This window comes from Bacillus sp. 3103sda1, assembly GCF_024159135.1.
In the GTDB taxonomy this organism is placed as follows: Bacteria; Bacillota; Bacilli; order Bacillales; family Bacillaceae_G; genus Bacillus_A; species Bacillus_A rhizoplanae.
This window is the reverse complement of sequence record NZ_JAMYWS010000001.1, coordinates 282,501-397,843: the sequence shown is the minus strand read 5'-3', so window position 1 is coordinate 397,843 and position 115,343 is coordinate 282,501. Positions and strand designations below refer to the sequence as shown.

Sequence of the window (115,343 nt, the reverse complement as noted above, 5' to 3'; positions counted from 1 at the left end):
CTCATGCTTCAGCTGGGTGATGTTCCCCGATAGAATATTGGGATACACATTAAAGCGCTTTGTCGCAACAGCAAGTGCTGGTTCACCAGATGAATTTCCAATAAACGATAACGTAACGATTTCACCATTCTTTTGTAATTCAACCTGTAATACGTTAGGAATTTTTGAAGCAAATGAACTGTTTACAAACTTTTTAGTTGTGTCATGCTGCGGATTCGTAAATATATCTCTTACCTTACCGCTTTCTACAATACTACCGTTTTCCATTACCGCTACGCGATCACAAATGCGCTGAATAACATTCATTTCATGCGTAATCAGTAAAATCGTAATCCCAATCTTCTCATTAATTTCTAAAAGCAAATCTAAAATAGATTCTGTTGTTTCCGGATCTAATGCACTTGTTGCTTCATCACTTAGTAATACTTCTGGTTCATGAGATAAAGCGCGGGCAATCGCAACCCGTTGTTTTTGTCCCCCTGAAAGCTCATTCGGATACGCATCTTTTTTTTCAAACAATCCAACAATGCGCAAATATTTTTCTGTCCTATGTTGAATCTCAGCTTTTGTAATTCCTGTAAGTCGAAGTGAAAGTGCTATATTTTCATATACAGTTGCTGTTTTTAATAAATTAAATCCTTGAAAAATCATGCCAATTTTTTGCCTTGCCTGTGCAAGCTCATTTGAAGGTAAAGATGTTAAATCTTTTCCATTTATAAGAACATGACCAGTCGTCGGCCTTTCTAATAAATTGACGCAGCGGATTAACGTACTTTTCCCGGCACCGCTATACCCAATAACTCCAAATATTTCTCCTTTTTTCACAGTAAGCGATGTATCTTTAAGTGCTTCTACTTTCCCTTTTTCTGTTTCAAATATTTTAGATACATTCTGTAATTCGATCATACACTTCATCCCCTACCACGATGGCAATACAGCTCCATCAAATTTTTTCTCAATAAATTCTTTCACTTCTGGTGATTGGTAAGCTTTCTTAAACTGCTTTACGACTGCATCATCTTTATTATCTGAGCGAACAACGACCCAGTTTACATATGGCGAATCTTTTCCTTCACGGAAAATAGAATCTTTTGCTGGATGTAGTTTTGCACCCATTGCAAAGTTTGTATTAATGGCAGCTGCTTGTACTTCACTTAACTGTGTTGGCAGCTGGGATGCTTCTAGTTCAACAATTTTTAAGTTTTTAGGATTCTCTACTACATCTTTCGCGGTTGCCTTCTCTTTTGCTTTTGGATCAACTTTTAATACGCCCGCTTTCTCAAATAATTTCAACGCGCGTAATTCATTTGTTGGATCATTCGGTACCGCAATTGCATCCCCTTCTTTTAAGTCCTTCACATCTTTCACTTTCTTTGAATAAATCCCCATTGGAAACGTTACTGTTGAAAATACTTCTGTTAACTTCATTTTGCGTTCTTCTTTAAATACATCTAAATATGATTTCGTTTGAAAGCTATTCAGATCAATGTCTTTTTCATCTAACGATACATTGGGCATTACATAATCATTGAACACTTTAATCTCCACTTGTAAATGATCTTTTGCAGCTACTTCTTTTACTTTCTCCAAAATTTGTTCATGCGGCCCGCCGGTTACGCCAACAGTAATTTTCTTCTCATCTAATGCCTTAGCATCTTTTGTTGAATCTAGGCTGCATGCCCCTAGTAACAATACAGCTCCGCTTACAATACTTAATAATAATTTCTTCATCTCAGTTCCTCCTTAGTTTCTATCTTTTTGACAAAATAAAAACACCTCTCTAAAGTTAAGAGAGGTGTCCTATATATAAAAGTAGCTTCCTCTCTTATCTTCCAAAACGATAATCGTTTTGCTGGAATTAGCACCTGAACTTACCGTTTCGTAAGTTTGGTTGCCGGGCTTCATCGGGCCAGTCCCTCCGCCTCTCTGGATAAGAGTATCAGTATAAAATTGTCAAAAACTATGTACCTTATACTAAATCTTGTAAGACATTTTGTCAACGCAATTTTCTGAATTTTTTTCATTATCAAGCAATAGAGTAAAACTTTCATCAATGGGGGTTTTCTTCATCCCCTACTGATGGAAAGTCCGCCCAATCGGGCACATGCCAGCAGTTATCCCCCACCTATCTTCTTCACTTTTCTCTGCATCTTGAGGTGGGGGTCTTACTGCCCAAAAATAGCGGGATAAAGGAGCTATACGCTCCTTTGATATCCCTTATTTTATCTCTTTGCGCCACCCCTGCACATGCCAAACTTGCGTCACCCACTCTTCATAAAAAGCAGGTTCATGAGAAACAAGTAAAACCGTTCCTTCATATTGCATAAGGGCTTCCTTAAGTGCTTCTTTTGCTCGAACATCTAAATGGTTAGTTGGTTCATCTAAAACGAGTATATTACTTTCTGTTAACATCAATTCACATAAACGTACTTTCGTTTGTTCTCCACCACTTAATGAGCAAAGCCTCTGCCCAATATGTTCTTCTGTTAAACCGCACCTTGCTAGGGCCTGCCGAATTTCTTTTTGAGTCATATCAGGTCGCAATGACCATATTTCCTCAATTGGTGTTTGTTCTGAAGCAAATTCTTCTTGTGCAAAATAAGCTGGATTTACTCGCTCTCCTATTTTCACAATACCACTTAAAGGCTGCAAATGTCCCAATAGTGTTTTTAACATTGTTGTTTTCCCAATACCGTTATAGCCGACGATGGCAATTTTTTCACCGCGCTTTACCTGTAAATCAATTGGCGGGAATAAGGGCGCTGTGTAGCCAATTTGCATATCCTTTGCCTCTAAAATCCGGCTCACAGGATCACAGTAAACATGAAACATAAAACGTGGCTGCAGTGCAGAAGTTGGTTTTCCGATTTTGTTTATTTTTTCTAATACTTTTTCGCGGCTTTTTGCCTGTTTTGCTTTACGAATTTTATTCTTTTGAATAAAGTCCTTTAACTTTCCAATTTCTCTTTGCTGCCTATCATATACCACTTGTAATTGCTGTTTATTTTGTTCATAGTTTTTTATAAATGTTTGATAATTACCTATATAACGTTTCATTCCTTTATGTTCTAAATGATAAATTACATTGGTAATTTCATTTAAAAACCTTTCATCATGCGAAACCACAATGTAAGCATGTTCGTAATTTTTCAAATACCCCATAAGCCATTCAATATGAACGTTATCGAGATAGTTTGTTGGTTCATCAAGTAATAAAACATGCGGTTCTTCTAATAATAATTTTCCTAATAATAGTTTTGTTCGTTGGCCACCGCTTAGTTTTTCCACCTCACGCTCCATACCAAGTGCTAAAATCCCTAATCCCGCAGCAACTTCCTCTATTTTTGCATCAATATGATAAAAATCAGAATGCTCTAGTATACTTTGTAACTCTCCGTATTGTACTAACAATTGTTCAAGGTTATCTCCTGCTGTTGCCATTTTCTCCGCTACTTGCCGCATATTATCCTCGATATCATACAAGTGGCCAAAGGCAGTTTGTAAATATTTCATAATTGTTGTTCCAGCTTGCAGATCAATATGTTGCTGTAAAAAACCAATATTTACATGAGGAAACCATTCAACCTTTCCTGCATCAGGAAGTAACTCTCCTGCTAATATACGCAGTAATGTGGATTTCCCTGCTCCGTTGCTCCCTACAAGGCCAACACGCTCACCTCGAAGTAAGCGAACACAAATATTTTGAAAGATTATTTTATCCCCGTACATATGGGTAACATTTTCAACTGATAACATACTCATTTTACTCTCTCCTTTTCGCTTCAAATACAAAGCCAAACGAGAGAACAGCATGATAAAAACAATATTCAATTAGCCGAACATAAAAATGGGTAAGGCGAACACACCTTACCCATTACAATTTATTATTGTAAGAAAGGAATAAGGTTCTTTATCTACTGTCTTCCGGTCGGCTTTTAATCAAAAATTGGGCATACTTCTCCCTTATCAAGCCAAAACCATTTGAAGAACAGTTGATAAAGTCATCTTATCCTTTCACTCCTTTTGAAATCATTATTTTCTCATAATAATAGTATAAACAAAGCTCTTATATCATATTCTTCCTTTTTCTTTTTGTTCCTGCACTCAAAAGAAAAACTCTTAACAAATTAGATTTGTTAAGAGTTTTTTTCGTCTATTTCCTCATATAAGGAGCCAATATTTTTAATATCTCTGTTTTATCTTCTTTTAGTTCTTCAGAGGTTAACATGTCCATTGTTCTAGGTCGCGGCAAGTTCACCTTGACTTCTCCAACAATTGTTGATGGTTGCTGTGACATAATGAAGACACGATCTGATAACAAAATAGCTTCATCTAAATCATGTGTGACCATAATAATAGTTTGCTTTCCTTTTTGCCACGATTCTAGCAGCCAGCTATGAACTTCCATTTTTGTAAATGCATCTAATTTCCCAAAGGGCTCATCAAGCAGCATAATTGGTTTATCACATAAATACGTACGTAAAAAACTAACACGTTGCCGCATTCCACCAGATAAAGCATCTGGGTAATGATTTGCATATTCATCAAGTCCAAATTGCCTTAGCGCATCCATACCAGCTTCTAAACGTTTTCTTTTTGGCTGTCCTTCAATTTCTAAAGGTAATACAATATTATGAAGAGCAGAACGCCACGGAAGCAGAAGATCTTGCTGCGGCATATAGCTAACAATCTCCCGATTCATAACGGATTGATTTTCGTAAAGTACATCTCCCTCATTTGCTCCTTCAATTCCAGCAATAATGTTTAATAATGTACTTTTTCCGCAACCACTTGGTCCGACAAAGGAAACAAACTCTCCATCCTGAATTGAGACGTTCATATGCTCTAGCACTGTTTTCCCATCAAATGTTTTCGTAACGTCTTTTACTAGTAATCCGCTCATTTTTCGCTTGGAAGGAATTCGTTTGTAAAGGCCGCTTTCACATCAATTTTCTTTTTAATGACTTTATTGTCATATAAGAAATTCATATAATTGCTCCATACCTCTTCCTTCTGTACTCCCCACGCTTTCGCATCATCTTGATATTTCGTACTTAACCATTTTTGACTTTCTTGTACTAACTCTTTATTGATGTCAGGTACATTTTTAATTAAAATATCCGCTGCTTCTTTCGGTTCCTTAATTGCAAAGTTATAACCATCTGTTGTTGCTTTCATAAATTTCTTTACAAAGTCTTTATCTTGTTTTGCATGTTTTTCACTTGTAATAATAACAGGACTATAATAATCTAATGCCGGATCTAAATCTTTTAACATAATTGTATTCAATTCAATACCTTGTCTCTTTGCTTCAATTCCATCCCAGCCATAATAGATCCACTCAAAATCAGCATCGCGGCCAATAGATTTAAAGAAATCGGTTTGTCCAAGTACAACATTCTGTACTTTACTATAGTCTGCTTGATGCTTATCCATAATTGTTTTTAATGTCGCTTCTTCTGCCGGTGCACCCCAGCCGCCATATCTTTTTCCTTCAAAATCCTTTGGTGATGTTATGTTATCTTTTTTTAGAGACGCAAACGCAGATGTATTATGTTGAATAATTGCACCAATTGATACAACTGGAATGTCTTCTACACGTGCTGTTGTTACGTTTTCTTGATAGCTTACACCAAAATCAGCTTTTCCTGATGCAACCATTTGTTCAACAGAAGTATTATCACCCGGCTGAATAATTTCTACATCTAATCCTTGTTTTTTATAGTAATCTTTCGTCTTTGCTACATATAAACCAGTATGGTTTGTATTTGGAAACCAGTCCAATACCACTGTTACTTTCTTCTCTTTACTCTCTGCATTCTTGTCTGCTGAGCAACCTGCAAATGAAAATAGTAAAGAAGCTGCTAATAATATTTTTAACCCTTTTTTCATTTTCCCTCATCCTTCCTGTAAATCCATGGTGCTGTTAGTCTTGCCATCAATTCGACAATAAAATACAACAATAACGTTATACCAACAATAACAACGGCTATCGCAAATACACGTGCTGTTAAAAAAGATTTTGTTGCCCTTGTCAGCATAACACCTAGCCCTTCACTTGCACCAAGCCATTCTCCAATAATAGCGCCCATTACGCTATATGTAACTGCAATTTTTAATCCTGAAAAAAAGTATGGCAATACTGCTGGAAATTTCACTTTTTGATATACTTGCCACTTGCTTGCTCGCATCGTTTGAAGTAATTTCAGCATCGGTTTATCTACCGTTTGAAAACCTTCTAAAATGCTAAGCGCAATTGGAAAGAAGCATACAAGAATAACAACCATTACTTTTGGCAGCATTCCATAGCCAAACCAAATAATAAATAGAGGTGCTAGCACGACAATCGGAATCGTTTGTGAAATCACCAATAGTGGATGAATTAAGACACGGAACAACGGAATGACGTCCATAATAATTGCAATGCTCGTTCCAATTACAATCGCAAAAAATAATCCGATTAAAACTTCTTCCAGCGTCTGCACCGTATTTGGGAGTAATAAATCTTTCATTTCTATAAGTTCACTTACAATCGCGGAAGGCTTCGGTAAAATCCACGGTTCAATATGAAATACTGACACAGCCCCTTCCCATATTGCAACGAGAAAAAGAAGCCAAACCATTGTAATCGTTACGTTAGATCGTTTCTGTTTTTTCATGCTCTTCACGATACTTCCACACTTTTTCATCAATCGTTACACCTGTGCTTGGACGATAATGAATTTTAATAGAAGTAATGACTTCTTCAGCTCCATCATCTATACAAGCTTGCTGCGCACGTTTGATAATATCAAGAAGTTCGTCTAATTCCCCTTCCATCGTTGTTTCCATCGCACCAACTTCATAGCGTACACCAGATTGCTGAACAACCTCAATCGCTTTATCTACAACTGAATATACATCTTTCATCTTTGCTTGTGGTACAACTGAAAATGAAATCGTAACTTGCTGTGACATACTAAATTCCTCCTTATATTAAATAGGTTTCACGAAAAAAGAAAAGGCTTTCCTGTCATGAAGCCAGGAAAGCCTTATATTCAAGTTACCATAGAATAACATATGCTACGATTCTTGATACAACTCCCTACGCTGGCATTATCCAGATCAGGTTAAGGGTCGATGCATTGTTACATCCTCTCAGCCGCACGGGCTCCCCTGTTCCAATTCGTTTTCATTGTAGCACGGATTATTTTTGTGAACAAACAAAAATAAATTTTTCCATCTAATGATACTGTCCTCAAGTTCATCTTCATATATTCTATTGTACTCACAAATTAATATGGAAAGGTGGAAATTGTATGGGCATTCGCTTTATAAAGATTTCTTCTATTTATTTTGTCATCGGCGTCTGTATGGGGATGTATATGTCAATGTCTCTTAATTTTGCATTAAGAAGTGTACACGTTCACTTGCTGCTTCTTGGCTGGGCTTCAATGATGGCAGCTGGCATTTTATATCATATCTTTCAAGAAGCTGGTCATTCTAAACTAGGAAAAATTCACTTTTGGCTGCTTAATATTGGGCTACCAATTATGATGATTGCACTAGCTCTTGAGATTTATGGAAATCACGCAGCTATTCCGTTTGTTGCCGGCGGTAGTATTCTTGTTGTTCTCGCTATTATTATATTTTCTATTAATATTTTTACACATGTAAAAGAAAATTCATAATGAAGTTCTTTATGAATTGAACCTTCCATCATCGGAAATCTTACTGCTCTTTATACAAAATACATGAAAAAAAAGCAGAAGCGGTTAACGCTCCTGCTTTTTTCATGATATTTCAGCCTTTAAATTCTCCAATAAGCTCTCGCAGCTCATAGGCAAGCGTATTTAAACAACCTGCTAATTTCGCTACTTCTTGAACAGACATTTCCTGCTCTTTCATACTTTCTTCCACTGTCTATTCAAAACATATAATGATGAATCGAAATCTTTATTTTTTTGAGATAAGGTAGGGATAGAAGGAAGAATGTAATTACATCAATAAAGCTTAGTCTAATACATTTTTTTAATGGAACAGTGAGAGAAGTTCACAAGGGTAGTCAATAACCAAATATCCACATGCAACCCATTTCTAAAGTTGATGGGCATGTGACGAGAGCTCAAAATGTATTCATTCATATTCACAGATGATATCCTTTTAGTTGGATTTTTACGCTGAAGCAGCAAGAAATTGTTGTTCTTTGAGCATTAATTTGATTTTTTATGGAAAGATATACTAGTAAGTGTACGATTTGAACGTTCTATTTTTTAGAATATAACAGGAGGAGAATGAATATGTCAGAAATTGAAGTAGGCGAAATTTTTACCCTTAGCGATGAGAGTAATGAGGAGCAGGAAGTTGAAGTGCTCGGAACGATGAATGTCGAAGGAGCAGAATACATTGCTGTTGGCTTTGTAGAAGACATTCAAACGGAAACAGAGGAAGACATTGATATCTTCTTTTTAAAAGTAGAAGAAGATAGTGAATTCTCATACATTGAGAGTGACGAGGAATTTGAAAAAGTATCTGCTGCGTTTGAGAAAATTATGGACGAGCAAGAATAATATTGGTTGGACACAAGAGGGGGATGCATATCTGCCCTCTGTTTTTGTATATAGGGGTACCGCCCCATTGCCATCAAGTCAAGAAATTCATTGTTTCCCAAAACAATAAATAAACTGGATTCCCATAGGCAACTAGGAAGAGAGAAAATTTTCGTTTTGGGGATTCTTCAAAATCTTAGCTTGATAGGTATGCGGCAGGACCCCTTACAGAAAAATAGCAAAAAAAGAGACTAATGTATGAAAAAAGCATTGGTCTAAACCAATCCTATCAGTCCGGTAACTGGCTAGCTTAGTCCATTTCAACCTTAGCCCCTATAGTTTTGCGACCCTATGTTTCCATAAGTTTGCCTTTCTCGATGAACGAGTTGAACGATATGGGAGTTTTATGAGAATTACACAATTCTCTGTCCACAGATTACAACATCTAAATCAAATTATATTTATATTTTTACATACAAATATAAATGTCCCAATGATTCTTTTGTAAAATAATTGTAACAAAAAGGAGTGAATCATGTTTTTGATATGCTATATAATAAAAATGGCTATTTTCAGAGATTTATTTTATTATTCATTATTTAATTTTTGAATCATTAAACAAATTAAGTTATTTGATAATAACGATTGATTATTATCTCGGAGGTACTATACTATGTTCTGGCTACAGTTTATCATCTTATTACTCTGCATTTTCATCGGTGCGCGCCTTGGAGGTATTGGCCTTGGAGTAATGGGAGGTGTTGGTATGACAATCTTTGTCTTCTTCTTCCACTTACAACCAACCTCCCCGCCAATCGATGTTATGCTTATGATTTTAGCAGTTATTACAGCCGCTGGGGCACTACAGGCTGCTGGGGGGATGGACTATCTTGTTCATATTGCAGAAAAAGCGCTCCGCAAAAACCCGAAACGTATTACGTTCTTTGCCCCAATCGTCACTTATTTATTTACGTTTTGTGCAGGGACAGGCCACGTTGCCTATTCAGTTCTTCCTGTCATTGCTGAAGTATCGCGTGAATCAGGAATTCGACCAGAGCGTCCACTGTCAATTGCTGTTATTGCATCGCAGCAAGCGATTACAGCAAGTCCAATTTCAGCAGCAACCGTTGCACTTCTCGCTATGCTTGCTGACTATCAGATTACACTATTAGATATTTTAAAAATTAGTATTCCATCTACCTTTATCGCTTGTATGTTAGCTGCTTTCGTCGCAAGCAAAATGGGAAAAGAGCTAAACGAAGATGAAGAATACTTAAAACGATTACAAGAAGGCATGATTCCAAAACTAGAAGAAAAGAAAGAATTTATTGTCCCGAAAGGTGCAAAACTGTCTGTTATCCTCTTTTTATTTGCAACAGTTCTAGTTGTTCTTCTTGGATCTTTTGAAGCGTTACGCCCTAGTTGGATGATAGACGGAAAACTTGTACGTCTTTCTATGCCAAACACCATTGAAATGGTGATGCTAACAATCGCTGCACTTATTATTATTTTTTGTAAACCAAATGTAGAAAGCATCGTGTCTGGTAACGTCTTTAAAGCAGGAGCAACAGCAGTTGTTGCGATTTTCGGCATCGCATGGATGGGAGATACGTTCTTTAACGGTAACTTACAAATGATTCAAGGTTCTATTCAAGGTCTCGTAACGAGTGCACCGTGGTTATTCGCAATTGCACTATTCGTGCTATCAATCTTGCTATATAGCCAAGCTGCAACGGTACGTGCGTTAATACCGCTTGGATTAACACTTGGCATTTCACCAGCACTATTAATTGCGATGTTCCCAGCTGTAAACGGATATTTCTTTATTCCAAACTACGGAACAATCGTTGCAGCAATTAATTTTGACCGTACAGGTACAACGCGTATCGGTAAATATGTGTTAAATCATAGCTTTATGATCCCGGGTCTTGTTGCAACAATTACATCAATCGGAATTGGAATGTTTCTCGTTTCACTGATGTTTTAATTCAGAAAGAGCTAGCCTTTACAAGGGCTAGCTCTTTTTAATCAAACGTTTGTTTAAATATTTATCCCGCGTTAACGGGCAGTAAGACCCCCACTGATGGAAGTTTCACCCTATTCAATGATTTCGATACTATATCCTTTCTTCCGCATTCCCATTAGCACTTGCTCAATATGCTCATTATCTTTCGTCTCAAGAGAAAGGTGCAGCTGCGCATAACCTGGGAATACTTTCGTTCCAATTCTCTCTAAATGAATATGAAGAACATTCGCTTCAAAATCGGTTACAATCTGTAATACTTGTTGTAGTTGCCCTGGCTTATCTTTAATCGTCGTTGAAATATGGACAAATCGGCCTGCTTCAACCATCCCGTGTTCAATAATACGAGAAATAAAATTAACATCAACATTACCACCACTTAATACAGAGACAATCTTTTTCCCTTGCTCAGGCACTTTTCCATATAACATGGCAGCTAATGAAGTAGCACCCGATCCTTCTACAAGTAATTTATTACGCTCTAATAACATAAGCATTGCCCGAGCAATCTCCATTTCATCCACACAGAAAATATCATCTACATAACGCTGCACAAGCTGAAAAGTGAGATCCCCTGGTTTTTTCACCGCAATTCCATCGGCCATCGTTGGTGTTGATTGTACCGTCACCCTTTGTTTTTCCTGCAAGGATTGCTTCATACTAGGACACGCTAGCGCCTGTACACCATATATTTTCACCGATGGCTTTTGTTCTTTAATTGCCATCGCAACGCCCGCAATTAAACCACCACCGCCAATAGGACAAATGACCGCATCAACATCATCAAGCTGATGCAATATTTCTAACCCAACTGTTCCTTGTCCAGCAATAACATCCTCGTCATCAAATGGATGGACAAATGTCGCTCCAGTTCGTTCTTTTAAATCAAGTGCATAAGCTAACGCTTCATCAAACACATTTCCTTGCAATTCTATATTAGCTCCGTAACGCTTTGTTGCAAGTACCTTACTGAGCGGCGCTCCTTTTGGCATAACAATTGTACAAGGAATGCCGAGCATATTACTAGAATAAGCAACACCTTGCGCATGATTACCAGCCGATGCTGCCACAACTCCTTTTTGTAATTCTTCTTTGCTAAGCGAAGTCATTTTATTATAAGAGCCACGTACTTTAAAGGAACCTGTCTTTTGGAGATTTTCTAGTTTTAAATACACTTCATTATGAGATAACTCGCTAAATGTACTGGAATAATCTAATGGTGTTGTATGTACAATGCCTTTCATTTTTTCATGAGCAGCTATAATATTTTGTAACGTAATCATGTCGTCGCCTCCGAAGCAGTATATTCACACACTTTAGTTTCAAACGGCACAATTTGTTTTATACAAAAAAGAATATTGCCTTAAAATAGAGTTTGATCCAAAACACCTCACAAACTCGTATTTTACGGTAAATGAGAAGAATCCATTTTGAAAAAAAGATTGATTAAAATGGATTCTTCTTTAGCATATTTAAGTTTCAGTTTTATAAAAAAGTTTGATCATTTTTCACCTTAGGTCTTCCACAATAACGCCCGATTGTGGAAGATCTTAATTACTATGTCTTTTTGAACAAACCTACTTCTTTACTTTTTATAAGAACATCCGTTTGCAGAGGGAAGTTAGCAGTTATAATGATGTCTGGGTAATAATAAGTAAGTTACCGTTGCTTATAAAACAAGCAAGGCCCGATTGGCCCTGCTTGTTATTTGACTATTACTTTTCCATCCATTCCTTTCTGGAAATGGTACCGACATATCAGTTCATATGTACCGGGATCTTGAGGTTTCACGGTAATGGTTCTTTCTTTTCCCGGCTGGACTTCGGCGTCAATTCTGAGCTTTTCCACTGTGAAGGTGTGCTCTTTCTTACCTTGGTTTTTCAATATCAACGTTGTCGTCCTTCCAATCGGAATAGTGATGACATTCGGATTAAAGTAATCATCATTCAACTCGACCTCAATCACTTTCACTGACTCAATAGGCTGTGTTACGACGCCGGATTCGGCAAATACACTGAGTGAGCCCGGAGTTGTCACAACCACAATCATTGTAAGCAAAACGACCAATCCAGTTAACCACTTTTTCACAGACATTCGCAGTCCTTCCTTTCCTAAGCACTATTGTTTTCCAATTCATAAAATATTATCACTATAAATGGGCTCCAACGTGCTTCAAATAGTAGCTCTTTTATCTGAAACAGTGACAAAGAAAAAAAATCGACTCTAATAACGATCTTCTGAAATCTATTCTTCTTCAATTAACCTGCACCATTAGTTTAAGTGTAATACTTCATATTCAAACAAAATATTTCCATCAGCTTCAACAATCTGGCCCGATTGTTGAATAAAAAAAAATCCTGCATTTCATGCAGGATTTTTGATCAAACTTTTTTACAAACAGTACATCTTTTTTATAAACGGTACGACTTTCTTATAACCAGTACAACTTTATTTCAAACCGACAAAGAACCATTTCTTCATGTTAGAAATGATTCCTTTCATATATGAACTGATTATTTTTTTACTAACTCCGCTAATTTTTTCGTACTATTATAAGGAGAATCCGCTAAGCTAATTGCAGAAATAACGGACACCCCATCCGCACCCGCTTCAATGACAGAAGCAGCATTTTCAATTGTAATTCCACCAATGCCGACAATTGGAACTTCAACGCCACTTTCGCGGAAGAAACGTAATCCTTCCGTTCCTTGTACTGCTTTTGCATCTTTTTTCGTATTTGTTGGAAAAATCGGCCCTACTCCTAAATAATCGGCACTATTTTCAATCGCAAAACGTGCTTCTTCTATTGTATGAGCGGATACACCAATTATTTTATCACCCATTTTTTCACGTACTGTCTTAATGCCCTCATCATCTTGTCCAACATGAACGCCATCTGCATCTAATTCTAGTGCTAATTCCACATCATCATTTACGATAAATGGAACATTATACTCTTTGCACAAAGACTGAAGCTGCTTTGCAAATGCATATCGTTCTTCTCCCGTTAATGCTCCTTCACCTTTTTCACGATATTGAAAGATTGTAATTCCACCATCAAGTGCTTCTTTCATGACTTGTAATGGATCTTTACAGCAATTGTTACTCCCCATAATAAAATATACTTGTAATAACTCGGACATATACTGTTTATCGATGCACGCCATTTCTCTCATCCTTTCTTAACGAACTTCTTCGACATTCCCATATTGTTCAACGTCTTTTGCAGTAACATTTGCTAACTGATTAAGAAATTCAATTTGGAAACTTCCTGGCCCTTGTTCAACTGTTTTGTTTGCCGCAATTTCTGCCGCTACACCGTAAAACGTTACCGCTGCGACTGCCGCTTTTACATAGTCCCTTTCGACTGCTGCAAATGCTCCAATCACAGATGTTAATAAACAGCCTGTTCCTGTTACTTTTGTTAAAATAGGATGACCATTACGAAGAATAAATGTTCTTTCTCCATCTGTTATAACGTCTTCTTTTCCAGTGATAACAGCAACGGTATCTAACTGCTCTGCTGCTTGTTTCGCAATTGAAACAACATCACCGTTTCCTTCCCCTGCATCAACACCTTTAATCTCCCACTTCTCATCAATAACATTTGCAATTTCCGCCGCATTGCCGCGGATAATTGCTAGTTTTGCTTCACTCGGGAGATATCTTGCAACTTCTGTTCGGTACGAAGTTGCACCAGCACCAACAGGATCAAACAAAATCGGTACATTATGCGCATTTGCTGATTTCCCAGCAATGAGCATCGCTTCTACTTCTTCCGGACGAAGTGTTCCCATATTTAAAACAAGCGCTCCAGCAATACTTGCCATTTCAGCTACTTCTTCTTTCGCATATGCCATTACAGGCGATGCACCTAATGCAAGTAAGCCATTAGCTGTAAAATTTGTCACAACAACATTTGTAATATTATGAACGAGCGGATTTCTTTCTCGTACTGTTTCGATTACTTGTGCAATTTCTTCGATTTTCATATTTATCAATCCCCTTTTTTTATAATGGGAGATATAGCTAAAAAAGACACTTTGCGTATGCAAAGTGTCTTAATATGCGTTTTCACACTCTCCCTACGCTGGCATTATCCAACAGGTTCAAATGGTCAACGACAGATTAGCCGTACTCTCAGTTTGCATCCGCAAACTCCCATGTGTTTTATTATTCATCTAATTCAGAGTCTACTCTTATTCTATCAAAATCACAAGTTACATTTTGTTATGAAAACTCCCGCCACTTATCTCCTTCAGACCTTGAAGTGGGGGTTTCTCGTGTATCATCTTCAAGAGATGCTTAACACGAGTGGAGTTGACACAGCTGCCTGATGGCACAACCCCTCTATTCCATCGACGAATGCCTTTGGAACTGCTTTTTTTAAGATGTTATAGGAACCATTCACATCTGCGTTCAGTAGTTTATTCTCTTTCGTACGATACAATCCACGTGTGATACGCTTTCCACTGAATACAGGGATGTCTTCCTCACCGTAAGTGGGGATATCATCATTGTCTAGAAAAGATGCCTTACTTGTATACGATTCTTCCACGACTTGTACAGTAATACCTTTTCGTTCTGCTTTATAGGTGATCATTTCAATGAGTAGATTGTGTGAGATATGACAAAATGATTGATTTTGTTGTTTCCCCATGTCACTGTTTTGTTTCCATGATGTATTTTTCCCAATCACAATCATAGAAATTTCCTGTTGAATCACCATCTGAACAATGTGGTGACTCATTTTGTGGAAGATATCTTTTATTTTAAGAAACCTTTTCTCATGAAGCCTCTCTAAACGCTTCGATGTGTGCGGTCCTTCTTTTGGCTCTTGTCCATGACGAAGAATTCCTTGTAAGTGTGCTTTTTTCTTGTTGTAGTATTGATTAATACCTTTGATGACATTACCCTTAAATAATACAGGAGTGGCACCTGTATTCGTTGTGATGGTTGCAATGTTATTGATTCCTAAATCAATCCCCATATAGCGATTGTTATCTATATGCTCCGGTGAAAACTCAGGTTGTTCTGTCACAATTTCCACCTTAAACTTCCCATAAGCAGGAGAAACACGTACCTCTTTGAGATTGCCAATCCGCCTAAACAATTTACCGATATTTAATTTTACGCCTGTTTTTGGAAAACGAATGTATTTATCTTGGAGTTTACATACTTGATTCGTGAATACAATTTCTTTCATAGGTGATTTAATATATTTTGGAATGCGAGGTCTGCCTGTAAAAGTGGAAGGATGTTTCTTGTATGCCTTGATGGATGCAAAAAATGATTTCCAGTTTTGATATAACTTCTTCATAACCGCTTGATTTGTTTGCGCTGGCAAGTTCATATAATCTTGTTGTTTCATCGTTTTAAACAAACAATCTAGAAAGTTATAGGCTAGAAACGATTTCTCTTTTGTCGGTAATGTAAACAAGTTACATTTTATATCTTTCTGTTCTCTAACAGATTTTTCTTTTTGTTTTTGCACACGTTTTTGGTACGCACGAAGTTGATTTTTGTTCATGTTTTCAATCTGTGTTTGTAATGTATGAAGGACTTCTTGTTGAAGGGGCTGTAATGGTTGCTCCGTACATAAAGCCGTATACACTTGGCGAATATAGAAGTTTGTTGTATTGTAGAGATTCTTTGCGTTTTGGCACATTTCCATGAAGTAGGCATACAATTTGTGACCTTTCTTAATCCAAATTTGATAGGTTGCATATTCTTTTTCTTTTGGTATAATTTTCACCCTCTTCTTTCCATAATGATACTACAAAACAACAAAAAGGAACATATATTCGTATTAATACAAAAATATTTTTACGAATACAACGGCAATTCATCCCTACCTTAAACTTTGCTATGCCCGGCACGTTTTGAAGGTGGGGTTTTCTTGCCCATTTTCCCATAACTGAATCCAAAGTGAATGTATGCTATAGTTAACTTACGGAAATTCGAAAGGATGTTTGAAATATGGCAAAAAGTGTTGTAATTGCTGAAAAACCTTCTGTTGCACGTGACATTGCGCGTGTATTGAAGTGTGATAAAAAAGGAAATGGTTATATTGAAGGAAATAAGTATATCGTTACTTGGGCTTTAGGGCACCTCGTTACATTAGCAGATCCAGAAAGTTATGATGTGAAATATAAAAAATGGAATCTAGAAGATCTTCCAATGCTGCCTGAACGCTTAAAATTAACAGTGATCAAGCAGACTGGCAAACAGTTTAATGCTGTTAAAAGTCAACTGACTAGAAATGATGTAAATGAAATCATCGTGGCTACAGATGCAGGAAGAGAAGGAGAGTTAGTCGCTCGCTGGATTATTGATAAAGTTAAAATGAATAAACCTATTAAACGTCTATGGATTTCATCTGTTACCGATAAAGCAATTAAAGATGGCTTTGCAAATTTGAAGCCTGGTAAAGCATATGACAATTTATATGCTTCAGCTGTCGCACGTTCAGAAGCCGACTGGTATATTGGTCTTAACGCAACACGCGCATTAACGACACGATTCAATGCGCAACTAAATTGCGGTCGTGTACAAACTCCTACTGTGGCGATCATTGCAGGTCGTGAAGACGAAATTAAAAACTTCAAAGCGCAAACGTACTACGGTATCGAAGCCCAAACAGCAGACAAGTTAAAACTGACTTGGCAAGATGCGAAAGGCAATAGCCGTAGCTTCGATAAAGAAAAAATCGATGCGATTGTGAAAAAACTAGGCAAACAAAATGCCACTGTCGTGGAAATTGAGAAAAAGCCTAAAAAATCGTTTTCTCCTGGTCTTTATGATTTAACAGAACTACAACGTGATGCAAATAAAATCTTTGGTTATTCTGCAAAAGAAACGTTAAATATTATGCAAAAATTATATGAGCAGCACAAAGTATTAACGTACCCTCGTACAGATTCACGCTATATCTCATCCGACATCGTAGGGACACTTCCAGAACGTTTGAAAGCGTGTGGAGTAGGAGAATATCGTTCTTTAGCTAATAAGGTCTTAAATAAACCAATAAAAGCTTCTAAATCGTTTGTTGATGATAGTAAAGTAAGTGATCACCATGCGATTATTCCAACAGAAAGTTATGTAAACTTCTCCGCCTTCACAGATAAAGAACGCAAAATTTATGATTTAGTTGTAAAACGTTTCTTAGCAGTTTTATTCCCAGCTTTCGAATACGAACAACTAACGTTACGCGCAAAAATTAGTGATGAAAACTTCGTCGCACGCGGCAAAACAATTCTTAATTCTGGTTGGAAAGAAGTATACGAACATCACTTTGAAGATGACGAGACAGTAGACGATTTAAAAGAACAAATCTTACCTCGCATTGAAAAAGGCGATACATTAAACGTAAAACTAATTGCACAAACATCAGGTCAAACAAAGCCACCTGCACGTTTTAATGAAGCAACATTACTTTCAGCAATGGAAAATCCCACAAAGTACATGGGCACGCAAAATAAACAACTTGCAGACACGTTAAAATCAACTGGTGGACTAGGTACTGTTGCTACACGCGCGGATATTATTGATAAATTATTCAATTCATTCTTAATCGAAAAGCGCGGCAAAGACATTCACATTACATCAAAAGGCCGTCAGTTACTTGATTTAGTGCCAGAAGAATTAAAATCCCCTGCACTAACTGCTGAATGGGAGCAAAAACTTGAGGCAATTGCGAAGGGTAAATTGAAAAAAGATGTATTCATTTCAGAAATGAAAAACTACACAAAAGAAATTGTTTCCGAAATTAAATCGAGCAATAAAAAATATAAGCACGATAACATTTCAACAAAAACGTGCCCAGACTGCGGTAAACCGATGCTAGAAGTAAACGGCAAAAAAGGCAAAATGCTTGTGTGCCAAGATCGTGAATGCGGCCATCGAAAAAATGTATCCCGCACTACAAACGCACGCTGTCCTCAGTGTAAAAAGAAACTAGAACTTCGTGGTGAAGGAGCGGGTCAAATCTTCGCGTGTAAATGCGGCTATCGCGAGAAACTTTCTACATTCCAAGAAAGACGCAAAAAAGAATCAGGCAACAAAGCCGATAAACGCTCTGTACAAAAATACTTAAAACAACAACAAAAACAAGAAGAACCTTTAAATAATGCGTTCGCAGAAGCATTAAAAGGGTTGAAATTTGATTAAACCCATACTTAAGGGGCTATTCATAAAGATTAAATATCTTTATGAATAGCCCCTTTATCAAATTTTACATGGTACCTTGTCTATATGTAGCTTTGTAATAAACAAAAGGTTCCCACCATAACTGGCAGGAACCTTTTTCTATTAGTGAATTAACTTACTTCCTTTTGCATTTTCTACAAACTTACTGCTCGACTTATTAATTGGCTTTTTCAAGAACAGCGCCATAACAAGCATAACAACGACCCATATACACAATGCGAGAAGATCCTTCCATACAATATCCCACAGCATACCGCCAACTGTCTCGCGAATCAGGCTAATCGCATACGTAAACGGTAAAAACGGATAAAGAGCTTGGAAGAATTTCGGCGTCATCTGAATTGGGAATGTTCCACCTGAACCGGCAACTTGTAGTACAAGTAAAATGACCGCAAATGACTTCCCGACGTTTCCAAATACAGAAACGAGCGAGTAAACAATACAGACGAATACCCCACTAATCAACATACTAAATAGAACAAACCAGAATTTATCTACTACATAAGTACCGAGCAAGAACATATCGCCCATTGCTACGATAAACGCCTGTGCAAGGCCAACCGTTAAGAACGTTAAAAAACGACCAAAGTAAATGTGATAACTTCTATACTCCGCATCTTCCTCATGTACTTCTACTGTTAACAATGAAACCATAAGTAATGCTCCTACCCATAACGCTAACACTGTATAGAACGGCGACATTGCTGAACCGTAATTCGGTATTGGGTATAATTTGTTCTCTTTTAAGTTTACTGGGTTTGCGAAGAAATCACTTTGTTTTTCTACGTCATGTTTTAACAAACGAATGATGTCATTTAAATCTTCTTGTGATTTAAAATCGCGAATTTTATTAGCAATGTCTGTAATTTTCTTCTGTGCATCAGGAAGTTCAGCTTTTATCTTTTCAACTTCATCTTTGCCAAGAGTTAAACCTTTCGATGCATCTTCCAGTACTTTCTTCACATCAGGAAGACTTTTATTTGCTTCACTTAAGATTTTTGATGTATCTTTTGACATTTGTTTCGTACGTTCAATAGCATCATTGAAACTTGGAACAATTTCGGAATCATACTTTCCTAAAATGTCACCTAATGCCGCTGAAGCACTTTTAGATGCAGCATTTATACCATCAACTACATCCTTTGCAGGTTTCTGACCTTTATTCATTGCATCTAATGCTAAATTTGCCCCGTTGATTCCTTTTTGGAAATCGCCTTTTACTTTGTTCAATTGATTAATTGTATTTGGTATATTTGTTGTTTTATTTAAATCTCCAGCAATTTTATCTACATCATTTAATACAGGAATAATCCCATCTATCAATTGGATCCCAGTTGTTAAACTTGCTTTTAAAGAATTCAATCCGTTTTTCGCTGGGTCTAAATTTACGCCTGGTTGTTTTAATTGATCCAAATCAGGCCATGCTCCTAAAATACTGTCGATAATAGCAATTCCATCTTTAGCCGCTTGATCTAGTGCATTAATCGCATCTTGTGATGGCTGTTGCCCTTGATCTATAGCCTTAATTATATTATCAATCTTCTTACTTGTATTATCTAATACCGTTTTTAAACCTTTCAGTCGGTCAATATTATCATTGAAGATTGTTGTATTAAATGTTTCATTAAGAGTTTGTAATAACGAAATGATTGAATCCACTTGTTTACTTCTAAAATCAATTTGATTTTTAATGATTTGAAGATCTTGTTTTGTCTTTTCAGGATCACTGACATTATTTTGTTTTAGGGCATCTGCTATTTGTTGTGTAGATACTAATACTTGTCGAGTAGATGCTAAAAAGCTTTTTACAGTTTTCGATGTTTCGGTTAATGTTTGTTCATTAATATTTCCTAAATCTAAATTCCCTGCTGGATTTTTCAAGAACTCTGTAATTTGTACAGCACCATCTGCAGACTGTTTTAGAAATGTTAGATTGTTTTTTATTGCTTCTGGTGCAGCTTCTAACGTTTTCGTATTCTGTGCAAAAAAGGCATCTAAATCCTTCGTCATTTCTTGTCCATCTCGAATGACATTCTCAACCGTCGGCAATGTGGCTTGTGCTGTTTTCACAAGTTTTTGTGCTGTATCAGCATCCGTTAATGCTGTATCAACCAAATTGTTAATCTCCGGAAACTGCGCTTCTAATTTAAAAACAAGTTCTGTTACTTTTTCAATACTTGGCAAATTCGTTTCTAAATCAATCCCAAGTTCATTAAAAATTTTAAAAATCTCACCGTTTGCTGTTTTTACGAAGTTTTTACCTATTTCCTGTACAACACCTGATGCACCTGATGACGTAATCTTTGGTGCAATAGCATTGACTTTTTCATTCACATAATATTGAAGCTCTGGTTTTTGCGGATTATCACTTAATACCGTTGCAATTTTTTCGGAGAAATCTTTTGGGATGGTAATACTTGCGTAATAATCACCATGCTTTACACCATCTATGGCGTGCTTCTCATCAACGAACTTCCAACCAAGGTTTTTGTCCTTTTTTAAAGAATCAACAACCTCTTTCCCTATATTAATATCTTTCCCGCGTAAATTTGTACCCTTGTCTTCATTAGATACTGCAATGGGAACATCTTTCGTATTTCCATAAGGATCCCACGAGGCTTTAATATTAAACCACGCATATAGCGATGGTAAAATGGTAAGCCCCAGTATGATAACAATTGCAGCCCAATGTTTCGCTACATTCCGTATGTCTGTCGTATAAATACGCCATATTTGTTTCATATTTTTAATCACCTAATCATATATTTTTTCTTTTTCCCAAATTCATACATACATTTTGCCATTATATCACTGTTTACAAAGAATTTTAAATGAAAATAATCTATACTGAAACTTCCATCAGTGGGGGTTTTCTTCATCCTCCACTGATGGAAAGCCCGCTCAATCGGGCCTTTACGGGCAGTTTTCTTCCCAGCTCTTCTCCATCCTTTACTGCCCATTAATACGGGATAAACTGTATACGTCATTATATAATGAATACATGTCGATATCTACACTAAATGACCAATTTAGTTTTATGTTCAATAATAGAGATTATGTATGAAATGTAATAAAAAAGCAACCAATCCGTATTTTACACGGCGGTTGCCTTTCTTATTACATATTAATTTGAACTTCAACACCAAAATGATCCGATATTACATTTCGGTTCACATCATTAAAAATCACTTGGGAAGAAACAACTTGCACAGGCTGATTACTTAAAATGAGATCGATGCGTAAATTTTTCTTGTTCTCATCCCAACCAGCAATCTTTCCTTGCACAGTTGTTCCTTCGTCTTTTCTTTCTGCTAATTCATACGTGTCGTATAGACCATCTTTCATGAGATAATCATATCCCTCATTCTGTATGCGTGCATTGTTGTTGAAGTCACCCATTAAGAACGACAACTCATTATTATCTACATAACTCAATAAATGATCTACTTGCTTCTTAAACGGCTCTTCTTCATCCATCCACCAGCCAAGATGACAAGAATAAATTGTCACCGGCTGATTGTTATAGGAAACTGTTGCACTTACAATTTTTCGCGTTTTCCAGTATGTTGTATCTGTACTGGCTGATACGAAAAACGAATCGCTCTTTGTAATGGAATGCTTTGTCAAAATTGCCAAGCCTTCTTCATACACCTCATACCCAATATGAGCAAAGTCCCATACAACATCATATTTTGCGGCTCCTAGCTCTTCTAACTCCGCTTGTAATAAGCGTACAAAATTATCTTCTTTCATGTTACCGCATACATTTCTTGCTGTAATCGACTGACTTACCTCTTGCAGCGCAATAACGTCATAGTCATTTTCTTGAATTGTTTTTGCTAAATAATGAATCTTTGCAAGTTGCTTTTCTTCTTGCCATGAATGACAATTTAAAGTTAATAATTTCATTGGTTATGCACCTAAAATGTCTTGAATGTCTGATTTTAATACGTCAGCTTTTGGACCGTAAACAGCTTGTACCCCTTTATCTTTTACAATTAACCCAAGTGCCCCGTTTTTCTTCCACTTTGCTTCTGGTGCAACAATATCTAAATCTTTTACTGTTACACGTAAACGTGTCATACAAGCATCTACATCCGCAATGTTCCCTCTTCCACCTAATAACTCAATAACCGCTGTTGCTAATGAACCTTCTTTTACATTTGCCGCTACTTCTTCAGCCCCATCTTCATTATCAATGTAGTTACCCGCACGTCCTGGTGTTGGTATGTTAAACTTTTTAATTAAGAAGTTGAAGATTGTAAAGTTTAATCCAAAGAATATAACCGATACAACAACAAAGTTGATAAGATCTCCTATTAATCCTGCCTTTATAATCATTGGTGTACGAGTTAATAACTCAATAAAACCAAACGCATGAATACGTAGGTGAATTACATCTGCTAATGCGAATGCCAAACCTGTTGTAATTGCATACACAACATATAATACTGGTGCGATGAACATGAACATAAACTCAATTGGCTCTGTTACACCTGTTAAGAATACAGCTAATGCCGCAGATAAGAACATTGGTTTATATTTATGACGTTTTTCTTTGTCTACGTTGCGGTACATCGCAAATGCGATACCGATTAACGATGCTGTGGAGCCGATAACTTGTCCTACTTTAAAACGTGCTGGAACCACATTATTTAATAAATCATGATATGCTTTCGTATCACCATTAGCTAATAAGTTATTTAAGTCTGTAATCCATGCGAGCCATAATGGGTCTTGACCAGCTACTACTTGTCCTGCCTTGGTACCTGTTAATATTGTGTACGTGCCGCCAAGCTCTGTATAGTTCATTGGAATCGTTAACATATGATGCAATCCAAATGGTAATAATAAACGTTCTAGTGTTCCATATACAAATGGTGCCACAACTGGCGCGCTATCCTTTGAAGCTGCAATCCAACGCCCAAATTCATTTAATCCGCTTTGAATGAACGGCCATACTAACGATAAAATAATAGCAGTGATTGTAGAACCAACAATTACTACGAATGGTACAAAGCGTTTTCCATTAAAGAACGCTAATGCTTGTGGTAATTTATTATAGTTATAATATTTATTGTATAGAGTAGCTCCTAAAAAACCTGAAATAATACCTACGAATACTCCCATGTTAAGTGCCGGTGCACCAAGAACAGAAGTAAAATAATCTTTAACAAGTAAATTTCCCGCTAAAAAGGAAGAAACTTTCGCTTTTGAATCCGCTAACATTACAGCGTTTACACCAAAAATTGCTCCTGTAATTCGGTTTGTTAATATGAATGCTATCAAGGCTGCGAATGCACCGCCTGCACGATCCTTTGCCCAAGATCCCCCAATTGCTACAGCGAATAAAATATTTAAGTTTCCAATAATTCCCCAACCGATATCTTCCATAACTCTAGCAATCGTTTGTACTACAGCTATATCACCCGCAGACATACCGATTAGCTTACCAATGGAAATCATTAAACCAGCAGCCGGCATAACTGCAACTACTACTATCAAAGCTTTCCCAAACTTTTGCCAAAAATCAAAAGACGCAAGCTTCTTCATTTCTTTGTTCCTCCTTTTTCTAAATTACAATCCCTCATGTATAAATAATAATTGCTTATCCCCTTACGAAAACATTTTTTACGCAATCGTTTTCATGAATTAATTTTAATAAAAACGTTTTCATATTACAATAACAATTTTATAGAAAATACAAATTTTTATGAGAAAAGATGCGTATGAGCATCTTTTCCCCATTAAGAAATATAATACACCCTTGTTTCATAAGGCTTTAAAGTTATGGTTGTAACTACATCATGTTCTTCTACTTCATAGTTATTCAAAAGCAAACGTTTGCATTCTAGGTTAAATGCAGCCTCATCATATACAGCTTTACTCTTTGATAAATTGCTAATTACAATAACTTTTTTATTATTTAACGTACGTGTATACGCATAAATTTGTGGGTCATCTTCTAAAAGTAAATCGTACGTTCCATAAGTAAACACTTCATGCTCTTTCTTCAATGCAATCATCTTTTTATAGAAATTTAAAATGGAATTTGAATCTTTTTGCTGCACCTCTACATTAATTTCTTTATAATTTGGATTCATTCCAAACCAAGGCGTACTTGTTGTAAAACCGGCATTTTCTACACTACTCCATTGCATCGGTGTCCGTGAATTATCACGACAAGATGCCCAAATAATCTCCATAATTTCTTGGTGAGATATACCCTCTTCAATCTTTTGACGATATAAGTTCTTAATTGCTACATCATCATAATCTTCAATATGTGGGAACTGGACATTTGTCATTCCAATTTCTTGGCCTTGGTAAATAAACGGCGTACCATGCATAAAGAAATACATTGCACCTAAAGCTGTTGCACTTTCGCGCCAATACTGTTTATCATCTCCCCAAGTAGAAACAATACGAGGTTTATCATGATTTTCAATATACAGTGCATTCCATCCTTTATTTTCCAAACCTTTTTGCCACTTTGTTAAAACTTTTTTAAGTCCTGTAACATCAAGCTCTTTTTTCTTTTCTGCATCCCATAAGCTTAAATGCTCAAATTGGAATACCATATTAAACTTTCCTTGTTCTTCTCCAACCCAAAGCTCAGCATCTTCAATTTTCACACCATTTGCTTCGCCAACAGTCATAATATCATAATTTGAAAACGTTTTCGTTTTTAACTCTTCTAAAAGCGGCTGAATGCCATCAACATTCATATGTTTATCAAAAGAAGGTACATACTTTAGTCCTTTTGGATTTGGCATGTCTTTAAACCCTTCTTCTTTTTTAATATGACTAATCGCATCAACACGGAAGCCGTCAATTCCTTTATCAAGCCACCAATTGACAGTATCATATAACGCCGCACGCACCTCTTCATTTTCCCAATTTAAATCTGGTTGCTTACGTGAAAACAGGTGTAAATAATATTGATCTGTTGCTTCATCATATTCCCAAGCAGATCCGTTAAAAATACTTTCCCAGTTATTTGGCTCTTTTCCATTTTTTCCCTCATGCCAAATATACCAATCACGTTTCGGATTATCTTTAGAAGAACGCGATTCAATAAACCACGGATGTTCATCACTTGTATGATTAATAACTAAATCTATAATGAGCCGCATTCCACGCTTATGAACCTCGTCTAATAACTGATCAAAATCAGCCATTGTACCGAATTCATCCATAATAGCTTGATAATCACTAATGTCGTAACCATTATCGTCATTTGGCGATTTGTACATTGGACAAATCCAAATCACATCAATACCCAGTTCTTTTAAATAATCTAATTTTGAAATAATGCCTTGCAGATCTCCAATACCATCGCCATTTGAATCCATAAAGCTGCGCGGATAAATTTGATAAGCTACCGCTTCTTTCCACCACGTTTTGTTCATAATTTCTTCTCTCCTTTTGCATAAATTAATGCAAACGTTTTCGTAACACTATCATAACAAAATATAAAGAATTTGTAACGATAATTTTTTACATTCTTATTAAAACATCCGATTTAAAAAAATATTTCATCGTTAACCTATATGTATGATTAGTCTTGAACAAAGTGAAACTTTTACTAGTGATTTACGAACTCCTCTACACGAGATTCCGTTTGTTAGTACAGTAATATACAAATTTTTTATATTTGATAACATAAAAAAGCCCTTTATAAATATATAAAGAACTTTAATAATATAAAATCTGAAAAGGAAAGTTAGCATAATAATTCATTTTTTATATATTGTAATATTAATCTTGTACTTCCCTATCATCTATTATTTTGTTTTTACACAGAGATTTCTTCAAAATAAATGGGATCATGTATTGTAATTTTTTTATCTAGGACCGTGACAATACAATCATTTTTTAGTTGCTTTAACACTCCACTAACCGTTTCACGTGATGTCCCAGATATTTTAGAAATTTCAATCGTTGTAAGAGGGCATGAAATTATAATTTCTTCTCCCTCTTGTTCTCCTAAATCATTCATCAAATAACATAATGTTTGAATGACACGATCTTGCGCATTTGGAATTGTGATATTTTGGATACGTCTTTCATTTACCTTCAATATAGAAGATAACTCCTGAACAATATACATGAGCTGTTTTCGATCTGATTTCACCATGTCCTCAAAAATAGAAGTGGGGATATAGTACACATCAACATCTGTCATTGCTATAGCTGTATAATTATATGACTTATCTGTAAACATTCCACTGCAAGGAAAGATAGAGAAACGCTTTATGTAATCTTCATATAATAAATTTCCGCTTTGATTGACTCGCTCCAATTTTACAAATCCATCTAGCATAAGATATATTCTTTCTCTTGAATCACCTTCTAAAAATAAAAATTGCCCTTTTTTGTAGGTTCGCCAATAGACAAGCTCTGCTAGGCTTTTTAATTTCTTATCTGATAGATCAGCAAATAATTCAAATTGCTTTAAGTCTTCAACTATATTTCGTCTTTGCATGAAACGTTCTCTCTCTTTCTATAAAGTGAAACTTCTATCAGTTGGGGATTCTTCATCGTCCACCTATTTTTTCGCTTCTCTTTGAATCTTGAGGTGAGGGTTCCCACGAATAGTGGGATAAATTATAAAGCAGCGTAAAGAAAGCGCCTTCAAAAATTATTCTATCATAATAAAACACTGAATTTTCCCTTTATGAATGAATACTTTATGAACTTCCTCTATATTTGTACATAAAAAGAATGAAGCATGTCACTTCATTCTTTTTATGTACAAATATTTATAGATCTTACTTAGAAATGATGGTACCAGCATTCTCTTCTAATGCTTCATATACTTTTTCTAATGAAGTAATAATCGTTTTTCGTTTTGGATTTGTATTAACAAAATGAATTGCTGCTTGAATTTTTGGAAGCATGCTGCCTGCTGCAAATTGGTTATCTTGTATATATTGTTCTAGTTCGTCAACTGTAACATTCTCTAATTTCTTTTGATTTGGTTTATTAAAGTTTATATATACATGATCAACAGCAGTTAAAATAACAAGAATATCAGCATCTACTAATTCAGCTAATTTTTGAGCTGCAAAATCTTTATCTATAACAGCCTCAGTTCCTTTTAATCCATCGTCCGAATCTATAACTGGAATTCCGCCTCCTCCAACAGCAATGACAATATCCCCGTCCTCCACTAACGCATTGATTACTTTATGTTCATGAATACTCACTGGTTTTGGTGATGGTACAACTCGCCGCCATCCACGCCCGGAATCTTCTTTAAATGTAGCTTTTGTTGTCTCCATTAATTTTCGTGCTTCTTCTTCCGTATAAAAGGGACCAATTGGTTTTGTTGGATTTTTGAACGCCTCATCCTTTTCATCCACCACTACACGAGTTATAACCGTTACTACATCTTTTTCTATATTGCGCTTTTTCAAAGCCTTTTCAATTGCATTTTCCATCCAATATCCAATCATCCCTTGGCTCATTGCACCGCAAGTATCTAATGGCATTGCAGGTGTTTTTTCCGTTTCCGCTGCTTTTTGCTGCAATAGGATGTTACCTACTTGCGGACCATTCCCATGTGCAATGACAACATCTACATTATTTTCCATAATTTTAACTAATTGTTCTGCCGTTCTTTCCAAAGCTTCCTGTTGTGCTTGTGCAGTAGCATCCCCAGATTGTATTGCGTTTCCTCCCAATGCAACAACGATTTTTTTTCTTTTCATCTTTCAACCCTCCAATTCCTTTTCAAAAGAGTTTTTAAAGAGTAATACTACCTGTAGCCAATTGATAAATTGCAAACAGTGCTAAAGCTCCAATGACTATCGAGGAGACAAGCTCGACACGAGTAAATATTTGTTTTGGACTTGTTTGCTTTTGAACTTTGTAAAAGATAAAAATTCCTGGTGCATACAGTATCATAGTCAGCAATAAATAATCTAAACCTGCTGCATAAACTAACCAAATCGCATACATACTCGCAACTAAACCAATTACGATATTTTTTGTTCGATCGTTCTCTTCAGACTGCAAACTATACTTAAATTGATAGAATGCTGAAAAAGCATAAGGAATTAAAATTGCAGAGGAAGCGAGAGAAAATGCAAAATGATAGGCTTGATCTGAAACAACAAATGTCAACAAGAAAACTTGAATCAGACCATTTGTTAACCATAATGAATTAACAGGAGCTTTATTTTTATTTTCCTTCGCAAACCATTTTGGAAATACACCGTCTTTAGCAGCCAAATAAGGAATTTCAGATGCTAGTAACGTCCAACCTAACCAAGCACCTAATACAGAAATAATTAAACCTAAATTAATAAAAATAGCTCCCCATTTCCCAACAACACTTTCAAATACATATGCCATCGCTGGATTTTTCAAATTTGCAATATCTGCCTGCTTCATAATTCCTAAGGATAATAGTGTCAAGAGAATGTAAATAATGAGAGTCCCTATTAATCCAATAACAGTTGCTTTCCCGACATCACTTCGATTTTTTGCACGGCTCGATAAGACCACAGCTCCTTCTACTCCAATAAATACCCAAAGAGTTACAAGCATTGTACTCTTAACTTGACTTCCTACAGCCGCCCAGGAAAAAGTAGCACTTTGTCCCCAAAATCCATCTAAGAAAATATCAATATGAAAAGCAAATATCCCTACAACAATAAATACAAAGACAGGTACTAACTTTGCAATCGTTGTTACTAAATTTACAAGTGCTGCTGATTGTACACCGCGTAAAATCAACATATGAACACACCAAAGTAATATACTTGCTCCAATAATTGATGCTACATTCTGCCCACCTTCAAAAACTGGAAAAAAGTAACCTAGTGAAGCAAATAATAACGTACCGTAAGCCACATTTCCGAGCCAAGCGGATAACCAATATCCCCAGGCACTATTAAAGCCCATAAAGCTACCGAATCCAGCTTTTGCATAACTAAAAATTCCCCCATCTAAATCCGGCCTTTTAACTGTTAAGTTTTGGAACGCTAATCCAAGAGAAACCATTCCGATACCTGTTATAATCCAACCAATAATAATAGCACCTGCACCTGCACCCTTTGCCATATCACTTGCTAGGTTAAATGCTCCGCCTCCGATCATGGAACCTACAACAAGAGCGGTCAAAGTAAGCAGTCCTAATTTCTTTTCTTCACCCATTACACTCACCTCTCTTTTATCAGATAGGAATAAACAACAGTAGTGAATGATTGTATATAAAGGAAGATAAATTGAAACTTCCATCAGTGGGGGATTTTTTCATCCTCCACTGATGGAAAGCCCTCATCAATAATGGGATAGAGAAGGAGGAATCTCCCCCTTCTTTATTCCATATCTCCTAAAGTAGCTGCCATAACCGCTTTAATTGTGTGCATTCTATTTTCCGCTTGATCAAATACCTTTGAATGCTTACTACGGAATACTTCATCACTTACTTCCATTTCTTTTATGCCGTATTTTTCATATATTTCCTCTCCATACATTGTTTCCGCGTCATGAAACGCAGGTAAACAATGTAAGAAAATCATATTTTCATTCCCGGTCTTTTCAATCATTTTCATATTTACTTGATATGGTTTAAGAAGTTCAATACGTTCAGCAAATTTATCTTCTTCTCCCATAGATACCCATACATCTGTATAGATAACATCTGCACCTGCAACAGCTTCTTCCACGTTGCTCGTTACCATTACCCGATCACTATATTTTTTAGCGATATCAATGACTTCCTGTGCTGGAAATAATGATTCTGGGGTACAAATATGTACTTCCATTCCTACAATAGAGCCGCCAACTAATAAGCTATTCGCTACATTGTTACGGCCGTCTCCAACATAGACCAGCTTAATATCTTTTAATTTTCCGATATGCTCTTTTATTGTTAACAAATCCGCAAGTGTTTGTGTCGGATGCCACATGTCTGTTAAGCCATTCCATACTGGTACACCTGAATTTTTTGCTAAAGATTCCACTGTTGCATGTGCAAATCCACGAAATTCAATACCATCAAACATACGTCCTAAAACTCTCGCTGTATCTTCAACAGATTCTTTTTTCCCAAGCTGAATATCATTTTTACCTAGGTACTCAGGATTTGCACCTAAATCCGTACATGCTACCGTAAATGCACAACGTGTACGAGTTGAAGTTTTTTCAAATAAAAGGGCAACATTTTTGCCTTCTAAATAATGATGTGGGATACCATGTTTCTTTTTCTCTTTTAAGTCTGCTGCTAAATCAAGAAGATATAACAACTCTTCTTCTGTAAAATCTTTTTCTGCAAGAAGGCTTCTTCCTTTTAAGTTTGGTTTTGTCATTAACATCATTCATCCCTACTTTCTCCAGTATTTATGCTAAATATCTTTTCGAACAATTGGCATACTCATACAACGTGGACCCCCACGGCCGCGAGACAATTCCGAGCTTAATACTTCAACAACCTCTATACCATGCTCACGTAATAAAGCATTTGAGACATAGTTGCGATCATATGTAACAACTACTCCCGGTGCAATTGCTAATGTATTAGATCCATCGTTCCATTGTTCACGAGCAGAAGCAATCACATCTCCTCCTCCGCAAGGAATAAGAACCAATTCACTCAAACCTAGCGCTTCTTTTAAAGCCTCAGTTAAAGATGTGCGGTATGTAATTTTGAGAGTCTCTTTATCCGATCCTTTTTCCAAAATATAAATATTCATATTCCCCTTTGGACCTTGAATGGCTGGATGGATTGTAAATTTATCATAATCAACCATTGTAAATACTGTATCTAAATGCATAAACGCACGACATTTTGGAATCTCTATTGCCAGCACTTTCTTAATTTTATTTTGACGACTAAATAAATTTTTTGCTAAGCGTTCAATGGCCTTAGCTGAAGACCTAGCAGATACTCCAATTGCAATTGTTTCCTCATTTAAAATAAGCTCATCGCCACCTTCAATCGGAAACTTATAATCACGATCTAACCAAACCGGCACATTGTGACTTGCAAAGCGCGGATGGTATTTAATAATATATTCCATAAATAAAGATTCCCGTCTCCGTGCTGGCTCTCTCATTCTATTAATTGTTAAGCCTTCACCTATTGTCGCTGCTGGATCACGTGTAAAATATAAATTTGGCATTGGATCTAAATAAAATGGATAATGCTCTTCCATTAATTCATAAAGATGCGCCTTTTTATTCGTTTCAATTTCACTTTTACGCACGCCACCCATAATTTTTTGAATCAAATCTTCATTTGAAAAGGAAAGTAAATACTCTTTTAAAGTTTGGTGTGCAATATTTACATCTGCTTGCCCTTCTTTTAAAATACGATCAACAAATTCTTCTCGAAGCTCTTTATTAACTAATGCTTCAGCTGCTAGTTTCTCTAGATAAAGAATCTCAATCCCCCGATTTCGCAGTGTTTGTGCAAAATAGTCATGCTCTTTTTGAATAATTGGTAAATATGGAATATCGTCAAATAATAATTGCTGTAAATATTCTGGTGTTAAATTTTCAATTTCTTTACCAGGGCGTTTTAGTAAAACGGTTTCTAATTCTCCAATTTCTGAAGTAACATGTATCGGATGCTTCATTTGTTGTACCTCCTTTTAAATTCATTTGATGTCTTACAATTACATAATAAACAGAATGCATATATCGCTTTGTGAAAACGTCAACAATACTAGGTGAAATATTTCACAAATTATTTTGTAAAAAGTATAGCTAATCGTATTTTTATAAGATACTTCATCTCATAATTAAATAACTAGCTTTATATTATGTATATTAAATGTATAATAGCGTCCTATTTTATGTTAAAAGTTTTTATCTCGTATTAGCGGAAAGTAATTGTTCTACCTCAAAATTCAGCAAACACAAAGAAGTTAAATTAGGAAAATCCCAATTGATGGGAACTCATAATCAATAACAATAGAACCGCTCCATTAATTAAAATTTCACTGTTTCACTTTATAAAAATAAAAAAGACTGTTCTAATTTGCATTAGAAACAGCCTTCTCATTTACATAATCAAATTCAATCTACCTTTTAGAATCTCCCTATCTGCTTTTGATCGAGAAATTACAAGACATGTATCATTCCCACATATACATCCTATTTTTTCTTTCCAGTCTAAAGAATCAAATAAAACACCGATAACATGAGCATTTCCAGGCAGAGTTTTTATAATAATCAGTTGTTCTACATAATCGATTTTTACAACAACCTCTCTTATTTTTTTCTTTAGCTGTATATCTGCTCGCTGGTTCTCTTCTGTAAAAATCTTATATATTACCAGCCCTTTTGAAGAGGCTACCTTTACTAAATTTAATTCATGAATATCTCGAGAAATAGTTGCTTGTGTAACAAATATATCACGGTGCTCTAACAACTCTACCAATTTTTCTTGTGTATCTATTTCATTCTCTCTCACCAATTGTTTAATTAGTTGTTGTCTTTTCTCTTTTTTCATGAAAGACACTCCTTCTAATATTATAGCTTTATTATATCTTGCTATAATTTTCTTCTGAAAGAGACAAAGATAAATGTTGCGGAAACGTTCATATTTTTACTTTTTATAACAATTTTTTCTATAATTTATAGAAAAGAGAGCCAATTATATTGGCTTCCATTGAAATCGCTGCTGCTAATCCAAGCCCTACTATTTTTTTCATATCAATTAATCTCCTTTTAACTTTTCTATTCAACTTTATTTCAAAAAAATACTTTTATAGTTTTCGTTTTCTTTAACTACAGCAGTAACCTGTTCTTTTTTGATGGCCTTCCTGCCTAATTTCATTCTATCCAACAAAAAGCGCAATCACTATCGAGTTACATTACAATAACATTGCACTTCTGTAAGCAAGATATGACCATCATAATGTCTTTCGTTTTCCTCAAAGCATTCCACCGCTTACAAAAAAATAAAAATGAAGAACGATACATCGCTCTTCCTTCTATATGTTGTCATCTATACTTTTTATCATAAATAGATATATCGATTTTTGAAATAAATAATTAAATTTTGAAACAAATACTTATTTCTCTCAATGAAACTGTGTAATATACGACCAGTTATAATCCCTTTAAATTTTTAACGAAAAATAAAGGAATATGACAATTTATGACTAATTACCAAGAACAAGGTATTTTTATACACCCGAATTTCATTGGAGGGGGATGCATGATACAAGTTCAAAATCTGACAAAATCTTTTGGTTCTTTAAGCGTGCTCAAAAACGTCAATTTACACGTGCAAGAAAAAGAAGTTGTCGTCTTAATTGGTGCAAGCGGTTCAGGGAAAAGTACATTACTGCGTTGCTTAAATTTCTTAGAGCTGTATGATGATGGAAAAATTTCGATACAGGGTGAACAAATCCATCCAAAACGTACAAATCTAAACAAAGTTCGAGAAGATGTCGGCATGGTTTTTCAACATTTTAATTTATTTCCTCATATGACCTCACTAGAAAACATCATTGAAGCTCCTATTCACGTCAAGAAGTTAGACAAAACAAAAGCAACAAGCATTGCCTACGAACTGCTAGGAAAAGTCGGATTGCAAGATAAGGCTAACGTAACACCCGATCTTTTATCAGGTGGCCAAAAACAACGAGTTGCTATTGCAAGAGCACTCGCAATGAATCCGAAAATTATGCTATTTGACGAACCTACCTCAGCTCTCGATCCTGAACTCGTCGGAGAAGTACTACAAGTTATGAAAGACCTCGCAAAAGAAGGTATGACGATGATTATCGTCACGCATGAAATGGGATTTGCCCGTGATGTAGCTGACCGGATCATTTTTATGGATGACGGACAAATCGTAGAGGATGCACCTCCAGAACAGTTTTTCACCGCTCCGTCAAATAAACGCGCACAGCAATTTTTACGAAACATTATATAAACATTGGAGGAGTCTTTATGAAACGACATATGCTTAAAGTAATAGCAGCGATTGCATTATGTGCTTCTTTAATATTAAGTGCCTGTAGTAAAGAAAGTAGCACTACATCCGCAGATAGAAAGCAAGAATTTCGCTATGCAATGAGTGGTTTATATAAGCCGTTTAACTATAAAGAAAACGGCAAGCTTGTCGGCTTTGACGTCGAAATTGGTGAGGCACTTGCTAAAAAAATGAATATGAAGGCTGTTCCTGTAACAAATCCTTGGGAAACACTCATACAAGGTCTGCAAGCAAAAAAATATGATGTAATTCTAGGAAGTATGGCCATTACAGAAGATCGTCTCAAAGCAGTTAATTTTACGAATCCATATTATCGCTCTGGGGCACAAATTTTCGTTACAAAAAATAACACATCAATCTCCTCTGCTGAAGATTTAAAGGGGAAAAAAGTAGGTGTCGTAAAAGCAAGTACATTCAAAACACTTGTTGCCAAGCAGACAGATCAAATTACAGAATACGATAGTGACATTACCGCTCTTATGGATTTAGAACCAGGACGAATTGATGCTGTTGTCACAGATCAAATGGTAGGTCTTCGTATGATGAAAGAAGGAAAATCAAATATAAAAGATGCTGGTAAACCATTATCTCTTGATGAAATGGCCATTGCTGTTCGCAAAGATGATAAAGAATTAATGGAAAAATTAAATAAAGCATTAGATGAAATCATTCAAGATGGTACGTATGAAAAAATCAGTAAAAAGTGGTTTGGTCGTAACATTCTAGATGAGAAAACAGAATAGATTTTTTGTGCATAAGTAGTGCCCCGCACCTTTCATTGGGGCATTGCTATCATATTCGTAAAATTAAAATCAACTCATATAGAGGTGATACTAATGATCGATATTTTCATATCTACATATCCAACGTTCCTAAAAGCAATTGTTCTGACACTACAATTAACAATAACTTCCTTATTACTTGGATGCCTAATTGGACTGTTATTTGCTTTTTTTCGTATTTCAAATAGTAAACTCTTAAATGGAATTGCGCATGTATACATTGCTATTATTCGTGGCATACCGTTAGTTGTACAAATTATGATTCTCTATTTTGGAATTACATCTGTTATTGTATTATCACCTTTTTGGGCTGGCGCTATTGCCCTTGCTATTCATAACGGTGCCTATATTACTGAAATTTTCAGAGGATCCATTCAGTCTGTGGACCGCGGCCAACTCGAAGCAGCCCGCTCTTTAGGAATGACATATCCATTAGCAATGCGACGTATTATTTTGCCTCAAGCATTTCGTTTATCTATTCCGCCACTTGGCAATCAGTTCATTATCGGCTTAAAAGATTCTTCTCTCGTTGCCTATGTAGGAATGTCTGAGCTATGGGGATCCGGGCTTTCCGAAGCTGCTGCAAACTTTCAGCAACTTGAAACATATATTGTCGTCAGCATCTATTACTTGGCGCTCGTTCTTTTATTTACGTACTTCGTTCATCTTCTTGAAAAACGATTAGCACGGAAAAATATAAATCACACACAACCCGCTAAACAAAAAGAAATCCCTATGTAAAAAGCACGAACTCTTCATGAGTTCGTGCTTTTATCATTATTATATAAACATAGTTGATTCTAATAACAACATATATTTTAGCCGTTTTTTACATTTTTTACTTCTTTTACTTCTTCTATATTTTCCTCACGAAATTCAATATTCGCAGGATCTAATCCATTCCCTAAGGAACCGTATAGATGCGCCTTATGCGGATCAATTAACTCGCTACCTTGGTGGTACACACGCGGTGTATTCCAAAGTGTAGCTAATGCTTTCCCCATCGGCATTTCATGATAGCGCTCTGGCCACATTTCTTTAATTTTCTCTTTTACTAATGGATAGTATTTTGAGCTCATACCTGGGAACAAGTGATGTTCTGTATGATATGAGAAATTAAAATGTAATACGTCTACCCAGCGCGGCACTGTTACTGATAAACAGTTAGCAAGTGGATCATTTACAGGAACAATCGGGTTCAAACGGTGATTTGTTGCGATATATCCCATTACAATAGCGTTTGCAATTAATAATGGAATAACATAAGCAAAAAACCATTTTGCAGGACCCATAATAAACAATAAACTAATCCACACTGTCCATGGTAAAAGAAGCTGGAACCATACAGATTTTTTATTCTCTGGTTTAAATTCCTTTATAAAAAGAGCAAACATACGAGACGAATGCACTGTAAATTGAAGCGTTAACGATAGAAAGCTAAAGAAAGAACGAACATGCAACGGCATGCGATATACCCAACGTAAAAATTTGCTTTTCTTAAACTTCTCCATCGTTGGCCACGCATCTGGATCATGCTCCTCATGCTGTGTATGCACATGGTGAGTCAAATTGTGCCACTTTCTCCACAACTTTGGTCCAGTTGATAGTGGCAGAAACGCAATTGCTCCAAGAAAATCTCGCAGCCAAGCTTTTCTTACTACTGTACCATGTAAAATTTCATGTCCAAGAAATCCCATAGATGCAAAACATAATCCTAGAACGATTGCAATTCCAAGATTAGCCCACACGTTCAAATCTAATAAACCAATTGTCAAAAATCCCGCTATCGTAATAAGTAAATAGGCTAGTCCACCAAACAAACGAGTTGGGACTGGTTTAAATGCCTTCTTTGGCAAATGCGGTGATACACGTGCTGCATACCATCCAAACGTATGAAGATCCTTCATTCTTTTGCCCCCTTTTCATGCCGCGCTTACGCACCCTGCATACATCGATTGTCGTTTCCAGATTGATATTACTATTATTATAAAATTTTCTTTCCCAAAGAAAATTATGCTCACTTAATCTTACAATTATTATTCATTGAAAAATATTTCTCTTTTTACTCTTTATCAACCTTTCCACTAGATGAATCATATCAGTAGACTTTCTATATTGTCAATAACTTTTATGACCTAGTAATAAAAGTTGGTTATATTTTCATAATCACTTCCTATGTTACTAAAGAAAAAATGCTTATTTACCAACATTTACACTCCATACCAATTCTTCATCACTTTGTTACCAAACACTTAATTTTGTGAAGGATACTATACTTAACCCTATTTGTCCTGTGTTATGTCAAGAAAATTAAAACAAAGAATCATATACAGAATCCCTGTTAATTTATTATTTTAAAATAATTTATTTTTGACACATGAAATTTTGGTTATTGGAAAAATTAAGTAAAACAAACTGATTAGAATAAGAGGTGCATTCATATGGAACATGAACAACTTCCAAGATTTCCAGAACCATATTGGCGGGACTCTACTAACTTCCCTACTTTCCCAAAGCTAACCGAGAACATTAAAACAGAAGTTGCCATTGTCGGAGCAGGTATCACTGGCATTACAACAGCGTACTTACTTGCAAAAGAAGGAATCAAAGTTGCATTAATTGATGCCGGAAATATTTTAAACGGAACAACTGGACATACAACTGCAAAAATTACAACCCAGCACGATCTTATTTACGATGAACTAATTAGCAATTTTGGGGAAGAGAAAGCAAGATTATATTACGAAGCAAACGATAAAGCGCGGCAATTTATAAAAGATACCGTACAACAGCACAATATCCAATGTGATTTCACAGAAGAAGATGCTTATCTATATACGAATTCAACCGACAATCTACACAAGTTAACGAAAGAATTAGAAGCATATAAAAAGCTTAATATCCCTGGCGAATACATAGAAAGTATCCCGCTTCCAATTCCTATCAAAGCGGCACTTGTTATAAAGAATCAAGCACAGTTTCATCCGCTTCGCTATTTAGCAGCGCTTGTCGAACAATTCATTGAAGCTGGCGGCGTTATATACGAAAACACAACTGCAGTTGATGTGGAAAAAGGATCTTACCTGCAAGTCATTACAAAAGACGGACATCGAATCACCTGTAGTTACATTATTTCTTGTTCACACTTTCCGTTTTATGATGCGAACAGCTTTTTCTTCGCAAGAATGTACGCAGAGCGCTCTTATGTCCTCGGTGTAAAAACAAAACAAGAATATCCAGGAGGAATGTATATAAGTGTTGATAATCCGAAGCGTTCCCTTCGCTACACCACAATGGGTGATGAAAAATTGGTGTTAATTGGTGGTGAAAGCCACAAAACAGGACAAGGCATTAACATGATGAAACATTACGAAGCACTGCAAACATTTGGCGAAGAAACCTTTGGCATAGAAGAAATTCCATACAGATGGGCAACACAAGATTTGATTACACTTGATAAAGTTCCTTATATCGGACATATCAATGAAAATAACCCTAACATTTTCGTCGCAACAGGGTACCGTAAATGGGGCATGACAAATGGAACTGCGGCAGCCTTATTACTAAAAGCATCCATTATGAAAATCGATAGTCCATATAAAGAACTGTACGCACCATCACGCTTCCATACAAATCCAGATATAAAAACGTTCGTCACTCAAAACCTCGACGTAGCAAAACATTTAATTGAAGGAAAACTAGAATTTGCGCTTCGTAAACCAGAAGACCTCGTAAATGGAGAAGGTGCTGTCGTAAGAGTAAACGGAAAACGTGCTGGCGCTTATAAAGACGATGACGGCAAACTTCACATTGTCGATACAACTTGTACACATTTAGGCTGCGAAGTGGAATGGAATAGCGGTGATTGCACGTGGGATTGCCCTTGTCATGGTTCGCGGTTTTCGATTCAGGGAGACGTGATTGAGGGGCCGGCTGATAAGGCGTTAAAGAGACTTGAAGATATGTAGTACTGTTAATGTACAACCTTTACCAAGGAAGAGCACCAATATTATCGGTGCTCTTTCCAGCTTTGATGTAGCATATCCCGAAACAGGACATTCAACTGCTCAATATCTATAGCTGTCTTCTTTTCTAAACTCTTCACATACTCCTCGTAATACATAATCTGTCCTTCTAAAAATTCATTCAATGTCGCAATTCTTGGTCCTACATTCAGCTCGATACCTACTTTTTTCTTCTCAAGCAATTCCTCAATTTCTTTCAAAAGGTCTGCATCCAAGGCTAATCCATTCACTAATCTTTCAAACTCAACAGGCGGCAATGTTCCTTTCTCTTCTAACCATCTGCAAGCTAGTATCGGACGTAATACATAAAAGTATTTCTTTAGCTTTACTTCTTCACCTTGCAAAAACGTGCGATAGTTTTTAGATGCCATATGTAAATAATGATAGATCGTTGCTTTTAGATCAAAATGATTGCTCATTTCCTGCAAACGCTCCGGAAGATTTGATTTCTTAACGTATACAATTGGCGAAAGAATCCACTCTAACAAAGCTGGATTCGATTTAGAAAATAACTGTAATGCTTTACGGAGTTCCCAGCCACTTATATCAAGTGCATCGCTGATTGGATACTCAATAACATCCCGCTTTTGCTCAATTGATAAGTACCAGTCCATTCGATGTACGTATACAAAACGGACATCATAGTCACTATCTTTTGATGGAAAGCCCCAAGCCCTGCTTCCGGATTCAACAGCGAAGAGAATCTTTACGTCGTTTTCTCTTTCAATTCGTTGTAGCTCTAATTGAATTTTTCCTCTCATATTTATCACTCTCATTTTTCTATCATTTCCTCGGAAATTCGACACCGAATCCAAAACACCTGCCTTTAGTATGGCATCTGCGATAACATACATATACGAATTTTCTGTGTATGTCGTGTCTTTCTTTAAGATAAAATGTCAATGAAGAGGATTCTCTATTTCTCAACTATACCTTCAATCACCACTCCTAAAAGACACTATTACATGTCATTTCCTCGTTAAGCAGGATAAGATCTCAAAAAAATAACCCCTTGGAAACCAAGGGGTTATTTTTGCTCTTGTGCTATTTTCTCTGCAATCCGTTCAAACTCAGCTTGAATTTCATCTTTAAACGAATCCACTTTGTCAAAATCCATCGCTGTAATATAAATTTTCTCTAATTTGTCACGTACAGTTTTTGCTTTCGCTAAATAGGACATCGCTTCATTCATTTTTTCTCTATAGCGCCTTGATACATCTTGAATTTCTACTGCATATTTCTCATCTGTTCCCGGTGCAATAATGAGCTCATACATATCAATGATTTCATCACTCTCACGGGTTGGAAAATATTCATGAGGTGCTGTACTATCAAAAATTGCAAAGCCAAGCTCTCTTACAATAACCATATCAAGGCTATTTGGATCAAAGCCGCAATGATATATCTCAACATCGAAGCCCTTCTCTTCAGCTGCCGCTGCTAATTTTTTTAACATCGTCGATTTCCCAGAACCAGGACGCCCTTTTATAAAATAACGCTTCGGTACATCTTCCGTTAAATTTGGAACAAAATCAACTGCTCCTTTTGGCGTTGCGGCTCCTAAAAAACGATGCTTCACATTTGCTTGTTTCGTACACGTTTTATCACTAAAAAATTGCTGTATGAGCTGTTCTGTCAGCTCATTTGCTTTTTCAAAATCAATATGGTCAATATAAAACTTCTCCCACTCATCATGAATCTCTAGCGCCGTCTTAAAACGCGCATAAGCTGACTGAAACGCATTGCTCGCTTCTGATGTATAACGCATAATCTCATCTTTATGCGCCCCAAGTTGAGTAGAATCCCAAGCTACACCTAAGTTTACATACTCTTCTACAACGCCTGGCGCTTTCGGTTCAATAACATGCGGCGCTGTTCCATCAACAATTCCAACTTGTAATGACGGAATAATCACACCATCAATCGAATTATTGTCAGACGAACAATGTAAAAATTCAATATCATACCCTTTCTTCACCCACTCACGACCAATCAGCTTCATAAGCGAAGACTTTCCTGTTCCAGGTCCACCTTTTAAAATAAACAACCGGTCTAATCCCGTTAAGTTCTCTTCAAATAAACTGTAAAATCCCCTTGCTGTATTACCGCCAGCATAATAATTTTTTATATTTCCTGTCACTGCCTTTCACTCCCTTGTAAGCAGTTTCACTACATAAGCTACAATATGCAAACAGGGAAGGATAGGTGAATACCCATCTAAACTTCCTTCAGTGGGGTGCTTACTGTCAGTTAATGCAGGATCAAAAAAGAGAAACTCGTAATAGTTCCTCTTCATCTCTCATTATTCATTTCTATATTTATTTCTCCAAGAATATAAGAGAAGGCTAAACATAACTACAGTTTGCAGCATAATAAGCACCGCATCCCAAAAATATAAATTCGACATTGGTTTTTGCAAGTTAGGAATAGTTTGCTTCATCTTGAATCATAGTAATTACATCAATACAGATCGGAGGCATTTCATAAAATTCACCCGTCACTTCATCTTCAACAATGTAACTTTTTTAATCTTTACGGATTTCTATATCATGTAATGTTACTATCGATTCATACATTAGTTTCATAGTATTCACCTTTTTTATTTACATTTTTATTCCTACCATGGCCAGTTGCACCACCAACATCCTGTCGTTTTTACTTTTTCTAACTTGCGAATTTTCATATTTACACCTCCTTCATCATCTATTATCGTAAGTGAAATATAAGTGCCAAAACAAATGCATTTGATTAAAAATTCTTTATTTTCTTTATGAAGATAATACATCACAGGTAATAACAAGAGCATAATAATATAAAACCACAGTCCCATAAAACCCATATGTTTTGTGCCACTTTTTATAACATAGACTGGGAAAATATAATTATACAGAAAATCATATAATATAAAAATCGAATAAAATAATGATATAAACCATTTCATAGCTTGTTTCTCTTCATTTTTAAAATTGGAACATATTATTAATTTTCACATATCTTACAACACTAGCCGTACGTACTCTAAGAAGTGTATGTTATTCATTTAAATATACAGCTACACAGTTATCGTAACTAACATAATATTTCGTCATTTATCGACATTTCCCTCTATTCATAAATGAAATATTTTCTAACTAAAACAGATTGTCCTCTCTTTAACAATACTTTTACACTTCATTTACTCATAGTTATGTATAAAAAAACTCTTCTTTCACCGTTTGAAAGAAGAGTTTTTTTTATACATATATTTATCCCGCATTAACGGGCAGTAAGACCCCCGCTGATGGAAGTTTCACTTTATTTTACCTCTACTGCTGGCAGCATAACTTTTACCTTTGTTCCGATACCAAGTTTGCTTTCAAATACAATCTCACCTTGATGTTCTTCAATAATTTTGTATGTAACCATTAATCCTAAGCCTGTTCCATTTTCTTTTGTCGTATAGAAGGCCTCACCTATTTGATCTATTTTTTCTTGATCGATTCCGCATCCTTCATCAGTAACACTCACTACAATTTGATTATCATGAACTACATTTGCTTCCACAATAATATTACCGCCATTTGGCATAGACTCTATCGCATTTTTAATAAGGTTAAGAAATACTTGTTTCATTTGTTTTTCATCACATTGTATAGACGGTAATGTTTTATCAATCATTGTCGAAATGGTAATGCCATATTGCAAAGTCGGCTGTTCTACAATATAAATCACATAAGATAAAATATCTTTTATATTATGTAATTTATATTCTCTCTTTTTCGGCTTTCCAAGAACCATTAATTCACTAACAATCGTATTCATACGCTCAATTTCTTGCACCATAATGTTATAATACGCAGCATCTTCAGGATGTTTTTCTCTCTGCAATTGTGTAAATCCTTTTAATGCTGTTAATGGATTACGGATTTCATGTGCAATCGTAGCCGCCATTTTTCCAACGACTGCTAGTTTTTCAGCTTGCTGCGCTTCTTCAAATATTTGTGTAATGGTACGTACATACGATTTGAAACGTGTTAACAAAATAAAGGATATGATTCCGAGAATCGCACATAATACGATTGGAATAATAACCGTTGATATGTGTAAGAGAATCCCTAAAAGGGCATATTTCCCAATCATACCGAGCGAGACTAACCAAAAATATCGTTTATTCACAAAAAGGGGCGAAAACAGAACGAGAAACTGCTCTACCGCATTCCCACTTGCAAATTTTTGTGAGTCCCCTAGATAAATCATTATACTATTAAGTAAATCAATAAAGGTATATCCCAAAAATATGATATATTTTACAGCATATGGATTTTTCTTTTTTATTAAGTAAATTCCAATCGGCAATAACAGAAACATGAAAATATGCACTCCAAACCCTAATCCACCTTCTGGAAAACCGATTGGCCGATCATCTATTTTCATTGCCGGATAAATAAAATAATATATGATATCATAAGAGAAAAAAATAATATAAAACAAACTTAAAAAAAGCTTTAATGCTTTAATTTCCTCTTGTATGAGCATATCAGCTTTGTCCACGCTAAAACTCCTTTATACATAGCATCAATTTTATATACTACTTGTTATTTTATAAGAAAAAAACAAATTTATGAAACTATTCTTCCTAACATAGATTGTTATTCATTAAACAAATATTGTTTTCTTAAATACTTTATTGATTCCCTCAACATAAGAGTGAAAACTCATTAATAAAATATAAGCTTCCCAATTCAGCATCTCTCAAATACATTCACACGTTACAGAAAATGTATCGAAATGCATATCCTATTAAATATACATATTTCACAACATGTAGAATTTCTTTCTTTACAAAATATATGCTAAGTAATAATAAAAGCAAAATTAAACACCCACAAAAATAACTTGGCACTTTTCATTTCTTCTTCAAGCAATATAGGATTTGGATTCACCTTAAACTCCTTTGCATGTTTATATAATCGAGAATAAAAAATGTTTCCAATGTTTTATTATATCGATAAAAAAATATCCTACAATCCTATTTTAAAAATAAAAAGAAAGACTCTTATCTAATTTGTTGTATCCACAATTAGAAACAGTCCTCTTTCTCCCCCTTGTTTTCTTCCGCTATTTTCAAATAGCTTTTTCATTCTCTTCATACATAAGTTTACCTAAAGCAGGATAATCTTTCTGAATCCCATTTAATAAAACCTTTTTTCTTCTATGACTAAAATCATGTATTTTAGTTTTAATAATTGATTCATATTTTCTAAGTATCCTATTTCTAGTCCTCATCTTTCACATCGAAATCTTCAGGAATTGGTTCGTTTAATATTTCTTCTACTAACTTTTTATATTTCTCCATTTGTTCTAGGTGTGTATTAAATTGCTCTTTATTCAGCAAGTACTGTTCTCCATCATGGACAGCACGAATGCGTTTTTGTTGGATTAAGCTTTCAATATACGATTCTGGCATATTTAAAAATTCAGCTGCTTCTTTTATTGTTAAATACAATATGTTCATTCCTTTCTTATATAAGCGAAGTAAGTGAAATTACTCCATTTTATCCCGCTATTTGCAAGTAGTAAGATCCCACTGATGGAAGTTTCACTTTATTAATCACTTTATCTTCCATTCGTATAAACTTTACCACACTCACCACATCTTTGGGAGTTAACAATACAGATATATGTTCAAATTGTATTCTATAGAAATAAAAGATTAGGGAAACTCATCCCTAATCTTTTATTTTGAATGTTATTCATTTTTGACCGTACGTCTCAAACTTCTTCGCTAATACAGCTAATTCTTCCTCTGGCAATAGTTTCGGTTCTCCAATACATTTCGTTTGATAATAAATTTGCGCACAAAATTCTATCTCTTCTGCGACTGTAAACGCCATTTTAATATTATGTCCCCCTGCAATTAGTCCATGATTCGCAAGTAAAACAGCGCGGCGATCTATCATTCCTTCATAAGCTGCTTCTGCTAATTCTTTCGTACCGAATGTTGCATACGGTGCACAGCGCACATTTGGACCTGCAAAAGCTACTAAATAAGAAACAGCTGGAAGCTCCCAACCTAATGATGCAATTGTCTTTGCATAAGGAGAATGTGTGTGTACAAGAGCATTCAAGTCGTCTCTTTTTTGATAATAAATGAGATGCATATCAAGTTCACTAGATGGTCTTCTTGTTCCATCAATAACATCTCCATTTAAATTCAGTACAACCGCATCTTCAGGCGTTGTCTCAAAATACTCTAATCCGCTTGGACTCATCGCAACTAGGCCTTGTTCACGATTAAAAATACTAATATTACCGCCTGTCCCCTTTGTTAGTCCGCTTGTGATTAATTTCTTTCCATACTCTACAATTTCTTCTCTCTCTTTTTGTAGTAACATATACATCCTCCTCAACGGGACACTTGTTATGGCTAGTTTGCTATAATAACCGGTATTCCATATTTTTCATAGCTTGTAATACATTCTTGCTGCATCGGTGTAAGTGGTACGAGTTCATCTGTAATAATTTTTGTAATGCACTGTTTATCACAGACTTCAAAGAAAGCAACCTTTCCAAGCTTCGTATGATCCACTAGAACGATGATTTCACTTGCCTTATTCAGCATCGCCTGCTTCGCTTCCCCTTCATCTATTGCCGTATCTGTTAAACCTTCATGGAAGCTTAGCCCTTTACTTGAAATAAAAACTTTATCAATATAAATTGATTGAAGATATTGCTGTAAGGATGCCCCCATGATAGACAATGATTTTCCTCGTAAAAAGCCGCCAAGCAAAATCACTACAATATGAGGCGCATCTGCCAGCTCTATTGCAATGCTCAAGTTATTTGTTACAACTGTAAGGCTTTTACGGTCTTTAATGAACTTACTTACCTCAAGCGCAGTTGTACTTGCATCAAAAGCTATTACATCACCATCTTCAATGAGCTTTGCGGCTTCTTTCGCAATAGCCATCTTTTCTCGCTTATTACTGTTTAACCGCTCTTCCATGGAAGCTTCATATACACGCTTCGTTTTCAGCTTTACACCGCCGTAGACCCGGATAACCTTACCATCCTTTTCTAGCCTCTCTAAATCCCTTCGTATCGTCATTAATGACACTTGAAAGACATCACTTAAATACGAAACATCTGCGTATTCCGTCTTCTCAAGCATCTCAATAATTTTATTTCTTCTATCTGCTGGTGAATTAGACATGATAATCGATCCTCTTTTATTTATTTTCTTATATGTCTAATATGCAAAGTTTATTATTGCTGAAATAACTTTTTTAAGTTTTCCGCAAACGGTGGACGTACAATGCCCTTCTCTGTAATGATTGCTGTAATATTCTCATGCGACGTTACATCAAATGCCGGGTTATACACCTTGCTATCTTGCGGTGCTGAATATTGTCCAAAGCGGTTAATAACTTCAGAAGCATCGCGTTCCTCAATCGGAATCTCTTTCCCTGTTGGTGTTTTCAAATCAATTGTTGGTGTCGGCGCTGCTACATAAAATGGAATGTTATAATACTTTGCTAAAATAGAAACTCCTAACGTTCCAATCTTATTCGCTACATCACCGTTTGCTGCCACGCGGTCACATCCGACAATTACTGCATCAATTTTCCCTTGTGACATTACCATCGCTGCCATATTATCGGTGATGACTGTTACATCGATGCCAGCTCGCTGCAGCTCTAACGCTGTTAGTGTAGACCCTTGTAATCTCGGACGCGTCTCATCAGAATAAATTTTTAAATCCCAACCTTTTTCCTTCGCTAAATACATCGGTGCTGTTGCAGTTCCGTATTTTGTTGTCGCCAAAGCACCTGCATTACAATGCGTTAACACACCCATACCATCTTGAAATAACGTAAGCGCATGTTCACCAATTTGACGGTTAATTTCCTCGTCTTCCTTATGAATCATCTTTGCTTCTTCTAACAATCTATTTTTCAAATCTTTAATAGATAAATGAACATTTTCTTTTGCGACGTTCTCTATTCTCTCAAGCGCCCAAAATAAATTTACAGCTGTCGGTCTTGAAGTCGCTAAATAAGCACATACTTTTTCAACTTCATTTATAAACAGCTCTATTGAATTTCCCGGTACTTCTTTTACTCCTAAATACACACCGTAAGCCGCTGAAACCCCAATCGCTGGTGCACCGCGTACCTTCATCACTTGAATCGCATCCCATACGCTCTCTGCTGTTGTAAAAGATTCATAGACAACCTCATTTGGTAATAAAGTTTGGTCTAATAAAACTAAAGCTTCATCTTTCCATTGAATCGGTATTAATTGCTCAGACATAATCTTCTCTCCTTATTTTGTGTTAAGTGACAGTGCTTGTGTTTTTAACGTTTGTAAAAAATCATTGCCTGTTTTGTGCGTACTTGCCTGTAAAATAAACAACTTCGCAGCTTGCAAACAAATGCGTTCTGCTCTAGTACGAGCTTCTTCATCTGCAATAGATATGATATCCTTTACTTTTGCTAAACCAACAATGCGGCGAATTAATTCAAGACCAGTAATAGCCGCTGTATCTTCTAGCACAGACTGTAAATACCAACGACTAAATCCTTCTTCTTTTGCCATAATGTCTGTAACATGTGCATTCCAAGTTTCTAAGAATTTTACTGAAAACAGATCAATTACATCCGTAATCGTAGACTCCAACCAGTCCATATAAGCATCTTTTTCTATCCCAGAAACCATTGTCGCATCCGCATTTGCCCATGCAAATATTAAGTTTGCCACAACATTCCCGATGTCATATCCCATCGGTCCATAAAACGCGAATTCCGGATCAATCACCTTTGTAGAATCTTTTCTTACAAATACAGAACCAGTATGCAAATCTCCATGCAGCAAAGCTTGTGCATTTGTCATAAACGAAAACTTCAGCTTCGCCACTTCCATGCGAAGTGCGTCATCACTATATATATGCTCTCGAATCCAGCCTTCATTTAAAGAAAACAGCTCATTTCTTTTGTTATGATCTGTAAACGGCTCAGAGTACACAAGATCTTCTGTAATCTCACATAACTCCGGATTTATATAGTTCTTCACTAACTCCTTTTTCTCTTTATGATTCATTACTACATCTGATGTTAATAGCAATGTGTTGACCATAAAGGTCGTTAAATCATCTGCAAGCTTTGGAAAGATTTGATGATTCATAAGCGCAGTACGAAGAATCGTATGATCTGACAAATCTTCCATCACACAGCAATTCATTACATCATCATACAAATACACATTCGGCACGAGCTTTGGTGCCAGCTTCCCCTCTAGCTGGAGCACATCTGACTCAATGCGAATACGATTCGTAGATAATTTAAACTCATCAGAAATACGCGCCGTATCTCCTGCTTGCTTCACAATAACAGAAGTTCCCTTCTCTTCATCCCAAACACGGAACACATAATTTAAATTGCCATCCCCAATTTCCTTACACTGCAAACGCTGTGCGTCCTCGAACATCGATAACTTCTCTATCACATACGGTATTACATCACTAGATTCCATTAAAAAATACTTCGTGAACTTAGACATGGTTTCTCCCTCCACACTAAATGTAAGCGTTTTCTAAAAGCCGTAAAAATAATAGATTGATAGTATTTTATTCAACCTATGTTATAAATTGTTCTTTTTGGATCATATTTTGTTCGAAACGAACATCTATTTTTTATTATAGCTTGTTAAGGAGGGGAGTCAATAATTTCCTATATGAAACAAAAAGCTCTTTATGTATCCAAAAGCTTCTTGTTCATTTTTTATAGAACCCCTGACGCTAACAGCATCATTTTATAGTGCTAAATACTTCCCCTAAATTCTTCAGGAATCTTGTTTTGTATAAAGTGAAACTTTCATCAGTGGGGACTGAAGAAAGTTTCACTTTATCGATTTAACATTGGCTTTCTAATACGCTAATCGATATATCAAAAACCTCTCATTAGAATTTCGTTCATACAATCCTGGCAATATAACTTCCTCTTTCAATTCAAAAGAAGTTTGGTTATCTAAAAAATAAATATAATCCTCTGATGGATAATATAAAACTAGTTCTACTTCCCTTTCTACTTTTTCTACCGAAAGCAATATATTGTTTATCACATTCATAAACACTTGCACCGAAAACGGATTAAAAAAGTAAAACTTATTATCAAGTGGATCAATCTCATACTCTTGCGCCAAGCAACAATGAAAATGAATTTTATCTTTACTTTTTTTAACCTTCTTCAAATAACTATCTCTATTATCCATGGCTTCTTGATAGAAAGTCTCGTTCATTTCTATCCCTACTACAGAGGCATGATAGAAATGGTGGATATAAAAATTTAATCGTCCTTTTCCGCATCCAAAGTCAACAATTTGGTCACTGCTTTTCAATTCATACTTACTAAATAATTGCTCTAGTCCATAATACGGCGTTGGTTCATAACGATGATAATGCAAAGACTCGTAGAATCCCTTTTGCTCTCCTACTGTTTTTATATTTAATACTGTATCATAATATTGTTCGTTCATGGATTCACTCCTAATTAACAGATTATAAATTCCATTATAAAAAGACCCCCGATAAAGTCAGCGGTCTACTCGTCACGCTTCGTCATCTCATCCACACATTCTAGTATGCAAAGATGTTAGTAAGAATTGAAGAACCTTCATAATTTGTTAGCATTTTTTATTTGCTTCAGAAAATTTTCCAATGACATATAATCCAATTTTATCATATACAAAAGTTTCGAACCTGTACCATATGAAAAAGCTACCCTAAAAGGACAATCATTTTTGACCTTTTCAGGGTAGCTTTCGTATCTGAATTTAAGGACGAAAAATCTCAAATTTCAAATAGAAACAATATTATTTTAAAACTTCCAATACCGTTTGCTTCAATATTTGCACGCCATCTACTATACAAGCGTGATCAAACGTCATGTGAGGATGATGTAATCCTGGCTTTAAATTTGCACCTAATCCTAGCATAGCAGCTTTTAAGTGCGGCTTTTTGACCGTATAATAATGAAAATCATCACTTCCTGCTGTAGGAAGCGGTGCGGTGCAGCCACCTTCGCCATATGTTTGGAGAATTCCCTTACGAAGGAACTGCTCCGCCTCAGCTGATACTTGTGCTCCAGGTGCGAAATCAACCCATTCGTAAGAAACCTTTACACCCATCGATTCAGCTGATTGAATAACCTGTTCTATTTTTTTCTTTAACTCTTCTAACAGCGGATTGCTTTCTGCCCTTACATCTAAGGCAAAATGGCCGTTTCCTGGAATGATATTTAAACTTTCACCGCCCGCTTGGCATCTCGTCATTTTAACGGAATAAGAATGTTGTGGTGAAAGCCATATATTTTTTAATCCAATATTAATCATCGAGATCACATCAATTGCGTTCACACCTTGATGCGGCCGCGCGCCGTGAGCGTCAGTTCCATATATATGAGCTTCTAAAAAATCTGCTGCTCCATGCCGAATGGATGGTGCCGCTTGCTTCAATGGTAATTCCTCTATTGGTCGTAAGTGAATACCAAATAAGAAATCAACATCATCCACAACACCTTTCTCCACCATCTTCAAAGCCCCGCCTCCTTTTTCTTCTGCGGGCTGAAAAATAAAGCGAACCGTCCCCGTTTGCCACTCCTCATTTTTTAACTGTAAAATGAGCCCCATCACAATTGTCATATGACCATCATGACCACATGAATGATTTGCTTTGAACTCCCCATCTACTTCTTGCCACAATGCATCCATATCAGCTCGAATGGCGACAACTGGTTTCCCGCTTCCCATTTCTGCTATCACTCCGGGACAATCATCAAATGTTTTATAAGAAATTCCTTCTGCCTCTAAAAATTTTGTAATATAGGTAGTCGTATTATGTTCATGCCAACTCACTTCAGGATGCTCATGTAAATATTGAAAAATTTTATTTAAACGATTCTGCAAATCTTCTCTTTTCAACTTGATGCTCTCCCTTCTATACGCAAAAGAATTCTCTTAAGGCTGTTTTGAAATGACATTCATTCGATACAAAACAACTTTTTATTTTTCATTTATAACATTCATGTTTTTCAAAAACATATTGAATATTCATTCAAATGTCAAGTGATTGCTCTCTCGGTATGTTTTCACCATATGCTGAACTAAATTTTACTGTATCCACCCTCTCCACTCTTTATGCGATAACCAGTTTTAATATCACTAAACTTTCCAAGACAGAAAGAATGGCATTAAGAAACTACATCAGAGACGTAGTATGAATAGAATAAATAGGAAGCTTTAATTCATAAAGAGCACGAGGGCGTCCTTGTTGATAGGGCATCTCCTCACCACAAATATTTGCATATCCTTGATCGACCAATTTCTTCAAAATACGCTCTGTTGTGCGTCTTGTTACTTGTAAATACTCCGAAAGATCGGCTGCTGTAAATTGAAGTGATGAATGAGACTGACTAAATTGAATAATTTTCGATAAATTTGCTGGACTCAGTTTTGTTTCTTTCGCTATCTTTAGTAGTTCTTGACTATTATTTTTAAGGCTCTGCACTTTCTTTTCTTTTGGAAAAGGACCGAACAGTTCTTTTTCATCCGTTAATATATAACAACAGCTTTCCATTTGATTGTTTGTCGCAAAGTTTTGAGCAATTTTAGCGTTTTGTTCCGCTTCTTTTACTGTTCCCCCGTAGCCAAATCCAAGTGCTACAAGATCTTTCGAATTGCTTAAAAAGTTTTGAAGAGAACTTGTTTTTATAAATGCCTCAATATCACCACGCGTCGTATACAGAATGTATGAGGTTTCATCTACTTGACGAAATGAACCGTGAATTTCACGAGCAAACGTAGCAAGATGCTCCATTGAAATATGGTTTGATGACGGAAATGCTACCACACATGCTGCAACAGTCGCTGAATAACTTTTCGCTAATTGTGCTTTTGCTTTTGCATCTTTTAACCCTTGTATAAGAGCTTTTGTCGGATCAAGCATTCGCTGTGAAGGTACACCAAGTTCAATAAGTTGGTCATAAACAGCATGAACACTCGTTAGTGCTAAATCAACTAATCCTGATTGATACCGAGAATAATGAAAATCCACAATCTCTTTTATTTCAAACATATTCGGTAACATATCTTGATAATCCATAACTTTGGGAACCCCCGTAATCCCGATATCACTGAAAACATTTGTAACGAAAGAAGAATTCACTAAATCAATTGAAATTCGTTCCGGTTGAATGTTTTTATGATGTAAAATGAAAAGTAAAGAAGACACAAGCGCCATTTCGTTTTGCTGCAAATAAATACTTGGAATTCGTAATTGTTCTCGCATTTCTTTTGAAATATAATAAGGTATAACACCGGAGAAGAAGATCACATCACACGGCTTTAAATGCCGGATAATTTCTGAAGATTCTTTCGGATGAGAATAAACATAAGGTTCAATCTCTATATCTTCGACTTGGTGGGCAACAGCCACAAGGTTCTGAATAGACTCTTGTGTACCAATAACCGCAATCTTTATCATCATTTGTTCAAACTCCTTATCACCATTTAACGACTATTTAACGACAACTATATCAAATGAAAAAGAACATTGTAAACAGAAAGGGGTCTTTTCAATGAAAATCACAGCAATTCATCTTTATGCAATTCGTTTACCGCTTCGCAATCCATTTATCGTAAGCTATGGTACTTATCCTGATATGCCTTCCATTATTGTAAAACTCGAAACTGATGAAGGCATTATTGGTTACGGAGAAGGCGTAGCTGACGAGCATGTTACATGTGAAACATGGGAGAGCACTTTTCATATTTTAAAACATACATTAGCTCCTGCCTTGCTAGGTAAAAATCCAATGAATATCGAGAAAATACATGACATCATGAATCAAACTATTTACGGGGTACCTACTGCTAAAGCTGCGATTGATATCGCTTGCTTTGATGTAATGGGGAAAAAACTCGGACAGCCTGTGTATCAATTAATTGGCGGACGCTATCATGAAGAATTCCCAATTACCCATGTTTTAAGCATCGACTCCCCAGAAAACATGGCGGAAGAAGCTGCTTCCATGATAAATAAAGGTTACCAATCTTTTAAAATGAAAGTCGGAACAGATGTTAAAAAAGATGTTGAAAGAATTGAAGCTGTACGTGAACGAGTCGGAAACGATGTCGCAATTCGCGTTGATGTGAACCAAGGCTGGAAAAACAGTGCGACGACGTTAACCGCATTACGTTCACTTAAGCATTTGGACATTGATTGGATTGAACAGCCTGTTATAGCCGATGATATCGACGCAATGGCTTATATTCGCTCAAAAACAGACCTTTCTCTTATGATTGACGAGGGATTAAAAGGCCCGCGTGAAATGCGCCAAATTATTCAAAAGCAAGCTGCCGATAAAGTGAACATTAAATTAATGAAGTGCGGTGGAATCTATCCAGCCATCAAACTAGCCCATCAAGCAGAAATGGCTGGAATCGAATGTCAAATTGGTTCAATGGTCGAATCATCCGTTGCCTCTTCCGCAGGATTCCATGTCGCTTTTTCTAAAAAAATCATTACAAGTGTTGAACTGACCGGGCCATTAAAATTCACAAAAGATATCGGGAATCTCTCCTATGATGTCCCTTTTATTCGCCTAACAGAAAAGCCTGGATTAGGCGTTGATGTCAATGAAGATATACTTAATGAGTTAACTGTTTTTCAAGATATTATTTGCTAAAGGAGACCCAAGCATGAACATTCTGTATGAAGGAACGTTAAAACAAAACGAGCAATCATTCAAAATTGCACCATTATCTTTGCATCACATCGAGCAAATTTTATCCGTACAAGATGATGTAATTGAAGTACTAGAAAACAAACAAAACTTGCAGCCTCTTACATTAGAAGAATTTCAAAATATATTAACAGGAAATGGCTTAATGATCGGTGCATTCATAGATGAACAACTCATTGCATTCCGTGCACTCTTAGTTCCACCGATTGATGAAGAACATTTAGGCTTTGATATTGGCTTACAAGGTGAAGAATTAGAACGTGTCATCTATCAAGAAGTCTCAAACGTTCATCCAACTTATCAGGGAAACGGACTGCAAAAAATATTAGCGAAAGTCATTATGGAGCAATTAAAACAGGTAGATCACAAATATGAGTATGTTTGCTGCACCGTTGCACCGTTTAATATTCCTAGTTTAAAAGACAAGTTCGCGCAAGGGATGGAGATCGCTGCGCTGAAAGAAAAATATAGTGATCGATTACGATATGTGTTTGTAAAAGAATTACAGAATGAGAGAACAAAAGAATGGACGAATATAGAAAAACTCCTAATGAATGATATTGCTGGACAGAAGAAGTTGCTGGCGGAAGGTTATCGTGGGTATGAGATGGAGTTTCGTGGTGGGGAGTATTGGGTGCGGTTTTGGAAGTAGGTAGGCAGGTATTACTTCCTGATATTATTGGATTTATTATGGAAAGAAAGAAAAAGGTGAGGTACTACTATCTGTAGTACCTCACCTTTTTTCAATGAAACATCCTTCTTAGAAAATGGTAGAGAGAACTTGATAATTTTCTCCTTCCACTTTTAAGTGTATACTCGCCCTCTCTATAATTTCGAACAGTTCCTTAAGTAATACTGATAAAATAACTCATCAGGCCACCCCATTCGATGTCTTAGCTCAGTTAAATACGCTAATAGAATAAAGGGACCATCTGAATTGAACTCAAAAGAAACCCCTCTTTCTTGCAGATTATTTGCTAACGGAGTGATCATTTCAATATTTTCACTACGATAAATCGCCTCACTAGAAGTAGAAACTTCCTTCGCAAATTTTAATAGACCTCTTTCATGCAGTTTCGCTTTTTGTGACTCATGAATGCCATACGCACAACTGAATAATACATCGATGTCCTCCAACGTAAGTGTTTCTTTTCCAATAAATAAATTTTGTGTTTCTTTTTCGAACATCCGAATAATTGGAATGTCTCGCTTTTTTTCTTTCAAAGCATGCAAGATACTCATGTAATACCATGATTGGTCACGCTTTCCACGATTAAAACGCGACCATACTTGATCGCCTTCTCTTTCTACGTCCTCTTGAATGGACCGTAAGTTATGTAATTTATCTGCGATGATTAAAGTAATCTCTTCATTCGAACGGTGTGGAAGAGAGAGGATAGTATGATTTTTTCGTTCTTCCCATGATAACGATTTATCTGGTTCTGAAGCCGCCTTAACCAATCTCAACACTTCTTCGCCAAAATGCTCGCACAACTCAACCTCGGTTGTATTCGTATCTTCTAAAGTATCGTGCAATAACCCTGCAGCAATCACTTCATCACGCTGCTTTGCTTTCTGTAAAATGAGTGCTACTCCAAATGGATGTATAATGTACGGAATGTTCGTGCCTTTGCGCATTTGGCCCTCATGCTTAATAGCAGCGAACTGCATCGCTTTCTCAATTAGTCGGCTCATGTATCTCACTCCTTTTCCTTTATTTCTATTCATAACATAAACACCGCTCAGAATAAAATCTTCCGAGCGGTGTTTACTTCTCCAACCACTAAAGCCATTCGATTGTACGAAATCCTTCTTTTACAGTTAGCGTTTCTTTAAATTATACACGACCTTCGTACCCCGTTCTCTTCTATAATTATTATCAGATGAAGTTTTCACCAAAATCAAAAGTGCCCCCTTCGTAAAGGAGCACTTTCTCATTACTTATTAACCTCTAACAAATCCCCCTGCTCCGGCTTTTTCCTTTTTGTCCTTTTGCTCAACCTTATAACGATCTCCACCTACAAATAAGGAAACAAGCAATCCAATGATACCAGCTGCCATCGCCAATATAAAACCATGATGCAACGCTGTTTCTAACGCCCCTCTCATAAATTCTACTAGCTGAGGAGGAAGCTGTGTATTATGTTGCATCAAGATTTCTGGTTTTGCTAATTTTTCAATTTGATTAGCCGGCATTTGAGAGGATGCCGCAAAATCTATCATCTTTTCTTTTAAATCATTGTTCACAATGGTTGCTGTAATTGCAGCCCCCATCACACCACCAATACTTCTCCAAAACCCAACAACTGATGAAGCAATCCCCATATATTTCATATCGACGGATTGAGCGACAGCATTTTGTGCGACACTCATAAGCGGTCCTAGAACAATCAATCCCATTGTGATCATCACAAGGGTCACTGTCAATTTCGCAGTATCATGTGTAATGTTACTGAGCATGTAAGCCTCAAATATTCCAACTGCCATCGAAATGACCATGATAGTACGGAAAGGAACTTTCGTACAAAGGAAACCTCCTAAAATCGCACCAATCATAATTGGAAACATCATCGGTGTTAATACACCATTTGAATTTTCATTCCCAATAATAGCTACTGAAAGAATGGGAAGATACGTAATCGCAGAGAACATGATTGCTCCCTGACAAAATACAACAATACTTGTACCTAGCACCATTTTATTTTTAAATATGGAAAGAGGTAAAATCGGTTCACTAGCCTTCCTCTCCACTAATATGAACAACACAATTGATATCGCAGCTGCACTGAACATTCCAATAATTTGGGCGGAATCCCAAGCATAATCCTTCCCGCCCCATTCTAACCCGAGAAGAAGAAGAACAGTTGAAGCAATTAATAAAATCGTTCCAAGATAATCAACTTTTGGTTTATGTTCTGATTTAGATTCCTGTAAAGAAAACAATAAAGTAATAATCGATAAAATGCCAAAAGGTACATTTACATAAAAGCACCATCTCCACCCTAACCAAGAGGCTTCAGAAATCCAAGTACCGATTTGTGGTCCAAGAACTGAGGATATACCAAATATCCCAGCAAATACACCAGACATTTTTGCTGCTTGTTTAGGATCTGTAGAAATTGAATAAATGATTGTGAATGAAATCGGAAAAATAGCTCCTGAACCTATCCCTTGAATAACACGATACGCAATCAACTGATCTATATTTTGAGCAGTTCCGCATAATGCCGAGCCAATTAGAAATAAACTAATCCCGAGTAAATAAAACAATTTTCTTCCAAATAAATCGCTCATTTTCCCAAACACAAGCATCGTACTTGTTGCCGCAAGCATATAAGCCGTAAAAACCCAGCTCATTTTATCGAATCCACCAATATCCTTAATGACTTGACTAATACTTGCAGAAACAATGGTATTATCCAGAGATGACATAAAAAGTCCTAACGCCATAGCTACGATCACAAAAGGCATCCTTTTATTCTTTTCCATCGCGCTCTCTCCCCGTTTTTTCAATCGTATCCACTCAAATAGAATAACATTTTTCCATTAAATAACAATAAAATTCAGAAGTGATTTTTTGACATAAAGCGACTTCATTTGTAATAACAAGCATCTACTGACTATAATTACGCTTTGAAATTTACTTTATGTGGATTAATTATTGCTAAAGTTATTTTAAATGTATTGAGTCTATATTATGGAAAAAAATAAAAGTGAACTTTCTAATCCACTTTTTAAACAGGAACAAGAAAAAATAGTTTCAATTTGTATTAACGCTTTACAAATAATTTATAGTGAAATTATGCAAAAAAGACAAATAAATTATTTCAAAGTGACTTAGTAAAATATTTTAAGCAATTAGAAACATATATTCCTAGTGTAAAAAAACAAGAAATTCCTTTACGTGATAAAACACAAAGCCCTTCCATCCCCGAAAAAGGACGGAAGAGCTTTGTCTCCGTGGTACCACCTTCATTGATACTAGATCAATTTCCAGTCAATCACTCTCTTTCGAAAGTCATAGATTCAATTATCAAAAGTAAATTAGATTTTCAACCCTACACCGGATTCGATACTAATTGCTTCAAACTAGGTATTCCATCTTCCACAACGAAAGAGGCACGTGTGTTGATTGAGGCACCTGGTCTTGTTACATATTTAACGACCTGATAATCTGTTTGCCAAATGTCTTGTGTCACTTTACAGCGCACATAGCCACGATAGTTATTAAAGAATTTAATATGCGGATTTTCCTTCAGGTACTGAGCTGTATTGCCGTTTACATCAGAACCGTCTCCATTGGAAGTAATAGAAGTTCCAACAAACTCAACCCCCACATTTTTTGAATCAGGGTCATGGAAGTCTACCTTGATTTCATTTGCCCAGCTGGTATGAACATCCCCGGTGAGGACAACGGCATTCTTAATATCGTTTTCAGCTATAAAATCCACAATACGTTGGCGCGCGGCAGGATATCCATCCCAGGCATCCATACTTACATTCTCTTCGTCAGGATCAAAATCCCCATCGCGGTGAGCGAAAAAGACTTGTTGAGCGAGTACTTTCCATTTGGCCTGTGATACAGCCAATCCATCTAATAACCATTGTTCCTGTTCCTCACCTAAAAGGGTACGGCTTGGATCCTCAGATTCAGGGGTTGGTGGTTTCCATCCATCTCCATTTGCCTGATCATCTCGGTACTGCCTAGTATCTAAAACATTAAATTCTACTAAATTACCAAATGACAAACGGCGATACATTTGGATATCACTACCTTGCGGAAACGATGTACGGCGAAGCGGCATATGTTCGTAATAAGCTTGGTAAGCAGCAGCTCTCCGTTTCAAGAACTCTTCAGTTGGTTGTTTATTTGGATCCTGCGGAATATCCCCCGCATAGTTATTATCCACTTCATGGTCATCAAATGTCACGATCCATGGGAAATTAGCATGGGCAGCCTGTAAATCGCTATCCATTTTGTACAGAGCATAACGATTACGATAGTCATCAATCGTATAGATTTCAGGAGCAGAATAATTCAATGGACGAACCGTTGAATTAATATTTCCTTCGTAAATATAATCTCCAAGATGGACGACCAAATCCAAGTCGTCCTGGGCCAGATGCTGATAGGCTGTGAAATAGCCGGTAGGCCAGTTTTGACAGGAAACAAAGGCAAAGTTGAGCTGATCAACCTCGCTATTATTGGCCGGTGCCGTCTTTGTTCTTCCTGTTGGACTGACTTCAGCGCGTACTGTAAATCGGTAATAATACCATGTGGAAGGTTTCAAGCCCTCAACTTCTACATGGACAGAGTGGCCAAGTTGAGGCTTGGAAAGTTCGGTTCCTCTTTTGACGACTTTTTTAAAATCGGGATCAAGTGAGACTTCCCAATGGACTGGGTATGGATGGTTATCCATGCCGCCCCCATTTAATGGATCCGGCGCAAGTCTCGTCCATAAGACAACCCCATCTGGTAGCGGGTCGCCAGAAGCAATTCCTAATGTAAAGGGATATCGTAGGTTGTTAGATTTGTTGTTCTCTTCTGCGGACGCCATTCCAATAGGCAACGAACTCACAATAGTCGCACCAAGAGCAATTCCCATTCCCTTTCCAGCGCTTTTTAAGAATGTTCTACGATTATTGTCAAATTCTCTCATATTTATCCTCCTTTTGCGTTCATTGAAAAGTTTAGTCTCTAATTGTATATATAATTCGAACTTTTCGTAAAATGTATGTAAAATCGAATAAAAATAATAGATTAGGATTAATTCCCAACATGAATATAAGGATAAAAGAAGTAGGGAAATTCCATTAAATAACAGAAATTTAAGCAGAATGATTAAAAGAAAGGGGACATCTTTTTAACTAGATCTTCCAGTAGAGATGTTATTTTGGAAATACTTTTTAGTTTTACCCATTAATAAACAGGAAATATCGTTGCTGTTTATACCAATAAAAAATGGAGTTATTTAGGTTTATGTAATAGTTTCTTTTTGAATTGACATACTTTTCCAATTTGAATGTTATCCACAAGAGTATCGGTTAGAAGGTAAGATAGAGAAATCATCTTCGGTAAATACTTTCTCTACCTTTTTTAAATTCTAGTTTAACTTTTACAAAATATTTTTAAAACTCAATGAAACTTAAATATAAAAGGTAGAAAAATCTTAAAAAACCTCATTTACTTATGATACAGTTCATCGTAGTTAATCCTAAATAAAAATAAAGTCCTATCGATATCTCGATAGGACCTGTTGGCCACTACAGCATCTCTTATTAATTTTCCCTTATGAGCCAAGCCACACACTCCACATGTACGGAGTGTATGTAGCAATACATGGGTTGTTGGTGAGTTTTACTAAATCTGTAAATAGCACGTGGTCAATACCTCATCTTTTGCTTCTCATTTTACCTTTCGTTTCACATTTACCTTAAATCTTAGAAATGTCTATCTTAATGCTTTCTAGAATAGCAAAAGCACCTATCTAAGTTTGAATTAAGGATAGGTGCCTCACAATGAAACTTTACTAATATAAGAATAGTCATTTCATCCCTAGTATGGGTGGAAAATCGTTATTACGATTTTTTCAAAATTTGAGAGATTAATAGATAAATATCGACAGCCATAATCTAAAGTAGTTGAAGATGTATGTATATTGTATAATTTTTTTCTTCAAAAGTATTAGTACTACTTTATAAGTACTCACTTCTTGTGAACATAGTAGCTCTTGGGTAGCTTCATACCATTCTGTTCCATGACCACACGCAGGCGGTCCGGGTAGTCAGTGATTATTCCGTCGACGCCATCATTGATAAGCTTTTGCATAGTAGGCTGGTCGTCAACTGTCCAGGGAATGACCTTCATTCCGTACTTGTGCGCTTCCTGAACCATGCTTTTCGTCACATAGGGCACGTAATTCTCATCAGTAACTTTGCCGTTCTGCGGGAAACCGTGCACTGGAGAGATGGCGTCTATTCCTAACGAGTGGGCAGCCGCAACGGGGTCTCCGTTAAAGTCGTCGATATCAATTCCACCTAACCACGGAGAGGAACCCGGCTGACCAGGTTGCAGGAACTCTGGACCGTTGGTCAGTGCTACGAGAGGTAAACGAGGCTCAACCTCGTGCATTCGTTTGAGCGCTCCCCAGTCGAAGCTTTGAATCGATACTCGGTTTAGCATACCAGCTTCGCGAACTTCTTTGGCAACAATCTGTACGAATTCTTCACGTGGAGCAGTCTGCTCAGGTGCACCGGCCTCCACCTTCGTCTCGATATTCATCCACACATTGTTGGCGTGATAGAGCTTTATAAGGTCGAAAATCTCGTTCAACGTTGGCATTTGAGCACCAGGGCTCGGGTGCTGACCTGGGAATTCCGGCAACGTCTTTGAGCCACAATCCAGTGTTTTTACTTGGGCAAGGGTTAGATCTTTTATGTACTTACCGACGTATGGGTAATCAGGGTCACCAGGGAATGCAGGACTCGTGTCCATGCACTTGGCACCCGAAATCTTTCGGTCGTGCGAAATAACAGCTTGATGGTCTTTAGTGATCTGCACGTCAAGCTCAAGTGTGCTCACACCGAGTTCGAGGGCATGGGAAAACGAGGCAATCGTTGATTCAACGGTTAGCCCAAGTCCGCCTCGGTGTGCCTCCAGGTCGAACCCTTTAGGACCAAAACTCTTTGAGTTGCCTGACCAGGACGGATTCTCAGTGGCTGAGGCTGATTGTGCTGAAACTTGGCTAGCACCTGAATACACCATAAGGGCTGCCATTGTTGCTAATATAAATTTTTTCCTCTTCATTTCTGCTCATCTCCTTATAAAATCTATTACTCTTATAAGTTTAGATGACCGATGTAATATCCCTATTAATAATATGATAAGAAATAGTAAAGGAAAATAAAGCGCTTACACACAGAAATTGAAGAAAATAAAATTATCAATCTTTGTCCATCTACGATTCACCTCTAAAGAAATTATCAATTTCTACAATTTTTTAAAATTTTGTGAATTTTTAACGTTATATTATTTAGTTTTTAAAATAAGTTGCGCCACACACTCCACATGCGCGGAGTGTATACGGCAATACAATGAGATGTTTGTGAGTTCAGTTATAAGAGAAGAAGCAATTATAAACTAAAACTGTAGTGCAATAATAATCGCTCCAACAATATCACTACTAAACCGTCATTTTCCAACTTGATAACGCTAACCAGTTTTCCATTTCCTTATAATCAGGCATTATTTTCCCAACAAGGCGCCAAAAGGATCGATCATGATTTAGATGAACCATATGGCACATTTCATGAACGACTACATAGTCTATCACCTGCTGAGGTGCCATTACTAGCTTCCAATTAAACGTTAACTGTAGATTTGAATCACAAGTGCCCCACGTACGATTACTATCTGTAATACGAATGGACCGTGGTTTTGTTTTAAAGTTACTTTGATACGATTTAATACTCTTCTCTACTAATGCCTTACACTGCTTATAGTAAAATCGTTTTAAAGCTTGTTGCATTTTCTCATCCTTAAGCTCTTTCACATAAATATGTAACTTATCTCCTTCAAACACTGCGTTATCTTGCTCAATACTTGCATCTTGAGAAATCTGTATCGGATATGTGTTCCCTAAATATAGAAAGCCCTCTCCTTGATCATAAGCCTTTTCCTGTGGTCCAAGCACTCGCTCCTGCATTTCCTTACGTGTTTTCTGAATCCAATCCCATTTCTCCTCTAACAATTGGACTAAGTATTCAACAGGCGTTCCTTTCGGAGCTTGTACTTCAACATTTCCGTAAGAATCTACATAAAGACGTACAGATTTTTTCTTCTTATAAGTTATATGAAAATTAATTGCCTTACCTAAATATGTATGTATCATTTCATCACCTAAAGTATTCGTTCATGTTATTTTTACAAATAAAAAAGAGTAGGCTACAAATGTCCTACTCTACCTATTATATCATTTACTGCTTTACCATAAATGTTACAATGCTTATCCTCTATACTTTACAGCTAATCCCTTTACGAAATTCCTTGCGTATCTATCGCCGCACTCTTTGTAATTCTTATGACCTTTCTTTCTTAATAGAGCGCCTAACTCTCCTTTTGTCACCTTAACTCCTACGCTGTCTAATATATCAAGCACATCTTCACTCGTTAATGAAAGTGCTATTTTCATTTTCTTTAGAAGAAGGTTATTGGCACTCTCATTACTCTGTAAAGGCATCGCTTGTCCGGCTGGTTGCCCTGGTTTCGGATCTTGCTTTCCTCTTTTTAAAGTAATAAATCCATTTAAAAATGACTCTAACATCATCATATCGCATGTTAGTACGTAATCATCTTCGACTACATCAGCATTTTCAGCTTCATGCTGGGGACTTTTCTTTACTTTTGTAAGCATATCAACTACTTCTTCTTTCGTTACTTCAATGCCACCAAGTTTAAATATCTCTACCATATCTATATCTTTTATATCCATAGCATATCTTACTCTTTTTAATATATCATTATTGCTCATTGCCATTGTTAGTCCTCCTAAAATGTTGATTATTTATACGGCTGTTAAAGTTTATCCTCTAACATGCTTTAAACTATCATGTTTAATATAACCTTTTAGTTAATGTCCGCTAAATTAATACTTTAACATTTTAAAGATAGGTTTTATAGTCTTACCCGAACTTTTCTCCATCATTGTATCTATAGATCTCTTACGTGTTTGTTGTATGATTATAAAAAGATTTCCCTCATAACATTAACTAAAAGAAAAAACAGTGCTTTGATTTCTCAAATACACTGTTCTTTTTCAGCTCTACGCTTATTTTAAAATCAACCAAATCACACACTACACATACATTGATGTAATCCATTTCCCTCTAACTTTTGAGAGTTACATCATTTCACTGTCCCCTGCCTCATCAACACTCTTTTCAAATTTATCAAGCAATGCACGCACTTCATCTGTTGATTTCGTGCTCATCAATTGATTTCTTAATTCAGCAGCTCCATGGAATCCTTTGACATAAATTTTGAAAAAGCGATGAAGCCCTGTGATTGAACGTGGTAGTACTTCCGCATATTGATCTTGAAGATCAAGCTGTAGTCTTAAAAGATCAAGGTATTCTTTACTGCTATGCTCTTTTGGCTCTTTTTCAAAAGCAAAAGGATTTTTAAAAATACCTCGCCCGATCATAACGCCATCAATACCATATTTTTCAGCAAGCTGCAGCCCGATTTGACGGTCAGGAATGTCTCCATTGATTGTTAGTAGCGTATTTGGTGCAATACGGTCACGTAATTTTTTGATTTCCGGAATTAGCTCCCAATGCGCATCTACTTGGCTCATTTCTTCTCTTGTACGTAAATGAATAGAAAGGTTCGCAATATCCTGTTTTAAAATATGCGTTAACCACTCCTCCCACTCATTTAACTCCTTAAAGCCAAGTCGTGTTTTTACGCTGACAGGCAACCCGCCCGCTTTTGCTGCTTGAATAAGTTCTGCCGCAACGTCTGGACGCAGAATAAGTCCACTACCTTTTCCTCTCGATGCCACATTCGGCACAGGGCAGCCCATATTAATATCGATACCTTTAAATCCTAGCTCTGCCATGCCAATACTCATTTGACGGAAATATTCGGGATTATCCCCCCAAATATGTGCCACCATTGGCTGTTCATCTTCTGTAAAAATCAAACGGCCACGCACACTTTTCATACCCTCTGGATGACAATAGCTATCCGAGTTTGTAAACTCTGTGAAAAATACATCCGGTCGACCGGCTTCACTTACTACGTGACGAAAAACAACATCTGTCACATCTTCCATTGGTGCAAGTACAAAAAATGGTCGTGGTAAATCACGCCAAAAATTATCTATCATTTCAAACTCAAATCCTCTCACTATGAATACAACTTCAAACTCTTGGTCAAAAAATATAAAGTGAAACTTCCGTCAGTGCGGGTTTTCTTCATCCCCCACTGACGGTTAGTTGAACCAATCGGGCTTTTACGGGCAGTTATCCCCCACCTAGCTTCTTTGCTTCTCTCTGAATCTTGAGGTGGGGGTCTTACTGCCCGTTAATGCGGGATAAAGCCAAATGTTCCACTTCTTTTACACTTATATCATGCCTAATAACTTATTATCAAACACAAGTACATTTGGACATTTATAATTTGTGAAAAACTATTGTGAAAATCGGCAATGTTTATTTTAACTAAAATCGGTCCTGAATGGTATTTTTATAAACAAAAAAGCAGATGGTATAGATTTTTTCTATATCAACTGCTTTTCTATTATACCAACTCCAACCAGGCCACACACTCCACATGTGTAGTATGCGGGAACATATCCACAGGCTGCACTTCCTGCGTCTTATATCCGCCCTCTTCAAGAATCTTCAAATCACGAGCAAGTGTTGCCGGATTACATGATACGTATACGACACGCTTTGGCCTCATGTCGATGATTGTGCTTAATAATGCTTCATCACAGCCTTTACGCGGTGGATCGACTACGATTGTGTCGGCGATGATGCCTTGTTTGTACCAGTTTGGAATGACTACTTCTGCTTCCCCTACGCCAAATTCAACGTTTGTCATGTTGTTTAGTTCTGCGTTTCGGTTTGCGTCTTCGATTGCTTCTGGTACGATTTCAACGCCGTATACTTTTTTCGCTTTTTGCGCTAGGAATAAGGAAATTGTTCCGATGCCGCAATATGCGTCGATAACTGTTTCGTTTCCATCTAATTTTGCATACTCCAGCGCTTTGTCGTACAGTACTTTCGTTTGCGTTGGATTTACTTGATAGAATGAACGTGCTGAAATGGCAAATTTAATATCGCCGATGAAATCATAAATATATTCTGATCCGTACAGGACTGTTGTTGTGTCGCCAAAAATCACGTTCGTGCGTTTGTTGTTTACGTTTTGAACGATAGATTTTACGCTTGGGAATTTCGCTGTAATTTCTTCGATGATTGCATTTTTGTTTGGAAGTTCTGCCGTACGTGTAATAAAGACAAGCATGATTTCGCCTGTTACTTGTCCGTAGCGAGCCATTACGTGACGAAGCGTTCCTTTATGGCGCTCTTCGTTGTAAGCCGTTATGCCGTGCTTCTCACAAATGCGTTTTACTTCTTGAATTAATGTATCGTTTTCTTCTGCTTGGATTAAGCATGTTTCCATATTAATGATGTCATGCGTTCCTTGGCGGTAGAAACCAGCGACAAGTCCGCCTTCACGTTCTCCAATTGGCACTTGTGCTTTGTTTCGATATACCCATGGATTTTCCATGCCAAGGACAGGGTGAACAGGTACATCATGCAGTCCACCGATGCGCTGCATAACATCACGCACTTGTTTTTCTTTTGCTTGCAGCTGTCCTTCATATGTTAAGTGCTGAAGCTGACAACCGCCGCACTGGTTATATACTGGACATTCTGCCTCTTTGCGATATGGACTTTCTTTATGAAGCTTCATTAAACGACCAAAAGCAAAGTTCTTTTTCACTTTAATAATTTTAATTTGTGCTTCTTCACCTGGTAATCCGTTTTTCACGAAAATAGGATAGCCATCTACTTTCGCAACACCGGCACCGTCATGTGTTAAATCTTCAAACACTACATCTATAAACTCGTTTTTTTCAACTGGTGGCGTCATTTTATTACTCATTTTCCGACCTCTCTTTTTTCATCACACTGCGTTACATTTTACCATACTCCCCTGTCCTTTAGCCATTGGAAGAAAAAAAGCTATTGACGATTTTTGTCGATTAATGTTACGCTACTACTAATTCAATACGGATGGTGTTACCTCATATATACTTGATGATATGGATCGAGAGTCTCTACCCGGCAACCTGAAATTGCTGGACTATGGGGAAAACTAATGAATATTAGCTTTTTTGTGTATATAAGGACTCATATTGATTAGCTTTCTCGCATAGAAGGAAGTGGATCTGTATGGGTCTTTTTTTATTTTCATTTTAAAGGTCAGACATCATACGTATAACTTAAAACCTCGAGATTAACTTCTCTATTTATTACAAAGTAACAACATCTGAAAGGAGCAAATTTTGTGCAATATGTGATGAGTATCATCGGCATTCTTGCCGTATTGGGAATTTGTTTTGCTTTTTCCACCAACAGAGCAAAAGTTAATTTCCGCGCTATTATTATTATGCTTGCTTTCCAAATTTTAATTGGTTGGTTTGTATTTGGAACAAAAATTGGTCAGCAAATCATTGTTTTCATTGGTAAAGTCTTTAATAAATTGATTCAACTTGGTACTACAGGTGTAGACTTTTTATTTAACGGAATTCATAAAGATTTTGTCTTTTTCTTCAATGTATTGTTAATTATCATCTTTTTCTCCGCACTACTTTCTGTTTTTAGTTATCTTGGCGTTTTACCTTTCATCGTGCGCGTTGCTGGCGGTGCGATTTCGAAAATTACCGGCCTGCCGCGTGTGGAATCGTTCCACGCTGTGAACTCCGTCTTCTTTGGATCAAGTGAAGCGTTACTTGTTATTAAAAATGACCTGCAGCATTTTAATGCAAATCGTTTGTTTATCATTTGCTGCTCGGCAATGAGCTCTGTATCTGCTTCTGTCACAGCATCTTATGTAATGATGTTAGATACAAAATACGTATTAGTGGCCCTGCCGCTGAACTTATTCTCTAGTCTAATCGTTTGTTCACTATTAACACCAGTTGATACGGCGCAAGAAGATGAAAAACTGCAGAAGTTCGATAAAAATCTGTTTGGCAGTAGCTTAATCGACGCGTTGATTAACGGTGCATTAGACGGTTTAAAAGTAGCCGGAATTGTTGCGGCATTAATGATTGCTTTTATCGGTGTAATGGAAGTTGTAAACTTCGTGATTTCTTATGCATCAGGCGCACTTGGTCATAAAATTACACTACAACAAATTTTCGGTTACATTCTTTCACCGTTTGCATTCTTAATGGGAATTCCAGCACACGATGTTATTTCTGCCGGTGGTATTATGGGGACAAAAATTGCATTAAACGAATTCGTTGCGATTCTAGATTTAAAGAAAATCATGACTACATTATCCCCGCGTACAGTTGGGATTGTTACAGTATTCTTAATCAGCTTTGCAAGCATTAGTCAAATCGGCGCAATTGTCGGTACAATTCGTGCCCTATCTGAAAAACAAGGGCGCATTGTATCACGCTTTGGATGGAAGCTCCTTTGTGCTTCGACGCTAGCTTCTATTTTATCTGCAACAATTGCAGGGTTATTCATTTAACTATGCAGGCAGCTCCCTATTTAAAATAGGGAGCTGCTTTTTGTTTTCTTCACAAAAATTTTACATATTGCTCATAGGCTAATAAAATATAGTATTTTTTCCTTAATTAACCAAAAAGGATATTTCCCTCTATATATGAGAGTGATATGATTAACAAGGGTATAATACACAATAGAAGGATGGATATAATGAAAAAATACGCACTAATGGCTTTACTTTCTTCTACCATTCTCACAGGTTGCAACACTAGTGTAACTAGTGATAAACAGAAAAAAGATGCAGCCGCTGAGAAACAAGTGGAACCGAAAAAAGTTGAAGCGAAAACAGTTGATGTTCCCTTAACACAAGGGAATATAACATGGGAGCCTTTTGCACCTGATGCAAAAAGCACTGTGCTCTATATGAACCATTTAAAAGATGCGTTTACAGAAATACAATACCACGTTTGGCGCACTGCTGATGGCCCTGAAAGCAAACAAACATTTTCATCAAAGGAAAAAGAACGTAATTTTGCTTTCCCATTCCACTTAAAGGCTTTCAATTTGAAACGCGGGGAATATCAAATTGAAACAACAGGATTAAAAGAAGATGGCACACAAGTACCTCTTGCTAAATCTACAATTACCTTTCAACAATCTGTACCAATTCTAATGTATCATGCAATTGAAAAATACTCTGGACCAGGTGACGGCGAGTTAGGTTTGTATGTACCGCCAGCACAGTTCAAATCACATATGAAATATTTAAAAGATAACGGGTATACAATGCTGACATTTGAACGTTGGAACGATATAAATCGAGTCAATAAACCTATCTTTATAACGTTAGATGACGGACGAAAAAATAATATGAATGCCCTTCATATTTTACAAAGTTTAAAAGATGACAAATTCCAGCCAGCAGCGACAGAGTTTGTCGTTGCCAATGATATTGATGCACCAAATCGTCTTTCAAAAGATGAGATTAAACAGATGGTAGATTCCGGTATTTTCTCTATACAATCGCACACATCTACTCATGCGATGATGGCTTATTCAAACAATTACGATGAAGAATTACGCGTTTCAAAAGAGAAAATTGAAAGTCTTACTGGTCAGAAAATAATTGCTCTCGCGTATCCAGTAGGCTCTTATAACGATCAAGCTGTTGCAGAAACAAAAAAATATTACGAGTTTGCAGTAACAACAGATCATGGCAATCATATGACAAAAGGTTTACCGAACGAACAATATTTAATTAAACGCCATTTTGTCGGACCTAACACATCAATGGCGCAATTTACAGCATTGGTAAGAGAGCGCAATTAGTTATATAAAGTGAAACTTCCATCAGAGGGGGTTTTCTTCATCCCCTCTGATGGTTAGTTGAACCAATCGGGCTTTTACGGGCAGTTATCCCCCACCTATCTTCTTCAGACTCCTCATAATCTTGAGGTGGGGGTCTTACTGCCCGTTAATGCGGGATAAATGCAAATTGGAAAACCGACATAAAAACCCCTTTCTTTTTGAGTGGGCGAGAGCAAGTGCAAATTATGTTTTGCTGTGCATAGCAGCGACTTATATGCGGAAAAATTAAAATGGATTTACATATTTTAAGGCTGTTTTATTAACAAAGCAGCCTCTTCTTATACAATTTGACTAAAGGATGCTTATTATATGAAAAAATACATTTCTACCATACTACTCTCTACTCTGTTCATCTCTGGTTGTAGTCATGTAACTCAACTAGATCCCAAAAAAGAAGTACACGCTGCTGAGCAGCAAACAGATAAGAAAACAGAAGAGAAAGTGCAGCCACAAGGAACTATTTCATGGAATCCGATTACATACGAATCAAAAAATACAGTTGTATACACGAAAGATGTAAAAGCGCCAATTACAGAAGTACAATATAAAATTTGGCGCACTGCTGACGGAAAAGAGAGTGCAAAAACATTTTCTTCTAAAGAAAAAGAGAACCATTTTTCTTTACCGTTTGATGTAAAAGAATTTGAAGGAAAGCGCGGCGAGTATCAAATTGAAGCAATCAGTGTAAAAGAAGATGGGAAAACCATTCCACTTGCAACATCAGCAATTGTATTCCAGCAATATGCACCAATTCTAATGTATCATGCGATTGATGATTATAAAGAGGGCAATGGTCTGAAAGATCTGTTTGTATCTCCTGCCAACTTTGAAGCACAAATGCAATATTTGAAAGACAACGGCTATACATTGTTAACCTTTGAACGCTGGAGTGACATTAACAAAGTCAACAAACCAGTTTTTGTTACATTTGATGATGGTATGAAAAATAATATGAATGCCTTTCATATTTTACAAAAGCTTAAAGATGATAAGTTCAAGCCAACCGCGACAGAATATATAATTGTCAATTCCATCGATACAGAAGGCTCAATATCTACAGCAGATATAAAAGAGATGATTGATTCCGGCATTTTTTCTGTTCAATCTCATACAACAACACATGCCGATTTGCCGAAAATTACAAACTATGAAGAAGAACTAAAGGGTTCGAAGGAAAAACTCGAAAAGATTACTGGCAAACCCGTTATCGCTATTGCTTATCCATTTGGCCATGTAAATGACCATGTTGTTGCTGAAACAAAAAAATATTACCAATTTGCGACAACAACAAAACCTGGTCAATTTATTGAAAAAGGCGAGCCAGATGAATTGTTACGTATAAAACGTGTCCGTATTCATAACTCAACAACTGTGGAACAGTTTGGGCTGGCAATCAAATAAGAAAATAGAACTCGATTCCAATCGGGTTCTATTTATATTTTCAGAATCTTCATGTATTATGTACATAAGAACTATTTACGCAAAGGAGAATATATATGTCATTTGAACAAACGTTAGAAAAGTATGCTGCTCTAGCAGTAAATGTCGGAGTAAATATTCAACCGGGACAAACATTAAATATTGGTGCACCGATTGAAGCTGCTCCATTTGTTCGTCTTGTTACAAAGAAAGCTTATGAGTCAGGTGCAAAGCATGTGTATGTCGATTGGGTTGATGAAAATTTAACACGTTTAAAATTCGACTTAGCACCAGAGGAAGCATTTTCTGAATTCCCTGCTTGGAAAGCGCATGCACGTGAAGAACTAGCAAAAGAAGGAGCAGCATTTTTATCCATTTACGCAGAGAACCCTGATTTATTAAAAGGTGTAGATCCAAAGCGTATTGCTAGCGCAAATAGAGCAGCTGGAGAAGCAATGAAAACAGTTCGCGAATATATGATGACTGATAAAGTAAGCTGGTGCGTTATTTCTGTTCCAACAACAGAATGGGCAGCAAAAGTGTTCCCTGATGTACCAGAAGAAGAACAAGTAGCAAAATTATGGGATGCAATTTTCCAAGCAACTCGTGCTGATTTAGAAAATCCTGTTCAAGCTTGGAACGAACATAATAGTAACTTACATACGAAAGTAGGCAATTTAAACGACAAACACTATAAAGCACTATACTATAAAGGACCAGGAACAGATCTAACAATCGAACTTCCTGAAAAACATTTATGGGTGGGTGCTGGCAGCATTAACGAAAAGAATGTACCATTCATGGCAAACATTCCAACAGAAGAAGTATTTACAATGCCATTAAAAACAGGCGTAAACGGCTATGTAACAAGTAAAAAACCATTAGTTTATGCTGGAAATGTTATCGATAACTTTACGCTTACATTTGAAAATGGTCGCATTGTGGACTTCAAAGCTGAAGTTGGTGAAGAAACATTAAAACATTTAATCGAATCAGATGAAGGCTCTCATTTCTTAGGAGAAGTTGCATTAGTACCGCACGACTCACCTATTTCTAATACAAATATTTTGTTCTACAATACATTATTTGATGAAAATGCATCTTGCCATTTAGCAATTGGTAATGCCTATGCTTTTAACTTAGACGGCGGTAAAACGATGTCAAAAGAAGAGCTAGCAGAAAATGGTGCAAACTCTAGTATTACACACGTAGACTTTATGATTGGTTCTGCTGAACTAGATATCGACGGTATTACAGCAGATGATACACATGAACCAATCTTCCGAAAAGGAAACTGGGCGTTTTAATAAATATAATAAAAAGACTCACATCAACGTTTTCGTTGATGTGAGTCTTTTTTATCCCGCTACTTTTGGGCAGTAAGAGCCGGATTGGTTCAACTAACCATCAGTGGGGATGAGTCTCCCCACTGATGGTATTTTCACCTTATAGACCTAATGAAATATATTTAATTTCTAAGTACTCTTCAATTCCAAAGTAACCACCTTCACGGCCGATACCACTTTCTTTAAATCCACCGAATGGAGCTTGTGCAACAGATGGAAGACCGTCATTTAAACCAATAATTCCGTATTCTAATGCTTCGCTAATTTGAAATGCTTGGCTAATATTTGTTGTAAATACATATGCTGCTAAGCCGTATGGTGTGTTATTTGCACGCTCAATTACCTCTTCAGCTGTTTTAAATTTCGCAACAGGGGCAACCGGTCCAAATGTTTCTTCTGTCATACATAGCATATCATCATGTGCTTCGCCAATTACAGTTGGTTGAACAAAATGGCCATTTAATTCTACAATCTTTTGTCCGCCATTCAGTACCTTTCCACCCTTTTGAATCGCATCTTCTATATGTTCTTGTACTTTTTCAACAGCTGACTGATCAATAAGTGGTCCAACAGTTGTACCTGCTGCAAAACCGTCCCCTACCTTTAGTTCTCCTACAGCTGCTTGGAATTTCTCTACGAAGTTTTCATACACATCTTCTTGAACAAACACTCTATTCGTACAAATGCACGTTTGACCAGCATTACGGAATTTCGAACCGATTACTGCTTCTACAGCTTTATCTAAATCTGCATCATTCATTACAATAAACGGTGCATGACCACCTAATTCTAATGAAACTTTTTTCACTGTTTCAGCTGCACCGCGCATCAATTCTTTTCCAATTTCTGTTGACCCAGTAAAGGATACTTTTCTTACGCGTCCATCATTCATCCACGTATCAGCAATTGCTTTCGCACTTCCTGTTACGATATTTATGACACCTTTTGGAATTTCTGCTTCATGTGCAAGTTCAGCTAATTTTAATGCTGTTAATGGTGTTTGGCTTGCTGGTTTTACGACCGCCGTACATCCTGCTGCTAATGCAGGTGCCACTTTTCTTGTAATCATCGCTGCTGGAAAGTTCCATGGCGTAATTGCTGCAATTACACCAACAGGCTGTTTCGATACAAGGATACGTTTATTCGGATGAGAAGCAGGAATCATGTCTCCATATACACGCTTCCCTTCTTCTGCATACCATTCTACAAAGCTATTCGCATAGTTTACTTCACCAAGCGCTTCTGCGAATGGTTTTCCTTGTTCCTTTGTCATAATAGCTGCAATTTCTTCTTTATGATCATCAATTAACGTGAACCACTTTTTCAATTTGTTCGCACGCTCGGCTGCCGTTAGCTTTGACCAAGTCTTAAACGCTTCATGTGCAGCATCTACCGCTTGCTTTGCTTCAGTTACTCCACCTTTTGGAACAGTAGCAAATACTTCTTGTGTAGCCGGGTTGTTAATTTCAATTTGTTCATGCAAATGAACAAATTCCCCATTAATATACATCGCTTTCTTATCTAAATTGATAGCCATTGTTTTTTTATCCAACCTTTTCATCCTCCTTTATATTTACTGTACCAAATGCAATGGTACTTTTTTAAATTCCTTCTTCTCCTCCAACGAGAAGCTCTTCTCCAATAAACTTTTTGATTTTTCTAGTTGCTGCAGACTGACTAATTTTTAAAGTCTCTGCTACTTTATAACTTGATTGATGTGCTTTATATGCTTTCAAAATAATATTGCGCTCTACTTCCTCTAACATTTCATACAAACTTTTTCCGGATTGTTCGATTGTAGAATTTTGCATAGATAATGGTAAGTCTTCCAATGTAACAAGCTCATCTGCAGTAATAACAACACGTTCCATCACATTTTCTATTTCTCGGTTATTTCCTTCCCAAGGATATTCTAAAAATGCTTGTAGTACATGCGGAGATAGCTTCACATTACGCCCATACTTCTCATTAAAATGCTGCAGGTAATAATAGACTAGTGGTAAAATATCTTCTTGTCTCTCACGTAAAGGAGGGATATAAATCGGAATCACATTAAGGCGGTAATATAAATCCTTGCGAAACGTCCCCTGTTTCACCATTTCTTTCAAATTTCTATTCGTTGCGGCTACAATGCGCACATCTACTTTCTTTAATTCTCTGCCTCCTACTGGGCGGAATGTTTTTTCCTGTAATACTTGTAAAAGTTTCGCTTGAATTTCAAGAGGCATTTCTCCAATTTCATCTAAAAAGAGTGTCCCTTTATGAGCCAGTTCTAAAATGCCTTTTTTCCCTTCACGATGCGCACCTGTAAAAGAACCACTTGCATATCCAAACAGTTCAGATTCAATTAAATTTGTTGGCAAAGCGGCGCAATTGATTTCATAAAACATTTCATTTTTACGATGGCTAAGTTCATGTAAATGGCGTACTAATCTACTTTTTCCAACCCCTGTTTCTCCTAAAACAAGAACCGTGCTATCTACTACAGATACTTTTTTTATCGTTTCAACTATCCTCTGCATAGCTGCACTTTTAAAAATAAGCCCTTCATGCTCATATGTTTCTCGTAATTCTTTTTTATACGTTTTTAATTGATCCGTCATTGCCTCTACCTTTTTTCGCAATTGATAGAGCTCTGTTAAATCACGTGAGTAGCTAATGACCCTTCTTAAATTACCGTGATCATCGAAAACTGGCCGTGTTCGAACATGTAAATATTCTCCTGACTTTGTTGTCTGCACTAATTCAATCGGCTTCTCTTTTTCGATGACTTCAAGTGTTGCAGACGGATAAAAAATCCCTTCCTTTTGTAACTCTTTTACACTCTTACCAACCAATTTCTCCGCCGGTAACTGGTAATGTCTTTCGCACATGCTGTTGACACGAACAACAATACCTTTCTCATCTGTTACAAAAATCTCATCAAATGCATGTTCAAATACATCTTTTAAATCCATAAATACTCGTTCCTTTTCCGCCACCATTCCAGTCACTCCCTGAAGTTTAAATATTTTCAAAGTTTTATAACCCTGCTATGATAAAGAGCATTTGAAATATCACAGATTGACGGTTCATCTTAGAGAATAAATGATATTCAAACACGTCCAATTTATATATAATACTTTGTCATTATTATATAACAGGGAGAACCGGAACAGTTGCAAACAAGTTTTTAAAATGAATATTTTACAGGAAACTCAATACGCTTTTAGCTTATACGTGTGCTTTATCTACTTTTCCATAACAAGCTTGAAGCGATTCTTCAAGAATGTTAAGCCCTTCTTCAAGTTGCTCATCTGTAATAACAAGCGGCATTAAAACGCGAACGACATTTCCATATGCGCCTGCCGTTAATAGCAATAAACCTCTCTTATTTGTTTCTGCAGTAAGATTTGCAGCTAACGTTTTATCTGGCTCTTTCGTTACTTTATCTTTCACTAATTCGAAGGCACACATTGCTCCTAACCCACGAACATCACCAATGCATTCATATTTTTCAGCCATTTGTTGAAAACGATCCATTACTTCTTTTCCAATATGCACAGCACGTTCATTTAAATTTTCTTTCTCCATTACTTCAAGAACAGCTAATGCAGCGCTGCATCCTAATGGACTTCCAGCATACGTTCCGCCTAATTCACCAGGTGCAGCCTCATTCATTACTTCTTTTCGGCCAATTACACCACTGATTGGTACACCCGCTCCTAGCGATTTAGATACAGTAATTAAATCTGGTACTACATCGTAATGGTCAATAGCAAAATATTTACCCGTACGGCCAAATCCTGTTTGAATTTCATCAGCAACAAACAAAATGCCATGTTCAGCACATAAACGATGTACTTCTTTTACAAACTTTTTACCTGGAACGATAAAGCCGCCTTCTCCTTGTACAGGCTCCATCACAACAGCTGCAATACTTTCTGGTGCAACCTCTGTGATTAAAAAGTTTTTAAACTCTTCAATGATAAAATCTTCATATTGTTCTTCTGTTAATCCAGCTGGACGACGATATTCGTAAGGGAACGGAGCTTTATAAACCTCTGGTGCAAACGGACCAAATCCATGCTTATACGGCTTTACTTTACTTGTCATTGTCATCGTCATTAATGTACGGCCGTGGAACCCTTTTGTAAATGCAATAATCCCTGTTCGTTTCGTATACTTACGAGCAATTTTCACTGCATTTTCAACAGCTTCAGCTCCGCTGTTTAAAAACAATACTTGTTTATCAAAAGCACCTGGCGCTATCGCAGCTAGTTTTTCTGCCAATTCAATATACGATTCATACATCATTACGTTAAAACCTGTATGGATATATTGATCGATTTGCTTATGAAGAGCCTCTGTAACAGTCGGGTGACAATGTCCGACGTTGATTGTACCAATTGCCCCAGCAAAGTCGATAAATTGATTTCCATCCACATCTGTAACAAGCGCTCCATGAGCCGATTGTACAAATGTTTGAATTCCATTGCTTACTCCTCTTGGTACGATATTTTGGCGGCGTTCAAATAATGAAGCTGCTTTTGAACCCGGAATATTTTGATTAACCTTAGCAAAATTTGTTTTCATTGTATATTCCACCTCTTTTAATGATTTGCTTTTTATATTGCAAAATGTGTGCCAATTTTCAAACACACTGTACTCCTATATTTTTATAAATTTTGACTCAAAAAATAAGTCCTTAAAGACTCAAAGAGAGTCTTTAAGGACTTATTCAAAAGATTTCTATCCATTCTCATATTTCAGTCGCAGGAATGGATGGGACATGCTGATAAAAAATATATGCAAAAATACAACAAAAGTACAACGAACTATCAATTTACATTCTTTACAAAAAAACTACCTTTTACAAGGTAGTTTCTTTTTGCTCTGGAACAAATAATTCTAAACAGTGATATATATTTTCAAACTCCATCGGTGCATCACCGCCGTACTCACCGTCTAAATTAATCATTAATTTTTCTGTTGAATGTACTTTAATTCGATTTGCTTGTGTATATAACACCTTCGGATTATTTATATGCTCACCGCGCTGCGCTTGTGTTGCTGCTTTAATTAAATCCGCAATAGATCCTTTTTTCAAAATTAACAAATCAAACAAACCGTCATTAATAGATGCATACGGTGCTACTTTTTCAAAGCCGCCGACAGATCTTGTATTGGTAATTAAAAACATTGTAATTTCTTCTTGCAGCATTTTTCCATCATATTCAATTTCTACATATGTCGGATGCAAAGATGGTAACATTTCAATACCTTTTAAATAATATGCAAGTTGCCCAAGTACTGTTTTTAATTTACTTGGCACTTCATATGTTAATTCTGTAATACGGCCACCGCCAGCAATATTAATAAAGTATGTATCATTTGCTCTTCCAAGATCAAGAGGTACCGTTTGACCAGCACAAATGATATCAGCAGCTTCTTCGATTGAGCGAGGTACACCAATCGCTCGAGCAAAGTCATTTGTCGTTCCAACTGGGATAATCCCAAACTTCGGAAGATGCTCATTTCCAACTAACCCATTCACAACTTCATTTAACGTACCATCGCCGCCTGCTGCAATAACAACATCAAACTTACGCTCTGCCGCTTGCCTCGCTGCCACAGTCGCATCTCCAGGGCCTGTCGTCGCATGACATGACGCTTCATACCCTGCTTTCTCTAATTTTTGTAGTACTTCTGGCAAGCTCTTCTTAAATAACTCACGACCAGAAGTTGGATTATAAATAATTCTTGCACGTTTCATATAACATTAGCACAGGAAAACCCTCATTCATCAAAAAGGGAAAGGAGTAGCCGCCAAGCATTTGCTTAGCATTCCTATGCATACCCTCCTCTCAATTCTACATATACTTCCTTCAACATAACAAACAATATAATTTCATTGTTAACACTAAATTAACATTTATTTCATATCATGAAAAAAATCTCTCTAGATTTAGATTTATCATTATTACAATCTTTTTGCAACTATCATATCATACTTAACTTCAGGCATTTTCCTTATATTTGTCAGTTAATCAAACGTTTGTTTAAACGAAATACCATTTAAACAAACGTTTGATTAACCCAGAAAAACACCCATATTTGGGTGTTTTTCTGTTTAATCTTCGTTGTTGCTTTCTCGCTTCAGCGGCTTCGCGGTTTCTCATCCTAAGCGAAACGCCTCCACTTCTCGTGCTTATCGCTTGTTAATCTCTTCAAGTAAGATTTTATTAACAAGCGGCGGATTTGCTTGTCCTTTTGTTGCTTTCATAATTTGACCAACTAAGAAACCAATTGCACGGTCTTTACCGTTTTTGAAGTCTTCAATAGACTGTTCGTTATTATCAAGAATTTCTGTTACGACCTTACGAAGTGCTCCTTCGTCAGAAATTTGAACAAGACCTTTTGCTTTTACGATTTCTTCTGGGTCTCCACCTTTTTCAATTAACTCGTTAAATACTTTTTTCGCAATTTTAGACGAAATTGTACCTTTTTCAATTAATTGAATCATTTTAGATAAACCAGCTGGTGTTAGTGCTACATCTTGTAATTCTTTTTGTTGTTTGTTTAAGTATGCTAGTACTTCACCCATTAACCAGTTTGATGTTAATTTCGCGTCTGCACCATCTGCAACTGTTGCTTCGAAGAAATCAGACATCTCTTTCGTTAATGTTAATACGTGTGCATCATAAGCTGGTAAGCCAAGCTCTTCAACATAACGTACTTTACGAGCATCTGGAAGTTCAGGAATAGAAGCACGCACTCGTTCTTTCCACTCATCATCGATGTAAAGTTCAACTAAATCTGGCTCTGGGAAGTAACGGTAATCGTCAGATCCTTCTTTCACACGCATTAAGATTGTTTTCTTCGTTGCTTCATCATAACGACGTGTTTCTTGTTGGATGATCCCACCAGATAATAGTTCTTTTTCTTGACGTGTCTGTTCAAACTCAAGACCTTTTTGTACGTAAGTGAAAGAGTTTAAGTTTTTCAGTTCTGCTTTTGTACCGAATTTTTCTTGTCCAACTGGACGAAGAGAAATGTTCGCATCACAGCGAAGAGAACCCTCTTCCATCTTACAATCAGATACGCCTGTATATTGAATGATTGATTTTAGCTTTTCTAAGTAAGCATACGCTTCTTCTGGTGTACGCATATCTGGCTCAGATACGATTTCGATTAACGGCATACCTTGGCGGTTGTAGTCTACTAATGAATAACCTTCGCTTGTATGCGTTGATTTCCCTGCATCTTCTTCTAAATGAAGACGTGTAATACCGATGCGTTTCTTTTTGCCGTCTACTTCGATTTCAATCCAACCATTTTCCCCAATTGGTTTATCATATTGAGAGATTTGGTACGCTTTCGGGTTATCTGGATAGAAATAGTTTTTACGGTCAAATTTTGTTTCTGTTGCGATTTCACAGTTTAATGCCATTGCAGCTTTCATTGCAAAGTTAACTGCTTCTTTATTTAGAGTTGGAAGCACCCCAGGATACCCTAAGTCAATTACACTTGTTTGTGTATTTGGATCCGCTCCGAATTCTGTTGGACTCGCAGAGAAAATTTTCGAATTTGTTTTTAACTCAACGTGAACCTCTAAACCGATAATTGTTTCAAAATTCATCTATGCTCGCCTCCTTACAGACTTGCTTTTTTTGTATGATAATCTGTTGCTTGCTCGAACGCATGTGCAACGCGATAAATTGTTGCTTCATCGAAGTGTTTACCAATAATTTGCAGTCCAAGTGGCATGTTGTTTGCGCCGAATCCACATGGAACAGAAATTGCTGGAACACCTGCTAAGTTTACTGGAATTGTTAAAATGTCGTTTGCATACATTGTCATTGGATCATCGATTTTTTCGCCTACTTTAAACGCTGGAGTTGGCGTTGTTGGTCCGATAATAACATCATAGTTTGCAAATACATTTTCAAAGTCATTTTTAATTAATGTACGTACTTGTTGTGCTTTTTTGTAATATGCATCATAGTAACCCGAGCTAAGTGCGAATGTACCAAGCATAATACGACGTTTTACTTCGTCACCAAAGCCTTCGCTACGTGTATTCTTATACAGGTCCATTAAGTTATTCACATTATCAGAACGAACGCCGTAACGTACGCCATCAAAACGTGAAAGGTTAGCAGACGCTTCAGAAGAAGAAATTAAGTAGTATGTTGCTAGTGCATATTTAGAGTGTGGAAGCGATACTTCTTCCCAAGTCGCGCCCATACCTTCTAACACTTTTAAAGCAGCTAATACTGACTCACGAGCCTCTTCTCCAACACCTTCACCTAAGTATTCTTTTGGCACAGCGATGCGTAAACCTTTTACGTCGCCTGTTAAACCAGCTAAGTAATTGCCAACTTCAATGTTTGCAGAAGTTGTATCCATACGGTCAACACCTGAAATAGCTTGAAGTAAGTATGCATTGTCTTCTACTGTACGTGTAATCGGTCCAATTTGGTCAAGTGAAGATGCAAACGCAACTAAACCGAAGCGAGATACACGACCATATGTTGGTTTTAAACCAACAACACCGCAATATGCAGCCGGTTGACGGATAGATCCACCTGTATCAGATCCTAAAGAGAATAATACTTCTCCTGCAGCCACAGCTGCTGCTGAACCACCGCTAGATCCGCCTGGTACGTAATCTAAGTTCCAAGGGTTTTTCGTAGCGTAGAATCCAGAGTTCTCGTTAGAAGATCCCATCGCAAACTCGTCCATGTTTAATTTACCGATTGTAATTGTGTCAGCAGCGTTTAGCTTTTGCACAACTGTTGCATCGTAAATTGGGTCAAAGTTTGCTAAGATTTTACTCGCACACGTTGTGCGAAGACCTTTTGTTACGATGTTATCTTTCACACCGATTGGCATACCAAATAGTAACCCATTATCTTCAGCGCCTAATTTCGCATCCAATTCTTTCGCTTTTGCACGTGCATTTTCTTCATCTAATGTAAGAAACGCTTGTACATTATTTTCAACATCCGCAATACGTTTGTAAGATTCATCTACTAAATCCGTAACGGAAATTTCTTTGCTTTGTAATTTCTTATGTAACTCTGATACAGAATGATCAAATAATGACATCGAAATTCCCCTCCTCTATTCTAATACTGCTGGAACACGGATTTGATTCTCTTTGTGATCCGGTGCATTTTTTAATACTTCTTCAACTGGTAAACCTTTTTCAGGTACATCTTCACGCATAATATTCTTCATATCTAGTACGTGTGTTGTTGGTTTTACGTTTGTTGTATCTAATTCATTTAACTGCTCAGCAAATGTAACAATTGCATCGAGTTGTTTTTGAAATTTTTCTGCTTCTTGATCTGTAATTGCAAGACGTGCTAAATGTGCAACGTGCTTTACATTCTCAACGGAAATTCTTGACACGGCTAGGCCACCTCCATAATATATCGTACAATCTACAATACTATTGATGATACCAAATTTTCAGTAGTTCAAGCAAGTGAACACATGGGACTTACAGCATTTTTGCATAAAAAAAGAAAGGCTTTTGCCTTCCATGTCATTTTACCCCGTATTAACAGGCAATAATAGCTGAGCCCCAAAGTTCGGCGGGAGCTAAACTGCCCGAAAAATCCCAATTGGGTGGGATTCCCATCAGTGGGGGATGAAAAAACTCTCCACTCATGGAAGTTTCACTTTATTATTTCTCAATCGGTTCTTTTTTCGGAATGTGTTCATTATCTTCTTCATTATCACGAATTGTTTTTTGCAGTACAAAACATGACATTGTTAGAAATAATGTACCTATTAAGTAGTATCCTTTTACACTGAGTGGTTCATCTAATGTGTAAATCCCTATGAGCATTCCAGAAAGCGCACAAACAAAAGAAGTCCATGCTAAAAATGTGAAAGCCTGTGTGTTTCTCCTTTTCATTGTTCTTCTCCCCCTTATCATTACTTAATCTATTATTAGATGGGTATACCATCATTCATACTATGAAATCTCATGTAAAATACCCTATCTTTTGTATTACTCTAGCATACATATAATTCTTTATAAAGAAAAAAATGGATATAGCCTGAAAAGTTAAAAATAATCATTTGACATTTATTGAAGTTAAACATAGAATGAAAATAAATATTACGAACCTCGAAATATACGGGAGTGGAAATAATTGCTGCAATACGAACATTTTTTAGATTTACTGCTCAATAACGCCAAGAAGCTTTTCTATCCAGAAGAATGGGTAAGCATTGATTTATCACTTTCAAAAACAGAAGTATTCTGTCTGCTATGGATGGAGCGAAATACAGACATTACGATGAGTAAAATTACGGAACTTCTCGATATTCCAATGAGTACAACGACAGGTGTAGTGAATCGTCTCGTAAAAAAAGGGTATATTGAGCGCTACCGCAATGAAAGTGATCGTCGTATTGTATTGATTCGTTTAACAGAAGCTGGCATACAACTTGTAGAAGAAGTAAAACAAAATGCTGCTCATTATTTTAACCTTGTAACGGAAGCACTATCAGAAGAAGAAAAAGCATTTTTACTGCAAATCTTCCAAAAAATCATGAACCATATTGCTACATCACAACAAAAAACAGAAGAAAAGCTTACTTCACCTAAGATCAAAAACATTCCGATTGAATAGACCCCTCTGCGGGTTTTTATTCAAAGATATATTTCGACTCTCGTAATATTCGACTACCGAAACAAAGGGGATATGAATGATGAGAATTATTTTATACACAGGTAAGGGCGGCGTAGGGAAGACAAGTATTTCAGCAGCAACAGCAATGCAAAGTGCAAAACAAGGTTTAAAAACGTTAGTCATGAGTACAGATCCGGCTCATAGTTTAGGAGATTCATTTGGTATGAAGCTTTCCTCAGAGCCACAAGAAATTTGTGAAAATTTATGGGCACAAGAAATTAATACAATCTATGAAATGGAAAAGGGCTGGGGCAAACTGCAAAAATATATTACATTACTATTCACATCAAAAGCAGCTGACGATATTACTACAGAGGAACTTACTATGTTCCCAGGTATGGAAGATTTAATTAGCTTACTGCGTGTATTAGATTACTATAAACAAAAAACATACGATGTCATTATTATTGATTGTGCTCCAACCGGTGAAACATTAGCTATGCTAAGCTTCCCGGATATGCTCGGCTGGTGGATGGAAAAACTCTTTCCAATTAAACGTAAAGTATTAAAGGTTGTACGCCCTGTTGCACAGCCATTGCTCGGTGTCCCGCTTCCTACTGATGATATTATGGATGAATTAACAAATACACTTGAACAACTAGGAGAAATGCGTGACATTTTATCCAACCGAGAAGTAACAAGCATTCGTGTTGTTGTGAATCCGGAAAAAATGGTTATTAAAGAAGCGCAGCGCAGCTTCACATATTTAAACTTATATGACTACAATGTTGATGCTATCATGATTAATCGCGTCATCCCTGATACGGTAACAGATTCATATTTTCAAGCGTGGAAAGATGCGCAAAAGAAATATAAAGTATTAATTCAAAATAGTTTTCAGCCGCTTCCTATTTACGAAGCACCTATGTTTGAACAAGAAGTAGTTGGCTTATCTATGCTAGAACGTGTTGGCGATGCTTTATTTAAAAATGATCCGGATCCAACTGCGGTGAAATTCAACGGACGGACTCAATATGTCACAAAAAACGGTGATGAATATATCTTTGTTCTTTCCATCCCATTCTCTGATAAAAGTGAACTCTCTTTAAATCAAAAAGGCGACGAACTCATTATTCGAGCTGGTTCCGTAAAACGAAACATTACCTTACCAAAAACATTAACGCATTTGTCCATTCAAGGAGCAAAATTTGAAGGTGATGTACTTAACATTCGTTTTGGAGGTGTCGTTCATGCGTGAAGATTTATTACGGAAAATCATTCGGACGAAGATAGAAGTTGGAGGGTATGTTATAAACGGATTACCTGCCCCACTTCAGCAGCGAGCAAACGAGATGCTGAACATGTTTCATGAAGAACTAACTTCTTATATAAAGGAACAGAAACAACCTGCGGAAACTTCTTTAAAACGTGTGACAATTGAATAACGGTATAGAAAAGACCAGGAAAATTCCTGGTCTTTTCTACTTAAACTTTTCAATTTTAATTTCATGTAAATTTCTTTATCTCACATTTTTCAAAAAGGAAAACTCCCTAAACTAATGGAATAATTAAACGAATACAAAATCGAAACTGGAGGCTGTAACTGAAATGAAAACTGCTCTTTTACTCGTCGACATCCAAAATGATTATTTTCCAAACGGAAAGATGGAACTGCGAAATGCTAGCGAAGCAAGTGAATATGCAAAACGCATACTTCAATATTTCCGTGAAACAAATCAGCCTATTTTTCATATCCAACATGTTTCCACTCGCGAAAATGCAACATTCTTTCTTCCAAATACAGAAGGTGTACACATCCATAAGAATGTTCGTCCTTTGCAGCAAGAAACGGTCATATTGAAGCATTATCCAAATAGTTTTCGAGAAACTTCATTATTACAAGAATTACAGGATTTACAAATCGAACACGTTGTTATATGCGGCATGATGACACATATGTGCATTGATGCTACAGTACGAGCTGCCTTTGATTTTGGCTTTACATGTACAGTAATACATGACGCGTGTGCAACGAAAGACTTAATCTTTAAAAACGTTTCCATTCCAGCTGCATATATTCACAATACAATTCTAGCTTCCTTAAACGAAGTGTATGCTGAGATAATCAGCACCGAAGAGTTTTTACAGCGCGAAAAATCCTTTTGATTTTCTTTATATCGTTTCATTTCTCTTACGCTTCCATCAGTAACTCTATATTCCTATCAAGATGTATGAAAAAAGAAACACCGCCTTCAGCGAGCAAACTGAAAGCGGTGTCTTCTTGTCTAATCATAGATTTTCCTTCAAATTGTATTATACAGGAAATTTATAAAATTTATACAGAGAAATATGACGAATGAATACAATTTTCTAGGGATTTTATGTATTTTTATCGAATTAAACGAAAATGATCCAAAATAAGGTAAAATCATAAAAAGGGGGAAGTTCATGAAATTTTCAACTCAACGAAATCCACTGCTTTCTCTACTCATTATTGCATTATGCCCAATACCTTTTATTCTCTTTTTTATAGAAAAAGCTGATGTAGGTTCTATTATAATAGGTATTATCTTTTTACCTATTGTACTTATGCTTCTATGGGCATTATTTCATTCTTATCACGAGATTACAAATACACATCTCGTTGCTGTGTTTGGCTTCTTCAAAATTATGATTCCACTTCACGAAATAACTAACATCAGATATACATACAACTTGCTTTCCGCTCCCGCCTGGACGTTTAAGCGATTAGAAATTACTTATAGCAAGTATGATATAGCGCTCATATCATTACCAAAAGATACCGATTTATTTATGAAAACAATGCAAGAGAAATGTCCACTTCTTCATCAAAATCATTCTGTTTAATACGCAAAAAGACCTTCTCGATTACGAGAAGGTCCTTCTTATAACTTCTTATAGAGTTTCAGAAGTAGTTTTTGCTTGCATGTGAAGTGCTAAGTAGTCAGGGCCACCAGCTTTAGAGTCTGTACCAGACATGTTAAAGCCACCGAATGGTTGGTAACCAACGATTGCACCAGTACATCCACGGTTGAAGTATAAGTTACCAACATGGAAGTCTTCACGTGCTTTTTCGATATGTTCACGGTTATTAGAAACAACAGCTCCTGTTAAACCGTATTCTGTATTGTTCGCAATTGCAAGTGCGTGATCAAAGTCTTTTGCTTTGCAGAATGCTACAACTGGTCCGAAGATTTCTTCTTTCATAAGACGAGCATCTTCTGCAACGTCAGCAATGATTGTTGGTTTAATGAACCAACCTTTAGAATCATCACCTTCGCCACCTGCTACAAGTTTACCTTCTTCTTTACCAATAGCAACATAGCTCATTACTTTATCGAATGCAGCTTGGTCATTAACTGGTCCCATGTTTATACCTTTTTCTTCTGGGTTACCTACTGTTAATTCATTTGTTAATTCAATTGCACGGTTTAATACGTGATCGTATACATCTTCATGGATTACTGCGCGAGAGCATGCAGAACATTTTTGTCCTGAGAAACCAAATGCAGATGCAACGATAGATTTTGCTGCTAATTCAAGATCTGCTTCTTTATCAACAACGATTGTATCTTTACCGCCCATTTCAGCGATAACACGTTTTAACCAAATTTGTCCTGGATTTACTTTTGCTGCACGTTCGTAAATACGAATACCAACATCGCGTGATCCAGTAAAGCTGATAAAGCGTGTACGAGGATGATCAACTAAGTAATCTCCAACTTCAGATCCGCTACCAGGAATGAAGTTTACTACGCCTGCTGGTAAGCCAGCTTCTTCTAATACTTCCATAAACTTCGCTGCTACTACAGGTGTTGTACTAGCTGGTTTTAATAACACAGTGTTACCAGATACTAATGCAGCTGTTGTCATACCTGCCATGATTGCAAATGGGAAGTTCCAAGGAGAAATGATAACACCTACTCCTAATGGAATGTAAGAGAAACGGTTATATTCAATTGCACGGCTTTCTACTGGAATGCCGTCTTTTAATTTCAACATCTGACGACCATAATACTCCATGAAGTCGATTGCTTCTGCTGTATCAGCATCTGCCTCATTCCATGGTTTACCTGCTTCTTTCACAAGAATTGCGGAAAACTCATGTTTTCTGCGGCGAACGATTGCAGCTGCACGGAATAAAATATCTGCGCGCATTTCTGGTTTCGTTTTTCTCCAAGTTTGGAATGTTTCATCCGCTACTTGCATTGCTTTTTCTGCTAATTCACGACTTGCTTTTGAAACGCGGCCAACGACTTCTTCTTTATTTGCAGGATTCACAGAAACGATTTTATCGTCTGTAGTGACCTTTTCTCCCCCAATAATTAATGGATAGTCTTGTCCAAGATAAGATTCTACTTTCTTTAAACCTTCTTCAAATGCTACTTTATTTGCCTCTACTGTAAAATCTGTAAATGGCTCATGTTTGTATGCTACTACCATTATTTTAGCCTCCCCTTAGAAAAAAGCGTTTACATAATACAACATTATTCTACACGATAATTTCGATTTGTTCAAATATTCTTAGACTTATATTTAAAAAATTATTTAATTTTTTAAATATAATAAATAAAAAAACAACATGATGCATATGCATCATGTTATAAAATATGAACGTATTCCCAAAAGTTTTTCCCAATTAACAAAATCGTTACTGTCAAAAATAAAATTCGTATATATCCTACGCCCTTTCGAACAGCAAATCTTGAACCGAGATATGCCCCTGCAATCATTGATAAACCCATAATTAAACCATATTTAAACTGAATTGCACCTAAAAATAAAAATGTAATCAATGATACAATATTGCTAACAAAATTTAACACTCGACCAGATGCCGCTGCACCGATAAAATCCATCCCAATTAATAAAAATGCAAAAATTAAAAATGAACCTGTGCCCGGTCCAAAAAAACCGTCATAAAATCCAAGCATTAAAATAACGAAATAAAATAAAAATGTTTTTCCTTTCGTCATTTTCTTATGGGTAGCTACACTACCCCAATCTTTTTTTAGAATAATATAAATCGCAATTAACACAAGCATAACTAACACAAGAGGTCGCAAAACATCCGGTGGGATGTACTTTACAACAAATGCCCCTGCAACTGCCCCAACAATTGTGAACGGAATTAGTTTTCCTACAATGCGAAAATCTACTTTTTTAGAACGAATAAAATAAAGCGTACTCGTAAATGATCCCATTGTTGCTGCTAATTTATTTGTAGCGATAGCCGAAGCCGGCGGCAACCCAATAAACATAAGTGCTGGAAGCGAGATTAAACCTCCTCCTCCAACCACAGAGTCGATAAATGCTGCTAAAAATCCAAAAGCAATAAGTAGTATAATGACTTGCAAACTTAAATCTTCCATCTGTCCTTTCCCTCGATCCCCTTTTTTATTAACAACATTAAAAATTATAACAAAATTTCTAATATAAAGTGAGACTTTAATCAGTGGGGGGCTTTATTCCCCACTGATTATTAGTTGAACCACTCAGGCTTTTACGGGCAGTTTAGCTCCCACCTATCTTCTTCGCTTCTCTCACTCTTGAGGTGGGGGGCTTACTGCCTGCGAATAGCGGGCTAAATGCTCGCAAATAATGCAATAAAAAAAGCCGTTCCTATAATAAGGAACGACTTTCTCTTAATCTAAAATTTGGACAAACGGTTTATCTTGCTTTACGTCACGAATAATAATTGCTTCTGGGCGTTCTACCGACTTAATCGTTACTTGCACTTTAACATAGTTAGGAAAATATTCCATAACAGCCCCAGCTACAAATTGTGTAAATCCAATGACTTCCGCTTTTCCATTAAACTGAACTGGAATCTCAAGCTTCATTTCTTTTAATTGACCATCTTTATAGAATCCTCTGCCAACAACCGCAGTATAGTTTCCGTCAAAATAAGTCGCTAGTTTAGCATTAAAGTTCTTTACAATTGTTGCATCGTCACGATAATTCGTGTCTGCTTCATTCGAAGGGAACAAATAATATTTTTCATCTATTGCTTTCCAATCTTCTACTTTGTCACTGCCTTTATCAACTGTTGTATATGATAAATATGATCCTGGTACAAGTGAAGATTTAGATTCTTGTCGATAAATCGCAAATGTAATTGGGACATTTTTCAATTCATCTTTCTGTTTCAAAATCGGTAAAATTTCTTGGGCCATTTCCTTACCCTGTTTTAGCAATTCTTCGTCAGAGATTTTATTTTCACGCGGATAACCATGTTCTTCTGTATAATAATTAACAGAATTCATCGCAAGACCAATTACAACTCCGCTTAACTCTGCTTCGTTGTTACTTTTTGTTTTTAAATAATCTTGTTCTAAAATTTGCGCTAAATAAATTGGACTCTTTTCATTTTTTGCTTGTAATGTTTCCGATTCTCCTGCCGGTAACTCCGGATTCAATCCATTTGGCAGCTTCTTCTTCGATACTTTTTCTAAATTAGCTTGTTGCTCTGGTGTACGTTTCCTGCCCAATAGCGCTTGTATCGTATCTTTATCTAAATACTTTCCTTCCTGATAGAAATAATCTTTCGTATCATATGATTCTTTCGCAATGCGCATTAATCCTGTTTCAAATTCATCAACATCTAAACGGCTATTTAATCCTTGTACAGCTAACCCATGTGCTGAACCTGATTTAAACGGAACTGCTGTTTTATAATAATCATCTGAAATAGAGTATTTCGGAAGAATCGCTTTATCTTTCGAATCCCCGGATTTTTCTACAACTTTATCTTCTTTTTTCAAATCAGTGCTACATCCACTGAGAAGTAACCCAAGGCTTAACACTGCTAATATAACTTTTTTCATGGTAACTTTGCACCTCTTAATTATTGAGCTCTTGTAAGAACCTCGCTTCATCCCAAATCTCAACGTTATGTTTTTGTGCTTGTGCTAGCTTAGAGCCAGCAGCTTCTCCTGCAATGACTAAATCTGTACTTTTGCTCACACTACCTGTGACTTTCCCGCCAAGTTCTTCAATTTTCTTTTTCGCTTCACTGCGTCCCATCACTTCTAGTTTACCAGTTAAAACAACTGTTTTTCCTGCAAAATAAGATTCAATGTTTTCTAAATCTGTTCGTTTTATCCCTTTATAAGTCATATTTACGCCATATGACTTAAATTGTTGTAATAACTCTTGTACATCTTCATTATCAAAATACGTAACGATAGATTGCGCCATTTTTTCGCCGATCTCGTTAATTGTTGTGAGCTCTTCTTCTGTCGCCTTCGCTATGTGATCCATCGTTTCATAATGTTCCGCTAATGTGCGAGCAGCTTTGGCTCCAACGTGGCGAATACCAAGGCCGAACAGTAATCGCTCTAATGAATTGTCTTTTGACGTTTCAATTGCTTGTACTAAATTTGAAGCAGATTTTTCTCCAAAACGTTCTAGTTGTAATAGCTGTTCTTTCGTTAATGTATACAAATCTGCAAACGTACGAATATAATTTGCGTCAAATAACTGGGTAATTACACGTTCACCTAACCCATCGATATTCATCGCATTACGTGATACGAAGTGAATTAATCCTTCCCGAATTTGTGCTGGGCATGCTGGATTAATACAACGAAGCGCAACCTCTTCTTCTAAACGAACAAGTTCACTCTCACATGCTGGGCAATGCGTTGGCATATGAAACTCTTCTTCTTCACCTGTGCGGCGGTCTACAATCACATTTACAACTTCAGGAATAATGTCTCCAGCTTTCTTTACAACAACATAGTCGCCAATGCGAATATCTTTTTCACGAATTAAATCTTCGTTGTGTAAAGAAGCCCTACGGACAATCGTTCCTGCCACGCGTACTGGTTCTAATTCAGCAGTTGGGGTTACCACACCTGTTCGTCCAACACTTAGCTCAATGCCCGTCAGCTTCGTAACAACTTCTTCCGCCGGGAACTTATATGCAATTGCCCATCTTGGACTTTTTGCTGTTGTTCCTAAGCTTTCTTGAAGTGACACATCATCTACTTTAATAACGATACCATCAATTTCATAATCAAGATGTGGACGTTTTTCTTGCCAATCTTGTACATAATGAATGACCTCATCGATTGTTTCGCAAACTTTGCGATTAGGATTTGTTTTAAAACCCAGCTCCCCTAAAAGGTTTAACGATTCACTATGCGATGTAATTGTCTTTCCTTCTAAATCAGTAAGTCCATATACAAATAAAGATAAATTACGCTTTGCTGCAATTTTTGGATCAAGCTGACGCAATGAACCCGCTGCTGCATTACGTGGATTCGCAAAGACAGCTTCTCCGTTCTGTTCTTTTTCTTCATTTAACTTAACAAATGAACGTTTTGGCATGTACGCTTCACCGCGCGCTTCTAGCGTCACTTCTTCTGTTAAACGCAGAGGAATTGCTTTAATTGTTTTTAAATTTTGTGTAATATCCTCACCCGTTATACCATCACCACGAGTTGCCCCTTGAATGAAGCGCCCTTTTTCATAATGAAGGGAAACAGCAAGTCCGTCAATTTTTAATTCACACACATATCTTACATTTTGTCCGTCAATTCCTTGACGTACCTTGCGATCAAAATCACGTAAATCTCCTTCATTAAAAGCATTTCCTAAACTTAACATCGGTGATTTATGCGTTACTTTCTCAAAAATATCAAGAACCTCTCCGCCAACGCGAACAGACGGAGAATCTTCTGTAAATAATTCTGGATGCTCTGTTTCTAATTTTATAAGTTCTTGCATATGACGATCATACTCTGCATCAGATACAGATGGATTATCTAGCACATGATATTCATAATTAAACTTATTTAAAATGTCACGCAGCTCTTCAATGCGCTTTTGTGCTGCTTCTTTCGGCATAACCTCATTCCTTTCTTACACTTTCGTAACTGGCGCAAATTTAGCCAATAATCGTTTAATACCAACTGGACTTGGAAACGCAATGTCTAATTCTTTTGCATCTCCGTCCCCTTTTACACTCACAACCGTACCAATGCCCCATTTTTGATGTGATGCTTTATCACCAACTGACCAGCCAATTTGCTCACCGCCTGTTGTTTTCGCGGCAGGACGAACAAAGGCTGAGCGTGAACGAGTTGTCGTTGTGGTCGTAGGTTTTGATTTTGTACTAAAACTTTCACGCTTTGGTTTCACTTCATGAAGCGTTTCAATGAGATCCTCAGGAATCTCAGAGATGAAACGTGACTCTTTATTCATACTTGTTCTACCAAATATCGTTCGCATTTGAGCATTCGTTACATACAGTTCTTCTTCTGCACGTGTAATACCAACGTATGCTAAGCGGCGTTCTTCTTGCATTTCGTCTTCTTCCATTAAAGAGCGTGTATGCGGGAAAATTCCTTCCTCTAGTCCTAAAATGAAGACGACAGGGAATTCTAATCCTTTTGCAGAGTGCATTGTCATTAAAATCACTTCTTCACCAGCAGTTGGATCTTCATCTACACGGTCAATATCAGCAACAAGTGCTAAATCAGTTAAGAAAGCAACAAGGCTCTTATCTTCGCTTTGAGATTCAAACGTTTGTGTAACAGATAAGAATTCTTCTAAGTTTTCTAAGCGTCCTTCTGATTCTAATGTACGTTCATTCTTCAGTGCATCACGGTAACCTGTTTTCTCTAACACTTCCTCAACAAGCTCTGTTACTGATAAATACTCTTGCATGTTTACCCAATTATGAAGTTGCTTTGCAAATTCGGCTACTGTCTTCGTAATTTTTGCACTTAGTCCAACGTGTTCAATTTCATCTAACACAGCCGTCAGCGAAAGACCATTTTGCACGCCATAATTAATAATTTTATCAATAGATGTTGCTCCAACACCGCGTTTTGGTACGTTAATAATACGAGCGAAACTAATTTCATCATCAGGATTCGCAATTAAACGTAAGTATGCCAATATATCTTTAATTTCTTTACGATCGTAGAACTTAATGCCACCGACAATTTTATATGGAATATTGGACTTCAGAAAAATCTCCTCGACCATACGAGACTGAGCATTTGTACGATACAGTACCGCAAAGTCTGTGTACTTTCGATTGCCTATTTGCACTTCATCACGAATCTTTTTCGCGACAAAGTAAGCCTCATCCTTTTCAGTTGCAGCACGGTAATACGAAATTTTACTCCCTACTTGATTATCCGTCCATAACTTCTTCGGTTTACGGTTCATATTATTTTCAATAACAGCATTCGCTGCGTTTAAAATACTTTGCGTCGAACGATAGTTTTGCTCCAGTAAAATAACCTGTGCATTTTCATAATCTTTTTCAAACGACAAGATATTAGCAATATCTGCCCCGCGCCAACGATAAATTGATTGATCTGAGTCACCAACTACGCAAAGGTTTTTAAAACGCACAGCCAATTTATTAACGAGAATGTACTGAGCACGGTTCGTATCTTGATACTCATCAACGTGAATATATTGGAATTTACGTTGATAAAACTCCAATACTTCGGGTATACGCTCAAATAATTGAATAGTCGTCATAATTAAATCATCAAAATCAAGCGCATTATTTTTGAGAAGACGCTTTTGATACTCTGTATACACATCGCTTGTCATCTTTTCGTATGGATCTGCAATTGAGATTTTCTTCGCATATTTTTCTGGAGATAACAATTCATTTTTCGCATTACTAATTGTCGCAAGAACAGAACGAGGTTCAAACTTCTTTGGATCAATATTGCGCTCTTTCATAATTTTTTTCACAACTGTTAATTGGTCGCTTGCATCTAAAATCGTAAAATTACGATTAATGCCGATGCGATCAATATCGCGTCGTAAAATACGAACACACATGGAGTGGAATGTTGAAATCCAAATATCCTCTGCTTCTGGACCAACAAGCTTGTCAATACGCTCACGCATTTCACGTGCAGCTTTATTTGTAAACGTAATTGCTAATACATTCCACGGTGCAACACCTTTTTCACCAAGTAAATAAGCAATTCGGTGTGTTAACACACGCGTCTTACCACTACCTGCACCTGCCATAAGTAACAGCGGTCCCGCCGTTGTTTGTACAGCTTTTTGCTGCTGCGGATTTAATCCTGTTAATAATTTTTCTGTTATACTCATGTATTCGGTCACCTACTCTCCTTTTACAGCTTTTACTGTTGCTAAAGCTTTCTTTATATCTTCATAAATTAAATTTCCAACGACAACTGTATCCGCATACTGTGCCATTTTCTTCGCTTGGTCTGCACTTGCAATTCCGCCACCGTAATATAATGTTGCATTTTGCAGCTCAGCTTTCACTTTTCTTACGAGTTCCACATCTCCATATGTGCCGCTGTATTCTAAATAGAAAATTGGTAAATGAAGAAGTTTGTCAGCCATACGTGCATATGCAATCACATCTTCTTCTGATAACTCACAGTTTGCTTCTGTTAACTTTGCCACTTTCGCTTCTGGATTTAATACACAGTATCCCTGCATAAAAATTTCATCCCAGTTCATAATATCCCCAAACTCTTTCAATGCCGCATGGTGAAGGCCCGTTATCCATTCGATCTTTCGGCTATTTAATACGCTCGGGATGTAATAAAAATCGAAACCTGGTGTAACAGAATCCATCGTTGAAACTTCTAATACACAAGGAACCGCATATCTACGAATGCTTACTAGCATGTGTAATACATTATCAATTGTAATTCCGTCACTTCCGCCTACAATAACAGCGTCCGTTCCTGACTCACAAATAAGCTCTAAATGTTCGTCGCTTAACTCCTTATTCGGGTCAAGCTTAAATACATGTTTCCACTGTGAAATATCGTACATGAAAACACCCTTTCTTTTTATCTAATCGCCTTTACACATTCTTTCATTATAACAAAAAATAATGTGCTGACACACATTCCACACAACATCTTTTTCTACGTCAAATGTTGGATTGTATATAGAGAAAGCATGAAAGGAACAATAACTCTTGAAATAGATATATCTATTTTAAAGCTGATGAAGAGGGAGTGAATGTCTTGTTCAAGCAAAACATCGGCACAATGAATGCCTTTATTCGTATTACCATTGGTCTCGTTCTGCTTAGCTGCAATACAGCAAAGCTTGCAAGAAGACCATGGTGTATTTGGCCCAAAATTATGCTTTGGGTTGGAGCAATGAGAATTGCAGAAGGAATCGTTCGTTTCTGTCCTATTGTGGCAGCATGTAAACTCGGTAAATTTATGAATATCCCGGATTTAAAAATGCCTGGCATGGATCTTATGAAGAATGGACAATCTAATAAACAAGAAGCACATCATACTTCTCATGACGAAGAAAAAACAAGCTCTGGAAGTTATGATGCTTCTGATAAGGAAATTGAGTCTGCACTTGAAAAGGCTCTTATGTCCAAACCGCTTTGAATCATTTGTCACTATGCAAGATGCTCTAAAAGAAACTTAGCTGCTGCAGTGGGCGGCTAAGTTTCTTTTATTTTACCACAAACAAGAACTAATGTTCGTTTTTGGTGATTTTTTTATTTTTTTGAAAAAATTAGGATATAATCCTATTGTCAACTTTGATATAAAAGTGATATCATTTTTATATCAAGGGAGGCGAAAATATGAAGGAAAAACAAGTATTTCATGTAAATGGTTTTTTAGGAATAGTTGTCATTCTAGTTTTAATTGGTATCGGTGTATTCAGCCTTATTAATGAATTATTCGCTATTGCCGTTATCTCGTTTTTATTAGCAGCAATCCTTGCAAGTGGCATTGGCATCGTCCAGCCAAACCAAGCAAAAGTGATTACATTTTTCGGTAACTATTTAGGAACAATTCGTGAAAATGGATTATTTTTAACAGTTCCATTTGCACTTCGTCAAACTGTTTCTCTTCGTGTAGAGAACTTTAATAGTAAGAAATTAAAAGTAAATGATGTAGATGGAAACCCAATTGAAATCGCAGCTGTTGTTGTATACAAAGTCGTCGATTCTGCAAAAGCAATCTTTGGTGTTGAACATTATGATGCATTCGTAGAAATTCAAAGTGAAACAGCAATTCGTCATGTGGCAACGAAATATCCATATGATAATTTCCAAGATGAAAACAACATTACACTACGCGGAAACTCAGAAGAAATTTCTGAAGAGTTAAAACGAGAATTAGAAGCCCGTTTAGAAATTGCAGGGGTAGAAGTACTCGAAACTCGTTTAACGCACTTAGCTTATGCAACAGAAATTGCACACGCAATGCTTCAGCGTCAACAAGCAAAAGCAGTATTAGCCGCAAGAAAAGAAATTGTAGAAGGTGCCGTACAAATGGCGAAAGATTCTATTCAAAAACTAGATGAAGAAGGTATACTTGAGTTAGATGACGAGCGAAAAGCAAATATGGTTAATAACTTATTAGTTGCCATTGTTTCAGATAAAGGAGCACAGCCGGTCATTAATACAGGAAGTCTATATTAGAGGTTGTCGGTAATTATGGCTAAAAAGAAAAGCTTTCCATTACGAATCGATCCCGAATTGTACGCAGTTATTGAAAAATGGGCAAACGACGAATTCCGAAGCGTGAATGCTCATATTGAATATTTACTTCGCGAAATGGCAAAACAAAAGGGTAAGATAAAAAAAGAAAACGAGTCCTAACTTTTTAACAAGTAGGACTCGTTTTCCTTTTAGGGGTATCGCCGTCAGGCTAAGCTTAAGTAAGAATTAATTCAACTAGATTTTTTTCTGCTTTCTAAAGAATGAATATGAACTATTTAAAAATCCGCATAAAATTTCATTAATCATTTGGATACGTCTCTTTCAAAAAACTTACAGATTGTTTGATTAGTGCTTTTAGAACATTAATATCAATGTCTGCTACTTTATTAATATATACACATGATTTTCCAGACGTGTATTTTCCAAAGTTTTTTAATAGTTCTTCTCGCCCAGGGTCACCAGTTGCAAAATATAAACTAATTTTAGCTTTTCGGGGGGAAAAGCCTACTAATGGGGCATCTCCTTCATGACCAGATGCATATTTATAATGATATGTTCCAAATCCGATAATGCTCGGTCCCCACATCTTTGCTGTATAGCCTGTTGTTTCAGTAAATATATCTAATAATTGATATGCGTTTTCTCGTTTTTTAAGACTTTCAACACTTTCAATAAACTCAATTACACTATTGTCGGTTTCTGTTGTTTTGAGTTTGTACATATTAGAGGCACCCCTTTTTAGATATAAGTTTCATCACATACATAATTATAATACAAGGGTCACCATACATATGCAGAATGGATGGCATTTTTTACACCTAGGAGTAATTGATATTATTAAGTTGATGGGCATGGTGCAAATCCCAATACCTAAAAAACAGCCTCCTAGTAATTAGGAGGCTGTTTTTTAGGTATTGTATTGTAATTATTTATTGCCAAACATTTTATCTATTGATTTTGAATTTGCAAACAATGCTTCCTCTAAATTTTCATCAGAAACAATTTTATAGTTACCATCTTTGTCTTTCTTTAAGTTCAGCGTAACTACACGAGTCGTCATTGTCGCATCTTTATCAGACAAGTTCTTAACAAGAGTTGTCGTCATCATTTGCTCCATTGCCTTATCAGATTGTTCTTTGTTTTCACTAAACGCACTTGCAAAAGCCATAGGCATGATCTCTCCGATTGTCTTTGTAGTTGCAACAGCCATATCAACAGAAGTAATTTTTACTTTAACCTTTGCCTTATCATCTTTCTTAGATACTTGTTCTGGTTCTTCAAATTTATAGTTCTTTACGATTGCATCGAGTACTGCCTTCCCCTCAATGCCGTCTTCCGTTTTATTTAGTTTGCTAAAATCGTAGCCCTTATCACCTTTATAAACAAAAGTACTTGCTTTTTCATAATTTCCTTTTTTTATAGCTGTCAAAAATTCTTGTACAGTATCATCGGGATTCGAGCATCCTGCCAATACACTCATTAATAATCCTATCATCATGACAAATGTCAATGATTTAAACATCTTTTTCATAATTATTCCCCCTGCTATTTATTAGAAATATTTAATGACATCTATATATTACTTTATAAAAAAATAACAAACAATAAAAAGTAATATTCAGATTAATTGAATACAATCGCTTGGTAAATTTTCGTAATTATATAATCCATCAGTGGGGGTCTTACTGCCCGCGCATAGCGGGATAAAATAAAGGATCCAAAGCGAAATGTACTTTCACTTTGGATCCTTATTTCGTCGTTTTAAGAAGTGCGCGGCAAAAAACTCGCTCGATTATCAACATTATTGTTTAACAGAGCCAGTATTTAAAAAGGGGAAGCCCCCCCTTCTAGCAATCTACTTTCGCAATTGCGCGGTACCCTATATCACTTCGATAAAATAAACCATCACTTTCAATCTTTGCAATTTCTGCGTATACTTTATCCTTTGCCTCTTGTAAACCTTTTCCTTTACAAGCAACAAATAATACACGGCCACCGTTAGTTACAAATTCTCCATCTTTAACATCCGTTCCGGCATGAAATACAATAACATCTTCCAATGTTTCTAGTCCTCGAATTACAGCACCTTTTTCGTAAGCTTCTGGATATCCCTTAGAAGCTAATACAACACCAATTACTGCTTCTTCAGACCACTCTAAAGTAAGTTCTGTTCCATCTAGTACATGATTACATACATCAACTAAATCGCTTTCTAACCGAGGTAAGATTACTTCTGTTTCTGGATCACCAAATCGAGCATTGAATTCAATTACTTTCGGCCCTTCACTTGTTAAAATAAGCCCTGCATATAAAATACCTGTAAAAGAACGTCCTTCTTGTATCATTGCTTGAGCTGTTGGATGTAGAACAGTTTCAATCGCTTGTTCTACTGCTGATTGCGGAATTTGTGGTACCGGAGAATAAGCACCCATTCCGCCTGTATTTGGTCCTTTATCACCATCAAAAGCACGTTTATGATCTTGTGCAATTACCATTGGATATACAGTTGTTCCGTTTACAAATGCCATAAGTGAAAATTCTTGGCCGTCTAAAAACTCTTCAATGACAACCTTTTTGCTTGCTTCTCCAAACTTTACATCTTGCAGCATTTCTTTTACAGCTTGCAGTGCTTCTTCTAATGTCATGGCAACCGTTACGCCTTTACCAGCTGCTAGGCCATCTGCTTTAATAACAATTGGTGCGCCAACTTTTTCAATGTATTGCACAGCTGCTTCATACTCTGTAAATGTTTCATATGCCGCTGTTGGAATATCATACTTTTTCATAAGCTCTTTCGTAAAAGCTTTACTACCTTCAATAACAGCTGCTGCTTTGTTCGGACCAAAAACGCGAAGCCCTTCCTCTTCAAAGCGATCAACAATACCGTTCATAAGTGGAATTTCCGGGCCAACAAACGTTAAACCAATGTTACTTTCTTTTGCAAAAGCAATAAGCGCATCAAAATCATTTTCGTCGATAGCTACGGGCGTTGCTACATCTTTCATTCCTTCATTTCCTGGCGCTACATATACAGTCTCTACTTGCTCTGATTGTGCAAATTTCCATGCTAATGCATGCTCACGTCCACCACGGCCAATTACTAAAATGTTCATATTTCATCCTCCATTATTCAGATAAAGTGAAACTTCCATCAGCGGGGGGCTTATTTCATTCCCACTGATGGTTAGTTGAACCAATCGGGCTTTTACGGACAGTTATTCCCCACCTATCTTCCTCGATTTTCTCTTCATCTTGAGGCGTGGGGACTTACTGCCCGTTAAAGCGGGATAAGTACAAAATAGGAGCTTCTCTGCTCCTATTTTGTTTCTAAATTAATGTTTGAAATGACGTACTCCAGTGAACACCATTGCAATGCCATACTCGTCCGCTTTTTTAATTGAATCTTCGTCACGAATAGATCCGCCTGGCTGAATGATTGCTGTAATACCTGCTTTAGCCGCTTCTTCTACTGTATCTGGCATTGGGAAGTATGCATCAGATGCAAGTGCACTTCCTTGCGATTTTTCACTCGCTTGTGTAATTGCAATTTTTGCTGATCCAACGCGGTTCATTTGCCCTGCACCAACACCAATTGTCATATTATCTTTTGCTAGAACAATCGCATTAGATTTTACATGTTTCACAACTTTCCATGCTAATTTCAAATCATTCCACTCTTGCTCAGTTGGTTCACGTTTTGTTGGAATTGTAATCGTCGCATCTTCTAATGCTAATGTATCCTCTTCTTGTACAAGTAAACCACCTTGTACGGAAGTTAGCTTTTTACTTGCTGTTTCTGCCTTTGCGATATCGATAGTTAACAAGCGTAAATTTTTCTTACTTTGCAGTACTTCTAACGCTTCTTCTGAGAAAGAAGGTGCAATGATGATTTCTAAGAAAATCTCATGTAATTTTTCTGCTGTTGCTTTATCAATTTCACGGTTTGCTGCAATAATGCCGCCAAAAATTGATACTGGGTCAGCTTCGTAAGCACGTGTATATGCTTCATTAATATCTGTACCAACACCAACGCCGCATGGATTCATATGTTTTACCGCTACAACTGCTGGCTCTGTAAACTCTTTAACGATGCTCATCGCTGCATCTGCATCATTTATATTATTGTAAGACAGCTCTTTGCCATGTAACTGCTCTGCATAAGCAATCGAAGAAGCTGCTGCAAACGGTGCTTTATAGAATGTTGCTTTTTGATGCGGATTTTCACCGTAACGTAAATCTTGTTTTTTCTCAAACGTAACAGTTAACGTTTCAGGGCTTTCTTCTCCTGTTTGTTCTGTTAAATAGTTTGAAATTAATGCATCATATGCCGCTGTATGACGGAATACTTTTGCTGCTAATTTACGTTTTGTTTCTTTTGAAACTTCTCCGCTTCCCTTTAGTTCCCCTAATACAACATCGTAGTCTGTTGGATCAACAATAACTGTTACAAACTCATGGTTTTTCGCAGCAGATCGAATCATTGTTGGTCCGCCAATATCGATATTTTCAATTGCATCAATAAATGTCACATCTGGCTTTGCAATCGTTTCTTTAAATGGATATAAGTTTACAACAACAAAGTCAATTGGCTGAATGCCAAGCTCATTCATTTGAGACATATGTGTTTCATTATCACGTACTGCAAGCAATCCGCCATGAATGTTTGGGTGTAATGTTTTCACACGTCCGTCCATAATTTCTGGAAAACCTGTTACTTCAGAAATTCCAATGACTTGTAAGCCATTTTCTTCTAGTAATTTTTTTGTTCCACCTGTTGAAATAACCTCAATACCTTGCTCAAGTAATCCTTTTACGAATTCTACAACTCCAGCTTTATTTGAAACACTTACTAATGCACGCTTTTTCATTTATTCTTCACCCCTAGTTGTATTAAAATGCTGCTCTTATGACTTCACTTTAGAATGTAATAAAGATTTCACCGTATCCACGTACAATCTATGTTCGACAAGTTGAATTTTCTTTTGTAAACTTTCTCGTGTATCATTTTCAGAAACTGCTACCGCTTCCTGTGCGATAATTGGTCCTGTATCCATTCCTGCATCCACGTAATGGATTGTTACTCCCGTTACTTTCACACCAGCTTCAATCGCCTGCCCAACCGCGTCTTTTCCTGGAAAACTTGGCAATAACGACGGATGAATGTTAACAATTCTTCCTCCATAAGCAGCTAGTAACGTTGGACCAATTAAACGCATATACCCTGCTAAAATAATCCAATCAATCTCGGATTCTTGTAATTTCTTTAATATTTCCTGTTCAAATGCATCCTTTGATTCATAATCTTTCGCTGAAAAGGCAAAGCAAGGAACATGATGATGATTTGCACGCTCAACAACACGTGCACTAGGTTGATCACATACAAGTAAACTAAGCTGTACATCTAATCTTCCGTCTTCTACTGCATCTACAAGTGCTTGAAAGTTAGAACCACTTCCTGAAGCAAAAATTGCTATTCGGCTCATGATACTACTCCCCCATTAAATGTAACCCCAGAACCTTGTACAGTACGTCCGATAATATGAGCTGTTTCCCCTTGTTCTTCTAAAAGTTTGATAGCACCTTCTGCATCTTCTTCTTTGACCGCTACTACCATACCAATACCCATGTTAAAAATATTGAACATTTCTTCTCTATTTAATTGACCAACTTCTTGCAGTAAATCAAAGATTGGATGAATTGTCCAAGAACCAAGTTCAATTTGTGCTCCAATACCGTCTGGCAACATACGTGGAATATTTTCAATAAATCCGCCACCAGTAATGTGAGCCATACCGCTTACGTTATATTTCTTCAATAGTTCTAAAATAGGTTTGACATAAATTTTCGTTGGTGTTAATAATTCTTCACCAAGTGGGAGTTCTAAACGACCATACGTACGATCAAGTGAAAGCTGTCCATCTTCTAATAGCACCTTACGTACAAGAGAGTAACCATTACTATGAATTCCACTAGAAGCAAGTCCGATTAATACTTGATTCGCTTCAATAGATTGTCCCGTAACAATTTTCTTTTTATCAACAATACCAACTGTAAAACCAGCTAAATCGTACTCTTCTTCAGAATACATACCTGGCATTTCAGCTGTTTCCCCGCCGATTAGTGAACAACCAGCCTGACGGCATCCTTCTGCAATTCCTTTGACGATGTTTTCAATTTTACTAGGTTCTGCTTTACCACAAGCAATATAATCTAGGAAAAAGAGCGGCTCTGCCCCTTGAACAACAATATCGTTCACACACATTGCAACTGCATCGATGCCGATTGTGTCATGCTTGTCCATCATGAAAGCGAGCATTAATTTTGTTCCTACACCATCTGTTCCAGATACTAATACTGGCTCTTCTAATGCAAATTTTGAAAGATCAAACATTCCTCCAAAACCGCCTAGGCCACCTAGCACTTCTTTTCTCATCGTTGTTTGCACGTGTTTTTTCATGCGAGATACCGCTTCATATCCAGCTTCAATATCTACTCCTGCTTGCTTATATGCATTCGCCATCGTTTCTATACACCTCGTCTTTTTATACTGAAAGAATTTCTCCCGTCTACCGAACAGTAAAACTATAATGATAAAGCTTCAAGAAAAAGCAAGCTTCTACACAGCGTATAGTAGAAGCTGCTATACTTTCTTATTACTCTACTTTATTTCATACTTTCTAAAAGCTCTTGTTCGTAATCATAAAGAGCCGTTGGATAATCTCCATTAAAGTAAGCCATACATAAACCGCCATATTTCCCTTCATATGGGCGGCCAATTGCATCGATTAAGCCCTCTTCACTTAAAAACGTTAAAGAGTCTGCTCCAATGATTTGACGAATTTCTTCTATTGAATGATTTGCTGCGATTAATTCTTTTCTTGTTTGAATGTCAATTCCATAGAAGCATGGATACTTAAGCGGCGGCGAAGCAATTCTTACATGCACTTCTGTTGCCCCAGCCTCGCGAAGCATACGAACAATTCGCTTGCTTGTTGTACCGCGCACAATAGAATCGTCAATCATAACAACACGTTTCCCTTCAACAACACCACGTACTGCTGAAAGCTTCATTTTTACACCTTGCTCACGTAATTCTTGTGAAGGTTGAATAAAGGTACGTCCAACGTAACGATTCTTAATTAACCCTAATTCATAAGGAATTCCTGTCGCTTCCGCGTAACCGATTGCTGCCGAAATACTAGAATCTGGTACACCTGTTACAACATCTGCTTCAACTGGAGCTTCCTTTGCTAACAATTTCCCCATATTTTTACGTGCCGCATGAACGTTAACGCCAGCAATGTTTGAATCAGGGCGAGCAAAATAAATATACTCCATACTACAAATTGCATGCTCTACATCATTTGTATAGCGATCTGCGTGTATTCCTTCATCATTAATAACAATGATTTCCCCAGGCTCTACATCACGAATGTACGTTGCGCCCACAACATCAAATGCACATGTTTCAGATGCTACAACGTAAGCATCTCCCATCTTTCCAATCGAAAGGGGCCTAAATCCATTTGGATCTAATGCAACAATCATTTCGTTTCCTGTTAATAATAAATATGCAAAAGCACCTTTTACTTTGTTTAGTGCATCTTTTACACTTTCAATTAATGTACCTTTTGTATTACGCTTAATTAAATGAAGCAATACTTCTGTATCCGAACTTGTTTGAAAGATGCTTCCTTCTGCTTCTAATTCACGACGAAGCATTTTTGCGTTAATTAAATTACCGTTATGAGCTAATGCCATACTATGGTCTGAGAAGCGAAATAACAGTGGTTGAACATTTGCAACTTCAGCGCCGCCTGCTGTCGCATAACGAACATGCCCAATCGCTGATTGTCCGTTTAAGCCTTCTAACTCGCCGCGTGAAAACACTTCTGATATTAAACCAAGACCTTTATGACCAATGATTTTCTCCCCATTATTTACAACAATGCCAGCGCCTTCTTGGCCACGGTGCTGCAAGCTATGCAGTCCATAATACGTAACTTGAGCTGCATTTTCATGCCCCCAAATTCCGAAAACGCCACATTCTTCATTTAGCCCCTTTATTTCATTAAGCATGGAATAGCCCCTTTCCAAGCCGTTCTCATTTCATCAACATCTGCTGTAAGCAATACTTCGTTTTCTTCATTACGAATTGTTAATTGATTTGCACTTGTTACTTCCCCAACATAAAGTGCATCTATCATACTTTCAAACGCTTCTTTTTGCTCACGTTTTACTGTAACAACAAAGCGAGATTGTGATTCTGCAAATAACATTGCTGTTGCTTCTCCAGCTAATTTCACATCTGCACCTAATCCGTTTGCACCCATTGCACTTTCTGCGAAAGCAACTGCTAATCCGCCTTCTGCAACGTCATGCGCTGATTGTACAAGACCTTTTTGAATAGCTGCTAGTAATTGCTTTTGGCGTTTTTCTTCTACTTCTAAATCGATGCTTGGTGCTTGACCGAAGATTTTACCATGTAACATTTTTTGTAGCTCACTACCACCAAACTCAGCTTTCGTTTCACCGATTACATAAACAAGATCGCCAGCTTGCTTAAACTCTTGCGTTGTTACATGCTTTACGTCATGTACAAGACCAACCATACCAACAGTTGGTGTTGGGTATACCGCTTCACCGCTGCGTTCGTTGTACATCGATACGTTTCCGCCAATAACAGGTGTACTTAACGTGCGGCATGCTTCGCTCATACCATCTACTGACTTCTCAATTTGCCAGAAAATTTCTGGCTTTTCTGGATTACCGAAGTTTAAGCAATCTGTAATTGCAAGCGGCTCACCGCCAGAACATACAATATTACGAGCTGCTTCTGCTACAGCGATTTTCCCGCCCATTTCTGGGTCTAAATAAATGTAGCGAGAGTTACAATCTGTTGTCATTGCTAATGCTTTATTTGTTCCGCGTACACGAACAACCGCTGCATCAGATCCTGGTGTAACAACTGTGCTTGTGCGTACTTGATAATCATATTGATCATATACCCACTCTTTACTTGCAATCGTTGGTTGTTGTAATAGAGATAATAATGTTTCTTTATAATTCTCCACTTTCGGTGTTTCAATCTTCATTTGTTGGAACTCTGCAAAATACGCTGCTTCTTTTGAAGGCTTATGATAAACAGGTGCTTCTTCTGCTAATGCATCAGCTGGCACTTCCGCAACCATTTCTCCTTTATGGAATAAACGAAGCATTTTATCTTCAGTTACTTTTCCCATTGTCACTGCCGCAAGACCGTATTTTTCAAATAACTCTACAATCTCTTGCTCTCTACCTTTTTTCACGACGATTAACATACGCTCTTGTGATTCAGAAAGCATCATCTCATATGGCGTCATACCTGTTTCACGTTGTGGTACATCATCTAAGTACATTTCAATACCCATACCTGCTTTACTTGCCATCTCTGCAGAAGATGATGTTAAGCCTGCTGCTCCCATATCTTGAATACCGACAAGTGCATCAGATTTGATAAGCTCTAAGCACGCTTCAATTAAAAGCTTCTCCATAAACGGGTCGCCTACTTGCACTGCTGGGCGCTTTGCATCGGAATCCTCAGATAGTTCTTCTGACGCAAACGTTGCACCGTGAATACCGTCACGGCCTGTTGCTGCACCAACATACATTACTGTATTACCAGCACCGTGCGCTTGACCTTTTTTAATATCTTCATGGTTAATTAAACCAACACACATTGCATTTACAAGTGGATTTCCTTCATAGCATGGATCAAACTGTACTTCTCCGCCAACAGTTGGAATTCCAATGCAGTTACCGTATCCTGCAATACCTGCTACAACTTCTTCAAATAAATATTTCACGCGCGGTGATTGTAACTCACCGAAGCGAAGTGAATTTAACATAGCAATTGGACGTGCTCCCATAGAAAACACATCACGTATAATACCGCCTACTCCTGTTGCCGCACCTTGATACGGCTCAATTGCAGATGGATGGTTATGACTTTCCATTTTAAATACCACCGCTTGATTGTCACCGATATCTACGATACCAGCACCTTCACCAGGACCTTGCAATACACGTTCACCAGTCGTTGGGAACTTACGAAGAACTGGCTTTGAGTTTTTATAACTACAATGTTCTGACCACATAACAGAGAATAATCCTGTTTCTGTATAGTTTGGAAGACGGCCTAAAATCTTTTCAACCATTGCAAACTCTTCGTCGGTTAATCCCATTTCTGCATAAATGCGTTTTTCTTTAATTTGAGTTGGATTTGGCTCAAGCAGTAACGACATATGTTTCCCTCCAATGTTTCAAAATAGATTGAAATACTTTTAGACCATCTGCTCCTCCAAGCAATTCGTCAACAGCACGCTCTGGGTGCGGCATCATGCCAAGTACATTCCCTTGCTCATTTACAATCCCTGCAATATCTGAAACGCTTCCGTTTGGATTCTCTACATAACGGAACACAATTTGATTATTTTCTTCTAACTGTTTCAATGTTGCTTCATCACAGTAGTAGTTTCCTTCACCATGAGCAATCGGAATATCGATAACTTCGTCTTTCTCATATTGCGACGTGAACATTGTTGTATTATTTTCAACACGTAGCTGAACAGTACGACACATAAATTTTAAGTTTTTATTGCGAATTAATGCACCTGGTAGCAATCCAGACTCTACTAAAATTTGAAAACCATTACATACACCTAAAATTGGCTTTCCTGCTTCAGCTGCTTTTTGTACGCCTTTCATTGCGTTTGCAAAGCGAGAAATAGCTCCGCAGCGAAGATAATCTCCGTAAGAGAAACCGCCTGGTAGTAAAATTCCATCGTACTCATCTAAGTTTTCTGTATCATGCCAAACGTAGTCTACATCTTGGCCAAGCTCATCTTTAATTGCATGAAACATATCCACATCACAGTTCGAACCTGGGAAAACGATTACGGCAAATTTCACTGCGCGACAACCTCCTCAACTTCATAGCGATAATCTTCAATCACTACGTTCGTTAATAATTTCTCACACATTTCTTTTACCATTGCATCAATATCTGTAACTGATTTATCAATTGTTAACTCCATATATTTACCGATACGAACATCTTGTACTTCTGTAAACGAAAGACTATGAAGCGCCCCTTTTACCGCTGTTCCTTGTGGATCTAATACACTTTCTCTTAACGTTACATATACTTTTACTTTATACATGTGAAGCTCCCCCTAATCGTTTTAAAAGTTCTTCATAAGCATCTGTTAAATTACCAAGATCGCGGCGGAATACATCTTTATCAAATTTTTCATTGCTCGTTTCATCCCATAAACGGCATGTATCTGGTGAAATTTCATCCGCTAATAAAATTTCTCCCTCTTCTGTTACCCCAAACTCTAATTTAAAATCTATTAATCTTACACGACAGTTTGCGAAATGCTCAATCAATACTTGATTAATCTGTAGAGCTTTTTCTCGTAATATGCTTACTTGCTCTGGCGTTGCAACGTTTAACACACGAATATGATCTTCTGTTACAAGCGGATCTCCTAAATCATCATCTTTGTAGTAAAATTCCACAATCGGTGTTGTAAGTGCAGTTCCTTCTTCCATTCCTAATCGTTTTGAAAGACTGCCTGCAATTACATTTCTTGTGACAACTTCTAATGGAATGATGCTCACTCTTTTTACGATTTGTTCTGTTTCCGATATTTTCTCAACAAAGTGTGATTTGATTCCCACTTCTTGTAACTTTCTGAATAAAAGAGTTGTAATCTCATTGTTCAGACGACCTTTTCCAGAAATCGTCGCTTTCTTTTCCCCATTGAAAGCAGTAGCACTATCTTTGTACTCTACCCAAACCATATCTGCTGTTTCTGTACGATAAATTCTTTTTGCTTTTCCTTCATACAGCAATTCTAGCTTTTGCACTTCGCAAGCCCCCTGTAGTTTGAAAAATGTGAATAGTATAATTAAAAAGAATGGCACAGAATGATCCTATTCTGTGCCATATAAAATTATCAGTTTAAGCCAAGACGTTCAAAAATTGTATCAACATGTTGTAAGTGATGTTCATAGTTGAAACATTCATTGATTTCTTCTTGTGTCAATTTGCTTGTAATACGCTCATCAGCTTCTACAAGCTCTTTAAATTGTACTTGTGTTTCCCAAGCTTCCATCGCTTTAGGTTGTACAATATCATAAGCTTCTTCACGTACCATACCTTTATCGATTAGCGTAAGCATTACGCGCTGAGAGTAAATTAAACCGTATGTTCTTTGCATGTTACGCTTCATGTTTTCTGGGAATACCGTTAAGTTTTTCACGATATTACCGAAACGATTTAACATGTAGTTTAATGCGATTGTTGCATCTGGTAAGATAACGCGTTCTGCAGAAGAGTGAGAAATATCACGCTCATGCCATAATGGAACGTTTTCGTAAGCAGTCATCATGTAACCACGGATAACACGAGCCAAGCCAGTCATATTTTCAGACCCAATCGGATTACGTTTATGTGGCATTGCAGACGAACCTTTTTGTCCTTTCGCAAAGGCCTCTTCTACTTCACGTGTTTCACTTTTTTGTAAACCGCGAATTTCGACTGCCATTTTTTCGATAGATGTTGCAATTAGTGCAAGTGTTGACATGTAATGTGCATGACGATCACGTTGCAGCGTTTGTGTAGAAATTGGTGCTGCTTCTAATCCTAAATTTTCACAAACATATTTTTCAACGAATGGATTGATGTTCGCGAATGTACCAACGGCACCAGAAAGTTTACCAACGCGAACTGTATCAGCTGCTTGCTTAAAGCGCTCTAAGTTACGTTTCATTTCTTCATACCAAAGGCCAAGCTTTAAACCAAATGTTGTTGGTTCTGCATGAACACCATGTGTTCTTCCCATCATAATTGTGTATTTATGTTCTTTTGCTTTATTAGCTAAGATACTAATGAAGTTCTCTAAGTCTTTTAATAAAATCTCATTAGCTTGTTTTAAGATGTAAGATAACGCTGTATCTACTACGTCTGTAGATGTTAAACCGTAGTGTACCCATTTACGTTCTTCACCTAATGCTGGTGTTTCAGATACCGCACGAGTAAATGCTACAACATCATGACGTGTTTCTTGTTCAATTTCATAAATACGTTCAATATCAAAAGATGCATTCTCACGAAGTTTTTTCACATCTTCTTTTGGAATATCTCCAAGTTCAGCCCAAGCTTCACAAGCTAAGATCTCAACTTCTAACCACGCTTTAAATTTGTTTTCTTCCGTCCAAATCGCACCCATCTCAGGGCGTGTATAACGACTAATCATCTTTTTCCCTCCAACAGTTGTTCTTGATGGTCCCAAATATGCAATGTCCGCGCTTTTTCTAAAGCAACATCAATCTTATCATTTAAAATATTAACGTGCCCCATTTTACGCTGCGGCTTTGCTTCTTCTTTACCATATAAATGCAAGTAACACCCGGTTAATCTATTCACTTGCTTTAGGACCCCTTCTATATGTTCGCCTAAAATGTTTACCATGACAACTGGTTTTAACAAAATTGTTTCTCCAAGAGGTAAATTACAGATTGCTCGAATATGCTGTCCGAATTGACTCGTTTCACAGGCATCAATTGTATAGTGTCCAGAATTGTGCGGCCTTGGTGCTAACTCATTAATATAAATCTCACCATTTGCTGTAGCAAACATCTCTACTGCTAGTGTTCCCACTAGCTTTAGTTCATCCGCTAATCTCTCTGCATACTGAATTCCTTTTTGTGATAGTTCTTCTGTAATACGAGCTGGTACGATTGATTCATGTAAAATGTTATCCACGTGAATGTTTTCGGCTACTGGAAATACTTTCGTTTCACCGTTTACACTACGTGTAACAATAACGGAAATTTCTTTTTCAAATGAAACCCACTTCTCTAAAATACATTCAGCCTGATTTACAAGTTCCATCGCTCTCGCAACATCAGCTTCACTTTTTAGTACAACTTGCCCTTTTCCATCGTATCCCCCTGTTGTTGTCTTTAACACACAAGGGAATGAAAATTCAGCAATTGCTACTAAAAGCTCTTCCTGCTTCTGAACGAGTCTGTATGGTGCTACTGGTAAACCGGCTTTCGTGATTGCATTTTTTTCTGTATAACGATTTTGTGTTGTATATAATAACTCACTGCCCTGTGGTAAATAAGCATTCTTTTCAAGCCATTGTAAGCAGTTATAATCAATATTCTCAAATTCATATGTTACAACATCACTTATTTCTGCTAAGTGCTGAATTGCTTTTAAATCATTATACGGTGCCACAATCTCAATATCGGCAACTTGTGCACACGGCGAAGACTTTGCTGGATCTAATACTGCAATTTTATATCCCATTTCTTTTGCTGCAATCGCCATCATTCTGCCAAGTTGTCCCCCGCCAATAATACCAATCATTTGTCCAGGTAAAATCGTTTTTATCACTGCAGTTCACTACCTTCTCGCACATTTTTTTCAATTGCTTCTCGTCTCAGTTCTAATGCATCGTGTATATCATCATGAAACGATCCTAGCATTTGCGTGGCAAGTAAACCTGCATTTGTAGCTCCAGCTTTTCCAATTGCGACAGTCGCAACTGGAACACCTCCTGGCATTTGGACAATAGATAGTAATGAATCTAAACCATTTAACGCTTTCGATTGAACAGGAACACCGATGACAGGAATATTCGTTTTTGCAGCAACCATTCCTGGTAAGTGAGCGGCCCCGCCTGCCCCAGCGATAATAACTTTTATTCCACGTTCACGAGCTGTTTCTGCATATTGAAACATATAATCTGGAGTCCGATGAGCGGATACGACTTTCTTCTCATACGGAATATTTAACTCTTCTAATATTTCACAAGCATATTTCATTGTTTCCCAGTCTGACGTGCTTCCCATAATGACTCCAACTAGTGGTTTCATATTAGAATCCCCCCGATTCAAATAAAAAAAGCCTGATATAGAACATTCCTCTTTTACTATGAGAGAAAGTGCTCTACTCAGGCATGCGTATCCCATGTGAATAGAAAAATACCGAGTGACTTTCCCTCATAGTCCAACGATTAACGGTCGTTAGGTAGAGACTTGCAGGCCATATCCCCGCGATTATATGAGGTGCGATATAATATTGCTTCTACCGTTATATTAACAGGTGTTATTCAAACATGTCAACAAATAATCGAATGTTTTTAATAATATTAAATGTAACGTTCGTGTTTATTCCAGAAAACCGTATAAATATGCTTTATAAAACGAAATATATGTCAAATAACAAGTATTATTCAGGCATAATTTCCTTGACATACATACAAAATGCAGTGATACTTAAAGAAAAAGGCAGGTTTTGAATATGGAAAAACAAGTTGCTGTACTTACCTTTCAAGAAGATACGCAATCCTACAAAGCATTCTCTGTTATTAAAAAATTTCATTTAGAGCATCAACTAAAAGTGGAGCAAATTGCAGTTATTAAACGAAAAATAGATGGTGAATTATCAATTGAAGATTTCTTAGATGTAACGGGCGCTGATAAAACCAATAAAGGCGGTTTAATCGGGATGTTTGTTGGGATTCTAGGCGGACCTTTCGGTGTATTGTTAGGTGGACTAATTGGATCAACGATTGGTATATTTAAAGATAAAAAAGAGATTACACATGCATATTCTGTTTTTGAAAACACATTAAAATCTATTAAACCTGGAAAAACAGGAGTCATTGTAATTGTGGAAGAGAAGACAGAAGATACATTAAATAGCATTGTACATGAAGGAAATGGAAAAATAGATCGTTATCTTGAAGCTGAATTGCGCTCCGAAATTGAGGCAGAACGTAAAAAATTAAAAACTAAGTAACTAGTAAACTGTACCCCGAATCGTGAACACTTAAAAAAGTCCATGATTCGGGTTTTTTTGTATGTTTTTAAAGCTACTTCCTCGTTATAACGGAAACAATCATACAGTGAGGTATGGGAAATGAGTAAAATTATTTTTAAGGCCTTTTAAATGAAACAATTAGAGAAGAATGAAAGCGTAGTGAAAGCATCAGAGTGTTACTTTTTTAAACATAAAAAAACCTAAGTCAAAACGACTTAGGTTTTTGCCTGGCAACGTCCTACTCTCACAGGGACAAAGTCCCAACTACCATCGGCGCTAGAGAGCTTAACTTCCGTGTTCGGTATGGGAACGGGTGTGACCTCTCTGCCATCATTACCAGACTTATGAAGGTATATTCCTTCAAAACTAGATAACATTTGCTTCATATTATATGGTTAAGTCCTCGATCTATTAGTATTCGTCAGCTCCACATGTCACCATGCTTCCACCTCGAACCTATCAACCTGATCATCTTTCAGGGATCTTACTAGCTTACGCTATGGGAAATCTCATCTTGAGGGGGGCTTCATGCTTAGATGCTTTCAGCACTTATCCCTTCCGCACATAGCTACCCAGCTATGCCCTTGGCAGAACAACTGGTACACCAGCGGTGCGTCCATCCCGGTCCTCTCGTACTAAGGACAGCTCCTCTCAAATTTCCTACGCCCACGACGGATAGGGACCGAACTGTCTCACGACGTTCTGAACCCAGCTCGCGTACCGCTTTAATGGGCGAACAGCCCAACCCTTGGGACCGACTACAGCCCCAGGATGCGATGAGCCGACATCGAGGTGCCAAACCTCCCCGTCGATGTGGACTCTTGGGGGAGATAAGCCTGTTATCCCCGGGGTAGCTTTTATCCGTTGAGCGATGGCCCTTCCATGCGGAACCACCGGATCACTAAGCCCGACTTTCGTCCCTGCTCGACTTGTAGGTCTCGCAGTCAAGCTCCCTTATGCCTTTGCACTCTACGAATGATTTCCAACCATTCTGAGGGAACCTTTGGGCGCCTCCGTTACTTTTTAGGAGGCGACCGCCCCAGTCAAACTGCCCACCTGACACTGTCTCCCGGGTCGATAAGACCCGTAGGTTAGAATTTCAATACAGCCAGGGCGGTATCCCACCAGCGCCTCCACCGAAGCTAGCGCTCCGGCTTCAAAGGCTCCCGCCTATCCTGTACAAGCTGTACCAAAATTCAATATCAGGCTACAGTAAAGCTCCACGGGGTCTTTCCGTCCTGTCGCGGGTAACCTGCATCTTCACAGGTACTATAATTTCACCGAGTCTCTGGTTGAGACAGTGCCCAAATCGTTACACCTTTCGTGCGGGTCGGAACTTACCCGACAAGGAATTTCGCTACCTTAGGACCGTTATAGTTACGGCCGCCGTTTACTGGGGCTTCAGTTCAGAGCTTCGCTTGCGCTAACCCCTCTCCTTAACCTTCCAGCACCGGGCAGGTGTCAGCCCCTATACTTCGCCTTACGGCTTCGCAGAGACCTGTGTTTTTGCTAAACAGTCGCTTGGGCCTATTCACTGCGGCTTTCCGTTAAGAAAGCACCCCTTCTCCCGAAGTTACGGGGTCATTTTGCCGAGTTCCTTAACCAGAGTTCTCTCGCACACCTTAGGATTCTCTCCTCGCCTACCTGTGTCGGTTTGCGGTACAGGCACCTTTTATCTCGCTAGAAGCTTTTCTTGGCAGCGGGGAATCAAAGACTTCGCTCCATAAGGAGCTTCCCCATCACAGCTCAGCCTTTGCGGTAAGCGGATTTGCCTACTTACCAGCCTAACTGCTTGGACGTGCACAACCAATCGCACGCTTCTTCTATCCTTCTGCGTCCCTCCATTGCTCAAACGATAAAGAGGTGGTACAGGAATATCAACCTGTTGTCCATCGCCTACGCCTGTCGGCCTCGGCTTAGGTCCTGACTAACCCTGAGCGGACGAGCCTTCCTCAGGAAACCTTAGGCATTCGGTGGACGGGATTCTCACCCGTCTTTCGCTACTCATACCGGCATTCTCACTTCTAAGCGCTCCACCAGTCCTTACGATCTGACTTCACAGCACTTAGAACGCTCCCCTACCACTGATACCATAGGTATCAATCCGCAGCTTCGGTGGTGTATTTAGCCCCGGTACATTTTCGGCGCAGAGTCACTCGACTAGTGAGCTATTACGCACTCTTTAAATGGTGGCTGCTTCTAAGCCAACATCCTAGTTGTCTAAGCAACTCCACATCCTTTTCCACTTAATACACACTTTGGGACCTTAGCTGGCGGTCTGGGCTGTTTCCCTTTTGACTACGGATCTTATCACTCGCAGTCTGACTCCCAAGGATAAGTCATTGGCATTCGGAGTTTGACTGAATTCGGTAATCCGATGAGGACCCCTAGTTCAATCAGTGCTCTACCTCCAAGACTCTCACACTTGAGGCTAGCCCTAAAGCTATTTCGGGGAGAACCAGCTATCTCCAGGTTCGATTGGAATTTCTCCGCTACCCACACCTCATCCCCGCACTTTTCAACGTGCGTGGGTTCGGGCCTCCATTCAGTGTTACCTGAACTTCACCCTGGACATGGGTAGATCACCTGGTTTCGGGTCTACGACCACGTACTAAACGCCCTATTCAGACTCGCTTTCGCTACGGCTCCGCCTCTTCAG

The 115,343-nt window shown here is 37.2% G+C and carries 94 protein-coding genes, 2 rRNA genes, 1 pseudogene and 6 riboswitches (2 of these 103 cut by a window edge); of the genes and pseudogenes, 24 read left to right on the top strand and 73 right to left on the bottom strand.

Annotation, left to right across the window (positions count from 1 at the left end):
- The 7 genes from NKR74_RS02005 to NKR74_RS01975 all read right to left on the bottom strand — a co-directional run.
- Window positions 1-906: the 5' portion of a methionine ABC transporter ATP-binding protein gene (locus NKR74_RS02005; RefSeq protein WP_098309114.1), read on the bottom strand. The gene continues 135 nt to the left of window position 1, outside the view; 906 of the gene's 1,041 nt are visible here — the first part of the coding sequence; it begins with the start codon at window positions 904-906; its stop codon lies off the left edge, out of view.
- Between the two features lie 12 nt (window positions 907-918).
- Window positions 919-1,731, bottom strand: a complete 813-nt coding sequence (locus tag NKR74_RS02000) for a MetQ/NlpA family ABC transporter substrate-binding protein (protein WP_098309115.1) — start codon at window positions 1,729-1,731, stop codon at window positions 919-921.
- A 91-nt stretch (window positions 1,732-1,822) separates the two neighbouring features.
- A riboswitch (SAM riboswitch) is annotated at window positions 1,823-1,937 on the bottom strand.
- A 280-nt stretch (window positions 1,938-2,217) separates the two neighbouring features.
- A complete protein-coding gene (locus tag NKR74_RS01995) occupies window positions 2,218-3,762 on the bottom strand; it encodes an ABC-F family ATP-binding cassette domain-containing protein (RefSeq protein ID WP_098309116.1) in 1,545 nt (514 codons plus the stop codon).
- A 391-nt stretch (window positions 3,763-4,153) separates the two neighbouring features.
- Entirely contained in the window at window positions 4,154-4,903 is a 750-nt protein-coding gene (locus NKR74_RS01990) for an ABC transporter ATP-binding protein (protein ID WP_098309117.1), read from the bottom strand.
- Window positions 4,900-5,892, bottom strand: a complete 993-nt coding sequence (locus NKR74_RS01985) for an ABC transporter substrate-binding protein (RefSeq protein ID WP_253628480.1) — start codon at window positions 5,890-5,892, stop codon at window positions 4,900-4,902. Before NKR74_RS01985 ends, NKR74_RS01990 begins: the two co-directional genes overlap by 4 nt.
- Window positions 5,889-6,689 carry an ABC transporter permease gene (locus NKR74_RS01980; protein ID WP_253628479.1) on the bottom strand — a complete coding sequence of 267 codons (801 nt, stop codon included), beginning with the start codon at window positions 6,687-6,689 and terminating at the stop codon, window positions 5,889-5,891. Before NKR74_RS01980 ends, NKR74_RS01985 begins: the two co-directional genes overlap by 4 nt.
- Window positions 6,637-6,957: an MTH1187 family thiamine-binding protein gene (locus NKR74_RS01975; RefSeq protein WP_098309120.1), complete on the bottom strand. Its 321-nt coding sequence runs from the start codon at window positions 6,955-6,957 to the stop codon at window positions 6,637-6,639. The genes NKR74_RS01980 and NKR74_RS01975 overlap by 53 nt, the downstream gene beginning before the upstream one ends.
- A 107-nt stretch (window positions 6,958-7,064) precedes the next feature.
- Window positions 7,065-7,167, bottom strand: a riboswitch (TPP riboswitch).
- Window positions 7,168-7,298: 131 nt separating this feature from the next.
- On the opposite strand from NKR74_RS01975, the gene NKR74_RS01970 reads away from it, so the two are divergent.
- The 3 genes from NKR74_RS01970 to NKR74_RS01960 all read left to right on the top strand — a co-directional run bounded on the left by NKR74_RS01970 (window position 7,299) and on the right by NKR74_RS01960 (window position 10,515).
- Window positions 7,299-7,670, top strand: coding sequence for a cytochrome-c oxidase (locus NKR74_RS01970; protein ID WP_098309121.1), 372 nt, complete (start codon window positions 7,299-7,301; stop codon window positions 7,668-7,670).
- 609 nt (window positions 7,671-8,279) lie between these two features.
- Window positions 8,280-8,549 carry a DUF1292 domain-containing protein gene (locus NKR74_RS01965; RefSeq protein ID WP_098309122.1) on the top strand — a complete coding sequence of 90 codons (270 nt, stop codon included), beginning with the start codon at window positions 8,280-8,282 and terminating at the stop codon, window positions 8,547-8,549.
- Between the two features lie 272 nt (window positions 8,550-8,821).
- A riboswitch (cyclic di-GMP riboswitch) is annotated at window positions 8,822-8,908 on the bottom strand.
- Between the two features lie 293 nt (window positions 8,909-9,201).
- Complete coding sequence (locus NKR74_RS01960; RefSeq protein ID WP_098309123.1) at window positions 9,202-10,515, top strand: anaerobic C4-dicarboxylate transporter family protein; 1,314 nt, start codon at window positions 9,202-9,204, stop codon at window positions 10,513-10,515.
- A gap of 110 nt (window positions 10,516-10,625) precedes the next feature.
- On the opposite strand, the gene ilvA is transcribed toward NKR74_RS01960, so the two are convergent.
- The 5 genes from ilvA to NKR74_RS01935 form a co-directional block, all read right to left on the bottom strand.
- Entirely contained in the window at window positions 10,626-11,834 is a 1,209-nt protein-coding gene (gene ilvA, locus NKR74_RS01955; protein WP_098309124.1) for a threonine ammonia-lyase, read from the bottom strand.
- 421 nt (window positions 11,835-12,255) lie between these two features.
- A complete protein-coding gene (locus tag NKR74_RS01950) occupies window positions 12,256-12,645 on the bottom strand; it encodes a cupredoxin domain-containing protein (RefSeq protein ID WP_098309125.1) in 390 nt (129 codons plus the stop codon).
- Window positions 12,646-13,064: 419 nt separating this feature from the next.
- A complete protein-coding gene (gene thiE, locus NKR74_RS01945) occupies window positions 13,065-13,727 on the bottom strand; it encodes a thiamine phosphate synthase (RefSeq protein WP_375337644.1) in 663 nt (220 codons plus the stop codon).
- Between the two features lie 6 nt (window positions 13,728-13,733).
- Window positions 13,734-14,543: a hydroxyethylthiazole kinase gene (gene thiM / locus NKR74_RS01940; RefSeq protein ID WP_253628477.1), complete on the bottom strand. Its 810-nt coding sequence runs from the start codon at window positions 14,541-14,543 to the stop codon at window positions 13,734-13,736.
- A gap of 73 nt (window positions 14,544-14,616) precedes the next feature.
- A riboswitch (TPP riboswitch) is annotated at window positions 14,617-14,726 on the bottom strand.
- 119 nt (window positions 14,727-14,845) lie between these two features.
- Window positions 14,846-16,297 carry an RNA-guided endonuclease InsQ/TnpB family protein gene (locus NKR74_RS01935; RefSeq protein WP_375337686.1) on the bottom strand — a complete coding sequence of 484 codons (1,452 nt, stop codon included), beginning with the start codon at window positions 16,295-16,297 and terminating at the stop codon, window positions 14,846-14,848.
- A 233-nt stretch (window positions 16,298-16,530) separates the two neighbouring features.
- Between NKR74_RS01935 and NKR74_RS01930 the strand changes: the two genes are divergently transcribed.
- Window positions 16,531-18,720 (top strand): DNA topoisomerase III, encoded by a 2,190-nt coding sequence (locus NKR74_RS01930; protein ID WP_253628476.1) that lies wholly within the window; start codon window positions 16,531-16,533, stop codon window positions 18,718-18,720.
- Between the two features lie 141 nt (window positions 18,721-18,861).
- On the opposite strand, the gene NKR74_RS01925 is transcribed toward NKR74_RS01930, so the two are convergent.
- The 10 genes from NKR74_RS01925 to argR form a co-directional block, all read right to left on the bottom strand.
- Window positions 18,862-21,501: a YhgE/Pip domain-containing protein gene (locus NKR74_RS01925; protein WP_253628475.1), complete on the bottom strand. Its 2,640-nt coding sequence runs from the start codon at window positions 21,499-21,501 to the stop codon at window positions 18,862-18,864.
- A 375-nt stretch (window positions 21,502-21,876) separates the two neighbouring features.
- Window positions 21,877-22,668, bottom strand: coding sequence for an endonuclease/exonuclease/phosphatase family protein (locus NKR74_RS01920; protein ID WP_253628474.1), 792 nt, complete (start codon window positions 22,666-22,668; stop codon window positions 21,877-21,879).
- A 3-nt stretch (window positions 22,669-22,671) separates the two neighbouring features.
- Window positions 22,672-24,312: a PTS transporter subunit IIBC gene (locus NKR74_RS01915; protein ID WP_098309131.1), complete on the bottom strand. Its 1,641-nt coding sequence runs from the start codon at window positions 24,310-24,312 to the stop codon at window positions 22,672-22,674.
- Window positions 24,313-24,506: 194 nt separating this feature from the next.
- Window positions 24,507-26,171 carry a glycoside hydrolase family 13 protein gene (locus tag NKR74_RS01910; protein WP_253628473.1) on the bottom strand — a complete coding sequence of 555 codons (1,665 nt, stop codon included), beginning with the start codon at window positions 26,169-26,171 and terminating at the stop codon, window positions 24,507-24,509.
- Window positions 26,172-26,557: 386 nt separating this feature from the next.
- Window positions 26,558-27,247 (bottom strand): Crp/Fnr family transcriptional regulator, encoded by a 690-nt coding sequence (locus NKR74_RS01905; RefSeq protein ID WP_098309133.1) that lies wholly within the window; start codon window positions 27,245-27,247, stop codon window positions 26,558-26,560.
- Between the two features lie 286 nt (window positions 27,248-27,533).
- Entirely contained in the window at window positions 27,534-28,475 is a 942-nt protein-coding gene (gene arcC, locus NKR74_RS01900) for a carbamate kinase (RefSeq protein WP_098309134.1), read from the bottom strand.
- A gap of 34 nt (window positions 28,476-28,509) precedes the next feature.
- Window positions 28,510-29,925 (bottom strand): arginine-ornithine antiporter, encoded by a 1,416-nt coding sequence (arcD, locus tag NKR74_RS01895; RefSeq protein WP_253628472.1) that lies wholly within the window; start codon window positions 29,923-29,925, stop codon window positions 28,510-28,512.
- 164 nt (window positions 29,926-30,089) lie between these two features.
- Window positions 30,090-31,088, bottom strand: a complete 999-nt coding sequence (argF, locus tag NKR74_RS01890; protein ID WP_098309212.1) for an ornithine carbamoyltransferase — start codon at window positions 31,086-31,088, stop codon at window positions 30,090-30,092.
- Window positions 31,089-31,118: 30 nt separating this feature from the next.
- Window positions 31,119-32,351, bottom strand: a complete 1,233-nt coding sequence (arcA, locus tag NKR74_RS01885) for an arginine deiminase (protein ID WP_253628471.1) — start codon at window positions 32,349-32,351, stop codon at window positions 31,119-31,121.
- Window positions 32,352-32,779: 428 nt separating this feature from the next.
- Window positions 32,780-33,229, bottom strand: coding sequence for an arginine repressor (gene argR, locus NKR74_RS01880; protein WP_253628470.1), 450 nt, complete (start codon window positions 33,227-33,229; stop codon window positions 32,780-32,782).
- A gap of 389 nt (window positions 33,230-33,618) precedes the next feature.
- Here argR and NKR74_RS24030 point away from each other — a divergent pair.
- From NKR74_RS24030 to NKR74_RS01865, 4 genes and pseudogenes are all read left to right on the top strand, one after another.
- Window positions 33,619-33,684: pseudogene (locus NKR74_RS24030) on the top strand (BBE domain-containing protein); the annotation flags it as partial.
- Window positions 33,685-33,940: 256 nt separating this feature from the next.
- Window positions 33,941-34,663: an amino acid ABC transporter ATP-binding protein gene (locus NKR74_RS01875; protein WP_253628469.1), complete on the top strand. Its 723-nt coding sequence runs from the start codon at window positions 33,941-33,943 to the stop codon at window positions 34,661-34,663.
- 17 nt (window positions 34,664-34,680) lie between these two features.
- Window positions 34,681-35,466, top strand: a complete 786-nt coding sequence (locus tag NKR74_RS01870; RefSeq protein WP_253628468.1) for an ABC transporter substrate-binding protein — start codon at window positions 34,681-34,683, stop codon at window positions 35,464-35,466.
- A gap of 93 nt (window positions 35,467-35,559) precedes the next feature.
- Complete coding sequence (locus NKR74_RS01865) at window positions 35,560-36,246, top strand: amino acid ABC transporter permease (RefSeq protein WP_253628467.1); 687 nt, start codon at window positions 35,560-35,562, stop codon at window positions 36,244-36,246.
- A gap of 77 nt (window positions 36,247-36,323) precedes the next feature.
- Here NKR74_RS01865 and desB read toward each other — a convergent pair whose 3' ends face one another.
- Complete coding sequence (desB, locus tag NKR74_RS01860; RefSeq protein ID WP_253628466.1) at window positions 36,324-37,412, bottom strand: Delta(10) desaturase DesB; 1,089 nt, start codon at window positions 37,410-37,412, stop codon at window positions 36,324-36,326.
- Window positions 37,413-37,946: 534 nt separating this feature from the next.
- On the opposite strand from desB, the gene NKR74_RS01855 reads away from it, so the two are divergent.
- The gene (locus tag NKR74_RS01855) at window positions 37,947-39,473 is read left to right on the top strand and encodes an FAD-dependent oxidoreductase (RefSeq protein WP_253628465.1); all 1,527 of its coding nucleotides are present in this window, start codon (window positions 37,947-37,949) and stop codon (window positions 39,471-39,473) included.
- A 41-nt stretch (window positions 39,474-39,514) separates the two neighbouring features.
- On the opposite strand, the gene NKR74_RS01850 is transcribed toward NKR74_RS01855, so the two are convergent.
- From NKR74_RS01850 to NKR74_RS01795, 12 genes are all read right to left on the bottom strand, one after another.
- Window positions 39,515-40,291, bottom strand: a complete 777-nt coding sequence (locus tag NKR74_RS01850) for a nucleotidyltransferase domain-containing protein (RefSeq protein WP_253628464.1) — start codon at window positions 40,289-40,291, stop codon at window positions 39,515-39,517.
- Window positions 40,292-40,557: 266 nt separating this feature from the next.
- Window positions 40,558-41,670 carry a PRK06851 family protein gene (locus NKR74_RS01845; RefSeq protein ID WP_253628463.1) on the bottom strand — a complete coding sequence of 371 codons (1,113 nt, stop codon included), beginning with the start codon at window positions 41,668-41,670 and terminating at the stop codon, window positions 40,558-40,560.
- A gap of 477 nt (window positions 41,671-42,147) precedes the next feature.
- A complete protein-coding gene (locus NKR74_RS01840; protein ID WP_375337685.1) occupies window positions 42,148-42,507 on the bottom strand; it encodes a hypothetical protein in 360 nt (119 codons plus the stop codon).
- Between the two features lie 317 nt (window positions 42,508-42,824).
- Entirely contained in the window at window positions 42,825-44,060 is a 1,236-nt protein-coding gene (locus NKR74_RS01835) for an ATP-binding protein (protein WP_098309146.1), read from the bottom strand.
- Between the two features lie 724 nt (window positions 44,061-44,784).
- Window positions 44,785-45,024 (bottom strand): helix-turn-helix domain-containing protein, encoded by a 240-nt coding sequence (locus NKR74_RS01830; protein WP_098309147.1) that lies wholly within the window; start codon window positions 45,022-45,024, stop codon window positions 44,785-44,787.
- Window positions 45,025-45,262: 238 nt separating this feature from the next.
- Window positions 45,263-45,904 (bottom strand): L-fuculose-phosphate aldolase, encoded by a 642-nt coding sequence (locus tag NKR74_RS01825; protein WP_253628462.1) that lies wholly within the window; start codon window positions 45,902-45,904, stop codon window positions 45,263-45,265.
- A 32-nt stretch (window positions 45,905-45,936) separates the two neighbouring features.
- Entirely contained in the window at window positions 45,937-46,722 is a 786-nt protein-coding gene (locus NKR74_RS01820) for a DeoR/GlpR family DNA-binding transcription regulator (RefSeq protein WP_253628461.1), read from the bottom strand.
- 53 nt (window positions 46,723-46,775) lie between these two features.
- Window positions 46,776-47,822, bottom strand: a complete 1,047-nt coding sequence (gene mtnA, locus NKR74_RS01815) for an S-methyl-5-thioribose-1-phosphate isomerase (protein WP_253628460.1) — start codon at window positions 47,820-47,822, stop codon at window positions 46,776-46,778.
- Between the two features lie 12 nt (window positions 47,823-47,834).
- Entirely contained in the window at window positions 47,835-49,067 is a 1,233-nt protein-coding gene (gene mtnK, locus NKR74_RS01810) for an S-methyl-5-thioribose kinase (protein WP_253628459.1), read from the bottom strand.
- A gap of 366 nt (window positions 49,068-49,433) precedes the next feature.
- A complete protein-coding gene (locus NKR74_RS01805; RefSeq protein ID WP_253628458.1) occupies window positions 49,434-50,042 on the bottom strand; it encodes a class I SAM-dependent methyltransferase in 609 nt (202 codons plus the stop codon).
- 336 nt (window positions 50,043-50,378) lie between these two features.
- Entirely contained in the window at window positions 50,379-51,485 is a 1,107-nt protein-coding gene (locus NKR74_RS01800) for a M20 peptidase aminoacylase family protein (protein WP_253628457.1), read from the bottom strand.
- A gap of 277 nt (window positions 51,486-51,762) precedes the next feature.
- The gene (locus NKR74_RS01795) at window positions 51,763-53,049 is read right to left on the bottom strand and encodes a transcriptional regulator (protein WP_253628456.1); all 1,287 of its coding nucleotides are present in this window, start codon (window positions 53,047-53,049) and stop codon (window positions 51,763-51,765) included.
- Between the two features lie 91 nt (window positions 53,050-53,140).
- On the opposite strand from NKR74_RS01795, the gene NKR74_RS01790 reads away from it, so the two are divergent.
- Window positions 53,141-54,250, top strand: coding sequence for a mandelate racemase/muconate lactonizing enzyme family protein (locus NKR74_RS01790; protein WP_253628455.1), 1,110 nt, complete (start codon window positions 53,141-53,143; stop codon window positions 54,248-54,250).
- Window positions 54,251-54,263: 13 nt separating this feature from the next.
- Window positions 54,264-54,959, top strand: a complete 696-nt coding sequence (locus NKR74_RS01785) for an N-acetyltransferase (protein WP_253628454.1) — start codon at window positions 54,264-54,266, stop codon at window positions 54,957-54,959.
- 173 nt (window positions 54,960-55,132) lie between these two features.
- On the opposite strand, the gene NKR74_RS01780 is transcribed toward NKR74_RS01785, so the two are convergent.
- From NKR74_RS01780 to rlmD, 8 genes are all read right to left on the bottom strand, one after another.
- Window positions 55,133-56,002, bottom strand: coding sequence for an HD domain-containing protein (locus tag NKR74_RS01780; protein WP_253628453.1), 870 nt, complete (start codon window positions 56,000-56,002; stop codon window positions 55,133-55,135).
- Window positions 56,003-56,251: 249 nt separating this feature from the next.
- Window positions 56,252-57,796, bottom strand: a complete 1,545-nt coding sequence (locus tag NKR74_RS01775) for a DHA2 family efflux MFS transporter permease subunit (protein ID WP_253628452.1) — start codon at window positions 57,794-57,796, stop codon at window positions 56,252-56,254.
- Between the two features lie 569 nt (window positions 57,797-58,365).
- A complete protein-coding gene (locus tag NKR74_RS01770) occupies window positions 58,366-59,967 on the bottom strand; it encodes an alkaline phosphatase D family protein (RefSeq protein WP_253628451.1) in 1,602 nt (533 codons plus the stop codon).
- 1,046 nt (window positions 59,968-61,013) lie between these two features.
- Entirely contained in the window at window positions 61,014-62,114 is a 1,101-nt protein-coding gene (locus NKR74_RS01765; protein ID WP_253628450.1) for a glycerophosphodiester phosphodiesterase, read from the bottom strand.
- Window positions 62,115-62,490: 376 nt separating this feature from the next.
- On the bottom strand, window positions 62,491-63,198 hold the full coding sequence (locus tag NKR74_RS01760; protein WP_253628449.1) for a M48 family metallopeptidase: 708 nt from the start codon (window positions 63,196-63,198) through the stop codon (window positions 62,491-62,493).
- Window positions 63,199-63,312: 114 nt separating this feature from the next.
- Window positions 63,313-63,843 carry a YehS family protein gene (locus tag NKR74_RS01755; RefSeq protein ID WP_035437731.1) on the bottom strand — a complete coding sequence of 177 codons (531 nt, stop codon included), beginning with the start codon at window positions 63,841-63,843 and terminating at the stop codon, window positions 63,313-63,315.
- A 363-nt stretch (window positions 63,844-64,206) separates the two neighbouring features.
- Window positions 64,207-65,196 (bottom strand): tRNA dihydrouridine synthase, encoded by a 990-nt coding sequence (locus NKR74_RS01750; RefSeq protein WP_253628448.1) that lies wholly within the window; start codon window positions 65,194-65,196, stop codon window positions 64,207-64,209.
- 413 nt (window positions 65,197-65,609) lie between these two features.
- Entirely contained in the window at window positions 65,610-66,986 is a 1,377-nt protein-coding gene (gene rlmD, locus NKR74_RS01745; RefSeq protein WP_253628447.1) for a 23S rRNA (uracil(1939)-C(5))-methyltransferase RlmD, read from the bottom strand.
- A 122-nt stretch (window positions 66,987-67,108) separates the two neighbouring features.
- Window positions 67,109-67,210, top strand: a riboswitch (purine riboswitch).
- Window positions 67,211-67,391: 181 nt separating this feature from the next.
- On the opposite strand from rlmD, the gene NKR74_RS01740 reads away from it, so the two are divergent.
- The 4 genes from NKR74_RS01740 (at window position 67,392) to NKR74_RS01725 (ending at window position 72,660) form a co-directional block, all read left to right on the top strand.
- The gene (locus tag NKR74_RS01740) at window positions 67,392-68,588 is read left to right on the top strand and encodes a NupC/NupG family nucleoside CNT transporter (protein WP_253628446.1); all 1,197 of its coding nucleotides are present in this window, start codon (window positions 67,392-67,394) and stop codon (window positions 68,586-68,588) included.
- A 188-nt stretch (window positions 68,589-68,776) separates the two neighbouring features.
- The gene (locus NKR74_RS01735) at window positions 68,777-69,895 is read left to right on the top strand and encodes a polysaccharide deacetylase family protein (protein ID WP_253628445.1); all 1,119 of its coding nucleotides are present in this window, start codon (window positions 68,777-68,779) and stop codon (window positions 69,893-69,895) included.
- 348 nt (window positions 69,896-70,243) lie between these two features.
- Complete coding sequence (locus NKR74_RS01730) at window positions 70,244-71,335, top strand: polysaccharide deacetylase family protein (RefSeq protein ID WP_253628444.1); 1,092 nt, start codon at window positions 70,244-70,246, stop codon at window positions 71,333-71,335.
- A 95-nt stretch (window positions 71,336-71,430) separates the two neighbouring features.
- A complete protein-coding gene (locus tag NKR74_RS01725; RefSeq protein ID WP_253628443.1) occupies window positions 71,431-72,660 on the top strand; it encodes an aminopeptidase in 1,230 nt (409 codons plus the stop codon).
- Between the two features lie 139 nt (window positions 72,661-72,799).
- Here the strand turns inward: NKR74_RS01725 and NKR74_RS01720 are convergent, their stop codons facing one another.
- From NKR74_RS01720 to NKR74_RS01685, 8 genes are all read right to left on the bottom strand, one after another.
- A complete protein-coding gene (locus tag NKR74_RS01720) occupies window positions 72,800-74,209 on the bottom strand; it encodes an NAD-dependent succinate-semialdehyde dehydrogenase (protein WP_375337684.1) in 1,410 nt (469 codons plus the stop codon).
- 91 nt (window positions 74,210-74,300) lie between these two features.
- A complete protein-coding gene (locus NKR74_RS01715; RefSeq protein ID WP_098309169.1) occupies window positions 74,301-75,683 on the bottom strand; it encodes a sigma-54 interaction domain-containing protein in 1,383 nt (460 codons plus the stop codon).
- A 229-nt stretch (window positions 75,684-75,912) separates the two neighbouring features.
- The gene (gene gabT / locus NKR74_RS01710; RefSeq protein WP_253628441.1) at window positions 75,913-77,274 is read right to left on the bottom strand and encodes a 4-aminobutyrate--2-oxoglutarate transaminase; all 1,362 of its coding nucleotides are present in this window, start codon (window positions 77,272-77,274) and stop codon (window positions 75,913-75,915) included.
- Window positions 77,275-77,551: 277 nt separating this feature from the next.
- Window positions 77,552-78,454 (bottom strand): diacylglycerol kinase, encoded by a 903-nt coding sequence (locus NKR74_RS01705; RefSeq protein WP_098309171.1) that lies wholly within the window; start codon window positions 78,452-78,454, stop codon window positions 77,552-77,554.
- 435 nt (window positions 78,455-78,889) lie between these two features.
- Window positions 78,890-80,320, bottom strand: a complete 1,431-nt coding sequence (gene gatB, locus NKR74_RS01700) for an Asp-tRNA(Asn)/Glu-tRNA(Gln) amidotransferase subunit GatB (protein WP_098309172.1) — start codon at window positions 80,318-80,320, stop codon at window positions 78,890-78,892.
- Window positions 80,321-80,334: 14 nt separating this feature from the next.
- Complete coding sequence (gatA, locus tag NKR74_RS01695; RefSeq protein WP_253628440.1) at window positions 80,335-81,792, bottom strand: Asp-tRNA(Asn)/Glu-tRNA(Gln) amidotransferase subunit GatA; 1,458 nt, start codon at window positions 81,790-81,792, stop codon at window positions 80,335-80,337.
- Between the two features lie 15 nt (window positions 81,793-81,807).
- Window positions 81,808-82,098: an Asp-tRNA(Asn)/Glu-tRNA(Gln) amidotransferase subunit GatC gene (gatC, locus tag NKR74_RS01690; RefSeq protein ID WP_020062440.1), complete on the bottom strand. Its 291-nt coding sequence runs from the start codon at window positions 82,096-82,098 to the stop codon at window positions 81,808-81,810.
- 277 nt (window positions 82,099-82,375) lie between these two features.
- The gene (locus NKR74_RS01685) at window positions 82,376-82,609 is read right to left on the bottom strand and encodes a YiaA/YiaB family inner membrane protein (protein WP_253628439.1); all 234 of its coding nucleotides are present in this window, start codon (window positions 82,607-82,609) and stop codon (window positions 82,376-82,378) included.
- A gap of 241 nt (window positions 82,610-82,850) precedes the next feature.
- Between NKR74_RS01685 and NKR74_RS01680 the strand changes: the two genes are divergently transcribed.
- The 5 genes from NKR74_RS01680 to NKR74_RS01660 all read left to right on the top strand — a co-directional run bounded on the left by NKR74_RS01680 (window position 82,851) and on the right by NKR74_RS01660 (window position 86,201).
- Window positions 82,851-83,333, top strand: coding sequence for a MarR family winged helix-turn-helix transcriptional regulator (locus NKR74_RS01680; protein WP_253628438.1), 483 nt, complete (start codon window positions 82,851-82,853; stop codon window positions 83,331-83,333).
- 76 nt (window positions 83,334-83,409) lie between these two features.
- On the top strand, window positions 83,410-84,591 hold the full coding sequence (locus tag NKR74_RS01675) for an ArsA family ATPase (RefSeq protein WP_253628437.1): 1,182 nt from the start codon (window positions 83,410-83,412) through the stop codon (window positions 84,589-84,591).
- Window positions 84,584-84,778, top strand: a complete 195-nt coding sequence (locus NKR74_RS01670; protein WP_253628436.1) for a DUF3926 domain-containing protein — start codon at window positions 84,584-84,586, stop codon at window positions 84,776-84,778. The genes NKR74_RS01675 and NKR74_RS01670 overlap by 8 nt, the downstream gene beginning before the upstream one ends.
- A 163-nt stretch (window positions 84,779-84,941) precedes the next feature.
- Window positions 84,942-85,499: a cysteine hydrolase family protein gene (locus tag NKR74_RS01665; protein ID WP_253628435.1), complete on the top strand. Its 558-nt coding sequence runs from the start codon at window positions 84,942-84,944 to the stop codon at window positions 85,497-85,499.
- Between the two features lie 282 nt (window positions 85,500-85,781).
- Complete coding sequence (locus NKR74_RS01660; RefSeq protein WP_253628434.1) at window positions 85,782-86,201, top strand: PH domain-containing protein; 420 nt, start codon at window positions 85,782-85,784, stop codon at window positions 86,199-86,201.
- Window positions 86,202-86,249: 48 nt separating this feature from the next.
- Here the strand turns inward: NKR74_RS01660 and pruA are convergent, their stop codons facing one another.
- The 6 genes from pruA to pcrB all read right to left on the bottom strand — a co-directional run bounded on the left by pruA (window position 86,250) and on the right by pcrB (window position 95,153).
- The gene (pruA, locus tag NKR74_RS01655; protein WP_253628433.1) at window positions 86,250-87,797 is read right to left on the bottom strand and encodes an L-glutamate gamma-semialdehyde dehydrogenase; all 1,548 of its coding nucleotides are present in this window, start codon (window positions 87,795-87,797) and stop codon (window positions 86,250-86,252) included.
- 158 nt (window positions 87,798-87,955) lie between these two features.
- A complete protein-coding gene (locus NKR74_RS01650; RefSeq protein WP_098309187.1) occupies window positions 87,956-88,726 on the bottom strand; it encodes a TSUP family transporter in 771 nt (256 codons plus the stop codon).
- 273 nt (window positions 88,727-88,999) lie between these two features.
- The gene (locus tag NKR74_RS01645) at window positions 89,000-90,181 is read right to left on the bottom strand and encodes a CamS family sex pheromone protein (RefSeq protein ID WP_253628432.1); all 1,182 of its coding nucleotides are present in this window, start codon (window positions 90,179-90,181) and stop codon (window positions 89,000-89,002) included.
- A gap of 16 nt (window positions 90,182-90,197) precedes the next feature.
- Complete coding sequence (gene ligA / locus NKR74_RS01640) at window positions 90,198-92,207, bottom strand: NAD-dependent DNA ligase LigA (RefSeq protein ID WP_253628431.1); 2,010 nt, start codon at window positions 92,205-92,207, stop codon at window positions 90,198-90,200.
- 15 nt (window positions 92,208-92,222) lie between these two features.
- Window positions 92,223-94,463, bottom strand: coding sequence for a DNA helicase PcrA (gene pcrA, locus NKR74_RS01635; RefSeq protein WP_253628430.1), 2,241 nt, complete (start codon window positions 94,461-94,463; stop codon window positions 92,223-92,225).
- A complete protein-coding gene (gene pcrB, locus NKR74_RS01630; RefSeq protein ID WP_253628429.1) occupies window positions 94,464-95,153 on the bottom strand; it encodes a heptaprenylglyceryl phosphate synthase in 690 nt (229 codons plus the stop codon).
- Between the two features lie 197 nt (window positions 95,154-95,350).
- Between pcrB and NKR74_RS01625 the strand changes: the two genes are divergently transcribed.
- The 3 genes from NKR74_RS01625 (at window position 95,351) to NKR74_RS01615 (ending at window position 96,960) form a co-directional block, all read left to right on the top strand.
- Window positions 95,351-95,734 (top strand): YgaP family membrane protein, encoded by a 384-nt coding sequence (locus NKR74_RS01625; RefSeq protein ID WP_098309192.1) that lies wholly within the window; start codon window positions 95,351-95,353, stop codon window positions 95,732-95,734.
- Window positions 95,735-95,934: 200 nt separating this feature from the next.
- Window positions 95,935-96,780, top strand: a complete 846-nt coding sequence (locus tag NKR74_RS01620; protein ID WP_253628428.1) for an SPFH domain-containing protein — start codon at window positions 95,935-95,937, stop codon at window positions 96,778-96,780.
- A 15-nt stretch (window positions 96,781-96,795) separates the two neighbouring features.
- Window positions 96,796-96,960, top strand: a complete 165-nt coding sequence (locus NKR74_RS01615; protein WP_098309194.1) for a type II toxin-antitoxin system antitoxin — start codon at window positions 96,796-96,798, stop codon at window positions 96,958-96,960.
- A 139-nt stretch (window positions 96,961-97,099) separates the two neighbouring features.
- On the opposite strand, the gene NKR74_RS01610 is transcribed toward NKR74_RS01615, so the two are convergent.
- The 14 genes from NKR74_RS01610 to purE all read right to left on the bottom strand — a co-directional run bounded on the left by NKR74_RS01610 (window position 97,100) and on the right by purE (window position 111,735).
- Window positions 97,100-97,522, bottom strand: a complete 423-nt coding sequence (locus NKR74_RS01610; RefSeq protein ID WP_253628427.1) for a DUF1801 domain-containing protein — start codon at window positions 97,520-97,522, stop codon at window positions 97,100-97,102.
- A gap of 204 nt (window positions 97,523-97,726) precedes the next feature.
- Window positions 97,727-98,332, bottom strand: coding sequence for an outer membrane protein assembly factor BamD (locus tag NKR74_RS01605; protein ID WP_253628426.1), 606 nt, complete (start codon window positions 98,330-98,332; stop codon window positions 97,727-97,729).
- A 316-nt stretch (window positions 98,333-98,648) separates the two neighbouring features.
- Complete coding sequence (purD, locus tag NKR74_RS01600) at window positions 98,649-99,914, bottom strand: phosphoribosylamine--glycine ligase (protein WP_253628425.1); 1,266 nt, start codon at window positions 99,912-99,914, stop codon at window positions 98,649-98,651.
- A 219-nt stretch (window positions 99,915-100,133) separates the two neighbouring features.
- A complete protein-coding gene (gene purH, locus NKR74_RS01595) occupies window positions 100,134-101,669 on the bottom strand; it encodes a bifunctional phosphoribosylaminoimidazolecarboxamide formyltransferase/IMP cyclohydrolase (RefSeq protein WP_253628424.1) in 1,536 nt (511 codons plus the stop codon).
- A 36-nt stretch (window positions 101,670-101,705) separates the two neighbouring features.
- Window positions 101,706-102,284, bottom strand: coding sequence for a phosphoribosylglycinamide formyltransferase (gene purN, locus NKR74_RS01590; protein WP_253628423.1), 579 nt, complete (start codon window positions 102,282-102,284; stop codon window positions 101,706-101,708).
- Window positions 102,281-103,321, bottom strand: coding sequence for a phosphoribosylformylglycinamidine cyclo-ligase (gene purM / locus NKR74_RS01585; RefSeq protein ID WP_253628422.1), 1,041 nt, complete (start codon window positions 103,319-103,321; stop codon window positions 102,281-102,283). Before purM ends, purN begins: the two co-directional genes overlap by 4 nt.
- Before the next feature lie 143 nt (window positions 103,322-103,464).
- Window positions 103,465-104,880, bottom strand: coding sequence for an amidophosphoribosyltransferase (gene purF, locus NKR74_RS01580; RefSeq protein ID WP_253628421.1), 1,416 nt, complete (start codon window positions 104,878-104,880; stop codon window positions 103,465-103,467).
- Complete coding sequence (purL, locus tag NKR74_RS01575; RefSeq protein WP_253628420.1) at window positions 104,865-107,084, bottom strand: phosphoribosylformylglycinamidine synthase subunit PurL; 2,220 nt, start codon at window positions 107,082-107,084, stop codon at window positions 104,865-104,867. The genes purF and purL overlap by 16 nt, the downstream gene beginning before the upstream one ends.
- Window positions 107,068-107,751 (bottom strand): phosphoribosylformylglycinamidine synthase subunit PurQ, encoded by a 684-nt coding sequence (gene purQ, locus NKR74_RS01570; protein WP_098309203.1) that lies wholly within the window; start codon window positions 107,749-107,751, stop codon window positions 107,068-107,070. The genes purL and purQ overlap by 17 nt, the downstream gene beginning before the upstream one ends.
- A complete protein-coding gene (purS, locus tag NKR74_RS01565; protein ID WP_098309204.1) occupies window positions 107,748-108,002 on the bottom strand; it encodes a phosphoribosylformylglycinamidine synthase subunit PurS in 255 nt (84 codons plus the stop codon). The genes purQ and purS overlap by 4 nt, the downstream gene beginning before the upstream one ends.
- Window positions 107,995-108,714 (bottom strand): phosphoribosylaminoimidazolesuccinocarboxamide synthase, encoded by a 720-nt coding sequence (gene purC, locus NKR74_RS01560; RefSeq protein ID WP_253628419.1) that lies wholly within the window; start codon window positions 108,712-108,714, stop codon window positions 107,995-107,997. The genes purS and purC overlap by 8 nt, the downstream gene beginning before the upstream one ends.
- A gap of 89 nt (window positions 108,715-108,803) precedes the next feature.
- Complete coding sequence (purB, locus tag NKR74_RS01555) at window positions 108,804-110,105, bottom strand: adenylosuccinate lyase (protein ID WP_253628418.1); 1,302 nt, start codon at window positions 110,103-110,105, stop codon at window positions 108,804-108,806.
- A complete protein-coding gene (gene purK, locus NKR74_RS01550) occupies window positions 110,102-111,253 on the bottom strand; it encodes a 5-(carboxyamino)imidazole ribonucleotide synthase (protein ID WP_253628417.1) in 1,152 nt (383 codons plus the stop codon). Before purK ends, purB begins: the two co-directional genes overlap by 4 nt.
- On the bottom strand, window positions 111,250-111,735 hold the full coding sequence (purE, locus tag NKR74_RS01545) for a 5-(carboxyamino)imidazole ribonucleotide mutase (protein ID WP_098309208.1): 486 nt from the start codon (window positions 111,733-111,735) through the stop codon (window positions 111,250-111,252). Before purE ends, purK begins: the two co-directional genes overlap by 4 nt.
- A gap of 109 nt (window positions 111,736-111,844) precedes the next feature.
- Window positions 111,845-111,946: riboswitch (purine riboswitch) on the bottom strand.
- Window positions 111,947-112,162: 216 nt separating this feature from the next.
- Between purE and NKR74_RS01540 the strand changes: the two genes are divergently transcribed.
- Entirely contained in the window at window positions 112,163-112,663 is a 501-nt protein-coding gene (locus tag NKR74_RS01540) for a DUF1269 domain-containing protein (RefSeq protein ID WP_098309210.1), read from the top strand.
- Window positions 112,664-112,909: 246 nt separating this feature from the next.
- Here the strand turns inward: NKR74_RS01540 and rrf are convergent.
- Together rrf and NKR74_RS01530 are read right to left on the bottom strand one after the other, a co-directional pair.
- Window positions 112,910-113,025, bottom strand: a 5S ribosomal RNA gene (gene rrf, locus NKR74_RS01535).
- A gap of 50 nt (window positions 113,026-113,075) precedes the next feature.
- Window positions 113,076-115,343, bottom strand: a 23S ribosomal RNA gene (locus tag NKR74_RS01530); it runs 654 nt beyond the window's last position.

Coding starts and splice junctions, on each gene's coding strand:
- NKR74_RS01975 (WP_098309120.1), bottom strand. CDS start 6,957: ATGTCACAGCAAGTTACGATTTCATTTTCAGTTGTACCACAAGCAAAG.
- NKR74_RS02000 (WP_098309115.1), bottom strand. CDS start 1,731: ATGAAGAAATTATTATTAAGTATTGTAAGCGGAGCTGTATTGTTACTA.
- NKR74_RS01990 (WP_098309117.1), bottom strand. CDS start 4,903: ATGAGCGGATTACTAGTAAAAGACGTTACGAAAACATTTGATGGGAAA.
- NKR74_RS01960 (WP_098309123.1), top strand. CDS start 9,202: ATGTTCTGGCTACAGTTTATCATCTTATTACTCTGCATTTTCATCGGT.
- NKR74_RS01770 (WP_253628451.1), bottom strand. CDS start 59,967: ATGAGAGAATTTGACAATAATCGTAGAACATTCTTAAAAAGCGCTGGA.
- NKR74_RS01660 (WP_253628434.1), top strand. CDS start 85,782: ATGAAATTTTCAACTCAACGAAATCCACTGCTTTCTCTACTCATTATT.
- argR (WP_253628470.1), bottom strand. CDS start 33,229: ATGAAAAAAGAGAAAAGACAACAACTAATTAAACAATTGGTGAGAGAG.
- NKR74_RS01650 (WP_098309187.1), bottom strand. CDS start 88,726: ATGGAAGATTTAAGTTTGCAAGTCATTATACTACTTATTGCTTTTGGA.
- NKR74_RS01705 (WP_098309171.1), bottom strand. CDS start 78,454: ATGAAACGTGCAAGAATTATTTATAATCCAACTTCTGGTCGTGAGTTA.
- NKR74_RS01795 (WP_253628456.1), bottom strand. CDS start 53,049: ATGATGATAAAGATTGCGGTTATTGGTACACAAGAGTCTATTCAGAAC.
- NKR74_RS01925 (WP_253628475.1), bottom strand. CDS start 21,501: ATGAAACAAATATGGCGTATTTATACGACAGACATACGGAATGTAGCG.
- NKR74_RS01830 (WP_098309147.1), bottom strand. CDS start 45,024: ATGAACATATTGTATTTAACAATAAAAGAAGCAGCTGAATTTTTAAAT.
- NKR74_RS01790 (WP_253628455.1), top strand. CDS start 53,141: ATGAAAATCACAGCAATTCATCTTTATGCAATTCGTTTACCGCTTCGC.
- arcC (WP_098309134.1), bottom strand. CDS start 28,475: ATGAAAAGAAAAAAAATCGTTGTTGCATTGGGAGGAAACGCAATACAA.
- NKR74_RS01875 (WP_253628469.1), top strand. CDS start 33,941: ATGATACAAGTTCAAAATCTGACAAAATCTTTTGGTTCTTTAAGCGTG.
- NKR74_RS01995 (WP_098309116.1), bottom strand. CDS start 3,762: ATGAGTATGTTATCAGTTGAAAATGTTACCCATATGTACGGGGATAAA.
- rlmD (WP_253628447.1), bottom strand. CDS start 66,986: ATGAGTAATAAAATGACGCCACCAGTTGAAAAAAACGAGTTTATAGAT.
- NKR74_RS01735 (WP_253628445.1), top strand. CDS start 68,777: ATGAAAAAATACGCACTAATGGCTTTACTTTCTTCTACCATTCTCACA.
- NKR74_RS01610 (WP_253628427.1), bottom strand. CDS start 97,522: ATGTACAAACTCAAAACAACAGAAACCGACAATAGTGTAATTGAGTTT.
- NKR74_RS01915 (WP_098309131.1), bottom strand. CDS start 24,312: ATGAAGAAGCTTGCGTCTTTTGATTTTTGGCAAAAGTTTGGGAAAGCT.
- NKR74_RS01980 (WP_253628479.1), bottom strand. CDS start 6,689: ATGAAAAAGTGTGGAAGTATCGTGAAGAGCATGAAAAAACAGAAACGA.
- NKR74_RS01905 (WP_098309133.1), bottom strand. CDS start 27,247: ATGCAAAGACGAAATATAGTTGAAGACTTAAAGCAATTTGAATTATTT.
- arcD (WP_253628472.1), bottom strand. CDS start 29,925: ATGGGTGAAGAAAAGAAATTAGGACTGCTTACTTTGACCGCTCTTGTT.
- desB (WP_253628466.1), bottom strand. CDS start 37,412: ATGAAGGATCTTCATACGTTTGGATGGTATGCAGCACGTGTATCACCG.
- NKR74_RS01645 (WP_253628432.1), bottom strand. CDS start 90,181: ATGAAAAAAGTTATATTAGCAGTGTTAAGCCTTGGGTTACTTCTCAGT.
- gatB (WP_098309172.1), bottom strand. CDS start 80,320: ATGAATTTTGAAACAATTATCGGTTTAGAGGTTCACGTTGAGTTAAAA.
- NKR74_RS01820 (WP_253628461.1), bottom strand. CDS start 46,722: ATGTCTAATTCACCAGCAGATAGAAGAAATAAAATTATTGAGATGCTT.
- pruA (WP_253628433.1), bottom strand. CDS start 87,797: ATGGTAGTAGCATACAAACATGAGCCATTTACAGATTTTACAGTAGAG.
- NKR74_RS01825 (WP_253628462.1), bottom strand. CDS start 45,904: ATGTTACTACAAAAAGAGAGAGAAGAAATTGTAGAGTATGGAAAGAAA.
- mtnK (WP_253628459.1), bottom strand. CDS start 49,067: ATGTCTAAGTTCACGAAGTATTTTTTAATGGAATCTAGTGATGTAATA.
- NKR74_RS01865 (WP_253628467.1), top strand. CDS start 35,560: ATGATCGATATTTTCATATCTACATATCCAACGTTCCTAAAAGCAATT.
- NKR74_RS01780 (WP_253628453.1), bottom strand. CDS start 56,002: ATGAGCCGACTAATTGAGAAAGCGATGCAGTTCGCTGCTATTAAGCAT.
- purL (WP_253628420.1), bottom strand. CDS start 107,084: ATGTCGTTACTGCTTGAGCCAAATCCAACTCAAATTAAAGAAAAACGC.
- purM (WP_253628422.1), bottom strand. CDS start 103,321: ATGGCGAATGCATATAAGCAAGCAGGAGTAGATATTGAAGCTGGATAT.
- NKR74_RS01725 (WP_253628443.1), top strand. CDS start 71,431: ATGTCATTTGAACAAACGTTAGAAAAGTATGCTGCTCTAGCAGTAAAT.
- mtnA (WP_253628460.1), bottom strand. CDS start 47,822: ATGTCTGAGCAATTAATACCGATTCAATGGAAAGATGAAGCTTTAGTT.
- purH (WP_253628424.1), bottom strand. CDS start 101,669: ATGAAAAAGCGTGCATTAGTAAGTGTTTCAAATAAAGCTGGAGTTGTA.
- NKR74_RS01615 (WP_098309194.1), top strand. CDS start 96,796: ATGGCTAAAAAGAAAAGCTTTCCATTACGAATCGATCCCGAATTGTAC.
- NKR74_RS01755 (WP_035437731.1), bottom strand. CDS start 63,843: ATGGCAATGAGCAATAATGATATATTAAAAAGAGTAAGATATGCTATG.
- purD (WP_253628425.1), bottom strand. CDS start 99,914: ATGAACATTTTAGTAATTGGCCGTGGTGGACGTGAGCATGCATTAGCA.
- ilvA (WP_098309124.1), bottom strand. CDS start 11,834: ATGATTACGTTACAAAATATTATAGCTGCTCATGAAAAAATGAAAGGC.
- NKR74_RS01720 (WP_375337684.1), bottom strand. CDS start 74,209: ATGTATATTAATGGGGAATTTGTTCATTTGCATGAACAAATTGAAATT.
- NKR74_RS01930 (WP_253628476.1), top strand. CDS start 16,531: ATGGCAAAAAGTGTTGTAATTGCTGAAAAACCTTCTGTTGCACGTGAC.
- NKR74_RS01730 (WP_253628444.1), top strand. CDS start 70,244: ATGAAAAAATACATTTCTACCATACTACTCTCTACTCTGTTCATCTCT.
- NKR74_RS01850 (WP_253628464.1), bottom strand. CDS start 40,291: ATGAGAGGAAAAATTCAATTAGAGCTACAACGAATTGAAAGAGAAAAC.
- NKR74_RS01920 (WP_253628474.1), bottom strand. CDS start 22,668: ATGAAATTATTAACTTTAAATTGTCATTCATGGCAAGAAGAAAAGCAA.
- thiM (WP_253628477.1), bottom strand. CDS start 14,543: ATGAAAATCGAAGAAATTGCACAAGTAATCGAAACAGTACGAGAAAGA.
- NKR74_RS01665 (WP_253628435.1), top strand. CDS start 84,942: ATGAAAACTGCTCTTTTACTCGTCGACATCCAAAATGATTATTTTCCA.
- NKR74_RS01855 (WP_253628465.1), top strand. CDS start 37,947: ATGGAACATGAACAACTTCCAAGATTTCCAGAACCATATTGGCGGGAC.
- NKR74_RS01805 (WP_253628458.1), bottom strand. CDS start 50,042: ATGAACGAACAATATTATGATACAGTATTAAATATAAAAACAGTAGGA.
- NKR74_RS01910 (WP_253628473.1), bottom strand. CDS start 26,171: ATGAACAAAACGTGGTGGAAAGAAGCGGTAGCTTATCAAATTTATCCG.
- NKR74_RS01950 (WP_098309125.1), bottom strand. CDS start 12,645: ATGTCTGTGAAAAAGTGGTTAACTGGATTGGTCGTTTTGCTTACAATG.
- thiE (WP_375337644.1), bottom strand. CDS start 13,727: ATGAGAGAAATGGCGTGCATCGATAAACAGTATATGTCCGAGTTATTA.
- NKR74_RS01785 (WP_253628454.1), top strand. CDS start 54,264: ATGAACATTCTGTATGAAGGAACGTTAAAACAAAACGAGCAATCATTC.
- NKR74_RS01675 (WP_253628437.1), top strand. CDS start 83,410: ATGATGAGAATTATTTTATACACAGGTAAGGGCGGCGTAGGGAAGACA.
- NKR74_RS01685 (WP_253628439.1), bottom strand. CDS start 82,609: ATGAAAAGGAGAAACACACAGGCTTTCACATTTTTAGCATGGACTTCT.
- NKR74_RS01670 (WP_253628436.1), top strand. CDS start 84,584: ATGCGTGAAGATTTATTACGGAAAATCATTCGGACGAAGATAGAAGTT.
- NKR74_RS01965 (WP_098309122.1), top strand. CDS start 8,280: ATGTCAGAAATTGAAGTAGGCGAAATTTTTACCCTTAGCGATGAGAGT.
- purB (WP_253628418.1), bottom strand. CDS start 110,105: ATGATTAGTCGTTATACACGCCCTGAGATGGGTGCGATTTGGACGGAA.
- purF (WP_253628421.1), bottom strand. CDS start 104,880: ATGCTTAATGAAATAAAGGGGCTAAATGAAGAATGTGGCGTTTTCGGA.
- NKR74_RS01970 (WP_098309121.1), top strand. CDS start 7,299: ATGGGCATTCGCTTTATAAAGATTTCTTCTATTTATTTTGTCATCGGC.
- gabT (WP_253628441.1), bottom strand. CDS start 77,274: ATGAAAACAAATTTTGCTAAGGTTAATCAAAATATTCCGGGTTCAAAA.
- NKR74_RS01760 (WP_253628449.1), bottom strand. CDS start 63,198: ATGATACATACATATTTAGGTAAGGCAATTAATTTTCATATAACTTAT.
- NKR74_RS01620 (WP_253628428.1), top strand. CDS start 95,935: ATGAAGGAAAAACAAGTATTTCATGTAAATGGTTTTTTAGGAATAGTT.
- arcA (WP_253628471.1), bottom strand. CDS start 32,351: ATGAAGCATCCGATACATGTTACTTCAGAAATTGGAGAATTAGAAACC.
- argF (WP_098309212.1), bottom strand. CDS start 31,088: ATGTTAATGACAAAACCAAACTTAAAAGGAAGAAGCCTTCTTGCAGAA.
- NKR74_RS01870 (WP_253628468.1), top strand. CDS start 34,681: ATGAAACGACATATGCTTAAAGTAATAGCAGCGATTGCATTATGTGCT.
- NKR74_RS01605 (WP_253628426.1), bottom strand. CDS start 98,332: ATGAAAAAGATGTTTAAATCATTGACATTTGTCATGATGATAGGATTA.
- purN (WP_253628423.1), bottom strand. CDS start 102,284: ATGAGCCGAATAGCAATTTTTGCTTCAGGAAGTGGTTCTAACTTTCAA.
- purE (WP_098309208.1), bottom strand. CDS start 111,735: ATGAAACCACTAGTTGGAGTCATTATGGGAAGCACGTCAGACTGGGAA.
- gatA (WP_253628440.1), bottom strand. CDS start 81,792: ATGTCATTATTTGATCATTCTGTATCAGAGTTACATAAGAAATTACAA.
- pcrB (WP_253628429.1), bottom strand. CDS start 95,153: ATGTACGATATTTCACAGTGGAAACATGTATTTAAGCTTGACCCGAAT.
- NKR74_RS01540 (WP_098309210.1), top strand. CDS start 112,163: ATGGAAAAACAAGTTGCTGTACTTACCTTTCAAGAAGATACGCAATCC.
- NKR74_RS01715 (WP_098309169.1), bottom strand. CDS start 75,683: ATGGTGGCGGAAAAGGAACGAGTATTTATGGATTTAAAAGATGTATTT.
- ligA (WP_253628431.1), bottom strand. CDS start 92,207: ATGCCGAAAGAAGCAGCACAAAAGCGCATTGAAGAGCTGCGTGACATT.
- NKR74_RS01750 (WP_253628448.1), bottom strand. CDS start 65,196: ATGATAGATAATTTTTGGCGTGATTTACCACGACCATTTTTTGTACTT.
- NKR74_RS01765 (WP_253628450.1), bottom strand. CDS start 62,114: ATGAAGAGGAAAAAATTTATATTAGCAACAATGGCAGCCCTTATGGTG.
- purS (WP_098309204.1), bottom strand. CDS start 108,002: ATGTATAAAGTAAAAGTATATGTAACGTTAAGAGAAAGTGTATTAGAT.
- NKR74_RS01985 (WP_253628480.1), bottom strand. CDS start 5,892: ATGAAAAAAGGGTTAAAAATATTATTAGCAGCTTCTTTACTATTTTCA.
- NKR74_RS01775 (WP_253628452.1), bottom strand. CDS start 57,796: ATGGAAAAGAATAAAAGGATGCCTTTTGTGATCGTAGCTATGGCGTTA.